The sequence below is a fragment of the Vibrio fluminensis genome (genome assembly GCF_015278125.1).
GTDB lineage: Bacteria > Pseudomonadota > Gammaproteobacteria > Enterobacterales > Vibrionaceae > Vibrio > Vibrio fluminensis.
Genome location: NZ_JADILO010000012.1, coordinates 1 through 111,428, shown reverse-complemented (window position 1 = coordinate 111,428; position 111,428 = coordinate 1). Strand labels below are relative to the sequence as shown.

The following is a 111,428-nucleotide window of genomic DNA, read 5'->3' as shown; positions in this document are numbered from 1 at the left end:
CTTCTGTATGCCTATGTAATGAATGGAAGCTTCTGCGCACGGTATAACAAAAAATATCGCGATCGCGACCTACGGTCGCTTCCAAAAAAGAACCCCGCTTGAAAAAGCGGGGTTCGTCATCAATCTGACGCCCGAAGGCGTTTTTTTGTTTTAAGGAGCAAGACGGTCAATGTCCCACTGATTTGCTTCTTGCGAGTACAAAAAGCGGTCATGTAGGCGGCTTTCACCACCTTGCCAAAATTCAATACTGCTTGGTTTAATACGATATCCGCCCCAGAAAGAAGGCACCGGTATTTCTCCGTTAGAAAACTTCTGCTTCAACTCAAGAAACTTCCCTTCTAGCACACCACGGGCTGAAATTCGGCTACTTTGCTTACTCGCGAGCGCAGCAATTTGGCTCTCTTTTGGACGAGAGGTAAAGTATTTCATGTTTTCCATTGCTGAAAGCTTCTCAGCAACACCAATCACATTCACTTGGCGTTCTAAATTGTGCCATGGAAAGTGCAAACTCACCTTGGCATTATGCTCAATATGCTGTGCTTTTCGGCTACCAAGATTGGTATAGAACACAAAACCATCACGGTCACAGTGCTTTAATAGTACGATACGTTGGTAAGGTTGACCTGTTTCATCAACAGTTGCCACTGTCATGGCAGTAGGATCCATCAACTTGGCATTAATGGCTTGTTGCAGCCATAAGTTGAATTGGTCGATAGGGTCACTCAATAGGTCTTTACGACGCAAACCACCTTTTGTGTACTCACGTCGAATATCTTCAAGTTCCATATTCACTCCTGAACATTGTTTGCGTGATTGTGCGCTCATATTATTGATAACTCAAGTGCTGAACCTATTCCGGTACTAGACTTAAGTCAGTAAATAAAAACTGGATCACTCTTTAGTTTACGATTTTCTTTGATATATCCAGTTCTTTTATATCAACTTATTAACAATAATTTGTTAAGCTTATGAAATCAGACAAATACTTGTCGTCATCGCTAGGAAATATTTATGAGCAAAAGCAGTTACAACCGTCTCAATTCAGATGAGTTGGATTATGTAGATGACAAAACTGCCGCCCTGCTTTTAAACACCCCAAGTAGTGCCAGAATAATGTTGTGGCTAATGCTGCTATTTTTCATTATCGCCATCGCATGGGCATCATGGGCTGAGATTGACAAAGTCACTGTAGGGCAAGGTAAAGTTGTACCTTCTTCGCAAGTACAGGTCATTCAGAACCTTGAAGGTGGCTTGGTAAAAGAGATTTTGGTTCGAGAGGGCGAACTCGTTAGCAAAGGGCAACAACTCTTACTCATCGACGATACCCGATTTCGTTCTGACTTTAGAGAAAGAGAGCAACAGGTTGCGAACCTCACAGCCAATGTTATCCAACTTTCAGCCTCTCTCGCTAGCGTTGCGATCAACGAGGATTTTGACAGTAAAAATTGGCAAGATAGCGTCAAGCTGAATTACGACAAGCTGTTCTACCCTGAAAACTTTGAACAAGATCGTCCAAGACTCGTCGCTCGACAAAAAGCAGAATACCGACAAGATCTTAACGAGCTGCGTAACCAACTTTCACTAATAGACCAACAAGTAAAACAAAAGCAACAAGACTTAGTTGAGATTCAAGCTCGTGTGAGAAACCTAAGAGAAAGTTACAGCTTTGCACGTAAAGAGCTCGACATCACGCGTCCCTTGGCCGAAGAAGGCGTCGTACCACGCATTGAACTGTTGAAACTGCAGCGACAAGTCAATGATACTCGTCGTGAAATGACGTCAAGCGAGTTAAAAGTTCCTGTTTTACGTTCCGCCATTAAAGAATCCATGTTAGGTCGTATCGATGCTGCCCAGAAGTTTCGTTCTGCTCAGCAAGAGAAGCTCAACGATGCGCAAGATAGACTCTCTGCAATGACGGAATCGACGGTTGGTCTAGAAGATCGTGTGAATCGTACCGTTGTTGTCTCTCCCGTAACAGGTACAGTCAAGACGCTTAATATCAATACGGTTGGTGGCGTAATTCAACCGGGCATGGATATTGTCGAAATCGTTCCCAGCGAAGATACCCTGCTAGTCGAAGCTAAAATCGCTCCGCAAGACATCGCATTCTTAAGACCTGAGCTTGCTGCGATAGTTAAGTTTAGTGCCTATGACTTCACCAAATACGGTGGACTAGAAGGCAAGCTGGAGCACATCAGTGCCGATACGACGACTGACGAAGAAGGCAACAGTTATTATTTGGTCCGAGTACGCACCAACGAGACCTCTCTGAACAAAGACGACTCGTTACCGATCATTCCTGGCATGACCGCTTCTGTCGACATTATCACCGGTAAACGAACAGTAATGGATTATTTACTCAAACCAATACTGAGTGCTAGAACCAACGCTTTAAAAGAGTAGAGGTAGATGACTTTTCCCCTTAAAAGAACTCAAAGGACGTCGAGAGCTTTTAAAACACTTGGTATTTTATCTGTCTGCCTATTTGGTGCTTCAACATCACTCGCACTCAATAGTACAGAACAGCGCTTAGTCGAAAAAGTGACTCGCGTTTATGGAGAACGCGCGGGTTTACGAGTGACAACTTGGCGCAATGAAATGACGGTATATAGAGGGTTATCTGAACGCGAACAGTTGACCCACGTGAACCAGTTCTTTAACCAACTTAACTTTGTTAATGACGACAAACTTTGGGGAAAGAACGATTATTGGGCAACGCCTCTAGAGTTTTTGGGAAGCAATGCTGGTGATTGCGAAGATTTTACCATCGCCAAATACTTCTCACTGCTTGAGCTAGGTGTATCAGATAAAAAATTGCGCCTTATCTATGTTAAGGCCCTGAAGTTAAACCAGTTTCACATGGTTCTCGCTTATTACTCACACCCAAGCGCTGAACCATTGATTCTTGACAACATTAATCCAGAAATCACGACAGCCTCTAAGCGTCGTGACTTGCTGCCTATTTACAGCTTCAACGGTAGCAATCTGTGGTTAATGAAATCAAAAAATGGACAACTGGCGGGAAAATCCTCTCGCTTGAGTTTGTGGAATGATTTACGTGCACGCGAAAAGTCACTCCAACTACGGAAACCCAAAATCAATTACGATGAGTAGCCACTATGACCTTACATAAACAGCTTGTCGCAGGGATGATTGCAGTCACCATGATGCTGCTGATTTCAGTATCAGTGATCGAGTTCAATACCACTCGAAATTTCCTCGAGCAGCAGCAACGTTCTGAAGTTAACAACACGATTAACACGGTTGGCCTTGCTCTTGCGCCATATTTGCAAGACAAAGACACCGTCGCGGTCGAGTCAGTGATCAATGCACTTTTTGACGGTTCCAGTTATTCGGTAGTACGTCTTATTTTCTTAGACAGCAATCAGGAAATCGTGCGTACCTACCCTATCAAACCGACTAACGTTCCAAATTGGTTTATTGCGCTCAACCTCTTCGAGCCTATCCATGATAGTCGCGTGGTCACAAGTGGCTGGATGCAACTGGCAGAAGTGGAAATCATTAGCCATCCCGGCAGCGCCTATCAGCAACTCTGGCTAGCTTTTGAAGATCTTGTCATCGCGTTTTGTATTGTTTTATTGATTGGTCTTTTTGCCATTTCGTTCTTACTTAAGCGAGCGCTAAGTCCACTTAACATGATCGTCTCCAAGATGAAACTCGTGGCACAAAACCAATTTGGTGAACCGCTCCCGCTACCAAAAACAACCGATCTTCTTAGTGTGGTTGAAGGCATTAACAGTATGTCAGCAAAGCTAGAAGAATCATTTAAGGCCCAAGCCAAAGAAGCACAACAGCTTAGAGAACGTGCTTACATCGACCCTGTCTCAACACTGGGTAATCGCGCTTACTATATGAGTCAACTTAACGGCTGGTTAAGCGAAGGCGGATATGGCGGTGTCGCGATCCTTGAAGCTCGATTTATCAAAGAGCTTTATGATGACAAAGGTTACGAGGCTGGAGATAAAATGGTGCGCGAGATGGCAGACCATTTAAAAGTGGGCATCAACACCAATGAAATCGCGATAGCCCGTATTTCGTCAGATGAATTCGCCTTCGTGATGCCTAACATGGATGAAGCGGAGTTGAAACTCACTGCCGAAAGCATCATTACCTACGTACAAGATCTCAATGCAGACCCTACAGGTATGGCAAAAGCAAATGCTTCACTCGGCGTGGTGCACAATTCTACCAGTACCTCCACTTCTGACATATTAACCTTGCTCGATAACGCACTCGCTGATGCGACTAATCATCCCGATCAAACTTATAGCTATATCACCAGCGAAGACTCAACAACCATCATGGGTAAACAGCAGTGGAAGTTGCTGGTCGAAGAAGCAATCAATAACGACTGGTTTACCTTTAGAAAGCAAGCAGCAAACACCAGTACTGGGCAAACCTATCACTATGAGATGTTCAGTGCGATTGAACATGGGGATCAGCGTTATGGTGCCAACCAATATCTGTTCGCACTAGAGCAACTCAATGCCAGCCATATCTTGGATGAATATGTCATTTCGTCTGTGTTACAACAGCTCAAAAGTGACCCGACGATGTCTGATGCTCCCATTGCCATCAACATTGCGCAAAGCAGCATCTCACAACCGAGCTTCATTCGTTGGGTAAGCCAACAACTCAATAAACACAAAGAGTTGGCAGCAAAAATTCATTTTGAGATACCAGAAAACTGCTTTATTAATTCCCCTCACCACACAGCGCTTTTCTGTAATGCTGTGCGCACTGCTGGTGCAGATTTTGGGGTGGATAACTACGGACGTAATTTCCAATCATTAGATTACATCAATGAATTTAGACCAGCATACGTTAAGCTGGACTATTTATACACGCATCATTTAGAAGATGAAAAACAGAAATTTACGCTAACATCTATTTCAAGAACCGCCCATAATTTAGGTATAAAGACGATCGCTTCGCGAGTTGAGACCCAGTCACAGCTCAATTTCTTATCGGAGCATTTCATCGATATTTTCCAAGGCTTCATTGTCGAAAAGTAGAAAGAGAAAGGCAGCTAGTATGCAAGACCCCTTATTAAATTCTCTCATTTACGTTAGCCGGTACTATGGTCTAGCAAACTCACCTGAGGCTTTGATCAATGGTTTGCCTTTATCTGAAGGTAAACTAACGCCATTCCTTTTTCCGCGTTCTGCTGAGCGAGCGGGACTGGTCGCCAAAGAGAATCGTGCCGAACTCGGCTCAATCTCACAGCTAGTGTTACCCGTCGTGTTATTGCTAAAAGGCGGAGACGCCTGCGTATTAAATAGCATCAACGCAGAACAGCAAGAAGCAGAAATCGTAACTGGAGAGTCAGGACTCGTCCCTATATCCATCCCATTAGAGGAGCTTCAGCAACTCTATATTGGGCGTTACTTCTTGGTGAAAAAGCAATTCCGTTACGACGAACGCTCTCCAGAAGTATTGAAAACCAAAGAAGGGCACTGGTTTTGGAGCACGCTCTGGCAGTCACGTAGCATCTATCGTGATGTACTGATAGCCTCGATATTAATCAACTTATTTGCCATCGCAGCCCCAATGTTCACTCGCCTAGTGTATGACAAAGTCGTGCCTAATTTGGCTTTTGAAACACTTTGGGTGTTAGCAAGTGGTATCTTTGTCATTTTCTTCTTTGACTTAATACTCAAGTTGATGCGCAGCTATTTTATCGATGTTGCAGGTAAGAAGTCCGACATTCTTATCTCCTCTAAGCTATTCAGCAAAGTGTTAGGCATCCGTATGGAATCCCGTCCACCATCGGTTGGTGCGTTTGCCCGTCATTTACAAGAGTTTGAATCGATTCGTGAGTTCTTTACCTCAGCCACTATCGGCTCATTGATAGACCTACCATTTGCTATCCTATTCTTAGTTTTAATTTGGCTGATGGCTGGTAACTTAGTCTTTGTCCCGATTGCAGGGGTGATCTTCCTAATCATCTATTCTCTGCTGATTCAAGGACCATTGCGCCGCGCCATTGAAGAAGGCTCTCGTTTAGCCTCACAGAAGTACGCTAACCTTATAGAAAGTTTAGCGGGCTTAGAAACGGTAAAATTGTTCGGCGCACAAAGTCAGTTTCAATTCCGTTGGGAAGAAGCCGTCGCACATATGGCGAATTGGAATATCAAAAGCCGCCGCATTACCGACAGCATTCAAAACATCGCGGGTTTTGTGCAGCAATCTTCCAACGTAGGAATGATCATCTTCGGTGTTTATTTGATTGCCGAAGGTAATCTCACCATGGGTGGTTTAATCGCAGCAACCATGCTTAGTGGCCGAGCAATCAGTCCAATGGTCCAATTGTCGGTCCTGTCTGCACGTTATAATCAAGCAAAATCATCCATGACCATCATTGAACAAGTGATGGCAATGCCTGAAGAGCAAGAAGAAGGTAAACGTTATATTCACCGCCCGATTATCCACGGAAAAATTGAACTGGATAACGTTACTTTCCACTACCCTGATTCTCCAATTGCCTCTATTCGCAACTTGAACTTAACCATCAACCCTGGTGAAAAAGTCGCGATAATCGGACGTATCGGCTCAGGTAAAACCACGTTAGAACGACTCGTTCTTGGCTTATACAAACCAACCGAAGGACACGTTCGCATTGATGATACCGATATAGACCAACTTCATCACATTGATATTCGACGCAATATCGGCTGCGTGCCACAAGACTATCACCTCTTCTATGGCTCTATTCGTGACAACATTACTCTAGGTCGCCCTCTAGCTGACGATCGAGATGTTATGGATGCGGCAAATCGAGCTGGCGTAACGGTGTTTACTCAACAAGACCCTGCAGGGTTGGAACGTCAAGTAGGTGAAGGTGGACAATTACTCTCTGGTGGACAACGCCAAGCAGTATCGATTGCACGAGCTATTTTGGGCCGCCCTCCGGTATTACTCATGGATGAACCCACCAGCGCCATGGACAACCGCTCAGAAATGCATATTAAGCAGCAACTCGCGCAATTAAAGAAAAATGAGACACTCATTCTGATCACCCACAAGACTTCGATGCTCGATATCGTTGACAGAATCATTGTGATGGAGAAAGGTGCCATTATTGCTGATGGTCCAAAAGCCGAAGTTCTGAGTAATTTGATGCAAGGTAAAGTCAGAGCCGCTAGCGCATAATCAAAAACACGACCCAGACCGGGTCGTTTTTTTATTTAATTAGAAAAATTGAGAATTTACTCTGTTATGCTGCGTGACAAGCACCACCTTTTCAGAAAGTTAACACACTTGGCGATTGGATAAAGACTAAAATATAGACACTATAAAAAGCGTCGTTTCATCCTCTTTAATTACAACAATGAAAATGACGTTTTAATTAAGTTTTTACATTCAGATTATCGCCGCTGAAATAGTGCGTTATCTTAGTTTGGATTCAGAACCAACATCGGTATCTAAACGCTATTTTGGGGTTATTACTTGCTGCTATTTAAGGAATTAAAATGAAAACCGTTGCCACTCTTCTATCAGGCTTATTTCTCGCTGCTAACGCACATGCTGCTATCACAATCAATATACCAGACAACGTACAAGTTCTTGCGGTTAACGCCGAAAAACCCGATGTCGAAGGTGGCATTTTTAGTTCAATCAAATCTCTGACTCTCGCTGATGGTGAAAACCAAGTCGTGTTTCGTTACACCCCTTATTTTTCACAAGGCAATGACCGCGTCATCGTTGAAAGCAATCCGGTGATCACCAAATTCACCGCCAATAATCAAGAGCTCAGCTTAGACCTACCCGAGTATCGAAACGAGCGCGAAGCAGAGAAGCAAATTAAGAATTGGCAAGTCGTTCTTGTAGACCAGCAAAATCAACCGCTAACTATTGCTCAAGATGCTCTACGTAAAGATGGCATGCAAATTGGTCGCGATTTTGTCCAAGAGTCTAAAGAATACAACCGTACCAATGGTGTTGCCGCTTTAACATCAGCATCAGCTGTCGCTGTAACATTGCCTGCCAATATCAAAGTTGACTCAAATACGGCCGAAGAGATGCTGCATTTTTGGTATCAAAAAGCAGACGCCGAAACGAAAGCGAAGTTTAAGCAATACATCAATCAACAATAACGGTAAGGCTGGGTATGACACTAGACAACCTCTTTACCATCAAGGTCGATGATGAAATACAACTTGCCCTGATTGAGGAGAGCTTCGCGCCAATCTACGCAGAAATAGTCAGTGAACAACTCGACTATTTATCTCAATGGTTAGCTTGGCCGCCTTATTGTCAAACAGAGCAAGACTTCCGTCTATTTGTTGGCCGCTCTCTCGATGATTACGCTCAAGGTAAATCTCTTACCTGTGCGATTATTTTCCAAGGTAATATCGTTGGTAATTGTAGCTTCAACAATATCAATCATGAGCTAAAAAAAGTACAAATTGGTTATTGGTTGTCTAATGCACAAACAGGTAAAGGCATCATGACCCGAGTGGTCAGTAAGCTGATTAACTTAGCCTTCACTAAGTACGACATGGAAAAGGTTGAGCTATCCGCGGCGGTCAACAACAAGCCAAGTCGTGCTGTCGCCGAGCGCTGTGGAATGATTCTTGAGGGTGTAATCTCAAACAGTGAGAAAATCGGCGATCGCATTCTAGATCACGCGATCTATGCCATCCACAGATAAAACGCCTAATACTATTTGGAACCCTGTTAGCGACCCAGTGATATGCTGGGTTTCTAACATTTCTTATCGCTAAATGTTGCGTTTTTCACTTTCACTGAGCGACAATTTCACTGACAAACAAATGTTAAGTATTCTCATCTAGTATGACATTCAACACAGATTTGTTTGCACGCCAATCCAACTCATTATCAGTATGGTAACATGCTGCCTATTCAGTCGGTTGTATGTCTACTATGAGTAAACTATTAAAATTCCTTTCAGCTTTGGTTGCCGTTTCTATTGGCTTTTTCGCTAACGACCTAATCGGTTTTTTCCAAACATCACCCAAAGTATCACTCGATAGCTATTGCCAATTGTCTACTGAAGCTTGTGCGCAAGATGGCGTCATAATCTCGATGAACCAAGATACCGCACAACCCTTACAACCTTTTACTTTAAGCGTTAAGTGGTCAAGTCACCAAAATGAAAACTTGATGCTGACGCTACAAGGACACGAAATGGATATGGGGACTGCTCGTTTTGCCATTGCGAGAACCCCGAGCGGTGAGTATCAATCAGACGTATTGTTACCTGCTTGCACCATGGATGATATGACGTGGATTGGGACATTAAGCGATGGCAGCCAATCTGTAGACGTGGCAATAAGGATGGCTCGATGAATAAAAATTGGTCACTAATCTTGGTCGTTGCATTTAGCTTAGGTTTCGGTCTAAAACTCTATTTTGACAATAACCAAGCCCAAACAGCGAATAACCAAACAGAAAATACCTCGGTATTCCAGGGGACAAACCAAAAAAACGTCGACCTATTCGATGAGACAGATCCTCGTGTTCGCGTGGTGTATTTTGGCTTCACCCACTGTCCCGATGTCTGCCCAACATCATTGGCAATGCTTTCAGCTGCACTCAATCAGCTCGATACAACTCAGCAAGATAAAATCCGTCCAATCTTTATTACGTTGGATCCGGAGCGAGATATCGCAAGTAAAGCCCATGAATACGCACAATACTTTCACCCTAAGCTTGAGGGGTTATCAGCAGAGCTTGAAATTACGAAGCCTCTCGCCGAAAAATATGGGGTTGTGTTTAAGCGAACAGAACTGAAAGAATCAAAGCTGGCTTATACCATTGACCATAACTCCTACTTCTATTTCTTACAGCCAAATGGTGAGTTGATCACAAAAGTGCCTCATACACTCAATCCAGCTCCCATTGTTTTAGCGATTGAAAATCTTGAGTAAAATAACAAAGGACTAACTATGAAACTTAAGCCGCTAATTTTAGCGACATTACTTTTAAGCCCACTTGCTCAGGCCACTGACGTAATGCTGCACAACCCTTATGCTCGCGCCACACCACCAAATGCTGCCACCAGCGCAGTGTTTGTCGAGATCATGAACCACAGTGATACAGAACGCGCGATCATATCGGCATCAACGCCTGCCGCTGGCAAAGTAGAATTGCATGATGTCATTCACGATGGCGACATGATGAAAATGCGCCAAATTGAAAAAATCTCACTTCCAGCTCACAGCCACACCTCCCTTAAACCAGGCAGCTTACACATTATGCTGTTCGATTTAACCAAGCCTCTAGTTGAAGGTGAGAATATCGATGTCGAAATCACCTTTGCCAATGGTAAAACGCAAACGTTTAGTGCACCGATCAAAAAAGTCATGAGTGGTATGAAACACCACCACCATTGATTATTACCAAGTGAGAAAAGAGGAGGGCTAAGGCTCTCCTCTTTTGCTATTCTGCCCACGCGGAATCATTCAGGAAGAAAGTATGATTGTAGCAATGCACTTAGAACGCAGAGGTAGCTAGACGGTCACGACTGTCATCTATACTGATAATGTGCATTTCATCCGAGATACTACAAAACAACACTTCGCAGTTTAGCTTGCCCTTGGGATTTAAAATGAATTCAAATGCCAACTCCACCATAACACTCAACCAACTTGGTTGGAGCAACCTATTTCACCAGCAACTTACCCTAGATGATTTAGAACACAATCAACTAGCGCGCGTTTCTGAACATCATCGCAGCGGTTACACTCTACTTGCAGAGCGTGGACTGAGTACGCTAGCAATACACAAATCTCTGCCGGATATGACCGTTGGAGATTGGGTAGTTCTGGATGCTGACGGCCAATTTGTTCGTCTGCTAAATAGACAGTCACTATTCAGCCGCAAAGCAGCTGGCAGCAAAGTTGAAGAACAGCTGATTGCCGCCAACGTTAACACGCTGTTTATCGTCTGCTCTCTCAATGACGACTTCAACCTAAGCCGTATTGAACGTTATCTTGCAATCGCACACGATGCCGAAGTAGAACCTGTGATTGTCCTAACAAAGGCGGACCTATGCGAAGATAGCGAAGACAAACGCGCACTAGTGCAAGCTTTGGATCCGATGCTATTTGTCGAAACACTTAACGCGCTTGATAGTGAGCAGTGCCAACTACTGGCAAGTTGGTGTAAACAGGGGAAAACCGTCGCGTTTATGGGCTCTTCAGGTGTGGGCAAATCAACGCTAGTTAACACGTTATTGGGCGAGCAGACCCAGCAAACTGGCGATATTCGCGAGGATGACAGTAAAGGTCGTCACACCACAACAAGTCGCTCTCTTCACTTGTTACCTAGTGGTGGCGTACTCATTGATACTCCGGGGATGCGTGAACTGCAAATCCACGATTGTGCCGATGGCGTAGAGCAAACATTTAGCGATGTTCAGTCACTGGTCGATAAATGCCGCTTTAGTGATTGCAAACATAACAACGAGCCGGGCTGCGCTGTCATTAGAGCGTTAGAGAGTGGTGAAATTGATGAGCGTCGTGTCACCAATTACCTCAAATTGATGCGTGAACAAGAGTGGAATGGTGCCACCTTGGCTGAACAACGCTCTAAGAGCAAGCAATTCACTAAATATTGCCGCTCAGTACAGAGTGAAAACCGCTCGCGCAAACAATCTTACTAAGCAATGATTTGAATAAAAATTTAAAATGTTACGCATTGCACTGCATAACCAACAAGGGGCATTAGCCCCTTTTTTATCTATCAAATACCGTAAAACGTCAAAATTAGATTCCAAATATGTAGATAATGTTAATATTAAGTTCTATTTTCTAATTATTCCTAGACACAATATCTCAGAAGGATAGTATAAGTTGCTTCTCTTCCACTCGTGGAGAGAACATCAAAACAATAATCAAAGGTTACTTCTGTCTCGAGATAGCCAGCAGGCTACGCTAGCAACGATTCGACTTAGCTTCGATACGATCGATAATCTGGTTTCATTCTGATGTAAACCAAGTCATCAAGCGAACTCGTGACACAATAAACCAAAGCAAAATGCAGGATTTATTATGCTTTACAATTCATTTTTAGCTCGGCTTGCACGAGGAAATTTAGTACTACAGATCTTAGCCGGCATAATTTTAGGTGTGGCACTTTCTCTAATCGCTCCGGATCACGCAGTAAGCGTAGGTCTACTTGGTGAGTTATTCGTTGGCGCGCTAAAAGCCGTTGCGCCGATTCTTGTGTTCATACTGGTTGCGGCATCGATTGCTAACCAAAAGAAAAATCAACACACCTATATGCGTCCAATCGTGGTGTTATACCTGTTTGGCACCTTTGCCGCTGCGCTGACCGCAGTGACCATGAGTTTCCTTTTCCCTACCACTTTGACTCTGGTTTCTGGTGCAGAAGGTGCAACGCCACCGCAAGGCATTGGTGAAGTATTGCATACCCTATTATTCCAATTAGTTGATAACCCAATCAATGCGCTTAAAAATGCCAACTACATTGGCATTCTAGCTTGGGCGATTGCACTTGGTCTTGCACTCCACCATGCATCTGCATCAACCAAAGCGTTATTTGAAGATCTTAGCCACGGCGTGTCGCAAATCGTGCGCTTTATTATTCGCCTAGCACCACTGGGTATCTTTGGTCTTGTGGCTTCAACACTGGCAACGACAGGTTTCTCTGCATTAGCTGGCTACGCTCACCTACTTGCTGTTTTGCTTGGCGCCATGGCAATTATTGCCCTAGTGATCAACCCACTCATCGTGTTTATTAAAACTCGCGAAAACCCATACCCATTGGTATTCCAATGCTTACGTGAAAGTGGTGTGACGGCATTTTTCACTCGTTCGAGTGCAGCTAACATCCCAGTAAACATGGCGCTTTGCGAAAAACTGAAATTGGATGAAGATACCTACTCTGTCTCTATTCCTCTAGGTGCAACCATTAACATGGGTGGCGCAGCTATCACCATCACAGTGCTAACGTTGGCAGCAGTACACACCATGGGCATCGAAATTGACCTAATGACGGCCCTACTACTAAGCATCGTCGCAGCCGTGTCAGCTTGTGGCGCATCAGGCGTGGCTGGCGGTTCACTACTACTGATCCCACTAGCTTGTGGGCTATTTGGTATTCCAAACGAGATTGCGATGCAAGTGGTCGCGGTTGGCTTTATCATCGGTGTTATCCAAGACTCAGCAGAGACCGCGTTAAACAGCTCTACGGACGTCGTATTTACTGCTGCGGTATGCAAGCAGAAACAAAAAGAAAATCGCCCTCACTAAGCTGATAATTCATTTAAGTTAAACACAACATACTAAAAACCGAGTGCGCCAAACACTCGGTTTTTTATTGCCTATAGATCATCTCAATCTAAAAATCGCTATATAAAATAGGCGGCTGGGGCGGGTACTCTATCGGCTGCCAGCGATCATTGAAAGTGTACTTCGCGTAAAGCATAAAGTGGTTTGGCGTGTAGAATTCCGAACGCTGCAAATCTATCAACGCGCCAAAATACCAGTGCTTGCTCACCCGCTTTTCTACTGCCGCTTGCAATGAAGCACCAAACCCACCACCACGCTCTGACTTGCCTTTTTCCACAAGATACGGCCCATCTTGCTGCGTCCATGAGTTTGAAATCGACCCGCTTAATAAGTAAGACCAAGTACCGTCATAGCGGCCATAGTAGTTAATCGGTAGTGAAACTGAAATATAGCTTTGCGGGCTATAGTAACCACCGTGATACAGTGAGTATTCACCAAGGTTCTTGTCATAACTCAAATACATCAAGTTCGTCCCAATGCTCAAACGCTGATTATCTGTTGCGATCAGTTTGTAATAGCCACCACCTAATAGGCCTAGACGAGTATTATCCGCTACATTTTCTCCCGTCAACGAATGGTACTGGACACTGCTCCAAAAACCGTACGGACCACCAATATCCCAACTTGAGTTGAGCTTCAGTCCGGTACTCACTACCCCGCCCCATTTAGTGTCTTCACCCGAAAGTTCACTGGTTTGCGCAGGTACACTTAACCCCGAATAGGAGAGAGTACTGCTGGTTTCTGGTCTTCGAGATGCATCGACCGACCAGCCAAACTCACCGAGATCGCCATCAACACGAACCCCACCAACCCAAGTCGTATGATCAAAACCAACTGGTATCGTACCTATATCTACCTGCCAGTCTTGCGCTTGCCACCCAACCCCCAAAGCGACACCAGAAGCACTGCCTTCAACCACATTGTCTTTTGGCGAATGGTCGGGGTCTTTTTCAAAATACTCTAACTTACCTGAATCAACAGCCACATAATCTGCTCTTAGCAGCAAATGCCCATCCCACTCTTCAATCGGAATTCGCGCCTCAATCGGAACTTGGTTAGTGGTGTTATTGCCGTCACGAGCGCTGTAATCCCAACCAAACATGACATGTCCATCACTGCGGTCACGCAACGCATCAATGTCCGCTTTTACATTACGAGTCAGCCAATAATCCTCAGCGCTATCATAAAGTTCTCGTAGAGTTAAAGAAGGTTGATCTGTCTCATTAAGCTGAGGGCCATTTTCCAATCGGTCACTATCCAGTGCTTGATAAGCCCTGCGCTCGGCTAAGTCCCATTGTTGGTTATCCATCGCTATCGCCATACTATTTCGATACGCGAGAGCATTGGCGTCAACCGCACTATCCAACGCCTGATTAAGAGTGTTGGCATCTTCGCGGTAACCTTGACGATTAAAAATCTCAGCCACGGCCATCAATTGCGCAGCCGTCAAACTCGATTTCTTTTTCAGCAAGATCAAATGTAAATCATGATAGATGGCTTGCTCATCGATTAAAGCACTCGCTTGCAGCATGCCAATTTGCGCCTGAGTGAGAAACGGCTCACTACTTGTCGAGACTTGCTGAAATACCTCAAGCGCTTGCTGTGGTTGGTGTGTGGCGAGCAACACATCCCCTTCTTCCAACAAGCGGCGAATATTTAACTCTTCAAATTGCAACACTTGAGAAACGCTAAGCGAAGCATACCCAACATCGGATGTTTGCTGTTTGTACCACAGATCAAAATCGATAAAACGCTGCAAACTCACCATCATCTCCCCATAAGCTAACTGGTCATCGAACGACCAACTTTGCAAAGGAAAAAGAGTTGCGTAGATCTTGTTTGCTTTGTCTGCACCCTCGATGGCCATCCAAGCTGCAACAATGCGGGCAAGCGGTTGAACTTGTCCTGCATATTTGGCGGATAAAGCATCCAGTGAATCGGTAACAGACTTTGGTTGAGCCTGATAGCGCAGCTGCACATCTCTCAACTCAATATCCAACTTCAAACGGGTTAAGTTGCGCTGCATTGCTGGCGTCCGGTCGAGTTTATCTATACTCTCTAGTTGTTGAGTCGCATCTAGTAGACGATATTCTTGGGCAAGATACAGCGCATAAGCAAATTTCATTTCTGGATCTTGGCTAGATTGACTCCAATCAGCCATTAAGCGATCTGCACGCTTTTCCTCTCCCAATGACTGAATCACATTCGCGATGTCTAACCTTTGCCAAGGCGAACTCGGATTCAATGCAATTAACTGATTGGAAGCTTCACTTTTCATCACCGTATCATTTCGCTCAATAGCCTGACGTAGATTCGCTAAGATAATTTCAGATTCAATTTCCTTGATTTTTTCCGTCACCACCAATTTCTGCTGAGAGGAATAGCTCTTAGCGACTGATAGAGCTCCTAACCAATCTTTCTGGACAATTCGAAGATCCAAACGTCCACGCAATGCCGAACCATTGAGCGGTTCTAGCTGTAAAGCTTGGCGATACACTTTATCCGCAGCCACATACTGCTCTTGACTAACAAGGGAAGCACCCAGATCGGTAAAGGCATAGGGTTGAGATCCATCTAACTGAGTCGCTTGGCGATAAAACTGTTCTGCTTGAGAATATTTCCCTTGCGCCATCAAGGCGTCACCTTGGTCGAGATAGCTCCAGTAACGAGAGGTTTCCACCAGCGTTGTCCATTTGCTCGCACTATCTGGATCTTTGTCTAATGTCTGCGCACGTTGAAAATACTCCAATGCCTTCTGTTGCTGACCTCGGCGTAGATAAACCTTACCCATCCCTCCTAGTATTTCAGGGTCATCTGGACGGGTGGTTAATGCATAACGCAACTGAACCGCCGCTTGCTCTGTCTTGCCTTGCTCAAGCAATTGCAGACCTTTCAACTTCGCTAAGTAAGTCGGGTCTTTGCGCAGCTCTTGCTCGGTATTCCAACGTTTGATTGCGCTTTGATTTGCCCGCTGAATTTCCAAATCTGTCGGATAGTAGCTGGCTAAAATCGCGTACTGCTGAACAACTTGTGCGGAAATAGACAACTGGTCCAAAGCCCTTAGCCAAGATGTCGCCGCAGTTTTTCCAACCGATGGTACTAATGCTAGCTTATTGTAAGTATCGAGAATCCACGCATTGGCAGGGTCTCGTTTGCGAATATGGTTTGCCAAAGCCAACTGAAACTGTGGAACTCCCGGATATTCAACATTGAGTCGTTCCAGACCTTGTTTCACCGCTTGCCAGTTTTGAGTAAGGTTGCCTTGTAGCTGGAGAAATTCAAGTTGTAGCGCTGCCGATGGCATCCCATACGGGAAAAGGCTTTGATAGGCCTCTATTGCCTCTTGGTAACGCCCCGATTTTGCCAACAACTTCGCGCGCTGGTAGTCGGCACTTTTATTCGTACGAATAGCGATGATTTCGGCAAGGTCACGGGTATACGAAGAGTTCGGCGCACTCTGTTTTAAACGCTCAAAGGTCTGTTGAGCTAAATCAAGCTGTTGACGCTTCAAAAACATATTCGCTTGATAGAACAAACCAATTGAGCTGGTTTCATCGATCGCGAACAACCTTTCTAACGTGCTTTCGACAATATCATCACGGCCAATGGCATCCGCTAACTTCAATTGTTCAATCAGCCACTCTACCGAATTAACTCTCGCTACAGAGGTCGAAAACTGCGTGGGTTCAATCGGTTGATAAACACCTAAAAGTTGCTCTTTGCTCAACGGCTTTGAACTAAAATTCGCCGCCTGAGCCACTCCTACTCCACCCGCTATGCAGCACAATGAAACCAACCATGAAGCGCGTCCATTTACTGACATGAATTGCTCCACGCAGGCACTAATTCACCATTCAAACCAAAACGATAATGGCCTTGATGCCAACCCATCCCAAATAAACTCAGTACATTGTCGTAGTAATAGTCGTTCCTATCGCTGACCAACAAAGTATTCGCTCTCTCAGCTTGTTGTTGCAATAAGTCCTTGTCTGCCACTGCATCAATGAGCGGTAGTGCTGCGGCAGAAAAACCGGCACTGCCCTTGTTACTAAACTTACCTGTTTGAGTATTCACTTCTCGTGGGGGGGCGCCAAGCGTACTCGTTGCCTCAACAAACGGCTGCATTTGTTCAACTAATGCGCTTTTTTCTGCCACGCTATCATTGAGCATGCCCGCCCATAAATAAGTGCGAATGGCATTGTAACTGCCAATCGTTCCTGTAATAGGGTCCGTTTGATACTGGTTGGCATCCTCAAGCGCCCAATCAGGGCTAAACCCCTTAGGCATCGTTTTAGTCAGCATACTTACGCTAGTCTGGTACATCTCACCCCAGGGTTGCTGCGGGTACAACGAGCGCATGCGAGCAATCACTTGTAAAGGAACATAACTAGGATTTACTCGATAGCCATCCTCCAAAACAAAACCTTTCGGCGCGGGCAGCAACAGCAAGCCACCGTCTTCAATCGTCACCGTTTCTTCGCGCAAGATACGGCTAGCCAACAAGTAACCCAGCGATTGATAGTAATAATTATCCCACAAGCGACCGGCTTCAACTAAAGTGTAGGCAATCCATAAATCGGAGTCAGAAGCCGGATTACTATCTAACACCCCCCATTGTCCGTTGGCTTTTTTACCCCAAAGCCAAGCAGGCAATTGAGCGGTCAAATCGCCACCCGCCAGATGTTGCTGTGTCCAATTGAGTAAGTTAGCAAAAGTTTGTTTGTCGTTAGCAACAAGTGCGAAAAACAGTGCATAAGACTGGCCTTCCGAGGTAGTGATTCTGCGCGAATCACTACCATCAACCACTCGACCTTGTTCAATATAGACCGACTTAAAAGTTTGCCACTGTGACCATTCACAACTTTCAGCGAACACCGATGAAGAAAGAAAAACCGCCACCAATACCATCAGCTTTTTCATTCTTCCTCCTCAACCTTCTCTAATCGCTTAGATGCCACTTGGCGCAATACACGCCACAACACGATAGTCACGATCACAACCAATAGCGCCGCAAAACAGGCAACAACGATCGGGTGGTTAGAGAAGTGATACCAAACTAGCTTCCACACTGGCAGTTGACCAACATAATAGTGCTCACCCACGTTGTAGCTTGCCACCTCATCTTTTCGCAGAGTGACTACAGAACCAAACATATAATCAAGCTTACCTGAATCAACTAATGCTTGATCGACAACCGCAAAATCACTTGCTTGAGCCGCCATAATCGAAATTAGGCTGCGGTTGCTGGTAAATGGGCTCTCCTGACCATAAATCGCTGCAAATGCCCCACTGGCTTCGACTGAAACAAAATCGGCAGGTTGTTGACCTGTCGTTGTTGGGCTCATCCAATTCAAACCCAACTGCTGTTCATTCTTACTTGGTAAACGAATCTGACGCTCACCCGCTTTTACGACTAAATCAATTTGATCTGGGTCGCTCGCAGCTTGCAATAACGAACTGTCTAAACCAATGCTGAGAATATCTTTATCGCTAAGTTTCTCGGCATCCCATTGATCCGTCAGCAAAACATGAATACCTGGATAACCTGAACCGCCACCCAACGAACCCATAATATTCAAAAAAGTTTGCAGCACTTCTGCTGGTGCATTTGGCGGGAGCACAACCGCAGTTTCCGAAAGATCCGCCATACGGGTATAAGGGAATCCTGACGTCGCGAATGCACGCATATTTGGCATTTCGATATAGTGAGGGAAACCACTAAAATCGATGGTCGAATCACCATCCACTACGGCATACTGTTTACTTGGTTGAGTGACTTGGCATTGCCCATCCGTCACTGAAGCAAAGCCAAATTCAAACTCAATTAGGTTTTTACTGCCCACTTTAAATGCAGGAATTCGTACCCGACTCTCGCCACCCAACAGCGTATCATCGAGTAAAGGAATACGAATTCGGTTTGAGCCGCCACCTTGACCGGTCGTGGTTAAGTTGAATGCTTCAATAAACTGGTCATTGATACTCAAAGTTAAACGAGAACCTGAATGGTCCTCCGTTGGCGGCGAATATCGATAGTTAAGATCCATGGGTATACCACGGCTTTGCCAAGTAAATAGATCGGGAGGTAAACGCAAACTCACACTTATCGGCGGAGGTGTACGCCCCTCAACTTGTAGCATTGATTTTTGCTCAACCAATTCTGACAATGCCACAGGTCTTTCTGTAGTTACCCAGTTAGGCGCATCATAAGGCGCTCGTGGTTGAATTTGAGTTACACGATTAATTTTAGCTACTGGTCCAGTTAAAACTTGGTTACCAAGCGCTAACCCTCTTACTGCGGTGTTTAAGTCAGCACTATCTCGACCAGCAACCAGCAACAACTTAACAAACGGGTCGGTCGGATGCGTGATCACTTGCAAACGAGGGCCGTCACTATCGGGAAAATCGCGCAAAAAGTCCGGCTTGTTGTCATTGGTCACAAACACAATGGCGTTGCGCTGCGGTAAAGTGTCAAAACTCAAAGGAAACTGCGCGCCACGCCAACCCGCGAGCGAACCAAAATATGAACTAGCCACACCCGCCGCTTTGATCTCTTCTAGATCATACTGGTCGCCCATTACCATAGGCAGATTCAGCTGGCTAAAGTCGCGCACATCAAAGAATGGCGCTGGTAACAAGCTAAGATCGCTCTCCAAGCGAGTCTTCTGCACCAACATTTCAATACGGCTAGTCTGACTGATTTCAGCCCAAATACTGGCGTCATTGGGATTGGAACAATCTTTTTGCGTATTGCCGATCAATTCAAAACGTATCTGATTGTAGTTACTGAAAAAACGCGTATCCAATGGCATCGATAAACTAAGCTTTTTACCTTGTTGCCCGTCAACAATTGGCGTGACGCCCATCAACTCATTATTCAAGTAAACTTTAACGTGAGAAACCAGCGATAGAAGCGCTGGAGACGGGGTAATGTCGAAATAAAGCGTAGCTTGGGAGACAACCTCATCCAAACGAGAGCCGAACCCGACGTAAGCGCTGGTTTCACTGCCTTGAATTGCAATCGAACTGTTATAGCCAAGCTGGCTAAATGGCACAACTCGTTTAAATACTGACGAACTCTCAAGAGCATGAGATTGCACGACAGAGACATTGGCTGACTGATTTACTTCTTGTGCTGCGAGACTACCCGACAAACTCATCAGAGCTATAGCCGCTGTCAACGCTGTTAGTTTTTTATTATTGAGCATGACTTAAGGTCCTGGTTGGGACATAGCGAGGTCTAAGAGACCAAATAAACTTGATACAAATTAAAAGAGCATCGACACAGGCTCTAACCGTCTTAGGACAATGTCGTAGCAAGCGTTTGTATCCATTAAAGCCGACATGAAGTACGGCATGCATACTAGAGAGAGGCTTGTCGGCTTGATACCCCTGTTGCCATTTCGCCCATGTATCTGCACGAGCGAAGGTACATTGAACGTATTGGATTTGTTGTTGGTGCGACAACTCATTGAGTTGCATACCAAACGTTTCCTTATGAGCATAGGTGACAGTGACAGGGAAAACGAATTCTTGGCCACCGCGATTAAGAATAATGTGTAAAGATTGTCCCTTAAGGTAGTGCGCCGCATCTTGCTCTACGCCGGCAATTTCAACTCGCACCCCTCCAAACGAAAAGTCTTTCAGTGTCGCTTGGAGTAAATGACCAGATTTTAGACGTACCGCAATAGGTGTTGAGACATCTACACGGTGGTCTTTACGTACCTGTTTAGCTTCAACCGCAACCGCAACCGCTGCGCCTAAAATCAGCAAGTTGTACATCGTCCAGATCAAATTAACTAAAACTGTCCCAAACTCATCTTGAGGCCCCCACCCGAGACGATATAAACCGACAGCGAAGCCAAGAATATTGAATGCTACCAAAACTAAATATGGGCGCGAGATAACCCAGTCATAGTGGGACTTCTCTACCAAGCCCCCCTTCGCCGTAACATTGAACGAACCTTTGTGCGGCGCAAACAGTGCAACCGTCGTTGGCCTCGCGATATACCAAGCCAACACAGTCTCATAAACCTCACCCCAAAAGGAATATCGATAATCCCCTTGCATACGAGAGTTAGTCATACTGGCGTGAATCATGTGCGGCAACACATACAAAATAATCGCTAGCGCTGGTGCATAAATAACGTATGAGTGCAGTAATAAAAACGCCAAAGGCGCAATCAAAAAGACAATCCGTGGGATCCCAGATAAAAAGTGCAACATCGCATTGGCGTAGCACAGTCTTTGCGAGAGTTTCAAACCTTTGCCCGTTAGTGGGTTATCTACCCTAAAAATCTGCGCCATCCCTCGGGCCCAACGAATACGCTGTCCAACGTGAGCTGATAGAGTTTCTGTCGCTAAGCCCGCTGAGATTGGCTGTTTGAGGTAAGCTGAGCGATAGCCTAGGCGATGCATGCGTAAAGAGGTATGCGCATCTTCCGTGACGGTTTCGACGGCAATCCCGCCCACTTCTTCTAATGGCTGACGGCGCAAAATCGCACAGGAGCCACAAAAGAAGGTCGCATCCCACAAATCATTACCATCTTGAATTAAGCCGTAAAACAAACTGCCTTCATTCGGCACATTACGAAAGTTTGCCAAGTTTCTTTCAAATGGGTCCGGCGAAAAAAAGTGGTGTGGTGTCTGCACGAGTGCGAGTTTAGGGTCTTTAACAAACATCCCCATTGTAAGCTGGAAAAACGCACGTGTTGGGATATGGTCGCAATCGAAGATAGCGACGAACTCGCCGCTTGTTTGCTTCAACGCATAGTTAATATTACCGGCTTTGGCATGCTCATTGGTTGGGCGGCGAATGTAATTGACTCCGACACTCTTAGCAAAATCGCGAAAGCTATCGCGTTTACCATCATCAAGCACATAGATGTTGAGCTTGTCTTTTGGCCAATCAACGCCCAAAGAAGCATAGACCGTCGCTTTAACGACATCGAGGTCTTCATTATACGTTGGGATCATCAGGTCAATCGTCGGCCATTTAGAGGTATCTTGCGGCATTTCGATTGGCTTACGATTAAGCGGCCAAATATTTTGGAAATAGCCCAAAATCAACACTATCCACGAATACGTTTCAGCAATCAGTAAGACACTACCTAAAACCAGAGCTAGCGGGTCATCCCAGTTCAACGTGGAAGAGTAACGCCACCAGAGATAACGACAAGAAGCCGTCACTGACATGATGATTAATAGCATGGTCGGAAAACGACCCGGCAAGCGACGGACCATCATTGCCAACGCCCAAAGTAATACAACAAAGACGAGTTGCGCTTGATAGCCAAATGGAACGGTAAAACAGATCAGCGCCAGCAAGACGACACAAAACAATAATAAATAATTTAGAACCAGTGCTGACTTACTCGTTCTTATCGCTTGGCGAAACTCTGGCTGCTTAGCTTGGTTAGCGGTTTTTTCTAACCAACTGACTATTTTGGCGACTGATTCAAAAGGAAGATAGAAAATTTTGCGTAACTGAATCATCGCGCTTATCGCAAGCCTTCGCATTTTATACAGTCCACCGCGATTCACACATTGCTTAAAGCAGATCAACCAAATGCTTTGAACGATAAAGCGAACAGCATCAAATAAACGAGGGGCGGCAAAGTTCACTTGCGGGAAATAGACCAGAGGTAGCTTCCAAGAGGGAACGCCTGCAATCACTGGTTTTAGAAACACAAAGCTAAAGCTAAACCAAGCACCTAAGAGTAAGTGTCCCAACCAACTCGTTCGGCATTGCCATGCTTGCTCATAGCTGTTTTTGTGCTGTTCAAATCGTTCTACGATCCAACGCTGAAAGATTAAGTTAAGCCCCTTCATCACTTAATCCTGACTAGTACTTGAAGCAAGAGAAGATACACACCAAAAAGCAAGAGCTTGATAATCTTTCGCCGCTTGGCTCATCGGGGCATAGTGTTGAATCGTGGTCAAGTTAGCGGCACATTCAGCTAGAGCGGTATCTTTATGCATAAATACTGGTACCAACAAACTTTGCAACTCTTGCTTCAGTACTAATGAAAAGTCGCGTCCTATTTCAGTTTCTGGCTGGTATTGATTGAGAATAAAACGGATTTTCCCGCTATCCATGAGTTCCCGAAGTATCTGGTTACATAGGCATTGTGACTGAAGCAACGCATAGTTCATCGCGTCAGCCTTTATCACGACAAACACCATATCCATCGATGCAACAAAGTTTTGCCAATCAATGTTTGAAATTTGCCAGAACTCCCCATGGAACAATTGCCACTTAGATTGCTCTGCAAGGTCAAGCAAAGCGTGGCTCAAACTCGTCACTGTTCGAGACTGATTTTGATAAAAACGCTGACGTGAATCTGCCTCTAATTCGCCAAATGGCAGAAAGTCCACTCCTTGCGGACTCGAAAAGCCCGCATCATACCAATGCTCGTCTGTGAGTACGCGCGCAGCCCAACCATCTCGTTCTTCAAAAGGTAAGCCCAGATGGAGACGCAGCAGGTTTTCTGGTACACCATCAATAGCGAGCACAGATTTATTAATCTTCACTAATGACTGTGCCAAGTTCGCGGTCATTGTGGTCGAGCCACAGCCGCCCCTCAGACTAACGAGTAGAAGGCGTTTCATACTGTTTCCGTTGTAAGACCTACTAATTTCGTACTGTTTTGGGTTACTGTCGAGTCAATGTGATGACACTGACTTTGTAACACCAACCATTTACTTTTTACTTTGGAGTACGATTCATTTTCTGCAGTTTCAACGTATTGATGTTGAAGCAAGTTATATGAAGAGTAGATCGAATTAATGTCTTTTGCTGGCTGTGACAAAACATCTTTTCCACATTACAGGCATATTGAACCGGAGCGTCGACATCCTCGTCGGACACTAGAATCCCAAGTTAATAACGCTAATAACGATTAGATGCGCTAATTCCACGCACCGAAAATATACAACACGAAGCATAATGACAATGTAAGACATTGAACTTTCGCGTGTTAACACTCCAAATGATGTTTGACTTCAGAACTATATTTTGAAAGTAAGTTGTAATTATCCATTTACGACATATAAGCTTAAAAACACATCGACTGATATTATGTCTCTATCTGTAAGACATTAATTTAAGCTCATAAACATCAAGGTGAGCATGCTATATGCAATTTAACTTTCGATCAATTTAGTTTAATATCTTCGCGTCATTTTTTTGTCATAACCGATAACCATTTCAGTACAAACAAGCATAAGCCAAAGCATTAAGAACAGACAAAAATAGCTTAAACCACTGATTAAAAGGCAATTATCATGTCAGCAATAACAGGATTATCCCCAATTACAAGCGAACTGGAAAATAAGTCTGCATATGTAAATTTATTTTCTAACAAACACATGACAGTTGACTTTATTTTAAGCAAATTAAGCATTGAACAAACTAGCGCACTGATTAGCTTTATCAGTAAAGAGTCATTATCTCTGGGATTAAATGAAAGCACCAATAACAAATTCAATGCCTTATCATCAAGCCCGCTTCAGAAAAGCTATTTTATTAATGGAAAAAGTCAAAAAAAGACAATTATCTCAATAAATCTAATTAAAGACATTCACAAAATAAATATACCGAAACAATTAAACATCTTTATATTAATTCCCGACTCTTTCCTCTCACACAATAACGGTCGAGAAATAGACGAATTTCTACAAAGCGTCAATAGCTTGGCAAGCAAAAATGAAGCTAAACTCAACTTATGTATTTATGGCAGTTTAGCCACAGCAATACTGAAACCAAAGTTGTTGTCTCACAATCGCTCGATTGCAGGCTTAGCAACCATGACCGCGATTGATCACTCTCGCTATAGCTATTTGATCGACTTTTGGTCAAATAGGCATGGTGTCATTGCCGCGCAAGAGTATATTTTCACTAAACAAAATGATGGTCATTTTGTCGCAACTCAGCAAACAAGACAGAAAACTCAACACATCACCGAAGACAAATCCGACAGCGATAGAATCTATGTGTCTCGGCAAGCTATTGGGGAGAGAGAGAAAATAACCAAGGCAATGCACGTTGCTGACAATAACCAACATTTGCTGTCACTGTTAGATGCCCCTAGAGCGTCTACAATTATTTTTAGCTGTTCAAACCAAGATGAAGTGCAACAATTGGCTTTAGATTGCTATCAACTAAGAGCACAAGCAGGACCACAGTTAAAAATTATCATCAGAGAAACGCAACAGTGCTTGCGCTACGCAGATGAAAAATTCCTACTAAGAGCTGGGGTCAATCTGATTTGCCCGGTACAAGTTCCTCATATGCGCTTTATTACTCAAGTCGAAGCAGTACAAGGGCAGGTACTTAGCCGCGAGATACCAAATAATTTAGATACTTTACTAAAATATGACTTAAAGTTTGGCAGCAAGGGCTACTTAAATGGTAATGAGTTTACACACTACTGCAGTGAGATAATGTCAACGTCAGCTCAATCGAAAGTGCACTTCGCCTTGGTAAAACTCAACTTGTTGCCAGGGATGCAAGCTGAAGAATGTCTTCGCCTATGCCACATCAAGCGAGATGGTGATGTCGTGACCGCCAGCACTAAAGCGCTCTATGTGCTGTTTAGCGCCATCCGCCACAGTGATATCGGTATTGCTCTAAATAATATCTTTGAGTTCCCAGTGCGCGACTTATTTCATTCAACGCACACCTTTGAAACTCAATACGATATTGATTCAGAGCTCAAGCACATCCTTGACGACCAAGCAGCTATCTCTAACGAAGTAACCGACTTAACTATTGAAAGAGAAATTTTTGCTGCCAATCAACAGCCCTTGACGGCAATGCCTGCTCTATTTGCCGTTAGAAAAAACATTGCTCTTAAGAGGCCATAATGAATATCAACGACTTTTTGCTCACTGTAAGCGTCAGCCTAACTGTTGGTCTTTTGCTCGGCTATTTCTTACGAGATGCTGTTCAAGCAATACGAGCATTTCATACAAAAAAATTCAAGCGTTCTCGCTACTTTGAACTAGATACTAAACAAGAAGACTAAGCAATGGCATCGCAAACGCAAACAACGCCCAGTTTCTCAATCAGCCTAGGTTGGTGGAATATTTACTTTATCGCGAAAATTGCTCTCTATTTACAAGGGGTGATTAACTTTCATCCGCTGCAAAACTTCGCGTTGCTCATGTTTATCTTACTGCCTGTAAGCAGAGTTAAACTCAATTATATCCGCCACTTTATCGCAGTCATTGCGGCAGCTTGGCTGCTCCACTATGACTCATATCTGCCCCCTCTCGACAGACTTTGGGCACAAATGGGACAATTGATGCAGTTCGAGCTCAGTTATCTTATTGAACTTTTGGGGCGCTTTGTGTCACTTCAAGCGCTCATTGGACTATTTGCATTGTGCGCGGGTTACTTCATCTTAAGCCAGTTCTTGCGTGTTTCAGTCTTGGTTACTGTGGCGATGCTATATATCAGTTTCCCACACGTTAGTGATCCCAAAGAAACTGCCAATTTAGACTCTAAACTCTCAGTGTTACCGGAAGCGACTGCAAACACCGGTCAACCTTCTCCGCCCGTAATTGGCGAAATCAACGATACAACCCTAAACACCTTGACCGCCGATTTCTTTACCAAAGAAGCATCAAGACGAGTGAATTTTAACGCTGAGAGTTCAAAAGATGCGCCTTTTGATCTGCTGTTGCTCAGTATCTGCTCGGTCGCGTGGGACGATATTGAAATTGCCGGTTTAGCCGATCATCCATTGTTTAAAGAGTTCGACATTATGTTCGACAACTTTAACTCTGCGACTTCTTATAGCGGTCCGGCGGTGGTGAGACTCTTGAGAGCCAGTTGCGGTCAGCAAAAACATAGCCAACTGTTTACTACCGCTCCCTCTAAGCAATGCTACTTATTTGATGACCTGAAAGCGTTAGGTTTCAAAGAAAACCTAGTAATGAACCATAACGGCGTGTTTGACAGTTTCCTAGAGCTAATAAAAAAAGATGGCGACATACAAGCAGACCTAATGTCGCAGCAAGGCTTTACACCCTATCAAAAGTCTTTTGATGGTTCAGACATATTCCGAGATAAACAAGTTCTCGATAACTGGTGGCAAAGCAGGCTAGACAATAGCGATGACAAAGTTGTTGCCTTGTATAACTCAATTTCACTGCATGACGGTAACCGCATTATTAATGCCAACTCAACCACGTCAATGGTGAGCTACAAAAAGCGTCTGAATAATCTGCTAGACGACCTGTACGCATTCTTCAAAACGCTTGAAGCGTCAGAACGCAACATTGTAGTTGCGCTCGTACCTGAGCATGGGGCAGGAATGCGTGGAGATAGAATGCAAATTTCAGGGATGCGTGAAATTCCAGCACCCACCATCATTCACACACCAGTTGGCCTGAAGGTTTTTGGTAAAGATATACAGCGTCAAGGTGAAACTAAACATGTAGAAGCGCCTTCCAGCTATCTAGCACTATCACAACTTATCGCCAATATCCTCGACAAAGACATCTATCAAGTTAAGCAGTTTGATCCTGAAGACTTAACCGCGAACCTACCGCAAACTGATGTCGTTGCGCAGAATTCGGGGTCGACAGTAATAGAAGTTGATGGCAGATACTATGTTTCATTAGATGGCACAAGTTGGATTGAATACCCTCATTAAAAACTAAAAGACCGAGAGAGATACTCACTCGGTCTTTCGCTTCTATATTGCACTAATCGTTCAAGATTTTGGTTGGTCCATTGGCGAACGCGTAAAGTCCAACGTAGGAGATTGGGATATAGATGGAGAATTCATTGATAACTCTTGGGGCTGCTCATCATGCAATCCCTCTCCTGATTCGAGCATTTCCGATTCTTCATCAAGGCTGATCCGTTCACTATCAGGGGCAAGATCATAGGCTAAATAATCAAATTCTCGTTTATATAGTCGGTTAAGTGCTTTTATAATTGCATGTTTGCCCACTCTGTTTTCACGAATTCGTTTAAGCATTGGTTTGGCTAAAGATTGCAGCCCAACGACCGTATCAACCCCCATAGTCAAAGACAATTTGTCACGCAGTGCTCGGGCTTCATCATTACCCAATTGCGCCGCCATAAACAACCAAATATAAGCGATGAACTTGCCTTGATGGTGGTACTCTAGCCAGTATTCACCAGCTTTAAACATTGCGGGTGTATAGCCTTTTTCTCCAGCTCGTTCCAGCCAATAGCAACCTTGCTTAAAATCTTGTTCTACACCAATACCTTGTATGTAGCACAAGCCAAGTTTTAGACGTCCTTCGTTACTTTTTGCTTTAACTGCTTGCAAGAACCAATAAAATGAATCTTCAGCCGACGGCGTTGGATTATTTTCTGCAACCAGCCAATCTCCTAAAAATAACATCGCAGGAACATATCGTGCGTTCGCAGCCTCTTCCATTAAGAGATTCGCTTTGGTCACGTTTTGTTCGACGCCTCGCCCCAAGAATAACGCCTCTGCGGTTTTATGTTTTGCCTCTAAGTCACCTTCGGCTGCAGCGATGGCAACTCGCCAGTAGTTCGCTTGCTGGCGCAGTACCACATCTTCTTTCATTCGGTCACAAATCCGAATAACACCGTACATTCCGGTTATATTGTCGAGTTGCGCGGCCTTCATATACCAATAAAGAGCCTTGCGAAGGTTAACTCGCTCCTCTTCCTTGGCAAAATAAAGGATCATGGCAAGATCGCCATTTTCCGCTTTTCTCAGTCTTTCTTCTTGATCACGCTTACGATCACGAGCTATCGCTTTGCGATAAGCACTTTCACGTTGTTTGCGCTCGCTCTCTGCTCGCTGCTGGCGAACCGATATTGCCAGCATCCAAACAAACAATAGCAGCAAAAGAAGTCCGGTTGCCCCTATGGCAATTCCCATCATACTCATTAATTAACTTCACACGTCGCGTTTAACATTGAAATCACACTTATTTATCGGCTCGGCTGCGAGTTTTTTGAGCTTTTTATTTTTTAACTCGCCGATTTTTACGATATGGCACTAGGATATGCCAAGTTAACTTGTTTGGCGATATGGTGACGATTTTTATCCCAAGTTATCGCTAGAAAGTTGAAAGATAACGCTCATTGATAATAGTTCGCTCAATAAAAAATCCCACTTTTTTGCATCATTAAACGTACAAATAGACAACATGCAAACGTATGCCTTTTGACTTTTCGCAGTATTTGAAAAAGAAAACGTAAAATTTGACCAAAAACAATAGAACATCAAGATCACTTATTTTATAATGCAAAATAATGACACAGCGTACCGAATTCTAATTATCAGGGGCAGAAAATGAGACTTATCCCGCTTCAACAAGCAGCACAAGTAGGTAAATGGGCAGCGGCACATATCGTTAAGCGCATTAATGATTTCCAACCAACAGCAGAGCGTCCGTTCGTTCTAGGTCTACCTACTGGTGGTACGCCTCTAGCAACATACAATGCTCTAATCGAACTGCATAAAGCTGGCGAAGTTAGCTTCAAGCACGTTGTAACATTCAACATGGATGAATACATTGGCATCCCAGCGGATCACCCAGAGTCATACCGTTCATTCATGTACAACAATTTCTTCAATCACATTGATATTCAAGAAGAAAACATCAACCTTCTAGACGGTAACGCACCAGATCACGAAGTTGAATGTAAGCGTTACGAAGATAAAATTAAGTCTTACGGTAAAATCAACCTATTCATGGGTGGCGTAGGTAACGACGGTCACATTGCATTTAACGAACCTGCATCTTCGCTATCTTCTCGTACTCGCATCAAGACTCTAACTGAAGATACTCGCATCGCGAACTCTCGTTTCTTTGATGGCGATATCAACCAAGTACCAAAATACGCACTAACTATCGGTGTAGGTACACTACTAGACTCAGAAGAGATCATGATTCTAGTGACTGGTCACAACAAAGCACAGGCACTAGAAGCCGCTGTTGAAGGTAGTGTAAACCACCTGTGGACTGTATCTGCTCTGCAGCTACACCCTAAATCAGTCATCGTATGTGACGAGCCATCGACACAAGAGCTGAAAGTGAAAACCGTGAAATACTTCACTGAGCTAGAAGCGGAAAACATCAAAGGTTTCTAATTCAAACCTAAGAATGAATGAAGGAGGCTTATGCCTCCTTTTTGTTTGCCTGTTCAACACCGATAAAAATTAGGCGAGATTAAAAAACAGTTCGTCATCCGTCATGTATTTGTGTTTATTGCCTAAATTGCGCAAATGCATAAACATAAAATCTGGAAAACCAGGTGCAAGCAGAGAGTTAGGCTCCCAGCACACGCCACCAATAAAGATATATCGGCCTTGTTTCTCATCATCGTGTAACGGATTATTCAACGGAGTAGACAGTTCGGCCCGAACCCCTTCCACTACACAGACAACCTGTCCTTTAGCCACACCAATTACGCGGTTAACCAAATTTGCCTTCACTCCGCATTTCCATGCTTGTCGCGTTGCCATTTCAAAACCGACTTTACGGACGCCTTTATGTACATTGACGATCAAATTCATTGCTGCACTCCATGGGGCTGAAAACTTATACCGATAGGAATAAGCACGTAGTCAGTGATTGCACAATAAATATCAATGACTTATTTAAGACAACATTTAGATTAACTTGGAAGTAAGCATTCCCACGAGCTAAACAAATTACGAGTTTCTCATCAGGTGAAAAAATAACCTGTGGTTATTATATTAATTCAACCAAATTAGTTAGTTCATGATACTCAATGCAGTTCTATACTTAATTCAGCATGGTGCTTAACGAGGATGACGAATGAATGGTTTAATTTTCTCTATACTGCTTCTCACAACATCCCCATCCTCTACGGGTCCTAACTCTTTGCCACTAAGATGCGAGTTGTTGGAAACAAAAGATAATTTTCTCTACTACCGCCCACAGCGAATCTATCAAAGCGATCAGTTTGTTGTGTTCCAAAACTTTAAAGGACGAGTTGTTTCCCAAGTAGACTTGAAAACGGGTGAGCTAATTCGCACGACCTATCTGGGTGATACCTTTAAACCAAGTTACCAGATCTTGAAAGGACGCTGTAAAGAAGTACAGCACACTCTAGACTTTTGGGCACTCGACCAAATGCCTTACGATAGATGAAAAATGACACGCCAGAGTGACAGTTGACTACCAATAGCGCTCAAACACAATATTTCCCGGCTCAGCGCGACGATGCTTAGACAAACCGAGTTGCTGTAACGCTTTAGTGGTATCCTTGATCATTTCAGGATTACCACACAGCATCACAAAGCTATGGCTAGCGTCAAATTGCGCCTCGCACTGCTCCATCAAGGCTCCCGTCGAAATCAAATCCGTAATACGCCCATGCAGCGCATCATTTACCTTTTCTCGTGACACTACAGGTTGGTAGGCTAAACGCCCCTGATACTCATGTACTAACTGATCAATGAGGTAACGATACACCAAGTCGGACTCTTGCCTCACACCATGAACCAGCACGATTTTCTCGCTATTAGGTCTAAAACTAATATCATCTAAGAGTGATAGAAATGGCCCAATTCCGGTTCCTGTCGACAAGAGCCACAATGTTTTGGTCTGTTTCGGAATCGTCTCAAAGATCAAATCTCCGTGAGCGGAATGCGAGACATAAATGCCCTCACCTTCGCGAAGATTTTGTAACTTCGGGCTAAGCTTGCCATTGGGTGCTGCGACAATCAAAAATTCAAGCATATCGCTACTAGTCAGCGGGGCATTAACCAAGGAGTAAGCTCTCGAGATAACATTACCGTCCTCATCCAGTAGCGCCAGCTTTGTAAACTGCCCTGCTTTAAACTGTAGAGGCGCACCAGTGACTCGCAGGCTAAAAACCTGCTCCGTCCAATCGGTTCGTTTCTGAATTATGCCTCGATGATATCCTGCAATATCCACCATCCATTCCCCCATTCAGATTAATTAATAGCCACCATAGCAAAAATAACAATTACGTAACAAGTTAAAATATAGACTAATTCTTATTCAAAAATCAGTCTAACTTCTTAGTTTGTTACACAATAGACGTCCGACTCTTGCTCCGGTTTAACCAAGATACTAAGAGAGTGATCAGCGCAGAAAACGTCAATATCTCACCTAAGTTCGCACTTTTCCCCGCCAGCGCCATGCCGCAGCCGATTAAAAGATAATAACCTAAACCAAATAGCGCCCCTGCCGACCCAACTTGCTGTTTATAAGTAGCTAAAGCACCCGCTAAGATATTCGGTATCGCAAGACTAAACCCAATCACCACCAGCATCATCGGCACTAAAAACCATACGGATTGGCTATTCATGTAAACACCTGCGCCTCCTAACAACGCAATCCCAGCAGCCAATTGAACCCGTTGAGTCGCCGTGATGCTGCGTCTAGCAAGATGTTGATTAAATTGGCTACCAATAAAGGTCGCGACAGCAAGAAGGAGTCCACTCAAACCGAATTGCATCGAGCTAAACCCAAGCTGAGCAAACAAAAATGGACCATGTAGATAATAACTAAACAGCATCACGTTAAAGCCACAAATCAGCAATGCACTGCGCCATAATTCGCCATCTAAAATCATACGTTTAGCTAACATCAGCATGGTTGACTTGGTCAGCGTGTTTGTCGTGACATTTGCGCTACGCTGAGGCTGGCTTTCGCGTAAATAACGAAAGGAGAGCAGTAACAACAACGCAGCAAGCATCGCGAGCGCACTGAACACGCCGTCATAACCATAGTGGCTCGCCAACACACTACCAAGCAGTAGTCCCAATGCAGGGCTAATCGCAATGCCGATTCCCATCAGAGAGAAGACTTTACTTAACTCCTCTTGATCATAGGTATCTCGCAACATAGTTTGTGTTACAACTGAGCCCACCGCCGCACCGAATGCACTCAGAGCACGCATTGCCAACAAGCAATAAAAATTTTGTGCATAAACCGCGCCCAAAGCCGCTACTCCATACACCAACAAACCCAATAACATCGCAGGTCGACGACCCATTTTGTCAGCAACTACACCCCAGCTCATCACCCCTACAGCAAAAGCGGTAAAGTAGATTGATAGTGTTATTCCAGCCTGTGACATTGAGACGTCAAAGCCCTTGGCAATATAAGGCAGCGCCGGACTATAGATGGTTTCAACGATTTGGGGGAACATCATCAGTAATACCATCAACCCTATCGCAGATTTCGTTTTCATTTCTTCTCTCCGTTAATTCACGCAGAGAAGTCTAACCAAATGTGCTAAAGTCCTATTAATAGGATTAAGACTAATTACATCAAGATCAGGACAAATGGCGCTCATCGACGAAACCACCCAATTTTCCCCCGATGATCTCGACAACCCGGTGATTGGTATCGCTGCCCGTGTTGGGCGTCATGATTCGGGATTACATCAACATCAGAAAGGTCAACTGCTCTACGCTCCACAAGGGTGTATGACGATTACCCTCGCAGAGGTGCAATGTGTATTGCCACCGACGAAAGCGGCATGGATTCCTGCGAACACCCTGCACTGCGCGCGAATGAACAATGTAGTTGAATACCGATCACTGTATCTCAGTGAACAATACGCCAACATTGGTGGTGACGATGTCAGCATCATAGAAGTCACTCCGCTGTTGCGTGAATTAATCGAGCGAATGTCATTTTGGGCTTGGGACAAGCCATCTCATGAGATGAGCAATACACTAAATTTATTTATTGAAGAACTGCAACAAGCGAAAACGCAAACTCTCTTCTTGCCACTTCCCAAGGATGCCCGTTTGCAAACTTGGCTTGATGAATTACAAGCAGTTGATACCCCCAGCAATGCGCCATCACTGAGCCAATTGAGCCAGCAAATCGCCGCCAGCAGTAAAACCATCAGCCGAATTTTTAGTCGTGAGACAGGTATGCCTTATCAAGCTTGGCGTCAGCAATGGCGGCTACTCAAGTCCATTGAGTATCTCTCACAAGGGCTTACTGTTGCCGATGTCGCTCATCAGTTAGCGTTTTCCAGTGACAGTGCGTTTATCGCCTTTTTTAAACAGCAAACAGGACAAACCCCATATCAATATATCAATCAATGACCTAACATTAAGCCGTCACGTTATTTAATACGCCGCTTAGGAAGAAAGCATGCAATACGCACACGCATTTATCGATGATGGATTACATTACTTACCCCATTATTTTTCAGCACCTTTGGATTACTCTCAGTCGGATAAAGGTGAGATCACTATCTTTGCTCGTGAAGTTCGCTTGGTAGGTGATGAACAAAGCCAAAAGCCTTGGCTAGTCTTCTTTCAAGGCGGTCCGGGCTTCCCTGCGCTGCGCCCAACAGGTAATAGCGGATGGGTAAAACGCGCACTACAAGAGTACCGCGTACTGCTACTCGACCAACGCGGTACAGGCAATAGCTCTGTGATTAGCCACCAAACCTTGGCAGCGAAAACACCCGAGCAGCAAGCGGAGTATTTGAGCCATTTTCGTGCTGACAATATCGTACGTGATGCCGAACTGATCCGTGAACAGTTCGGCGTTAAGCAATGGGCGATATTAGGTCAAAGCTTTGGTGGTTTTTGTTCATTAACCTACCTTTCACTGTTCCCGCAAAGCATTCTGCGTAGTTACATCACCGGTGGTGTACCTTCCATTTCGCGCCATGCTGATGATGTATATCACGCGACCTTCAAACGCACTCTCGATAAAAACCAAGCGTTCTTTGCTCAGTTCCCACATGCTCAAGATCTTTGCCAATCCATTGCCGATCACCTAATCGACCATGAAGAGTTCTTGCCAAACGGGCAGCGCTTTACCGTTGAGCAATTTCAACAAATCGGTATCAATTTCGGCATGAGTGATAGCTTCATTAGTACCTACTACTGGCTAGAAAATGCTTTTGTTGATATTGAGGGGCAAAAACAGCTTCGTTATGAGTTTCTCAATGCCATGCTGGCAGAGCAAGGTTTCCAAACCAACCCGATCTACGCCATCTTGCACGAATCTATCTACTGCCAAGGTTTCGCTTCCAATTGGAGTGCTCATCGCGTGCGCGATCAATACGCCCAGTTTAACTACCAAAAAGGTCAGCCATTCCTGTTTACCGGTGAAATGGTTTTCCCGTGGATGTTTGAGCAATACCAAAATCTAAAACCACTGCAACAAGCGGCGGAAATCTTAGCCAACAAAACCGACTGGGGTGCGCTCTATGACCCAATCCAGCTGGCGCACAACAAAGTTCCGGTAAGCTGCGTGGTTTATGCAGATGATATGTTTGTCGAGATGGATTATAGCCGTGAAACGTTAGCCACCATGCCAAACGCTAAAGCTTGGATTACCAATGAATATGAGCACAACGGCTTACGTGCGGATGGGGAGCGCATCCTAGATACGCTTATCGCGATGGGCAACCAAACCGCAGCAACATTGGTTTAATCGATAAGTCTTAGTGTACACTTAGCCACAGCCACGCTGTGGCTTTGTTTTTATGGGAAAGGTCATGCTTAAAATATCAAATAGTGTCACGCTCAGTGACTGGGAAATTCAAATGACGGCGATCCGCGCGCAAGGTTCGGGTGGGCAAAACGTCAACAAAGTTTCCAGTGCCATTCATCTGCAGTTTGATATCAAGCACTCTACGCTCCCTGCCCTCTACAAAGAGCGCCTACTCGCGCTGAGTGATTCACGCATTTCAAAAGAAGGCGTGATCACGATTAAAGCGCAGCAATATCGCACTCAAGAGCAAAACAAAGAGGATGCATTAAACCGTCTAGCCGAAGTGATACGCGCGGCTATGGTGGTGCAAAAAGCACGCAAAGCAACCCGACCAACCCGCGGTTCAAAAGAAAGACGTTTGAAAGCGAAAGGAATTAAGAGTCAAACCAAGACGTTACGTGGCAAAATTCGTGATTAGTGACGTAAAGCAAGTGCAGATAGGAACAACAGAAGAGTTGCCAGTTAGACTAACTGGCAACTGAATAGAGACTATTTAGTATGGAAGATTTGCTCAGTTTCAAGCGAAGTCATCGCACGAACTTGACGCCAGATGTAGTAAAAAATACCAAACATCATCAACATACTCGGAATAGCAATCGCTGGGTAACTGTATAACGTCATTTTACCCAACTCTTCATTAAACTCAGCAGTACCCGCCGGGCTGGTCACAATCCAAGTCGCTAGAAAGTAGTTCATCGCAGATGAAAAAGCGAAAGTACTCGCAAACAGATAGTTTGACGACATCAAACAACGCTCAAACTGCTCAGTTTTACCATTCTGCTGCAAACGCTGCCTAATCAGATCCAAATTCAGTACCGTGTCATTCAAGATCATCTTCTGCATCAGTGGGTAGCGGGTAAACGTAGAGCCTAGTACCGCCAAACCAATCAAACCAGGGATCAAGGCTTCTTTCAGCGCTAGCCAACGTGTATCCAGCTCTAGAAGACCAATACCACCCGTGAGTAGCACGCTGACAAAACCCAGCGCGGAGATAAAGTTAAACTTCTTGTTGCGGATAAGATCCATACCGCCGTAGCCGATAGGGAACATGAGAGCAACAACCAATGCCATTGCCGTACCTAGATGTTCATCACCACTAAACTTCATCAAAATGAATGAAGGGATAAACACGTTAAACAGGATCTCAAACAGAGGATTCGACTTTTTCGCGGTCGTGTTATTCATAGACTATTACTTATTTTACCATTTCGGCTGCTATTAAAGTTCGGGGGCAAGTGTTGATTGCCTTGCCTCAGATGTAAAGCACAAATAGAGCGAGTTATGTAACGACTTATGAAATAAATCGATCAACACGACAAATATTGCTCTATACATCCCATATGACTACAAGAGTCACAAATGCCCAGTTTTCACATAAATCAGCGCGCCACGCTCTTTAGTAAACGGCTTATGCTGACTTAAATGCGGACTACGGATCCAAGTGCCAGCGGGGTACTCTCCAAATTCATCACAGAAAACACCTTCTAACACAAAGATCTCCTCACCACCCCAATGTTGGTGAGCGTTAAACTGAGTATTCGGCGCCCATTTTACCAAAGCAACGTGCTCTGACTCAAACTCGTGTAACGGCATCACCTCTAACCCGTCCACTAATCCTTGTCGCCAAAGCTGTTGATGCGTATTCACGTTGACGGGTTGAACGTCTTGTTGGCTAAATTGATGCAACTTAACAAAGATGGTTGCCCCATCCACACCAATGCGCGGCGTGTGCTCGGTTCCAATCGGATTGCGTACGTAACTACCCGCAGGATAGTCACCGTGTTCATCAGAAAATACCCCCTCGAGGACATAGAACTCTTCACCGCCGCCATGAATATGAGCGGAAAACCTACTGTTTGGCGTATAACGAACAAGTGACGTGGCACGCGCGATTTCGTCACCTACTCGATCAAGCATCATCCGCTCCACTCCAGCCATAGGTGAGGCGACCCACTGGTACTCATTGGGGCGAACAACCACTCGCTGGTCAAAATCGGCGTTAATCAAAGTCGTCATATTGGGCTCTTTGTTTGTCGTCATCTACTGAGTCATTACCTAATGCGTCATTACCTAATGCACCAGTGCCTAATGCTTGACTGCCTAATGTAAGTGTAGTGACTAATTTATCTGTTTACTGCTTGGTTTGTACGTAAATCACCAACGAAAGTCTCAATATTTTTAATCACTTATACCCAAGTAACTTTCCACTATGAAGCAAACAAACCTTCGATAGACCACTGAAAAATCGAATTTAATCCTGCCATACGAACGCTGATTAAATGTTAACCTGTTATTCAATATCAAGCAGACAGGCAAGAGATAACATGGAAGTGCTCAATCAATTACACCCAACAGAACAACAGATGGACAGACTGCAAACTGCGCCAGAGAGTGGTCCCATCCACCTGCTTAATCTCTTTAAATTTCGCGACCAAGCGGAATATGCGGATGGTCGAAAAACCAACCTTACCGGCAGAGAAGCGTACGATTTGTATGGACAGCCGATGCTCAAAGTATTGGAGAAATATGGTGCTGAGGTGGTGTTCTATTCTGAAGTGACCGGATTGATCCTCGGGCAAGTCGATGAGCTTTGGGATTCATTTGTGATAGTCAGATACCCCTCTCGGCAAGCGCTGCTCGATATGACTGCATCGGAAGAATTTAATCAGCTCAAGGTGCACCGAGAAGCCGGTCTCGCGGGGCAATTAAATATTGAAACCAAAGTGCCTTAAGTCTTTACAAAAAACGCCCACAGCTAATCGCTTGGGGCGTTTTCGTTTAGAGCTTTGAGTTACTCTGGAACATAAGGTTTAGCGAGCCTTAAAGGAACAATATGTTCCTGGGCTTGGCCTTCTGGGACTGGACGTAATTTTGAACCACCGACGAAAACACCTAATTCGATTGTTTGCTGTATGTAGTAGTTTTTACCTGCTTCTACATCAATCAACAGATGGTTTGGACTAAACTCACTCTCAGTAGAGACATCGTAAGTACCTGGCTCTAGCTGAGTATAAAAATAAGTTTTATGTCCAGTAGTACCTAAATACCACCCATCAACCCAAATCATTCGTTTGAGTGCAGTTCCAATTCCGGCATTACGATAGATATAAACATTTGCTTTGTCCGGAGTAGTATTAAATTTTTCTACTTCATTTTCTACTGACTGTGGTTCTAAAGGAACCGTTGAACACCCAATAGTCGTAAATGCTAGCAAAGAGATCAGGATGATTTTTTTCATATATAATATTTTAGATGTGAAATAGTATCGGAGATTTTTAACTTTGGCTTAATTCGCAACCATGCTTTGAGGTTTACGTGGATAGACATCAGCTACAATAGTCGTTGTATACTGAGTACCAACGAAACCGTATGTCCAAGATTCTTTAACTTGAATATTTCCAATTAAACCGTCACCTGCTTGATACTTAATTTCGTTAAATGCACGTTCATGTCTGTCATTGATATTTATCGGAATAAATAGAAGTAATTGGAAGCCACTAGCAGACGCCGAAACCATCTTTGGTTTCTCCATATCGTAGTGTTCTTGCCCAATATTGTGGACGTTGCCAAAATAAACTGGATTGCTAACACATCCCTGTAGTAACAGAAAAACGAGTATACATAGAGTTTTACAGCCATTAACTAGAGCTTTCATCACAGTTTCTCCTTAATCGCTGTACCTTCAACTGTAACAGTTCGAGCAGTGCCGAGTAACCACCATGTCCATGATTCTGTATATGTAACATCAATTAAACCTGTAGCACCTGGTACTTGATCAATCGCATCATCGTATGCACGTTCTATTCTGCTATTTAAGCCCATAGGAACTACATAGTAAGCAGTAGCCAGTAGACCAAGAGAACCTGACGCGCTTCCTTTAGTCTTACCAAGAACTTGATAATTTTCAGGTGGTGTTGCCGATACCATTGTATATGATGAAGAACACCCAGATAGTAGTGCCACTGCAATAACAACAGCACTAAGAAGCAAACGCTTTATTTCAAAATTAAACACTCAAGATTACCTGTGTTTTAAGAGAGATGGTTTTAAGGGGCGCGAATACTAATACAAAGTCGTGCCAACTGCTAGACTCAAACCATACAAAATAATAGATGTTTGCTCGTATGATTTTCTCGAGGTAAAAACCAACATTCTGTATTTGGGATCGTTTATATTTGCTCGTTTCACTAAAGTGCAGCAAACTTTTCCGCTAGAAACCGAATTAACAACTGGGTTTTACGCGGCAAAAACTGTTTAGAAGGATAAACGGCGTATATGGGCCCCGGTGGCTCAACTTGGTACTCAGGTAACAGCTTCACCAATTTCCCTTGCTTGACGAGCTCATCACCAAACACACTTGGCAAAACTCCGATTACCGAGTTATGCACGAGAGCTTCAGCGACCGGACCAAAATCATTCGCGTATGTGCGATAATCCGTTGTCACCTGATGGGCTTTACTGTTGCTGGGTTGAGTTCCTTTATAGAGATTCCAGCTTTTGGCAAAGTAAGGCACGGTCAGTGACTTTAAGCCATTGAGTTGACCGGGTTGGGTGGGCAAGGTGTTGTTATTTATCCACGGAAGACCGGCGTAGAGACGCATCTCAGGCTGATAGAGAAACTTAGCGACCAAAGCAGAATCTTTTAGCGGTCCGGGTCGAATCGCTAAATCAACCTGTTCAGTATGAATGTCTTCGATGCTGTTACTGATTCGATAATGAAGATCCAGGTTTGGATAACGCGCTTGAAACTCCCCTAGCCATTCCGAGAGACGAAAGTAACCAAGGAAAATGGGCGAAACCACCACCATTTTGCCGCTGATGTGCTCTTGTTGATCCTGTAGAAAGGTCACACTGTCAATTAACCCCTCAAGATGCGGCGCTGTTTGCTGGTTCAATAGTTGCCCTAACTCACTCAACTGCACGGTACGCGAAGTGCGTTGAATCAACTTCACTCCAAGGTGTTTTTCCAACTCGGCAATACGTCGACTGACCGTACTGGTGGGTAAATCAAGATGTTCTGCCGCAGAGACAAAACTCCCCCGCTCAGCAATGGTTTTGAGGATCAGAAGGTCGTTAAAGTTCACACTATCGTCCCATTATTGGAATGCACTGTCCAAATTATGCCGTTTTTGCTGCGCTTAAAACTACCTAGACTGGGGCAACTTACACGTCACTTCAAGAAAATGGAGATAAGCTTGATGAACAATCGACTACTTTTACTCAGCCTCGCTTTGCCCGTTACCGCATTGGCTAATGGATTTAATCACTTTAATAGTGATGGCAAAGTGGATGTTTCCATCAGTGTGCTCGATTGCGGCAGAATCGAAGCTCGCGAGCCTAGTATGTTTAACCCAAACGTCTCTGACGAGCATCCGCTCCAGTCAGCCAATAGCTGCTATCTAATCCAGCATCCCAAAGGGACATTGCTATGGGATACCGGTCTTAATGATGGACTAAACAAGCTCGCGGATGGAATGGAAGTCATGGGTGGCGCTTTTCATTTCACTTTACCTATCACCCTTAACGAGCAACTAACCGCAATGAACATTGCGCCGAATGATATCGACTACCTCGTGCTATCGCACTTACACGCCGACCATACCGGTAACGCCAACCAATTCAGCTCGGCTAAATGGCTAATCCAAGAGAATGAACACCAAGTTGCCTTTGATGCAGAGATCTCTGCTAAGATAGGGTTTGACCTAACCCAATATCAGAATCTTAAAGACTCAGTAGAAGTCATTAAGGGTGACCATCAAGTTTTTGGCGATGGGTCTGTCGTGATTGTTTCCGCACCTGGACATACACCGGGGCATCAAGCGCTCTATGTTGACCTGCCAAACTACGGACCGATCGTGCTCAGTGGCGATCTCTACCACTCGCACCAAAACCGAGCTCAAAAAGCGATCCCTGTTTTTAACCAACCTGAACAAACGAAAGCATCTTTTGCCCGTGTTGAGCAGTTGCTAATAGAAAAGCAAGCCGAAATCTGGATTGGGCATGATATCGATGAGTTTAATCAGAAAAAGCTCGCTCCTTATCGCTACCAATAAACCGTCTAATGCGAAATAAAACGGAGGCTTGTTGACCTAAAGTCTAACTGCGCATATCACTCGAAAATGAGAAGCTTAGGGCTGAAGACAAACTGAAAGAGATGCCGTCAAACATCTCTTTCAACATTCACCTAGATGTGTAAGCAAGGAATCAAGGTGCACAACCCTAACTTAACTCGTTCTCTTCCACAGTTATTTAATGCCTATTCCATGGCAGGTTTCAGTGCAACCTTAGTAGGCAATGGCATTGGGCGTTTTGCTTACATTGCGATGATGCCAGCTTTAATTCATGCGGGATGGTTCGATGAAGCGCAAGCCTCTTATTTAGGTGCGGCTACCCTTATCGGTTATATTCTCGGTGCCCCACTGTGCCAATATCTAACGCACTACTTCACAGCGGTCAGCTTAATCCGCGTAGCCATGTTACTCAGCAGTTTGAGCTTTCTCGGCTGCGCTTTGCAAGACATCAGCTTTAGTTACTATTTTCTACTTCGAGCCATGGCAGGGTTAACCGGTGCGATGCTGATGATCCTCGCTCCACCTTTGATCGTGCGTTTACATCCGCCGCAAACCAAAGCGCGTATCAGCGGCATTATATTCTCCGGCATTGGGCTTGGTGTCATGCTAGCCGGTTGCTTGCTGCCAATCATTTTGCAACAGAGCATATCTGCTGCTTGGTTGCTCCTTGCCGCCATCACCTTCGCCACCACCTTTGCGACTTGGTCTACTTGGCAAAAAACCGAAGCCAATTCGAGTTTTAGCCCCTCCTCCGCCAAACTTAATACCCTATCTAAGTCACAGCAAAGAACACTTGGGCGGCTAGTGTGTGCTTATGCTTTTGATGCCATAGGTTATCTGCCACATACGCTGTTTTGGGTCGATTTTATCGTGCGAGATCTTGATAGGTCGTTAACCTTGGGTGGGGCAATGTGGGCAATTTTCGGCGTTGGTGCAGCGTTAGGACCCATACTAGTTGGCTCGATTGGCGATAAACTGGATCTCAAACTCGCCTTATGCAGCGTATTCCTGTTAAAAGCGACTGGGGTATTATTACCAACGCTCACCACTAATCTCGCGGGTTTAATGCTGTCATCTTTACTGGTTGGTCTGTTTACTACCGGCGTGGTGGCACTCATCTCTGCTTATACACTTGAGTGCGTCGGTTATGAACTTAATACCAAGGCATGGGGCATGCTCACCATGGCGTTTGCCTTATCTCAAGGCGTGTTCGGCTATTTGTACGCATACCTTGCTCCCCAAATTACTAACTACCAGCCACTATTTATTACCAGCACGTGCGCTCTCGTGCTCGCCGCAGTGCTGACCTATTTTAGTCACCCCAGTCATTAAGGAAGCCCAATGAAACTCTACTTAAATGATACCTCTCCTTTTTCACGCGTTGCACTGGCAACCGCCCTGCTAACGGAGGAAAAGAGACTTGAATTAATCTGGGTTGATCCATGGGCATCTCCGCAAGCACTCTTGCAAGTGAATCCGTTTAGTATGATCCCAGCACTGGAGTTAGATAGTGGTCACTGCGTCATCGAAAGTTTAACCATCTGCCACTACCTCATTGCCCGCTATCAACCCCAAACTGTTCAGCCACTAAAGATGGCAGACGAGGGGGAAGCCGTTATGACTGGCATGGCGAAAACGCTGATGGAGATCAGTTTTAAATCCGTTGCCTTAGGACGCTTTATTGAACTGCCCAATGAACTGCACCAACGCGCAATCATCGCGGTGCAAAGGGCATTGGTAGAGTTAAACCACCATCTAGAAAAACAGCAGAGCGAAGAAGCACCAGCGGCAACACTTGCGGTACTCTACCTGCATTGCGCTCTAGATTACGTCGAGTTCCGTCTACCCGAATTATTTGAGCAGTGTGCGCAGCAGCCGACCCTCGACTTTATGCGCCACTCGCCATTTAATTCCGTACTCAACCACATCAGTGTGGCGAAACTGGTCAGCAAACCGAGTTTTGCAAACTTACATGACTCGGTAAACGGATAAGATAACGACTAAATCGCTGCCACCATTTTTTGCAGTAAAGCGATCATCTGCTGCTGTTCGTCTTGATTGAGACTACTTAGCATCTGCTGATTCACGGCCACCGGGATAGGAATTAACGTCGCTTTAAGCGCTCGCCCTTGTTCGGTCAGGAAAATGCGGTGAGAGCGGCGACTATTTGGATCGGCGCGTCTCTCCACCAAACCAAGCTTTTCTAGTTTATCCAGCGTGCGCGTCGTGGTGGAGTTTTCTACTTTCGACTTAGCGGCAATGTCCCGCTGTGTCACGCCTTCTTCTTCCCATAAACACATCATGGTTGGCCATAGCGCCACGCTTAAGCCATGCTTTTTCAGCTCAGCATCGAATACTTTTTCCGCTCTACCTGCGACAACATTTATCATCCAACCAAAGCTAGTTTGTCGATCAAATTTCTCGCTCATACCACTACCATGAATCACCAAATTGAAAATGCAATAATTGCCATAGTAACTAATGCCGCAGCAACTAGCATCAAAAATGCGAATGCTGGTGAAGCGATTTGTGGTTGAATAGCGATTTCATGTGGCAACAATTGGTTCAATGGCTGCTGCTCAGCCGACGGAAAGTCCGTGGGTTTAGTAAAGCCCGTAATCATTGTTTTAACTAAAGGCTTACCTCGCAGTTTATAGACCAGAATCGCGACTAGGTGCAAAGCAACTAACGCCGGAAGTAAGTTAGCCAGAATTAAGTGTAATGACTCCAACAACGCAAACACGTCATCATTTAGCCAAACATGCGCCATGGGTAGACCATCAAGTAACCCCGCCAAGGCTAAGCCAGAAAGGCATTGCAATAGCAAACTCACCACTAACGCAACCACCATCCAAGCACCAAGGGGATTGTGCCCAAGACGAGCTGTCATCTTGCCTGTCACATAGTGCCAAGTTTGTTTTGGCGAGCGTATAAATGAGCTGAAACGACTGGTTTCACTGCCGACAAAACCCCAAATCACGCGCCAAATCACCAGTATAAACAACGCGATACCTAACTCGATATGTGGTCCATTACCCGACTTGCCGCTTGCCATCAGCGCGACAAATAACCCCGCCTGAGTCCAGTGATAAAGACGCGTAGCGCCATCCCATACTTTAATTTTCATCTTCTACCTTTCGCTTTTCATAATTGAATGAGTCACTTAAGGCACATTCCTTGGTTACCTTAGCTTTACTTGCCATTTAATTTACACAACAACAGTTGCTAACGCAACTATTGTTGTGTAAATTAAATGCAGACCCACTAATGAGAAGCTAAAAATGAACAAAACACTCTTGCTACTAACATTGCTACTGCCAAGTGTTACTTGGGCAAATAACTACGCGGATGTCATCGAAACGCGTCAAAAGGTGTTCAGCCTGATTGAAGAACAGTTAGATAGCGCAAACGATCTTATTGACGGCGATGACACTGATTGGCAACAACTTGAACAAGTCGCGAAACAACTGACTGATGCGAGCCAAACCTTAACCACAAGCTTCCCTCAAGGTAGCCATGATGGCAGTAAAGCGAACGAAAAAATCTGGCAAGATCCCGCCAAATTTGAACAGTTAATGACGAAAATGGATCAAGGTATTAGTCAGCTGTATCAAGCCAGCCAGCAGCGCAATGTTGATATGGCTGAAGAAGGAATTGAGCGAGCAGAAGATACCTGCCGCAATTGTCACCGTAGTTATCGTTCACGTTAAAAATGAGGAAACACGAGCATGAACCGCAAACTTAAAACCCTGCATCGAAGCTGCGCAGTACTCGCATTCATTACTATTGCTAGCTTTTTTAGCTCAACCTTAGTTAGCGAACTCTTCGCCTCGCAACAAGCGGTTGCTGCGGTAAAACAAACCATTGCTTATGCCGTGTGGGGATTAATACCACTTATGGCGATAACAGGTGCGACTGGCGCGAAACTGGCACCTAAGGTAAAAATGGGCGTTGGACCGATTGGGCGTAAAAAGCAACACATGCCCGTTATTGCCATCAACGGCTTGGTCGTTCTGCTGCCTGCTGCGTTATACCTTAACTCACTAGCAAGCCAAGGTGATTTTGGTGCTACTTTCTATACGGTACAGGTCATTGAGCTACTGGCAGGGGCTACTAACCTAACGCTGATGGCGTTAAGCCTAAAAGATGTGCTATCAACACGCAAAATTTAGTGGCGGCTAACCTGCCACTAACTCTTGAGCATTCTTAGTAAAGATTGCATGATTTTTCTACGCCGAGATTGCTACAACAAATAATCATCTTGTACATTTAAGCTACACATAGAGTTAGCAGCCAATACAAAATCATTCTATTCACAAATTAAAAAGAAGTGCATGTATTATTCACGCTTAAAGTAATCACTGACATCATAGATACGATAAAAAATCAGACAAACAACCATCCAAACGAATGACATTATCAACTCAAACTTAACATCAACCTCGTCAATCCCAAAATCAATAATAGTGACAATCATTTTAAACAAAGGGATACACAGAAAGAGCAAGAATGAAATGATATTTCTATTTCGAAGAGCAATAGCAATCATCGAATTATAACATGCAAAAAATAAAAACAAGAAACCTGCACCATCCTGTATATTCTTAATACCAACAAGTGCGAATATAGGTATACTTATCAAACAATTTCTATAAAAAGTTCGGATAAATTGAGGCATTATTAATCCCTAAAGCGTAGCTTCTTTGATCACGACTAACAAAGCAAAAATGACGCCTGTTACTACCAAATAAGTCCTGAGAAAACCTTGGACTTTTATTCCTTTAACTGTCAAAACTCCTTCTTTAGCACAGAGAAGACCAAATTCAGCTTTGACTTTATCATTACTTTTATCTCTAAATGAAAACAGAATAGTAGGGGATATAACCAACACTATCGAAAACAAAGTCATAAAAACAAACAAAAGACTGCCTATTACAGATTTAAATTCAATCATTGCCACCACTAAGACTAAAATTATTAGCTACCATTCATTAATATACAACTCATACAAATGTATTGTATTTTTTCAGATGATACTAATACGATAAAACCTAGAATAACATTCGATAAATCCTTTCATTGAAATACAAAACAATTCGACACACATCGTTATTTAGCCATGAAGTGCATCGCATCATTGTGAACAATATTATTTCGATAAATTACATTATCCTCTGTAACATCAAATTAATTAGTTCAAAGAAAATGTGATTAGCAAACGAGTTACTCTGACTTCACACCACTCAAATGCACAGCTTTTACTCTCTGGCCTAGCATTTCTGTTGCGATATTTTGCAAGCCTGCCGATGCCGCCAGTTCGTGGGCAAGTACGGGCGTCATTACGATTGAGTTATTACTTTTTTTAGAGCCGTATTTTCTTAAGTAGCGATATTTCAGTCCTAGCTTATTGAAAAAGCTCATATCATGCAGAGTAAAACTAACCGCGATCAGCTGTCCACCAGGCTTAAGCACTCGCATACATTCATGTAGCGCTTGGGCAGGATTGGGGATAACGTGGAGTAAGTTAGCCATAAAGACCGTGTCAAAACTGGCATCCTGATAACTGAGAGCAAAACAATCGGCTGGCTCAACTACGACTTTAGGCTCTTGTTCAAAGCGAATTTTGGTCACCTCCAGCATTGGCTGTGACACATCCGTGGCAACCACTCTTTTGGCTGACGCTAATAAGCTCGACGTATAGGTGCCGTTACCACAGCCCAACTCAAGCACATCACCAAGCTCACGGTGTCGCGCCAAGCGTTGCTTCACGCGGTTAATATCATCTATACCAACCACATAGTTATTACTCTGTTCAAAGTTCTTGGCAAAGTCTTCCCATTTGTTTTCCATGTCGTTCTCCTAGGAATCGCAAATAAAAGATCGCCACATTGCTTATTAGTTATTAGTTGTTTTTCGTTATGACCAAATCACTTATGGTTACTTATAGGCTATGACAGGCAAGGTATCTCTTGGCATAGCAGTATCATCAAGTGTGGCAATTACAGGGTAAATAGGATGGAGGGCAACGGCTATCAAAACAGTCAACTCTGAACAAAAACTGTGCTGACAGCCGGAAAAATCAGATTACTTTTGCGCGCGTTGCCATTGTACTAACCACTTATCAAGTTGGTTAGCAAACTGCTGACGGTCGGCTTGGTTTAGAGGTGCTGGACCTCCGGTTTGAATACCGCTACTGCGCATCGTTTCCATAAAATCGCGAATGTTGAGACGCGACTTAATGTTCTCTTTGGTAAACAGTTCACCGCGGGAGCTTAGTGCATGCCCACCTTTGGTAATCACTTCATCAGCGAGTGGAATATCACTGGTAATCACCAGATCGCCTGCTTGTGAACGCTTCACAATCTCGTTGTCTGCCACATCAAAACCTGCTTCTACTTGCAGCATAGTGATGTTAGTTGTTGCTGGTGTACGGATAAACTGGTTGGCAACTAATGTCACCTCTACACCGGTACGTTGCGCCGCTCTGTATAGAATGTCGCGAATAACAACCGGACAAGCATCCGCATCAACCCAAATCTTCATCAATGACTTCTCTCAAATCTAAACAAATTACATTGTAACGGCTTAGTGCTGTGATACCTATGACTAATCATCGCTCCCTTGAGGTCAGGGTGTGAGCACTTTTAACCAACACAAACCAAACTTCGCCAAATTTCGACCAAAATTGCCAACTTTCAACGAAATTAAACCAACTTTAGTTAATTTTATCCGAAATTCCGTCATAACGACCAATACGCATTGTGCGTAAAGTCACCATTTAATGATGATAAGAAGCAAAATATACACATTAAATATGAAATAAATCACATTTATTTAGTGATTGCGATCACATCTATAACCACAAAGAAACCTTTTTCCTTCTTATTTTACTCTTTCCACTGCTAACCTCCTGCACCTCCCCATTGGAGGGGTAAAACTATAAGGAGTGTTCAAAATGAATACCAAGAAACCGATGTCGCTCACCGGCCGCGTAATTTTAGGCATGGTAGCGGGTATCTTGACGGGCTTTGCCATTCGAGCCCTGTTTGCTGACAGCGGATTTGTCGACGAGTATGTAGTAAATGGACTGTTTGAAGTTGGTGGACAGATTTTTGTCGCTAGCTTGAAGATGCTAGTTGTACCGCTAGTCTTTGTCTCTTTGGTGTGTGGCACCAGCTCTCTTAAAGACCTTTCAACCCTTGGTCGCATGGGTGGTAAAACCCTCGCTTTCTATATCGCCACCACTGCTATCGCGATTACCTTAGCGCTAACGATGGGTACACTATTCCAACCAGGAGCAGGTGCAGATCTGACCGCAGCTAGCACATTCCAATCAGCGCAAGCACCATCGCTTGGTCAAGTGATCATCGATATGTTCCCAACCAACCCTATCAGCGCAATGGCTGAAGGTAAGACCCTGCAAGTAATTGTGTTTGCGGTACTGTTTGGTATTGCCATCAGTGCAGCAGGTAAGCCGGGTGAACGCATCGCTGATTTCTTCTCAGATCTGAATGAAGTGATCATGAAACTTGTGGCTATCTTGATGAACTTGGCACCTTTTGGTGTGTTCTTCCTAATGGCAAAACTGTTCACCGATATTGGTTTAGGTGCCATCATCAACCTAGCAGAATACTTCTTAGTACTCGCAGGTACGCTATTGCTACATGGTCTCGTGACTTACAGTGTGATGCTAAAAGGCTTTACCGGTCTTAGCCCGATTACCTTCCTACGTAAGATGGAAGATGCGATCATGTTTGCCTTTTCAACGGCGTCATCAAACGCCACCATTCCAGTCACAATGGAAACAGCAAAGCACCGGATGGGCGTTGAGAACCGCGTTTCCTCGTTCACCATTCCATTAGGTGCGACTGTAAACATGGATGGCACAGCGATCATGCAAGGTGTTGCTACTGCCTTCATCGCTCAAGCGTTCAATATTGATCTGACCATGATGGATTACCTAATGGTGATCATGACAGCAACACTGGCGTCTATTGGTACTGCAGGTGTCCCTGGCGTTGGTTTGGTGATGTTAGCGATGGTATTGAACCAAGTTGGTCTACCACTAGAAGGTATTGCTCTGATTATGGGTGTTGACCGCCTGCTGGATATGATTCGCACTGCGGTAAATATCACCGGTGATAGCGCAGTGACTATTATTGTCGCGAAATCGGAAGGCGCATTGGATGAGGCTCGTTTTAATGACCCTCAAGCCGGTGAAGCAGAAGAAGAAGTGCATCTTAAACGTACCGTAGCGTAACGCTTTGTTGCACCACTTTACAGTGTAAAAATCCACCGTATGCGGTGGATTTTTTATGAAATTTGAAAGTGTTATCTATTCGGTCATTGAGTGCCATTTATCACGTGCTTGCGCTTCGTGCTCATCCGTAATTGCACTCCCCACTGAGTTTGCTGCCAGTGTTAAGGCTGCCATGTCGTCAGTAAAGCCAACACCTGCCATCACATCCGGCACCATATCCGTTGGTAACACAAAATAAGCGAGCGCGCCGCCTAGCACCGCTTTATGGCGCACTGAAGTGTTCGAGTCAGCCACTGCTAACCAAGATTTAATCCCCATCACCGCAAGCTCTTCACCTGCACGCTTGGCGGATTTCTTCATTTTATGCCAAAAGGTTTTCTCATCTGGCGCTGGGGCTTGTGATTGCTCTAGCTGCAAAGCCACACCTTGCTCAAGCTCTAAAGCCACATTGTCATTAGTTAATGAGGTCATCTGTTCCTCCTCACTCTATCTACTTCGAGTTCTATTTATACCCAAGTAACCTCAAGGTGCTTGGTTCAGCGAGAATGCCTTGGTTTGCAGACAAGGCAACGAATTGAAGATCTAGTGGTTCTAAATCAAAAATCGTTAACGAAGTGTGCGAGCCAAGGCAACTCGCCCTTCGGGAGCGTGTCAATGCTTCAATTTCGGTGTCAAACGACTTGGAAATAGTTCACTATTTCGCTGCATCGTTTTCCTGGAACTTAAATCAATGACAACGCTCTGAATCCTGCATCTTGAAGTCACTTGGGTATATGTGTTTAAGCATAGATGAGTCAAGATGAACCTAAGATTAATGCCATCTTTGAACGATCAATAACAAAAGGCATTTACTATGCACAGTAGTTGATATAGCAGCTTTGATTCCGTCCTTTAGATTTAGCTTGATACAATGCTCTATCTGCTTCTTTCATCATCGTATTGATGTCAGATTCGATATTAGAATCACAAGTTAAAAGGCCCAAGCTCAACGTTAGTTTATCGCTAACTGAGGATTTGCTATGTAGAATATTGAGCTTTTCCACCGCCTCATGGATACGGTTAGCCAGCCCCAAAGCAGCCTCTCTATCAATATCACTCAACACCACAACAAACTCTTCACCACCATATCTAGCCACGAACTCACTTTCTCCACATTGTTCTTTAAGTGTCTTAGCCACCAATTGCAACACAACATCACCAGCCGCATGACCATACTGATCGTTATAGTTCTTAAAGTAATCTATATCAATCATAAAGATGGCGCGTTTAAAACATAATGAAGGGTATGAGTTCCAGACCGGAAGATACTCATCAATCGCTCGCCGGTTGAATATCCCTGTTAAACCATCGGTATTACTCAGTGTTGTTAGCAAGCCATTCAACTGCACAATTTTGTTATTCTTGGATTTTAGCATCACAGTGAATAGCACTAGGCTAAGCAAAACAACCATTAAAAACATAAACATCCATTTTGATTCTTCTTTGCTGTGTTCAAGAGCAGCTATACGAGCTTCTTTTTCTTTGGTTTCAAATTGACTATAAATATATTGCGAATACTGCCTGTTTTCATTCAATCGCCAGTTCACCTGTAAGCGGTTCTCTGCTTCTAAATGACGGAGCGCAAGCGTTAATTCATTTAGTGCTAGGTAGTCTAGATACAACTTGCGATTGATACCGGTTTCCAAATAATACAGATCCCGCTCGATTATTTTGTTCTCTGCTTGCTTGTGATATTCAACAGCTTTGTCTAATTCTCTCCTAAGATAGTAGATATCTCCCATGATCGTATCTAGAGTAACGTCAAACTGATAAACTCGTGCATGAAACTCTCCCTCATGACGCTGTTTAGCTATTTTTATCAACCGTAAAGCTTCTTTAGCATCCCCTAAACGGCGTTTCAAATCTGCTTGCATAGCATAAAAGTATGTTTGGTAGTGCTCCTTACCTTCTGGTAGCGACATCTGAGCCAACTGCTCCTGAGCAGCTACTAGCGTTTTTTCTGCTTCAGCTAAATCATTGACTTCTGTATATGCCGAATAAAGCTTAACTAGAATGTAATGCAATCGCTCAGGATTGTTAGAACCAATATCTCTATTAAATTCAATCGCTTTATTAAACTGCTCAATGGCCTCATGGTAATTACCGTTATACAAGTAATCTATACCCACATCAGTAAGCATAAACTGCACTTGCTCATAATCTTTTCGAGCCAAGCTAATCTCAATCGCCTCGATTTTTAGGTTCACTCCTTTAACGAATTGACTATCATTCCAATAAGCAGTCCCTAGATAATAATAAACGTCATCCACTCTTTTATATTGCATTGCTGTCGCTTTACGCTTGATATCCTCCCAGTAACCAACCAGTTCACCACTCGAGCTCTTTTGATGTGATAGTTCAAACGCTCGTTTCATGAAATAGGTAAGAAAGACTTCGTTGTGCGGGCCGTTGTAGCCGTCGAACAAGCTCGAGACCTGTTGAAAACTTTTAGCAGAATCATTGAGCTTATTTAACTTAATCTGAGCAAGACTTAGATCAAAGAATACCTTTGCTCGCAGTTCTATAGGTGTATCATCAACTAACAAACTAATACTGGTTTCAGCATGTCGCTCGGCATCTATGAATTGCCCGCTCCGTATTGCTTCATTGGCCAACATCCAACTACTAAAAAACTGTTCTGTGGAGTTGCCCACTTTAAACCATTGATGCAGGTCGCTTTCAGATAGGTAATCGGGTAATTCTGGTATTGGTTCGGTCGCACGGTGCTTGAGCAATTGTGTGGCATAACGCTCAAGAGATGCTGGTAATGCCTGACTTGGTGCAGAAGAGTCAATGTCACTCTTATCAATCCAAATAACAATTAAGAAGCCAATTATCGCCATTACTAGAAGTAGCCACAAAGTTTTTATTTTTGATTTCATTAACTCAACCACAATAATAAAAAGCCTGAAAATTCATGCAATTAAAGATTATACAGGCAGGATTTAGAGCAAACTATTTATCATTCCAAATAATGCGACACGTCGTTCCATAACCATGTTTAGTATTGATTAAAATATCTGTAGATTAAGCCAAACCATAAAAAAATCCCCAAACCGAAGCTTGGGGATTGATATTAGGGGAACTTTGACTAAATTTTTGAGCTTATTAAGCGGCGATTTTCTCAAGCACACGCATCAGCATACGGATACGTGGCTCAATTGAATCTAACTGCAAGTATTCAAGGTCACTGTGGAAACCAGCGCCAATCGGACCAAAACCGTCTAGAGTTGGAACACCAAGAATTGCGGTGTTGTTTGCATCTGAACCACCACCGACTTCTTGCCAGCCGATAGCGATATCAAGCTCTTGCGCAGACTCTTCCACCAGCGCCATTAGCGCATGAGTTTTATCAGTTGCAACCATTGAAGGCTTGTATGTTTCACGCTCTAGCGTAATCGTCACACCATCAACAAACGGCGTTTCAAGCATCGCTTTTAGCTTAGCGTCCACATCCGCATACTCGTCGTTGCTCCAGAAGCGTACATCCACTAATGCTGTCGCGTGGTCAGGAACGATATTCACCCCTGTACCGCCGTTCACAACGCCAACGTTAAGTGTCGTGCCTGACTCGAAGTTAGTCATCGCATTAATGGCTAAGATCCAGTTTGCCATCTCAGTAATTGCACTGCGACCTGCTTGCGGATCGTTACCTGCGTGTGCCGCTTTGCCACTAAAGGTTAGCTTGTAACCTGCTAGACCTTTACGTGCTTTCACAAGGCTACCGTCAGCGCGAGCCGCTTCAGCAACCAATACGTTGCGCGCATTTTTCGCCACAGATTGCAGCCACTCAACGGAATCAGTAGAACCAGTTTCTTCATCAGGGTTCATACAGATGCAGATAGATAGCTTATCCAATACTGCTTGGTCTAGGTTACGCATCGCGTAAACCACGTTTAGCAGACCAGATTTCATATCTGATACGCCAGGACCGTATGCTTTATCAGCATCCGTCGTCATCGGGCGTGCAGCCGCTGTGCCTACTGGGAAAACAGTATCCATGTGACCAATAAGCATCACATCAATCATCTCTGCTTCTGGTTGATTGCGGATCTCTAGACCGACACCCGCTTTGCCACAATCGATGCGTTTCACGCTCCAACCAGACATCTCAGCAAATTTCGCTTCAAACTGGCTAGCGATAAACTCAATGCCTTCTAGCGTGTAAGTGCCGCAATCCACGTCAATCAATGGACGTAACTCTGCTAAATATTGTTCAAGTGAAAAGTTCATCATCACACCTTACACAAATAGGTTCATCACTAGCATTGCACCAAACGCGTTCAGTACAGAAATAGCGATCATAATTGGAATGTAACGACCTTCAGTGCCGATAGGACCCATGATACGACCCATGTACTGCACTTGTGAGCCCATTAGGTAGATAGCCGGAGCAAGAATCGCGATGTGCGCACCGTTTAGGATGCCTTGGTCAAATAGCGTAATAACAACACCGACTGCGCCGCCCATAGACATCCAAGCACCAATTAGCACTGCCGCCGCTTCGCCAGGAAGACCAAAAACTGCCATGATAGGCGCAAAAATAGTACCCATTAGATCCAGCGCCCCCGTGATTTGCAGCGCTTTAATGATCACAAACGCCATCAATACGTTTGGTACTGTAGAGGTAGTCGCAATTACCCAACCCTTTTTCGCACCTTCAACGAAGATGTCCGTTACCATAGGTTTCTTTGCTTTTACTTCGCTCATTTTGCTGCTTCCTCTTGTAGCTCAGCTGATTGGTTTTTGTCTTCTTTGCCTTCTGTGATGTTTAGGTAAACGCGGAATAGGTTCGCGCCGATAAACTTAAATAGGAACATCACACCTACAGCCAAACCAATTGACGATGACACAGCCAGTGAGCCGTCAGCCAAAGTTAGCGTAAATAGCACCGCACCAGATGAGAAGAAGTTAACAATCGCCGCACCTGCAGTGAATTGGAACATAGTGAATACGTCAGTCTCACGTTTAGTCAAACGACCTTCATCTTTAAGCTGACGAGTCATTGCTGCACCTGCATCAGTACTTTGTAGCGATGCGATTAGCGCTAGACCTGAGCTACCAGGGATGCCCATAAGCGGACGTAGCAGTGGAGAAAGCAGTTTACGTGCGGCATCCAGTGCGCCGTAATGCTCAAGAACGTTAATCACACCTAGTGCGAACATAACCGTTGGGATCAGCGTCAATGCGAAGATAAAGCCATCACGCGCACCGCTACCACCTTTACCACGGAATGACGTGGTTGCCGCTTCAACACCTTCAGCGGTTTCTTGTACGCCGTATGCGACTTTACCAAATGAGCCATTTAGCGTGGTGAAGTCGAATACGCCATACCATTCATTAGATTGCATTAAGCCAGAGAAAAACACGACAGCGAATGCGAGTGCGACATAGCATCCCCATGTCACCTTGCGTTCAATTGGGTTGGGAGTGGACATTTTTAACACCTTAATAATTAGACAGGACAACAGAGCTACAACTCAGTCGCTGGAAAATTCGTTCTATAAAAAGCGTTTTATGTCAGCGTCAGGTTAGTAACCCTGACGGATTTTGTGGGAATTATTGTGCTAGAAATCTGATCCGTATCAAGCCGATATTAAATCTGTTCATACACTTCAACTTAGTGTCATATTTTGTGATATACAGCAAAATTAGCATTTAATTACACTCAAAGCTCATAACATTGCACATCACAAACATTCATAAAATTCTTATAATTTATTAAATTATAAGAGAATCAGTCGAATACCACCTATCTCACAAACAATCTGTAAAAAGGTCTTTAGAATGTGCGCAGTTTATTAATCCGCGCCGAGTCAATTAATGCCTAAATAACAAATTAAATCGTCAGACCGAACTGAAACAACTGCAGTCGCCAACTCTGTAGTAGTCACGGGAAGACTAACAATAAGATATATGCAGCAAGCTGTAAGACTGCATCAATAATCTTCGACTCGAGCGCTTTTCTGACATTCAAGGAGTGAAGTAATGAAAAGCTTATGGTCATTAATGATTGGCCTGATATTTTTGCCCTACCCAGCATTCGCCGCCAGTAGCGAACTGTCCCCTCTTGATCTTACCCAATCTACAGTCGGTTACGCTGCTCTGATCATATTTGGTCTTGCCTACACTCTTGTTATGCTCGAAGAGTACTTACAACTGCGCAAATCCAAACCGGTACTGCTCGCGGCTGGCATCATTTGGGCAATGGTCGGTTATGTCTACTCACAACAAGGACAAATGGATGTAGCCCATGCGGCATTAGAGCACAACTTACTCGAGTATGCTGAGTTGCTGCTGTTCTTACTGGTTGCCATGACGTACATCAGCGCTATGGAAGAACGAAGGCTTTTTGACGCACTTCAAGCTTGGATGGTGGGTAAAGGTTTCAACTTCAAAGCACTATTCTGGCTAACCGGTATCCTCGCCTTCTTTATTTCACCGATTGCCGATAACCTCACCACCGCACTCCTGATGTGCGCCGTGGTAATGAAAGTCGGCGGCGATAACACGCGTTTTATCAACCTCGCCTGTATTAACATCGTTGTAGCCGCAAACGCCGGGGGGGCATTTAGCCCGTTTGGAGACATCACCACACTGATGGTTTGGCAGGCTGGTCACGTCTCTTTCTCTGAGTTTATGCCGCTATTTACCCCTTCAGTGATCAGTTATATCGTGCCTGCGGTGATCATGTCTTGGTTTATTCCTAATGCGAAACCTAACGTCGCCCACGTGCATGTCGAGCTCAAACGTGGGGCACGCCGTATCGTTGCGCTGTTTATTCTTACCATTGCCACTGCAGTGGCTTTCCACGCGGTTCTTCATTTCCCACCAGTGATCGGTATGATGATGGGTCTCGCCTATCTGCAATTTTTCGGTTTCTTCCTGCGTCGCACGCTTAAGCGCTCGTTAGCACGTAAAGCACAAGTGGCAATCGCCAACCGTGATGACCTAGCGCTCAAACGTTTAGGCTCAGTGGTACCGTTTGATGTATTTCGCCGAGTGTCCCATGCCGAGTGGGATACGCTACTGTTCTTCTACGGCGTGGTCATGTGTGTAGGTGGTTTGAGCCTGATTGGTTATCTCAACATGGTATCAGAGATCATGTACTACCAATGGGATCCTGTTTGGGCCAACGTCATGGTAGGGATACTCTCTGCGATTGTTGATAACATCCCAGTGATGTTTGCGGTTCTGACCATGGAACCTGAAATGTCGATGGGTAACTGGCTACTGGTCACCTTAACTGCAGGTGTCGGCGGTAGTTTACTCTCTATCGGCTCTGCGGCAGGTGTTGCGCTTATGGGCGCCGCACATGGCAAGTACACCTTCTTTGGTCATCTAAAATGGGCGCCGGTCATCGGGCTTGGGTATGTTGCCAGTATTGCCGCCCACCTCTGGATGAATAGCGCGCTATTCTAACCTGCTCTTTCTGTTTAATTTTGCTGGTTAGCTTCGTCTAACCAGCATATACCCCACCTCAACAATCTACCGAATAACAGGAAAAAGGCGATGATTTGACCAATAATCAATAAGACTTTTATCAATGGAGAGGTCTTGTTATGAATCGAATCCCTTATTTGGCAGCTCTGCTTAGTTCACTTCTATTTACGCCTTTAGTTGTTGCCGATCATCACGGTAAAACCGATATGATGGATGAATCGAAGCAAAAAATGATGGATAAACGTGATAGTGCAATGGGTAAAGCTGAAGCTGACGTAAGTAAAGCCGAGGCTGATGTAAAGGCAGAGATGGATAAAGAAGGCCAAAAAGTCGATGACATGCTCAAAAAGGGCGAGCAGAACAAAGAAGAACTTGAAGATAAAATGGCTGACAAAATAGAGAAAGAAATTTAGCCTGTTCATGCTAAACTCAACGCAAATAAGGGGCACTAGCCCCTTTGGTCATTTATACAGAGTGAAAGCATGCCATTTTCAAAACTCGGCTTAAGCCAACCTATCACAGACGCTATCCAACAATTGGGTTACAGCAAGCCTACCAATATCCAAACCAAAGCGATTCCTGTGATTCTGCAAGGACAAGATCTTATTGCAGCCGCGCAAACAGGCACGGGTAAAACGGCAAGCTTTGTATTACCTATTCTAGAAAAGTTAAGCCAAGGTGAAACGCAACGTAAAAAACGCATTCGCGCGCTTATCTTAACCCCGACCCGCGAACTGGCCATTCAGGTGGAAGAAAAAGTCCGCCAATATGGTCAGCACCTAAAACTGACTTCATTGGCTATGTACGGCGGTGTTGACGAGAAAGCACAAAAACAGGCGTTGATCGAAGGCGTCGATGTTTTGGTGGCAACCCCTGGTCGTCTACTTGATATGTACGCCAGACGCGCGGTTTACTTTGAAGAAGTCGAAGTATTAGTACTTGATGAAGCTGACCGCATGCTAGACATGGGCTTTATCGATGACATCAACAAGATCCTCGATCGCCTGCCAACCGATATTCAGAACTTGCTGTTCTCAGCAACACTGTCAAACAAAGTACGTGATCTTGCCAAAACCGCGGTACATAAGCCATACGAAATCTCGATTGCAGCAAACCAAGCATCGAAAAAGAACATCGAACAATGGCTTATCACCGTTGATAAAGACATGAAATCGTCACTGCTGGCACACCTAATCAAAGAGAACAATTGGGACCAAGCGTTGATCTTTATCGAGACTAAACATGGCGCGGCAAAACTAGCCCAGCAGCTAGAGAAGCGTGGCATCGCTGCCGAAGCATTCCACAGTGGGCGCAGCCAAGCCATTCGTAGTCAACTGCTAGAAGATTTCAAAGCTGGCAAGATTCAATACATGATCGCAACTGGTGTTGGCGCGCGTGGTATCGATATTCATGGCTTAACGCGCGTAATTAACTACGATTTACCGTTCCCAGCTGACGAATATGTCCACCGTATTGGTCGTACCGGTCGTGCGGATGCGCAAGGCGAAGCGATTTCGTTCGTATCTAAAGATAACTTCAAAAATCTATGCATGATTGAAAGCCGTCTGGGTCACCTGATTGAACGCCGTGAAGTTGAAGGCTTTGCACCACGCAAACCTGTGCCAATTTCAATTCTCAACTATGTGCCAAAAAGCAAACGAGTACAGAAAGACGCCGAATGAGCCAAGAACACTTCAAAGGGAAATATGAAGTCGAGTTGAAGTTTCGAGTCAAAAATAAGGACGCGTTTTATCGCGTCCTTAACTCTCTTGAGCATCAAGTTATGGTGCATGAAAATCAAGAAACCGATTGGTACTTTGACACTCCAGAGCATACCCTCAAGCAGCAAGGTAAAACCGTCTCAATCCGTGAGATGGAGCCGTCTGGGATTAAATTGTGGATCGTAAAAGGACCCGAAGCAGACCGCTGTGAAGCGACCAATATTACCAATTCAGCGAATGCGCGTAACATGCTGGAAAATATGGGGTATCAAGTCAGACTAATCACGCAGAAAACACGCAGCATCTACTTTATTGGGCAATTCCATATCACCTTTGATCAGTTAGCCAATATAGGTCAATTCGCCGAATTCGCCATTATGACGGAAGACGAGAGTGCGTTGGCGCGCTACCGAAGTGATTTGGAACAGCTAGCGCAGCAATTTGGTTTACTGCCTCAAGATCTTGAACATCGCTCTTATTTAACCTTATTTGAAAGTACGATTTGAAAGTACGTTTTAAAGTCTTAGTTAAAAACCAATTCAGGCGATAGATCAATTTTTCCCTTGGTAAATCGCCATACACTCTAAGCATCAAAATTGAAGGGACTCAATGATGTTTAAATGTGGACAATGTCGGCAATTTACTCGTGCGCGCGATAACGAAAAAGATCTCTGTGCGGCTTGGCAACAACCTACTCTCGCCACTCGTGAAGCGTGCAGTTATTTTATGCCAAGCAAACCACTCTTTAATCCCGATCGCTACCGCGAGCCAGAGCAACACTAAACATCAAATTCAATATTTTCCAGTTTAAGTAACGCCGCTTTACGCTCAACGCCACCCGCATAGCCAGTCAATTTGCCGCTTTTCCCTATTACGCGATGGCATGGCACAATAATCGAGATCGGATTTTTACCATTCGCCAGTCCCACTGCGCGTACCGCTTTCGGATTATCAATGGCATCCGCCAGTTGTTGATAACTCCAAGTTTCACCAAAAGGAATGGTGGTTAAAGCCTGCCAAACCTGAGTTTGAAACGCGGTCCCTTGAGCGGCGAGCGGCAGATCAAATTGATTGCGAATACCAGCAAAATACTCATCAAGTTGAGTTTTGGCTTCACGCAGCAAGGCAAACTCATCATCACGTACCCCCAATTCGTTCGGTTGTGTGGTTTGAGTTTCAAACCAAGCACCGAGTAAACCATGTTGGTTGGCTTGAAGGGTCATCTTACCTAATGGGGTATCTATCACTGTAAAGAGGTTCATCCTGCATGACTCCATAAATGAAAGGTCGCATAACTGCCAAATGGCGAAACATTGTCTCTGTTAAGTTGAGTGAATTGTTGAAGCGCTTTTTTAACCACCAAATCACCTTCTAAGAATCGATCGGGTTCAGATAAACCACGCAGCGCGGCATAGTTTACCGTCCAAGGACCAATTCCTTTAAGCGCCAGCCATTTTTCAAACTCCGCTTCGGGTTCTGCTGCGATTAACTCAGCAAATCGTTTGAGCGTATCACGGCGACTTTGCGGCATGCGTAAGAAACCCAAATCAGCGCTGCTCACCTCTTGGGGAGTAGGAAAATGCGTGGCACCGTGCGGCTGCAAAGTCGACACCAACAAGTTCAACTGACCAATCGCCGCTTTGATTGAAACTTGCTGACCGAGAATAGCCCTAACACCCGCTTCCCAAGTGCTCCAAACCCCGGGCATACGAATACCATGACGAATCACTAGCCCAGGCTCAAGTTGCTCTAGATGCTGCTCTATCACATTAACATCAACATCGAGGTCAAACATGCGTCTGACATTGGTGACAAGATGCTTTAACTGGCTGATATCCGCCAATTCAAATTGCAATACCACCTTATTAGTTTTCGCTGCAAAATCGATGTGAAACCAAGCCGGTTTATTGTTGATTTGCACATGACGTTGGTAACTGCTCTCACCGATCTCTTCGAGCCCTTGAACCGCTCGTAGGCGATAAAATTTGAGGGTATAACGCCAATCATAAGCGCCGCGATAACTCAGTTCTAAACTATTACGTGCGCTACCATTCGCCACTTCACGTTTTAAATCACTCGGCGAAAGCCGTAGTGCTTTTTTGAATGCATCATTAAAGCGACGTGTACTATTAAAACCACTCGCAAAGCCAATCTCTGTGATGCTCATACTACTTGAATGCAATAGCTGTTTCGCGAATAACAGCTGATGATAGAGAGCATATTGCTTAGGGGACATACCTAAATTCTGTTCAAACAGTTGGCGCAGATAACGATCGGATATGCCTAACCGTTCCGCTAATGTTTGTAACGATCCTTGCTGCAATTCACCTTGTTCAATCAAACCAAGTGCTCGCTGGTAGGTGGTTTTACTCCCCTGCCAAGCCCATGAGTTAGGTGCACTATCCGGTCGACAACGCAAGCATGGTCGATAACCTGCCTGTAGCGCGAGAGCGGCATTAGTGTAGTACTCAACGTTCTCTTCTTTGGGTAAATTCGCCGGACAAATCGGACGACAGAAGATTTTTGTGGTTTTTACTGCAACAAAGAAACGCCCATCAAAGCGAGCATCACGGGTTTGCCGTGCTAATTGAAACTGCTCAAAATTGTCCGCCATCATCCCTCTCAACTCTCAACTCTCAACTCTCAACTCTCAACTCTCAACTCTCAACTCTCAACTCTCAACTCTCAACTCTCAACTCTCAACTCTCAACTCTTTTAGAGTGTACAGTGATTCTCCTGCCGCACTCGCCATTTTCGGAACTTAATACTAAAGCGTTAATTTGCAAAATTTCACTACAACAAATTGCTTATTGATAAAACCTTAACTAATTTTAGTTATTGGGAGGGAAGGATTCCCTTGGCGAAACCAATCAAAAGTGCACTAACAGGGAGTTGGCTATGAACTTACAATCTTGCACTATCAGGCTTAACGATAACTCAACATTAATCTGCAAAACAGTGGAACAGTCTCTTGGCGTGATTGAATACCACGGGCAGTCAAAGATTACTGATATCTACATTGACGCGACTGATGGCTATGGGATTAATTCCTATAACCTTCCTTTTGAAGAGTCAATTGAGAGTCTAATGAACCTATAGCTGTTCGCAGTGGTTTATCTGACCTCACTTTATACCTTAAATATCAGACCTATCCGTTTCTGGTCACAACCAGAATATTGTTGAGTTAGTTAGAGGGGCGACCTTCAAACCAACTCTTTTTTTATTTTTCCGCTCACTTTTTCCTCGTCCTTTTCACCCAACTCAATCCGACAAAGACAGAAAAGGTTACTAGCGAAAACAATACACAAGCATTTAAAAATGAAGTATTACACAGAAGTGAACACTCACACTCTAACGTGATCTCATTCTTACTCGACCATAAAATGCGTTTCATGCATTTAAAAAATGAAATACATTCATTTTACTCATACACCCTTCAGGCATAGTATCCAGTCATCGAGTTGAGGGGGCAAATCCGAACCTAATTGCACCCAAATGAAATCAACCCAACTAATTTTTATTCAAAGCTAAGTAATTAATTTTATTTGAGTAAGGCGAACATTCTTCACCTAAAAATGAACTCAGGACGCCTTTCTGCATTCACAAAACAGCTTTGGATTGTATACAGCATCATAAATCAATAGGTATTACTCATGACTATTCCGACTACTGAAATGCTACAAGCATGGGAAGGCTTTACTTCTGGTCAATGGCAAACCGAAGTAAACACTCGTGATTTTATCCAAACGAACTACACCCCGTATGAAGGCGATGAGTCATTCTTAGCTGAAGCGACTCCAGCAACCACCACACTGTGGAACAGTGTGCTTGAGGGTATTAAAGAAGAGAGCCGTACTCACGCTCCAGTAGATTTCGATACTGACCTACCTTCTACCATTATTTCTCACGACGCTGGTTATATTAACCAAGAGTTAGAAACCATCGTTGGCTTACAAACAGACAAGCCACTTAAACGCTCAATTATCGCTAATGGCGGTATCCGTATGGTGAAAACCTCTTGTGAGGTGTACGGTCGTGAATTAGATCCAAGCGTAGAAAAAATCTTTACTGAGTACCGTAAAACACACAACAAAGTCTGTTTTGATCTTTATACCAAAGATATCCTCGCATGTCGTAAATCCGGTATTATCACGGGTCTACCGGATGCTTATGGTCGTGGTCGAATCATTGGTGACTACCGCCGTTTGGCTCTATACGGTATTAACTTCTTAATTGCAGACAAGCAAGAGCAAGTAAAATCGACTCAAAGCTTCCTTGAACAAGGACAAGATCTCGAAAAAACACTCCGTCTGCGTGAAGAACTCGCCGATCAAATTCAAGCGCTAAAAGATATTCGTACCATGGGTCTTAAATACGGTATCGATATGTCAGCGCCGGCGCGCACTGCACAAGAAGCGATTCAGTTTACCTACTTTGGTTACTTAGCTGCGGTAAAATCACAAAACGGCGCAGCGATGTCTCTAGGACGCACTTCGACGTTCCTCGACGTGTACATTGAGCGTGATATTGCCAATGGCATCCTTAACGAGTCACAAGCTCAAGAGCTGATCGACCACTTTATTATGAAATTGCGTATGGTGCGCTTCTTACGTACACCTGATTACGACTCACTCTTCTCTGGCGACCCAATTTGGGCAACTGAAGCCATGGCGGGTATGGGTGTGGATGGTCGTACTCTCGTTACCAAAACCACCTTCCGTTACCTTCATACCTTATACAACATGGGACCGGCTCCTGAGCCAAACATGACGGTACTTTGGTCGGAACAGTTACCTGACGGCTTCAAAAAATACGCGGCAAAGGTGTCCATCGATACCTCATCACTTCAGTATGAAAACGATGATCTGATGCGTCCGGACTTCAACAACGATGATTACGCGATCGCCTGTTGTGTTAGCCCACAAATTGTCGGTAAAGACATGCAATTCTTTGGTGCGCGTGCAAACTTGGCGAAAGCGCTGCTGTACACCATCAATGGCGGTATCGACGAAAAATCTAAAGCGCAAGTAGGACCAAAACAAGCACCTATCTCAGATGCTGTACTCGATTTTGACGCGCTTATGCCACGTTTCGATGCGATGCTAGATTGGTTGGCAACCCAGTATGTGACTGCACTTAACATCATTCACTACTCACACGACCGTTATAGCTACGAAGCTTCACTAATGGCGCTGATGGACCGCGATGTACGTCGCACCATGGCATGTGGTATTGCCGGGTTATCCGTTGTCGCAGACTCTCTTGCTGCAATCAAATTTGCCAAAGTAACACCAATTCGTGATGAAGAGGGTATCGCTATCGATTTTGAGATTGAAGGTGACTATCCAAAATTTGGTAACAATGACAATCGCGTCGATGACATTGCTTGCGATTTGGTTGAGCGCTTCATGAAAAAGATTCAGAAGATGTCTATGTACCGCGAAGCGATTCCGACTCAATCTATTCTGACCATCACCTCAAATGTGGTTTATGGTAAGAAAACCGGTAACACTCCAGATGGTCGTCGTGCAGGTATGCCGTTTGGTCCTGGTGCTAACCCTATGCACGGTCGCGATCAAAACGGTGCAGTAGCATCACTGACATCGGTATCAAAACTGCCATTCGCGTTCGCTAAAGATGGGATTTCTTACACCTTCTCTATCGTGCCAAATGCACTGGGCAAAGATGCTGAGATGCAAAAACAAAACCTAGCGGCATTAATGGATGGTTACTTCCACCACGAAGCTGGAAACAAAGATGAGATGATCGAAGGCGGACAACACCTTAATGTCAATGTACTGAACCGAGAGATGTTACTCGATGCCGTTGAGCACCCAGAGAAATATCCTCAACTGACTATTCGTGTTTCAGGTTATGCGGTTCGTTTTAACTCATTGACCAAAGAACAACAACAAGACGTTATTACACGCACATTCACTGAGAAAATGTAGCGTTAAACAGTAACGGAAAATAACAAGCTTTATCAATAAAGCACTACCTGTTTTGGCCTGCCGTGGTACGCGGGCCTTTTTTCTTTCAGCTTCAAGCCCCCGCATCCAATCAGTAATATTTACTGGCCTTGCCCTTATTCTGTAACTTATTCGAAATTTTTGAACACCTCAATCTAATTGTACGGATTATGAATGGCCTTCTCGTCACTTAATATTCGTTTCAACAGATAACGACACGTTCAAAAAATTTGGAGCCTCCGATGACAACACTTATTTTAAAATCCAGCATTCTTGGTGAATACTCTCAATCTAACCAGCTTATTGATGCCGCATTGGAAGGGAAAACGAACCTAATCGAACGTGATTTAGCAGCCAACCCAGTACCGATGCTTGACGCGAACGTTGCAACGGCACTGCGCGGCAATGGCGATGATCTAGCACCAGAACTTAAAGCAATTTTAGACCTTTCAAATCAGCTAGTTAATGAGCTTAAAGCCGCAGACAAGCTAGTAATTGCTGCACCTATGTACAACTTTATGGTTCCAACCCAACTCAAAAACTGGTTCGATCTTATCGCTCGAGCGGGTGTGACATTTAGTTATACAGAGCAAGGGCCTGTTGGTCTTATCGACAACAAAAAAGTGGTTGTAGTTACTACGCGCGGTGGCCTGCATAAAGACAGCCCACGTAACTCAATCGAAAGCTACGTCAGTACTATGCTGGGCTTTATTGGTATTACTGATGTGCAATATGTTTACGCAGAAGCATTAAACATGGGCGAAGAGTCAGCTCAAGCGAGCCGAGAGCACGCATTAAAGCAGCTTGCAGAGATTATCTAATTTCGACTAAAGACCGCTTTCAATTTCAAATCCTAAGTCCTTAGTCTTGGCGGAATACGATACCCTTGTATTCCGCTTTTTTTATTTGTTAATCTCGAAGCATAAAAAAACCACCTCAAATGAGATGGTTTTTTTCAATTTAGCAGTCAGCCGCTTGCTTAATACTGTATGCCGTGACAGGGTCGATACCCTTAACTAGCTCTTCAACCTGTTTAATGGCTTCAACTGCGCTACTCGCTTTGCGATAGCTTAAGTAGATTGGACGACACCAATCTTCTACACCTTCCACTTTGTGTAGCTGCCCCGACGCAATAAAAGGCTCAACTAAAGAGGCTGGTAAATAAGCGCTGCCGCCTTTCTCTAGAATGAAATCTAACGCAATACGAGCAGTTGATGTTCTTAAATAAGGCGCTGGGATCTTGGCATGTCGGTCGGCATGCTCAGACACAAATTTAGTGCCCCAGTCCACATAAACATATTTATCTGCGAAAACATCTTCGCCAGAGCATCGTTCAGTTGAAACTAACATCAAAACCACTTCTGCCACTTTCTTGCAGTTCAGTTCATCAGCTTTAATTTGGTCAAAAGCGAACGCCATATCGAGTGTGCGCTCTTGTAAACTACGGATTAATGCTTCGCGTCCCATCACTTCAGCAATAAAACCATAACCATCAAACGCTTCTGTTGTCGCGCTCAAACAGTTTTGCAAATAGGCATCCCACACATTAGGTGTACCACCCATGGTCAGTTGCAATTTCTTACCGCTTTCTAACGATAGCTCTAGTTTGGCCTGTTGCAGCGTGGTGACCATCACCTCCGCATAGCTCACTAGTCGCTCGCCTGCCGAGGTGAGTTTGATGTTATTTCGATCGCGAATAAACAATTGAGTATCAAAGTAACTTTCGAGTTGCTTGATACGTGCGCTTACCGCAGCTTGGGTTATGTAAAGATTTTCAGCAGCACGTCCAAAATGACGTACTTTTGCCAACTCTAAAAACGTTCTAAAGACTTTTACGTCCATTGTTATACCTCAGAAAAAAGCGCAGCAAGATTAACAGGTAAATCCTCAATAAATAAAGCAAGAATGCGCAAAGTGTTACACGGATTTAACAATAAAATTTAATGATAATGAGAAAAATTATTTGTTTTTCTTTTTCCAACTTTACGCCTAATTTTCGCCATATACCAATGCTGATTAGGGCGAAATGACATTTAGCAGCTCAATAGCACTGGTCTTTCGTCCAATACATACCATTTGAGGTTAATCGAAATGTCTGACACTGAATTTCGTCATGGCAAAAAGCGTTTTTACGACAACACTAAATTCCCACGTGGTTTTGCCAAATCTGGTGACTTTACTCTTGCAGAAGAAGAAGTCCTAACTGTCTACGGCGATACTATGCTTGGTTTAGAAACTGGCGAACTTTCTCCGCAAAATGCTGAAGAGAAACACTTCGTTAAAGTTATCGAAAACCCTGGTAAAGCAAAATCTAAACTTGAGCGTGTTTGGCTAAAATACATTCAGCTTTCTCGCGGTCGTAAGCGTTTCCATACCTTGAATGGTCGCAACAAGCCAGAAGCAAGTGACGATTACGCTGACGATACTAGCCTAGTCGAAGAAGATTAATAGCCTAAAACGCCTCTAACCTTTAGGGGCGTTTTTTTACCTTTCCCACTCTTAATCGCAAAAATATTTTCGCGCAAGTGAAACGATTGCGACTTTCTTATCTCATGGTAAAAACCACTACCAATCATTGAAATTGTTGATTTAATTGCACAACTTTTCATCTATTTTTAATTATATCATTAACAACGCATATTAATCATTACGATAAATCTTATTTGTTTTACTCTGGTTGCTTTTTGTCCGTTAATGCGCGCGGACACGAGAAAGCTGCAATGCCGTGTCAGGTGTGATATCAGCCAAAACTGATTCATTTTCTTCTCTCTATTTTCGTGAGAATAGATGTGGAAAAAACATCCAAATTAGACCGCGTGCGCGCGGATTACAACGTGCATTACTGGAGCCAAGGTTTCTACGGTATCGATAACCAAGGCGAAGTGTACGTATCTCCTACTCAAGATAAAGCGCACCAAATCCCACTAAGCAATATTGTTACTCAGCTTGAACAACATCAGCTGAACTTACCTGTACTTGTTCGCTTTCCGCAAATCCTGCATCAACGCGTACATGGTATTTGTCATGCGTTTAACCAAGCGATTGAAGAGTATCAATACCCGAACAACTATCTGTTGGTTTACCCAATTAAAGTAAACCAGCAAAAAGAAGTAGTCGACGAGATCCTTGCTAGCCAAGCCAGTCTAGAGACGAAACAACTAGGCTTAGAAGCTGGCAGTAAGCCTGAGCTACTCGCTGTGTTAGGTCTAGCGCAGAAAGCCAGTTCAGTGATCGTATGTAACGGCTATAAAGACCGTGAATACATTCGTCTGGCACTGATCGGTGAAAAACTGGGTCATAAAGTTTTCATCGTACTTGAGAAGCTATCTGAGCTTGATCTTGTGCTAACAGAAGCGAAGAGTCTGGGCGTGAAACCACGCTTAGGTATTCGTATTCGCCTTGCCTCTCAAGGCGCAGGTAAATGGCAGGCAAGTGGCGGCGAAAAATCAAAATTTGGTTTGTCAGCCTCTCAAGTACTGACGGTTATTGATCGTCTGAAAAAAGAAGATCAGCTTGATGCTATGCAGCTTGTGCATTTCCACCTTGGTTCGCAGATGGCTAACATTCGTGATATCCGTAACGGTGTTAATGAGTCAGCACGTTTCTACTGCGAACTGCGTGAAATGGGCGCGAAGATCGACTTCTTCGACATCGGTGGCGGCCTTGCGGTCGATTACGATGGTACACGTAGCCAATCATCTAGCTCAATGAACTACGGTCTAATTGAGTATGCGCGCAATATCGTTAGCACTGTTGGCGACGTTTGTCAGGCATACGGCCAGCCAATGCCAGTGATCATTTCTGAGTCAGGCCGCTCACTGACGGCACACCACGCAGTGCTGATCACCAACGTAATTGGCACAGAAGCGTACCAACCAGAGCAAGTTGAAACGCTGGAAGAAGATGCACCAACGCTACTGCAAAACATGTGGCGTAACTGGCATAACCTGCAAGATGGCAGCGACGCTCGCGCACTGATTGAGATCTATAACGATACTCAAGCAGACTTGGCAGAAGTACACTCTCAGTTTGCGACAGGTGTATTGAACCTACATCAACGAGCTTGGGCTGAGCAGATGTCACTGCGCATCTACTTTGAGTTAAGTCGTGCTATGAGCACCAAGAACCGTTTCCACCGTCCAATTTTGGACGAACTAAACGAACGTTTAGCGGACAAGTTCTTTGTTAACTTCTCACTGTTCCAATCACTGCCAGATGCGTGGGGTATCGACCAAGTATTCCCTGTGTTACCACTGTCAGGCTTAGATGAACTTGAAGACCGTCGTGCGGTGATGTTAGACATCACTTGTGACTCAGATGGTGCTGTTGAGCAATACGTTGAAGGCCAAGGTATTGAGACAACATTACCAGTGCCAGCTTGGAATCCAGATAAACCATACCTAATGGGTTTCTTCCTAGTGGGTGCTTACCAAGAAATCCTTGGTGATATGCATAACCTGTTTGGTGATACGCACAGTGCGGTTGTGACAGTAAGCGATGAAGGCGAAGCAATCATCGAGCGAATCGATGTCGGCGACTCAGTAGAAGACATGTTGCGTTACGTACACATTGACGTAGACAACATTCGAGAGCATTATCGCGAGCTCGTCAACCAGCGTGTTGACCAACAAGAACAACAACAGGTACTACAAGAACTAGAACAAGGTCTCTGTGGCTACACCTACTTAGAGGATTTCTAAATGAATGATTTGTTTAGTAAAACTGATTATTCACTTTACTCAAACTCAATGAGTTTTATGCGCCGACCATACCTACGTAACCCTATCGGCAGTGATGCTGACGTAGTGGTACTGGGTGTGCCTCTGGATATGGCGACTTCTGGTCGTCCAGGAGCTCGAATGGGCCCTGATGCTATCCGTCGCGCTTCAGTGAACTTAGCATGGGAAGGTAAAAAATTCCCTTGGGATTTCAACGTATTCGATCGCGCTAAAGTGATTGATGCGGGCGATCTTGTATTTGACTGCGGTGATGCAGAAGACTTCACTTACCGTCTAGAGAAAGCGGCTGGTGAAATCCTTAAAAATGGCAAAACGCTGATGGCTCTAGGTGGTGATCACTTTATCACCCTACCTATCCTACGTGCATACGCTAAACACCACGGTGAAATGGCATTGATTCATTTCGATGCGCACACTGACACTTATGCAAACGGCAGTGCATACGACCACGGTACGATGTTCTACCATGCACCGAACGAAGGTCTGATTTCACCGAAACACTCCGTGCAGATTGGTATTCGTACTGAATACGAAAAACAAGATCACGGCTTCAACGTTATCAACGCAATGCAAGCAAACGATATGTCAGCTAATGAAATCGTTGAGCAAGTGCGCGGTATCGTTGGTGATAAGCCTGTTTACGTAACTTTCGATATCGACTGTCTTGACCCTGCATTTGCACCGGGTACAGGTACTCCGGTATGTGGTGGCTTGAACTCAGATAAAGTGCTAAAGATCCTACGCGGTTTCGCAGGCATGAATGTGGTAGGTATGGACGTTGTGGAAGTGTCTCCAGCGTACGATCACGCAGACATGACGGCACTTGCTGGCGCTACAATCGCGCTTGAGTTGCTTTACGTTTGGGCTTCTCGCAAGTCAGCTGAGTAATAATCAGCAATTGTTAGAGTAAAACACTCAGCAAAATGATCAGCCTGCTATGGGTACATACCAATAGCAGGCTTTTTTATACCTACGTTAAAAACTGATTGCGCATTTCCAAGCACTTCTGTCAATCGCTACACCTAACAGAATCTTAGAATCAAAACTGGGATCACCTCTTCACACTCCATTGCTCGAATAACCTGACCAATTTCATTACCCTTGCTCGATATCTATCAAATCATTGACAAGAAGTAGAGAAATCATGATTGAACGCCAAGAAACTAACCAACGTATGAGCCGCATCGTTAAACACAACGGAACCATCTACTTATGTGGTCAAGTATGTGCTGACGCAACTAAAGGCATTACTGAGCAAACACAAACTATGCTAGACAAAGTAGATACGCTGCTTGAGCAAGCGGGTAGTTCTCGTGAGCATATGCTTTCCGCGACTGTTTATATCAAAGATATGCAGCATTTCGCCGAGATGAACGCAGTATGGGATGCGTGGGTACCAGCAGGTCATGCCCCAGCTCGTGCATGTGTTCAAGCAAGCATGGCACGTGAAGAGCTACTGGTAGAAATTTCTGTGGTTGCAGCAGAGAAGTAATCTCTCGCACAGACATTATGCAAAGTGGCAACGGTCAAACCAAAGGCAGTTGCCGCTTTATCCACCGCTCCCTAAACAACTATTGAAAACCACGCGCTACCTTCTTTGGCAAGTCGTACAGCCTCGACACGCCTGACGAGTATGCTTATCCAGTTTTGAACGCTGAACCTTACAGTAGGCATTTTTCAATGCACGACGCGCTGCGAACCAGTCTTGAGGTTTTTCCAATATCAAATAGCCGTTAAAGCGCTTTACCAACTCAACACGATTCTCATTGATAAATTTACTCGCGTAGCCAATGTCAAAGTAATCCAACGCCTCTTCTATCGAGGTAAAACTGGCGATTTTGGCTTGAATATCGTTACTCATGGCGACTTTTGATGATGGTTCCAAAGGTGAACAGGGCGCTAAATTAACACACCAAATCACTCTCTTCTTTGATTTCGCTATAGCCAACAAAACAAAACGCCTTACTCTCAGAGCAAGGCGTTAGAATCGTGTTGAGCTAATTATTTATTATTATTGTGCTTATGCCCAGAACGTCATTGCGATAAACGTGAGAGCCACAATACAAGCAACGTTTAGAATCAAACCTACTCGCATCATCTCACTCTGTTTGACGTGCCCAGAACCAAACACAATCGCGTTCGGCGGGGTCGCGACTGGCAACATAAAGGCACATGATGCTGCTACTGCAATCAGTACTGATAGGATCACCGGTGACATACCAAACGCTTCGGCTACCGTGGCAAAAACAGGGATCAGTAACGCGGCACTGGCGGTGTTACTGGCAAACTCCGTCAGGAATACCACAAACACAGCAATCACAGCGATAATAAAGAAAATACCAAGGTGAGCGATCATCTCACTCAATGCATTAGCTAAGAACACACTGGTGCCTGTCGCTTTAAGCACATTACTTAAACAGATACCACCACCAAACAGCAGCAATACACCCCAGTCAGCGGTTTTCTCAATATCTTTCCAGTGCACCACGCGCGCAAAGTTAACCGCAACAATCGCACCTAACGCCACAATAGTATCGAACTTGGCATAGCCGCCTAGCATCGCATTAATAGGCTTACTGAAAATCCAGAAAAATACCGTGGTTGCAAAGATAGCCAGTGTCACTACTTTACCTTTATCCCACTGTATTGGTTCGTGGTTAAGTTCAAAATCACCACGTAAATCTGGCTTGAGCACAGCGTAAAGAATAACGATTGAAAGTGGCAGTAAGATCGCCGCAGTCGGTAAACCAAACGCCATCCAATCAGTAAAGGTTAAACCCACTTCGGCCGCTGCAATTGCATTCGGTGGACTGCCCACGATAGTCGCAATACCACCTAAGCTCGCGCTGTACGCGATGCCAAGTAATACAAAAACGTAAGTCTTATGACCACTCTCCTCGTTTACTTTACTTAACACACCAAGTACTAAAGGCAGCATCATAGCGGTGGTGGCGGTATTACTGATCCACATTGAAAGCAGCGCAGTGACACCGAACAGCATAAAGACGGCAACACTCATCTTACCCTTCGCGACAATCAATACTTTATCGGCGATAACTTTGTCTAAGCCTTGTCTGTGCATAGCAGCGGCCAAAGCGAAACCACCTAAGAAGAGGAAGATGATTGAGTTAGCAAAATTGTTTAAGGCAGTCTGAGTATTGAACACACCAAATAGCACCGCCATTATCGGCACTAAAATAGCGGTTACCGTGACATGCAATGCTTCTGTTAACCAGAGAATGGCGACAAAAATCAGCATGCTGAGCCCCAGTACAACCTGAGGTTCAAACGGCAAGGTGAAGTAAAGAACACAAAACAGCGCAATATCTGCGAGGATGATTAAGCTATTACGGTTGATTAACCACTCCCGTGTATTGTTGGGCAAAGGGACACTATCATTTCTATTCATTGTTATTTTCCTTATGAGGGCCAATTGGCATAGCAAATGATCCCACATAACCCTCTAAGGAAATATTTTGTTTTGCGAATTTGTTAACCGCATCAACATTGTGGTTATAAATGTTAAGCTTATGATTTAATTATTAACTTATCAAAGCTATCCAATACCTGCTGACACTTCATTACGCGCCCATGTCCCTGACCTTGTGTTGCCACCAACGTCACATTTTCTATTTCATCCGCTGCTCTTTGCGACACAGAAAATTTGGTGAATTTATCCGCTTCATCGTGAACAATAATGGTTTGCGATTGACGAAGTTTCAACTTGCCATAGGGATCTATCGATTGGATTGGGTAGCGATAGGCTTGCTGAACTTCTTCCACCACCGCGCTAAATAGACGCATCGAATAACCTGAGCGAGCGACGCTACTAAATAAATTATCAACATAATCCAGCACGGGTGCGATAAGTAGCAGCGGTTTGTCCACCAGCTTAATATGATGACACTCAATAGCCGACGCCGTGCCCATACTATGACCGACCAGTCCTGCGACATCCTCGACGCTGTCTAAGATGGCCTCCAACCCACCAACAAACGCAGGAATATGGCCATAAACCCCTTCACTTTCACCATGGCCGGGATGATCATAAGCCAAAGCAGTAAAGCCGCGGCTCGCAATATGCTCCATCAAAGGAAAATACTGACTCGCCGTACCCGACCAGCCATGAGTCAGAACCCAAACGGGACCTGAGCCGAGTGAATAAGTGGTTAACACCCCTTCTTTAGATTCAACTTTGCCTTTAACCATGCCTTGTGGTAACGCATTTTTTGCCTGAGTACGCACAGGCGTCAACAAAAGCTTACGAGCGGTGTTCTCTGCATGCCTCGGCGCTAAACGGTGGTGCAGTCTGGTTGAGATATTGACCAAGCTACGTTTGAAACTGAACTTGTTCGAGGTATTAAAATAAATCTTCTCACTCATGTTACCTATCCTTGAGGTATTTAAACCAACCGAAACAAGCACTTGTATACTCTTACAGACGACTCACTTGTTTAGATTAGTATTGGTTTAATTGCATCGTCGTTGCCATCATAAAAACGAACGACCGTGCTTTTTATCTTGCTAAAAAAAGTGGACAGAGCATTTGACCCTCCACCTCATTACTCTTCCATCAATCCATTAGGCTGATGTTGACCAGTCTGCTATCAGGCGATCAATCCCTTGCCAAAAGTGCGCTTGGCTTGCTTCTTCACCACGCAAGGAGTAAAACAGATGTGCACTTAGGTAAAGCCCATACAGCTCAAACGTCGCCTGCTGACAATCCAAATCTGCACGAAATTGGCCGTTGTCTCGTCCTTTACGTAATTGAATGGTTAAATAATCAATCCATTTCAAAATGGTCGCTTTGAGTTGCTGCTGAATAGGCGTCTCTTTGCTGCCGGTCTCTTTCCAAGCATCAAGGAACATACAGCTACCTTGAAACGAATGATTCCAGCCAAGCCAAAGATCCAGTAACGCTTTGAGTTTATGGATGATATCTTCATCACCCAAACTGCGTGCCGGTACAATTACCCGCTGAGCAAAGACCAAATTGGCATACTCCAGCACAGATAGCTGCATATTCTCTTTAGAGTTAAAGTGAGCAAACAGACCACTTTTAGACATGCCGCACTGCTTGGCAAGTTCACCAATGGTTAAACTCTCTAAACCATTCTTACTCGCCAACTCAAACGCGGTGGCTAAAATCGCTTCTCGCGTCAATCGCCCTTTACTCATAGCACCACCATCTTTCTTCAATCATCTATTTTTAGCACGAACGTTCTATTTTACAACCCTTAAACCAAACATCAGACCAGATCACAAACTTGATTTTCATCTCGAATTAAACATTTTTAGGACTGAAACATCGTAGGAATTGACGCACATCCATTGAATATAAACGTTTTCCTGCTAGCTTGTGCGCAATTTAATAACTTAAGTTGACGTTATGGAAACTAAAAAAATTACTAGCATTGAGCTCGGACGCCTTGTAGCGATTTTCGTCATCGTGGCGATGCATTGCCAAATGTTCCTGAGTTACTTCCTTTACCAAGACACCCCTTGGTTTGGTTATATCTTTAACCAGTCGACTCGCTTTGCAGTTCCGCTATTTTTCCTAATTTCTGGCTATTTAATTCAGCCCAAACTCACCGCAACACCAATGGCAACGCTCAAGAGCTACTGTGCGCCATTGATTCGCGTCTTTATAGTCTGGAGTGTCATTTGTCTGTTAATGCCATTTAACTTACACAAGGTGATGACTGAGGGCTATTTGGCTGAACGCAGCGGCTACTGGGGCTACCTAATGCAAGCACCTGTGAATACTTTGCTGGAGGGCGGCTTAGTTCACTTGTGGTTTATTCCAGCTTTAATGATCGCAGCGTTAATCACAGCATTACTGCTACAAGCCGGTAAAGGGCGCTTGCTACTGCCAGTCGCTATTGTTCTCTACATTTACGGCGTGCTGGCGGGCAGCTACGTCAACATCACTGAGCTGTGGTCACCATTCTTTACTCGCAATGGACCATTTTTCAGTACCTTAATGTTTGCGATTGGTTTTGTTGTTCGCGAGCGAAATATCCAAGCAACCCCAGCGCAAGGCATTGTTTTAGCACTAGTGGGCATGACCTTGCACTTCGGCGAAGCTTTCTTCCTCACCGGTTACGAGCAGCCATTTAATGGCAACGACTTCCTATTTGGTACCATGCTTTGGGGAACAGGCATCTTCCTATTCTTGTTGGCAAAACCGAACTTGGGTAACTCGCCGTGGGTAATGAGCTTATCCAAATCAGTACTCGCTATCTATGTGGCGCACTTACCGCTCATCATTGTGATGATGAATGTGACAGGCGCAATGCAGTTAACCGGCCCAGCTAAAGATGCGATGGTCTTCTCTGGCGCAGTAATTCTGACGCTATTGTTGGTGAAAGGCGTAGAGAAAACCCCACTCAACAAGTGGCTATTTAGATAACTTATCAATTATTTTTCAATGGCTTAATAATAAAATGGCGTAACCGATGTTACGCCATTTTATTTTCTTGCGAGGTCTCTTGCCAGAATTAACGCCAGTCCAAACACCTGTAAAAACAAACTGATATTGCGATACCAAGCGATCTGTTCATCCAAGGCACTCAACCGTTCATTGAACGTCAAATTCTGCAAATAAAAGTTATCAATCTGCTCACGTTGCGTTTTCTGCGCGCGCTCGATGACTGCCATAATTTGATTGAGGTTTGTGGTGAGTAAAGAGGGAACAGGCTCACCAACCCAGTCACTTAACTGTTTAGTTAATTCACTTGCGACAAGCGAAGCATCAGCACTGTGACTCACCGAATCCGATTGGCTAAGATAAATTAACGCCAACTCTTTTTTGCGCTCAAGCGTTTCCACTCTATTCCACGCTAACTGAATGGAATAGAGATTGTCTTGCTTACGCTCATTAAAGCCAGACATCTTGCTGCTGAGGTCTTCCAGCACCACACTCGACATTAGAATCGCGAGAATATTGAGAACCAAGCCAACTAAAACCAGAAGCCATGCTGGCGGCCATCTAAAATTCATCACTACCACAACTTATCAAACGGTAAGTAGATAAGGTTAAAGACCACTAAAGTAAACATCACCGCGAAGGTCAGCTTCATACCCATTACACGCCCTTTGAGGTCTTTGGCCAATATCGCCCGCGCATGAATGATTCGCCCAACTAGAAATAACACGCCTAAACCGTGAATAATCAAACTGTTTGCGCCGTTGTATTCGACCAATGCCAGTAAGATTACCGTTATAGGAATATAATCAACGGCGTTACCTTGGGCACTGCGGGCAATTTGCAGCCCTTCAATTCCGCCATCCGCGTGAGCAACACGATTGGTGCGGCGCTGCTTGATCACTTGGACAGCTAACCACATCATTAGCAGGGTGAGTAACGAGGCGTAGAGTGCGGTAATCATCTTGTTTTTTCTCCTTTTTTGTTCAGTGTAGGAGAAAATAGCCCCCTTGATAAAAAAATGCCCCACTGATTCAGTGAGGCATAGTCATTTCTATCTAGTCGAGCAGTTTATAAAACAAAGTCGAAAGTGGCGGCAAACTTATCTGCAAAGATTGAGCAAGCCCTTGGCTCTCTTTGTCCTCTGTCTTAATCAACTCTCGCACCTCGAAACCGCAGCCGTCGTATTTGGTGTTATCAGTGTTAAGCAGTAATTGATAACGCCCAGCGACAGGCACACCCAATTGGAATTGATTGTGTGGCACAGGCGTGAAGTTCGAGATAACTAAGATCCTTTCCCCAGATTCGCTGATACGTTCGTGCGCCAAAATGCTGCTGTCTGATTCATCTTGTAAGCGCCATTCAAATCCACTTGGCTCACAATCCAACTCATGCAAAGCCGCCTCTTGACGGTAGAGCTGGTTAAGATCACGAGTAAGTTCTTGCACACCTTGATGGCGACCAAATTGCAATAAGAACCATTGCAGCTGATCATCATGATTCCACTCAGCGGTTTGACCCAGTTCAGCGCCCATGAAGTTGAGCTTCTTACCTGGCTGGCCGTACATATAACCGTAGTAAGCACGCAAGTTAGCGGTTTGCTGCCACTCATCACCCGGCATTTTGTTGTGAATCGAGCCTTTGCCATACACCACCTCATCGTGAGAAAGTGACAGAACATAGTTTTCACTGTGGGCGTAAATCAACGGGAAAGTGATGGTATTGTGGTGATACTTGCGATGCACAGGGTCTTCTTTGATGTACGCCAAGCTATCGTGCATCCAGCCCATATTCCACTTAAAGCCAAAGCCTAAACCACCAAGATACGTCGGGGCTGATACACCCGGGAACGCTGTTGACTCTTCCGCAATCGTCATTGCATTCGGGAAGTGTTTGTACACCTCCTCGTTCATCCACTTAAGCGTTGCAATGGCGTCGTAGTTCTCATTGCCGCCGTCGATATTCGGGATCCACTGATCGTGACTACGCGAGTAGTCGAGATATAACATCGAAGCCACAGCATCAACACGAATACCATCAATATGGAATTGCTCGAACCAATACAGAGCGTTAGAGACTAAGAAACGTCTAACGTGCTCACGGCTCATATCGTAGATATAAGAATTCCAATCTTGGTGCCAACCACGACGTGGATCCGGATCATGGAACAGTGGCGTACCATCAAAATTGGCTAAACCGTGATCGTCTGATGGGAAGTGCGCTGGCACCCAATCAAGCACCACACCAATACCCGCTTGGTGGCAGGTATCAACAAAATATTTGAAATCATCTGGCGTGCCAAAGCGACTGGTTGGCGCAAATAGTCCCACAGGTTGATAACCCCAAGATCCGTAGAATGGGTGCTCTGAAACTGGCATTAGTTCAACGTGGGTATAGCCAAGATCGACCAGATAAGGGACCAATTGATTAGCAAGTTCACGGTAGTTAAGGAACTGTCCATCTTCATCGCGACGCCACGAGCCTGCATGCAGTTCGTAGAAAGCCAGTGCTTGCTTACGTTTGTCCGTCACTGGGCGTTGCTGCCACTCGTTATCTTGCCACGCATAGCGTTGATGGTCGTAAGTCACTGAAGAGAACGATGGGTATTGCTCTGCGAAGCTGCCCCATGGATCGGCTTTATGCGCAATGCGCTCGCCATTTGGTCCTTTAAGCTCAAACTTATAACGAACACCTTCGCTTAAATTAGGGATAAAAATACCCCAAATGCCGTAGTCGAGTCGCTGCATCGGCGTACGACGACCATCCCAGTGGTTAAAGTCCGCAATCAAGCTACACGCGCTAGCATGAGGTGCATAAACCAAAAAACGAATACCTGAAATCTGCTTACCATCACGCTCTAACGTGACAAATTGCGCCCCCATGTGGCGATACATATTCTTTGGCGTATGCAGGTCATCGTATTCTGCGTAAATGGCATGATACTGATATGGATCATCAACTAACTGCTCAACACCAGACCAATCCACTGCTAACTGATAGTGGCTAAAACGCAGGTCGCGTTGTTGCGACATCACAAAACCACCTTCGGTTTCTTGGGTCAAAGGGATACGGGTCTGATCATCCAGCACCACTTCCACTTTATCCGCCCCCGGCATCCAGACTCGCAAAGAGCCACATTTAGGCTCTAAAAATGGCCCTAAGAATGAGAATGGGTCGGAAAAAGAAGCCCCTGAAAGCTGGTTATAAGCCTGCGTTTTTCTCTCTACCGTGGTATTCAAGTTATTCTCTCCCTAACCTAACTTTTGTTGTTCTAACTTTTTTGTTCAAAATTGCCGCGAACTTCTCAACGCGACGAAATGACCCAAGGCGACTGACAAGAAAAGCCTTTCCTCAACCAATCACTCCGACCACTCGCACTAGCAAAGAATAGCAACAAGCAAAAGCCCGTGAAACAAAGCCGTCACGGGCAAAATTATTTGAAATTCCGCCGACCCCAACAACTTGGGTTAAGCGTCAATATGCAGAGTATCTCGAATTAGGGTCGCGACGTGAGCATTGAGATCAAACTTTGCTACATCAGTCGTTACCCTCTGATTTATCTGCTTAACAAGAAGAAGCCTTGCTTCTAACCTGTGATAGTTTATCCGCAATATGATTGACCGCATCCAAACCAAAAATATGTTCTAAGTCCATCGATAGCTTACGTCGCCAGTTCGGGTATTCATTCACTGTTCCGGGAATGTTGACTGGCTGATCCATCTCAAGCCAATCTTCCAACTGGACACTAAGTAGCGTTGATGAGCCCGCAGCCACATGCAGTTGCAGTGCTTCTGCTAGGTGTTTGTCCATCGGCACCAAAGAGGCATCACGACCAATGCCTTCTGGCAAATATCCGTGCCATGCAACTGAATCGAGAATGCCTTGCTTGCTCTTAAGACGATCATCAAACAGCCCTTGCAGTTGCTCTTCATCCGGATACAGCCCAAGCTCTTTACCCATTTTAAGATCATCACAATGCCAGAAACCGCGTAAGGTTGGCATATCGTGTGTACAGAGAGCAGACATAGATTGCCCAGCATAATGCGCCGGTGACAGATAACCCCCATCTTCTTTAGATGTTTCAAAGAAGAACACTTTGTACGAGTGCACGCCCGCTTCACGCAGTTTATCGACGATTTCATCAGGCACAGTACCGAGATCTTCACCAATCACGCTGCATTGATGACGGTGAGACTCAAGTGCCAATATTGCCAGCATTTCTTCAACCGGGTAGTAGAGATAAGCACCTTTAGTGGCATTTTCACCTTTTGGAATCCACCACAAGCGTAACAGACCAAGCACATGGTCAATACGTAAAGAGCCACAATGCTTCATATTAGCGCGAAGTAAATCGATATAAGCTTGAAAACCTTTTGCTTGCAGCGTTTGAGGATTCAATGGCGGCAAGCCCCAGTTTTGCCCTAGAGGACCGAGTACATCCGGCGGAGCGCCGATACTCATATCTTGCACTAAATTACCGCTATCAGCCCAAGTTTCTGCACCAGAATCCGCCACACCGACTGCTAAGTCGCGATATAAACCGACCGACATGCCTTTGCTCTCAGCCAGCTGCTGCGCCTCTTTCACTTGGCAATCCGCCACCCATTGTAGATACATATACAGATGGACTTGGTCACGATGTTGCTCAATATATTCTTGAACCGCTTGATTGCAAAAACGCTGATACTTCTCAGGGAATACAGGCCAACCCCAAATACTTTGGTCTTGCTGATGTAACTCTGCATGTAAAGCATCAAAGGCAGCTTGATGCAGCAAGCTGTCACCACCAAGCTCAACAAACTCCAAGAACTGACGCGCACGTTCACTGTTAGCTTCAATGTGACGCACTTTAAACTCAGCAAACAGTAGCGGCAAAATGCTCATTTTCAGCGCCGCCACTTCGCTGTAATTGACCCAGTGGGTGTCACGTACATGTTGTAATCGCTGTTGAAACTCTCCGCTACCCACAACCTGTTGAGCTTGGCTACTCAACGCAAACTCCGGCACTGAGCTCACATCAATATAGAGAATGTTTAACCAACGACGCGAAGATGGGCTGTACGGGCTCGCCGCTTCCGGGTTTGCAGGGAACAATGAATGAATTGGGTTTAATCCGACGAAATCACCACCACGAGAGGCGATTTCTGCCACCAATTGTTTCAGATCGCCAAAGTCGCCCATCCCCCAGTTGTGGCTGCTCTTAAGCGTATAGAGCTGAATACTTGGACCCCACATTTTTTTGCCCTGATCCATCGCGGCTTGTTTGAAACAAGCTTGCGGAGTCACAATCACACGGGCTTGATAAGGCGCTTTACGTCTTTTGCGTTCGACGCTGAGTTGGTGATATCCCCAAGGCAACTGGCTAGGGAGAGCAACCACTAGCGATCCCCCAGTGGTGCGCTCATCACGCACAACGTTTGCACTCACTTCCCCAGTGAAGTGCTCTCCCTGCTCAGTTTGAATTGACCATTTAAACTCACTTGCCCGGATGCTTTGACCAATATTCAGCGCAAACTCAAACGCTTGGTTCTCCTTGAGTACCAACACTGGCGCAAGCACCTCCTTTTGAGATTTTTTACTGCAACTTGCTAGCAACGCCTCATCACTGCTGGTGTCATAACCTAGCGAGGATAACAGACGCACAATGCTCTCTGGCTCTACCTCTGCTGGCGTTCCCCAAGCGCTGATATAAGAGTCAGCGATATGAGCCAAGCTAGCGGCCTGTTTGAGTACGGTATTACTAATCATAAACTTCTCCGAAAGCGGTAAAATGTGGAAACTAAGACCACCTTACGGTGGTCTTTTTCTCGTTAGCGCTTAACGCTTTCAAGTTGCCAGATGTTGTTAACGTAATCTCTAATGCTGCGATCTGAGCTAAACTTGCCGACTAATGCCGTATTTAGAATGGCTTTTTTCGCCCAACCCGCTTGGTCACGATATTGCGCATCAATCGCTTCATGTGCTTCAACGTAAGAGGCAAAGTCCGCCAACACTAAGTAAGGATCACCACCATCCAAAACGCTGTCATAGGTTGCGCCCAACTTACCCGGCTCACCTGGTGTAAATTCATCACCAATCAGGAGATCGAGCGACGCTTTTAGCAATGGGTCCGCATTGTAGTAAGCATATGGGTTGTAACCAGAGGCATGCAGACGTTCAACTTCATCCACATCTAAACCGAAGATGTAAATGTTTTCATCGCCCACTTCTTCGCGAATCTCTACGTTCGCCCCATCCATAGTCCCGATTGTTAAGGCTCCATTGAGGGCCATTTTCATATTACCGGTACCCGATGCTTCTTTACCCGCAGTGGAGATCTGCTCTGACACATCCGCCGCTGGAATAATGATTTCGGCCATACTGACGCGGTAATCCGGCAAGAACACCACTTTGAGCTTGTTGTTGATACGAGGATCGCTGTTTACCTTCTCGGCAATCTTATTGATCGCATAGATGATTTGCTTAGCCAAGTGATAGCCCGGTGCTGCTTTGGCAGCAAAGATAAACACGCGAGGTACCATATCGAAATCTGGATCATTAAGCAGACGATGGTAAAGTGACAAAATATGCAACATGTTCAAATGTTGGCGTTTGTATTCATGTAAACGCTTGATCTGCACATCAAAGATCGCATTGGTATCAAGCTCGATGTCCATGTTAGCTTTTACCCAATCCGCTAAACGCTGCTTATTAGCTTTCTTCACCGCCATAAACTGCTGCTGAAATTCTGCATCATCGGCGTATTGAGAAATCGCCTCGAGTTGGTCAAGATCCGCAGCCCACTGTTCGCCTGTCTTGTCTGTAATCAATTGACTCAAGCCCGGATTACAGAACTTCAACCAACGACGCGGCGTGATGCCGTTAGTCACGTTTTGTAAGCGATTCGGATACAGTTCATGGAACTCAGGGAATAGATCCCGCTTAACCAATTCTGAGTGCAAGGCGGCCACGCCATTGACAGCATAAGAGCCAACGACACACAGGTTCGCCATACGCACCATGCGGTGGAAGCCTTCTTGAATGATAGAAAGCTTACGCTGCTTTGAAACATCGCCTGGCCACTTCTCACGTACTTCTTTTAGGAACAAGTGGTTGATGTGGTAGATGATTTCCATATGGCGAGGCAGTAGACGTTGAATCAGTGATTCACTCCAAGTCTCAAGCGCCTCAGGCAATAGCGTATGGTTGGTGTAGGCAAACGTTTTTGAACAAATCGCCCACGCTTCATCCCAACCCATGCCTTTTTCATCAACAAAAATACGCATCAGTTCAGGGATAGCGATGGTTGGGTGAGTATCATTAAGTTGAATGGTTTCGTATTTCGGCAGCGAAGCTAAGGTATGACCCGCTTCTTCATGGCGACGCAAGATATCGCGTACAGAGGCTGCGCTATGGAAGTATTGCTGCATTAAACGCAGCGTTTTACCCTTCTCATGGTTATCATTTGGATAAAGAACTTTAGTAATGTTACCCGCATCGATCAGCGCATGCTGCGCTTCAAAATAGTTACCGTTGTTGAAACTCTCAAGTGAGAATGGCGCGATAGCTCGGCACTCCCACAAGCGCAATGGATAAACTGTATCGCTCTGATAACCAACAATTGGAATATCCCACGGCATTGCTTTTACGGTCATGCCCGGCACCCAACGGCGCACTTCACGACCATTATCCTGACTCACTTCAACGTGACCGTAAAAGCCAATTTCTTGTGCCAATTCAGGACGAGCAATTTCCCATGGATACCCTTCTACACCACACCACGCATCGGGCGCTTCTTTTTGATGGCATTGCTCAAATGATTGTTTGAACAAACCGTATTCATAGTGCAGACCATAGCCCACGGTTGGGAATTCTTGTGCGGCAAGCGAGTCCATAAAACAGGCGGCAAGACGCCCCAAGCCACCGTTACCTAAGGAAGGGTCGCGCTCTTCTTCCAGTAGGTCAGTTAAGTTTTGTCCCAGCTCTTCCATCGCTTGAGAAATTGGCTCATATAAGCCCATGCTAATCAGGTTATTACCCGTTAAGCGGCCAATCAAAAACTCAAGTGACAAATAGTTCACACTCTTGGCGTTACGGATTTTTTCATCTTGTTCAGTTTCTAACAGATCAAACGTCGTCAATTCTGCGAGGGCACGCCCCATGGCCAAATACCAAGCGCGGCTTGACGCTTTTTCAATGGTGGTGGCGTAGGTTGAGCTAAGGTGTTTTTTTACACTGTTTTGGAATGAAGCTTTATCGAAATGGATCTGCTGTGTCGGTTTCATCGTTGAAATCTCTCTCGTTTCCCTGTCATAACCCAGTTAATAAGCAATTCTTGGGCGGTACTGAGCCTAAACAACTAAACGTTACGGTCGGTCGCACTACAGAAGTAAAAGCTAGCCGTTACGCTAGTTACATCGAGTGGTGCCACGATCCCAACCATAACTGCAAATAGGATAGTCGTATCTTGCTTAGGCATAAGCGGGGATACATCATCCTAGAGCTTCAACCCGTAAGGTGGAGATTGGGGGGCGTAGTGGACTTAAAACCGAACAACACGTGACCAATATCACTCTTAGGCTAACTCAGTCGCCCAACTCAGTGATACGCATCACTTAAAGCTGCTATTTTCATTCCATACCACTAAGCCAATCCGCCTGGCAACCGAACCAGACTAATCCCCAAATTCGTGAATTTGATCAACAAAATTTATCTCTGCAATTCAGTTATTAGCGACAAATTGTGCTTACTTTCTGCCTTTCGGAGCCAATAAGTGACATTCATCACACAAATAAGGCGTAGAGAGTAATAAAGCGTGAGGTAGCCGTTGTTCTAATTCATCACCACTGAGCAGCAATACGTCTAATGCTGCTTTATCGCGTAACATAAGCTAAAACCCACTCAATTTATCGAGTATAAGGATCAAAACAGGATGTGGATTCCTTCTAAACTCAGTCGCCCAAGCTACACCATGTCGCTGATTGCGCGTGAAAGAATCAAGCAACGCTTAACGCTAAATAAACCACACAAACTGATATTGCTGCGCGGCCCCGCTGGCTATGGCAAAACTGCTCTGGCAGTACAGTTAGTTGAAGTGGAAAAGAGTGTCGGTTGGTACAACATTGACGAAAATGACAACTTGCCTTACCGTTTTGCTGGTTACTTTGTTGCAGCATTGAATGAGGCGACGGGCCAATCCTGTAAATCCACCCTCAAATTAGCCGAGCAAAACCCGCAACTGAGCGTCATGGAGCTGCTTACAGATGCGCTCAAGCAGATCAGTAAACACAAAGCCAACAGTTATCTAGTGCTTGATGACTTCCATCATATTCAAGACCCAGAAATACATCAGGCAATGAAATATTTCATTAAACTCATGCCAGATAACCTCACGCTACTTATCACCAGTCGCTCAATGCCACCTCTGGGTATATCCAACCTACGTATTCACGGATTAGTCAGTGAAATTGAACAAAATATGTTGGCTTTTGATGTAGAAGAGACGCGAGCTTTCCTTGAGCAGCGAATTGACACTCCGCTTGAAGCAGGCAAAGTGGAGCAATTGTTTGATTACGTAGAAGGTTGGCCTTCCGCACTTGAGCTAATCGCATGGCAAACCCGCTATCAAAACAACTCGCCGCTTGCCGCAAATACGCAGCCTAGCGAGCTCAATCAAACACATTTGTGGGAATATTTAATAGAGGAAGTGTTTGCCAATACCGACCAAGATACCCAGCGGTTCTTATTGCAATGTTCGGTACTCGATAGATTCAACCATACTCTTGCGGCGATAGTGACAAAACGTAGTGATGCGCAAAGTATGATTGAAAACCTGCAACGCTTTGGGCTGTTTATTCAACCGATTGAGGGGCAATATAACTGGTTTCGCTTCCACAGCCTGTTCAAAGAATTTTTGGTCCACGAAAGGAAAGTCCAACTCACTGACCAAGAGTTAGTCCTGCATCAAACTGCCGCGCAAGCTTGGCTAGCACACGCTAATCCCAAGCAAGCTCTCTGGCATGCAGAACAAGCCGATTGTGAACAAATGCTCGTCGAGATATTGCAGCAATCAGGTTGGCAGTTATTTAACGGTGGTGAACTCGAATATTTACAGCAAATATTAAGTCATTTGAGTAGCGAGCAAATCTATCGTAATGCCACCTTGTGTCTGTTGCATGCGTGGATTGCACAAAGCCAGCAACGCCATGAAGACGTTGAGTTGATTTTACATCACGCAGACTCCGCTAACATCGCGACAAATGACTGTGACATTGGCGAATTTAACGCTTTAAAAGCGCAGATTGCTGTCAGCAAAAATCAACCAGAGCTCGCGTTACAACTCGCCGAATTAGCCTTGAGCCAGATTGATGGGCAAGCTTTCCATAGCCGTATTGTCGCCACATCTGTTATTGGCGAAGTCAATCATGTGTTGGGCTACCTTGACCGCGCATTACCTTTGATGCAGCAAACTGAAAAACTCGCACGCCAGTATCAAGTTCACCACCAAGCGCTTTGGGCTATTGCTCAACAGAGTGAAATTCTGGTAGCAAAAGGCTATTTGCAAGCTGCATTTGATGTGCAGGAAAGCGGCTTTAAATTGATTGAAGATCAACATTTAAACCAAGACCCTCTGCACGAGTTTTTGCTGCGCGTGCGTGCCCAATTACTCTTTAGTTGGAATCGTCTAGAAGAGGCGGAGGAATATGCACAGCAGGCGCTCTCATTAACTAAACCGATGCCTGATAAGTTGCAGTTGCAGAGCTATTCTTTATTAGCTCGCATTGCCATCTGCCGCGGGGAATTAGATAAAGCCGCCAAGTATGTGCTCGAAATTGAACTGCGCCTTGCCCAAGCCTTTTATCATACCGATGCAACGGCGAGTGCTGAGCTTTGTTTACTGCTGTTTTGGCAGGCAAAGCAAGATGACACCAGCATTCAGCTTTGGCTAGATAAAAGCTATCCAATCGAACAAGCATGCAATCATTTTACCCAACTGCATGGGCGCAACATCGCTCGCGCGCAGACGTTGCTCAAACAACATAGCCAAGCGACTGATACACTGAACTTACTCAAGGATGCGGCGCTACAATACAACTTGGTGGCGGACACCAGCCGTAATGCAATCTTACGCGCAGTAATCAACCTTGCCGCTGACAAGCCATCAGTCACCATTGAAAGCTTGAAGCAAGCGCTGTTTCTGACCAATCAAACCGGCATCGTTGGTGACTTTCTTTACGATATTGAAGCGCTCACGCCGCTGCTCGAGCAACACAATTTCCTGGCCGAACTTGATGATCTCACTCGTTACCGAGTCAATCAACTGCTGAAATCGGTCAATCTGGCGCAACGCTCACGCGCGAACCATTTTGACGAAGGGTTTGTTGACCGATTGGTGCATCACCCTCAAGTTCCAGAACTGGTGCGTAATAGCCCGCTCACGCAGCGTGAATGGCAAGTGTTGGGCTTAATCTATTCCGGCTTAACCAATGAACAAATTGCGCACGAATTGGATGTGGCAGGCACCACCATTAAAACCCATATCCGTAACTTGTATCAGAAGCTGAATATCGCCAATCGCAAGCAAGCAATCGCGACCGCAGAGAATTTAATCAAGATTGTGGGCAACTAAAAACGCAGCATTTCGCTGCGTTTGACTAATCTTGCTCGGCAAAGCGGGTTAAGTGATCACCATCTAAACGATATGTGCGCCACTCACTCTGCTCTTGTGCGCCGATGCTTTGGTAGAAATCAATCGCCGGTTGATTCCAATCTAACACTGCCCATTCAAAACGCGCACAGTTGTTCTCTAACGCCATCTTTGCCAGCGTTTTCATGATTAATCGCCCAGCGCCAGAGCCGCGATGATCTGGTGTCACGTACAAGTCTTCCAAGTACAGTCCATACTTGCCCATCCAAGTGGAATAGTTGAAAAAGTAGACCGCGAAACCAACTGCTTCTCCGTGATGTTCACAGATCAACCCCATAGCTGTGGCATCGTCGGAAAACAAGCTTGTACGTATATCGTCTTCGGTGGCTTTAACGTGATGAGAGGCACGCTCGTAATCCGCGAGCTCATGAATAAATCTGTAAATGGTCGCGACATCGGCTTCCGTAGCAGATCGCATTTTGAACATGATGACTTCCTTGTTTTTGTGTTCGAGATGAAAGATTAATCACAATATCAATATGATAGAAAAAAACCAATGACTAATAAGTTTCAAAAGCGATTAGCAAAGCCAAAATAAAATAGTCTCTAAGGCTCTATCTCTCCTATCGAGTAAAGCACCAGTTCCGGTGGATTAGAGCCTTCGCCTAGTGATTGAACATCTTCACCTTCCGCTTTGAGTTGTTCGATAACTTGTAAGCCAATTTGTTGTTCCACGTTGATAATGATCGGCATCTCGGAGGCAGAGACACCGAAACGCGTAGCAATTAATAACTGTCTGACTTTATCTTTATCACTCTCAGCCATCGCTCTCTCCTACTATGTTTACTTATCTCTAAACCAGTTTAGAAGCTAGAACTGAGTTTCGCTCTCTGTTATCAGCCGAACTCTATCAAATCGTCATTATCAATATTTTTTTGATAATGTTTCAATTGCGAGATAGTTTTTCTCTCCTGTCGTTCCCCCTAGAATGCACTTCGTAGACACGGCAAGCGCCAATATAGAATTCAAAAGGTACGACTATGACACATCCAATTATTGCTGACTTACAATCACGTTATACTGCAAAACGCTACGATGCTGAAAAGCGCATTTCACAAGCGGATCTCGATGTGATTTACCAGGCAATTCGTCTATCTGCATCATCTATTAACTCACAGCCTTGGAAATTTATTGTGATTGAAAGTGACGCAGCAAAACAACGTTTTCATGACACCTTCGCGAATAAGCACCAATTTAACCAACCGCATGCTAAAGAAGCATCACACGTTGTTTTGTTTGCTTACAACCCAAACTACACCAAGGACAACTACAAAAAAGTAGTCGACGCGGAAGTGACTTCAGGTCACCTACCAGCAGACATGTACAACAACATGCTTGATGGCGCTTACACATTTGCTGAAGCAAATACTGATGCAAATGGTTTCAACGGCAACTGGACTCGTGCGCAAACTTACTTAGCACTTGGCAATACGCTGCACGTTCTCGCGCGTCTAGGTATTGACTCAACCACAATGGAAGGCGTGGATCCAGAGCTTATCGGTGAGCTATTCAAAGAAGAGCTGGATGGTTACGTATGTGAAGTGGCCCTAGCGATGGGTTACCACAAAGATGGTGAAGACTATAACCACGGCAAACCAAAAGCTCGTCTAGCAATGGAAGAGATTCTACAAGTGCTTTAATGCCCGCTCTTGAATGATAACGAACGTATCTCTAATAAACCCCTCCCTCGCGAGGGGTTTTTGCTTATTTCTGAGACCTAATTGGAATAAAAAAGAAATAAATCTCACTTTAAAGATTTTTTAACACTTGGCGGTAATTAATATTGAAGCCTCTCACCTTGGTCAATAGCATACGCACTTGGTTAAATAACAACCTACCAGAGAGTGAACAATGGATCGTTTCAAAAATTTAGGGCAACTACAGACGCCAATCTGGATCTATGACTTTGATCGCCAGCAAATTTTATGGGCTAATCCTGCCGCACTGACTCTCTGGGAAACCCAAGACCTTCAAGAGCTTACTCAACGAGATTTAAAGTCAGGCATGTCGCAAGCTGTAAAAGCAACGCTAGATACCTATCGTGAAAAGTTCATGGCTGGGGAAGCTTTTCGTACATGGTGGAACATTTCACCTAATCAAAAACATAAGCGTATTCTGTGCGATCTCTCGGGAATCGAGCTTGAAAATGGACGTTTAGCCATGCTCGTACACGCAATTTCTGAGGAAAATCAGCTACGCGGTGACCTTGCTTTCTCAAAAGGTTCTAATCTCTCTCTGCTTTTTGACCGTGATGGCTACATCGTCAGTGAAAACGACGCTTTTAAACATTTCTCAAGACTGTCGGTAAACCACTTATCGACACTAACAGGCAGCCAACAACGCGCGGAAAAATGGCTGATAGAAGCTCGACATTCTGGTGAACTGCGTAAAGAAATTAACTTAACGATTGAAAAACAATTGTATAGTTTTCGCGTCTCTGCTCATTGGATAGAGCACAGTGATCAACTGCTGTTAGAACTCACTGATATTAGCAAACAAAAAGAACAAATCCTCACGGCTCAATTTGAAGCAAACCATGATTATTTAACGGGATTGTATAATCGCCATGGTTTGTTACAACAAGCCAGTTCTTGGACCAAAACTAAAAATGCCTTTCACTTGGTCTTTATTGATCTCGATGGTTTTAAAATGATCAACGAGACCTACGGCCATACTTTAGGTGATCAACTGCTCATTGCGTTATCCAAAAGACTGCAATATTTACTGCCTGAGGCATTTGCAATTGCCCGCTTTGGCGGAGATGAATTTGTCGTACTCTTACCTATCCAAGAGTCATTGGAACAAAAGCTTTCACATATAAATCAAAAACTTAGCCAGCAATACAAACTCAAAAGCTCAGTAAGCGTATCCGTCAATGCCAGTTTGGGTTGTACCACTTTCAGCACCCAAGACGACCTATCAGTTGAAACTACGATTCAATATGCGAACTACGCAATGCACAGAGCCAAAGAGCAAGGTAAAAACCGTTATCAAATCTTTACTCATGAACTTGCGCGAGCAATGGTTCGAAAATCACTCATTCGCCAGCATTTGTCATCAGCGATCGCCAACAATCAATTTAGCCTTCACTATCAACCGATCATCTGCGGTAAAAGTGGAACCCTCCATGGCGCAGAAGCATTACTTCGCTGGTATGACAAAGAACTGGGCCACATATCACCGGCAGAGTTCATCCAGATTGCTGAAGATTCCGGACAAATTGTTGCGCTGGGAGACTGGGTTGTAAAAAATGCTCTTCGACAATTAAGCCTCTGGAAAAACAGCTTCGGTGATGACTTTGTCGTCAGCATTAACGTTTCAAGAATTCAATTGCATAGTGGCTTTAGCTCTTATATCAAGCGCCTATTGGAACAGTATCAAGTCAACCCTAAACAAGTCGCAATTGAACTAACCGAGTCATGCATGGTTTATAACATGGACGATGTGAAACAATGGCTGGGTGAACTGTCAAATCTTGGTGTCAAAATATATCTCGACGATTTCGGTACTGGCTACTCTTCGCTTTCTGTACTGCAACAATTACCGATTGATATGGTGAAATTGGACAAAAGTTTTGTTCAGTCCAATGATGAAAGTGGACTCGCCATCATCCAAGCGACATCCGTTATCTGCGATAAACTTGACTTACAAGTTGTGGCGGAAGGAATCGAGGATGAGAAACAAAAACATCTAATGATCCAATACAATTACGCCTTTCTACAAGGCTTTCTATTTAGCCGTCCAATCAACGCCGAGGAGTTCGCCAAACTTTACTTACAATAACAACCGAGAGGAGAGCAAATTATAAGCAAAAGATCAGGGAACGCTTTGCGTTACCATACGCCGATCTGCTACTGTGAAAAAGAACGATAAAAATCTACAACATTTTTACAGTAAGGAAGCCAAATGCGCTCTATTCTTTCACTTTTTTTGATCCTCCTTACCACCGCTAGTTTTTCTAGCTTTGCCGAAGAAAAATACTCAGAATCAGACCTACTTGATCGCCCACTGATGGAGCGATATATCTTAGACGAATTAAAGTCACTCCGTGAGTCTCAGCAAGATCTAGAACGCAGACTCGTCATTGATATCACTGATCGTGAACTCGCCGTCGCCGACAAGTCTCTCAACTATGCCAATGTCACGGTCACCTACTTCTTTTATATCATCGCCGGCGTCGCCTCATTGATTGCTTTTGTCGGATGGCAATCTCTACGTGAGTTGAAAGTAAACACGCGCCAAATGGCAGATAAACGTCTTGAAGCGATAGCACAAGAATATGAGAAAAAATTCGTTGCGTTAGAGCGAGATTTAAAACGTAAAACACGCATCATCAGTGAAAACAACAAAGAAATTGAGATAATTAACGAGGTACACAACCTCTGGCTGCGTGCACAAAGCGTACAAACTCCTGAACAAAAAATCGCGGTTTACGATGAGATCTTACATATTCGTCCAGGAGACTTGGAAGCGCTCACCTATAAAGCAGATGCTGCAATGGAAGCCAATGAATACAACTGGGCCTTAAGTATTTGTAACCGTGTACTCGATTTGGATGAAAGCAATGGCCCGGCACTTTATCAGCGCGCTTGTGCCTTCGCGAGATTGGGGGTTGAGGAACAAGCAATTGATGATTTGGAACGCGCAATTGACAACAGTCCATCGACTCGTGACCTAATTGCCCATGAAAAAGACTTTGAGTCACTGCATGGCAACAAACGTTTTGAAGCACTGCTAGAACAATACGCAGAAGAGTAAGTTTGGCATCGCTAAATACAAGAAAAGCACCACTAGCGTGGTGCTTTTTATTAGTATAACGAATTGATTAATTTAGTTTTTCTTAATCCAAGCATCTTGCCAGTACAGGCTGTCTGCCGGTGCGTAAGACGCGCTTGAGCACCAAGCTGTGTATGGCCAAGGCTTACATTCATACAGACCATTGTCAGCGCCCAGTACGATGTCACCCGCTTGGTAGTTAGTGCCTGCTTGGAATGGAGGGTAGTCACCTGGAGGCGGGGTTACTGTACCCTGCTCTTTAACCATAAATGATGAAGTAAACACCACCATTTCACCATCTTCTGCTTTACCAACAACATCTAATGTGTAGCGACCTTCTTTCGCCTCAAAGATATCGATCGCAATCGATTTGCTATCAACCAGATTTACCCTAGCCTGATTAACAACCATGCCAGTGCTGTCAGCAATCATCACCGTCACATCAAGTGGTTTGTTTGCTTTAAGATCTAACGCAAGGCGAACTTCACCATTGTCAGCTGCGTATTCCGCAGCTAGACCAGAAACTTTAAGCTCAGCGCCCAATTCAGGATCTGGCGTTTCTCCACCACAAGAGCTATCAGAAACTTTCTTCCAAACGCCCCATTCACCCGTTGTGCCAGGTTCTTCACCGCGAGTCCACCAGCTAGCTTCCCATGTTGCACCTTCGTGCGACACTTGGTCACCTTGCACGTATGTCGCAGCCGCATTCCATGCATTAGCACAACTGCTGCCATCGCTGACAGTCACATTGCGCTCAACACGTACTGTTTGATTCGCGCTATCAGTCACTGAGTATTGCAGCGTGTAGTTGCCAGTGATCGCAGTATCAACCTCACCCACAACGCGAATTTCAGCGGTGAGATCGCCATCTTCTGCGTCGGTCGCTTTAACACCTACGAGGCGATCAAATTCAGCGCCAACAAGTACCGTAGTATCTGCTACTCCTGCAAATACTGGCTTTTGGCTGTATACATCCACACTGCGCGCTTTGACGGTTTCGTTGCCATCGCTGTCTTGTACACGGTATGTCAGTACATAAGTACCGATTCGATTGGTATCAACAACACCTTCAACAACGATTGAACCGGTCAGATCACCATCTTCTTTATCCGAGGCAGAAATGCCCGCAAGCTCATTAAAGCTTGTACCATGTAACACACGAACGTCAGTCAAACCTTTAAATACTGGCTCGCCTTCCGATGGTGGCGGTGGCGTTTGCCCATGAATAAATGAACCGTAGTCTTTGATAAACTGCTCGTTGTAAGCTTGACCCGCCGCATTCGTGCCCATGTCCCAGTTAACAGACCAAGTCATTACACCACGTAATGGTTGACCTTGAGCGTTTAGACGCTCAAAAGCACTGTATAAGTGTTGTGGGTTCTTAACGAAACCTGTCGCCGCTGCGTCAATATTGGTTGGGATACCGAATACCAATTTATCATGCGGAATTTGGTGGAAACCACGCGTACCGTTCGCTAATGAGTCAGAGATGTAGTAGATAAACTTCTCTTTCATTGTGTCGCTGTTCTGCGTGATCCATGCGTTCTCTTCATCAACCCAAAGACCGTCACCACCTTGGTTATAGAACTGTGGGTTAATCCAGTCGTAGTAACCTTCAAGGTTCTCGATATATGGAACGTACTTGTCGCCTTTTTTAAGGTACGGAAACTCTGGTGCCATTGTGATCAGGAAGTTTTTACCTTGCTCACGATAGTGGTCTTTTACAATGCGCAGAGCCGCTGGAATCACAGTTTGGTTATCCGCAGCTGTCACCGCCGCTTGCTCTAGGTCGATATCTAGACCATCGAAGCCGTAACGCTCAGTCACACGAATGATCTCTTCAGCAAATGCCTGCTCATCACCCGTTTTTAATTCGATATGCGCGTCAGCTCCACCAAGAGCAATCAGTACTGAACGACCTTGCTTGTTCAACTCACCAATTTGGTTAACAAACTCTTGCTCTGACAAACCAATTGCTGGGTCTAAACGAAAGGTTGGAATACGCCCTTCCGCAACATCAAACACTTTCATAAATGAAACGTTGATGATGTTGTACATTGGGTTGACTTCTTCCAAAGTCACACAAGGTGCATTACCACGCTGGTAACCTGCGCCATCACACCAGTTGTGCCAGTAACCAACCACCACGCCCGCATCCGGGTTAACCATATTTGAGCTATCGGCGTGTGCGACGCCAGATAGTGCTGCGATACCCATCGATATTGCTAATTGAAGTGCATTACGTTTTAACATTTTCTACTTCCACAAAAATCGCTGTGGTCATCACAGCTTTGTAACTTATTGTAGAGAGCAAAATTAGTCGTTAGTTATTGGTTTTTTCTCGAAAACAAGACTTTTTATCCGCAATGTGATTCTCTGTCACGATATTAAATTCAAATGACCTTTTTAATTGACACCCATGTTGAATCAAAATAATAAATGATTGATTTTAATGCAATAAAATCAGGAAAAGTACAATTTGTTGTAGGTATAATCTGACAAAAACAAAGAACCCCGTAAGAGCGAGGTTCTAACTACCATTAGAGTTTAATGATTAATCTGCAGGAATCGTCTCAGTACTTCCCCGACAACTTCAGGGTAATCTTTGTGTGCTTCATGTTCAGTGAAAGGCACATTAAAAAACTCTGATTCTTCAATGCGGTCACACAATTCTTCCGCCTCAGAGAGTGAAAATAGGAAATCTTTATCACCTCTCATCACTAACGTTGCACAAGCGATTTTTTCGACCGACTCTTCTGGGTAACCACTATCGAATGTATCAAGCCAAAGCTTTTTCACCTGACAAACGAGACGCTTAAAATCCGGTTGCGGGTTAATTTGGTGATACAAAGCAACCTCTTGCTCAAACTCCTGCTGCCAGACATCTGCTGTCAAAGACTGATAGAGTCCAATCGATGGATCATCCGGCTCCAAACGCCATTGAGATCCTAGCGTGGCTAAGCTTAGAACTCGACGTTGGTTACAAGCTGCGAGCCTATACCCCACTGTCCCACCATCACTAAATCCAAATAGATGGTATTCATCAACTTGTAGTGTATCCAACACCGCCTCAACATCTTGCTGATAACGAGTGTAAGTTAGTGGCAGTTCGCCTAACGTCGAACGTCCATGCCCACGTAAATCAATCCGAATCACCTTAAACAGATCCGGTATAAACTTCATTAGCCCATCAAGATCTTCACTACTGCCTAAACCGCCATGCAACATCACGAGCGGTTGGCCATCAGGATTGCCTGACACTTGGTAGTAGATCTCAGCGCTATCAACTTCTAAATGCTGACCAAAACCAGACATAATCCTTTCCTTTGTTCGTGTAAATCAAAGGCATTCTAACCAGCACAAATTTTTAACAACGTCCACACCTTCACAAAAAAGTGCTGCGAGCAGTACCGAGATCTCACTATTTATCTAAAGTTTGCATCACGACAACCGACGAACTTTAGAACATATCGACAGATATACTAACCTTTACTAAATCGTGCGCACTCGTCGCTAAAAAATTCAAATACTAGACTTTTATTCTCGCCTAACAACAAAATCGCCTTGCAAATAGAACATCATTCCATTACTTTCCTGCCGCTATGTTTTATATGGAATAATAACAATGAAAAAAGCACTTTTTGCAGCGTCAACTCTTCTTGCACTTACAGCGTGTTCTGGTGCTAACGTAACCAGTCAAATGCGTGACTTCGATGCGGACAACGCATCAAAAATGCTACGTTGTGTGACTGTTGAGACTAATGATTCAGATACCAACGAAGAGCTAGCAACTTACGATGGTTGGAGCCTTGTTTACGCTTCTGAGTACACGACGGATAACAAGTCAACCACAGAGCTAACTATGTGCTTTGAGAAAAAGTACTAAGCAAGCATCTTAAGCTTGATGGCAAATAGATTAATGGCGGATTCACTCCGCCATTTTTGATCGCACGTCGAGAGTAGCGTATCTAGGTTAGCTCAATCCCAAACTGCTTAACGATGACAGCTACAGCAAAAAAGCACACTATCGAGATAAGCGCACAAATACCCAATGCTGGCCAGAAAGTGAATTTACTGAGCAAAAATGGAAAGGCAAGAAACATAGGCAAAGTGGGCAGCACATACCAAAACGTGTAGTAAGCATGGTTGGCGAGTTTCGCTTGTCCCTGACCTTCAATATACATCCAAATCAAAGCCAATATGGTGACAGTCGGCAAAGCGGCAATTAAAGCGCCTGCTTTATCGCTTCTTTTGGCGACCTCGGAGATTAACACCACAATCCCAGCCGTCAGTGCGTATTTAGTAATGATCCACAGCATCATTTCGCGTCCATGTCAGAAAATCATTTAAGGAAAACACTAACCACACTATAGCTATAACCTTATTAATTAGCTGGCTGTGGGCTCACCTTTTTACGTGCCAATTTTTGATGTGCACGAGAAAAGTGGCCTGCGCAAAATGCACCGATAATCGACAACTCACCCGCCAAACATAGCCCAGCGGCAACTTCCGCCAGTGCTTTGGCCTTGCCACTGCCATGCAAGCCAAGGATATCTAAACATGCCTTTTGGGTAGGCAGACCTGTACCGCCGCCAACGGTGCCCACCATGATGTTAGGTAACGTCACCGATGCGTACAAATCACCTTGCGTAGTAACTTCCATACGAGTAATACCAACAGCCGACTCGGCTACACACGCCGCATCTTGCCCACAAGCAATATAAAGCGCGGTTAACGCATTTGCATAATGCGCATTAACGCCAATCGAACCACTGAGCAGTCCACCAACGGTATTCATCTGGGTGAAACTTGCCATAGCCTCAGGCGTGGTGTGCAAATGTTTATGGACGAGCTGTTTAGAAATCGTAACATCCGCAGAGACCTTCTTACCGCGAACTGAGCGCAGCACATAACCACTGGCTTTCTTATCACCCGATAGATTGCCATCTAAGAAAGCTTCGACAGGCTGAATTGGACTCGCTTCCAAGATGTAGCTGAATACCTGCTGAGTCGCGATGGTCACCATATTCTGACCAGACGCATCGCCTGTCACAAACTCGAACACTAGATAGACATGGTTGCCTTCGATATTAACGTTAATGTCCTTTAACTTACCGTGTGATGTGGTGGACTGCGCAAGTTCGCGAAACAGATCATATTGCGTCACCACCCAACTGACGAACTGCGCCGACTCAGCCAGAGATTGGAAAGCAAAGACTGGGGTGCGGCTTACCCCTTCGTTAAGCAACATCGCACTAACGCCACCAGCCGCTGTGATAAGTTTTGAGCCACGATTATACGAGGCGACTAAAGCCGCCTCGGTCGTTGCCAAAGGAACCAGATAGTCGTCGTTAGCAAACAAACCATTAATGCGTAGCGGCCCAGCAATGCCCACCGGAACATTTACCGTACCCACGAAGTGCTCAATGTTATTGGCGTACTCTTGATAATGCTGCTGGGTAAAAGAATCAAACAGCACTTGTTTGTCCGTCATCGAATCTAACACTTTCCAACGCCGCTCAAGATGCTTATCCGTAATTCCAGCACTCAATCCAATATTTTTACTTGAGCGTTGGTAATTCGGAGATAGAGCAGACTCAAGTTTGTCCGTCATTTGTGTATCCGAGAACACACTTCCACTCTTGGCATGATTCAGGTTTAGATTCAATTTAGGCATACAACAGATTCTTTGGCGGCTAGATATCGACGATACCTAACCTAGTCATTCGTTAACCACTCATCGATGGCTATATTTATTCAGCGCCAAAACGCCAGTAAGTGAGCAATTCTAACTAAGTTGGATAGATAAGTGGTTGGAGCAGGCTAAAATGATCGAAACCGTCTCTTGCATCAACGTTCAATGGCACAGAGTAACGCCATAGAATCATTAGGTTAGCGGAAAGTACGCCGAAAAATAAAGATGTTACAAATCGTTGTCGATTACCTTTAGTCCATTCGCTCACTATCAATCTGAATTTTCACCGCATCCGGACGCCAATACTCAAACTCACAATCCATCAACTCACCATCTTGTTTGTAGTTCACTCGGCATATTTTTAGCACTGGCTGACCTTCTGCCAAGTTGAGCGCTTTAGCAACATGACTCGGTGCGGAGGTTGGAATCACCTCAAAACGAGAGCGTTGGGTTTGATAGCCATACTGGTTACGGTAAATAGCGGTTAACGAGTCTGTTAAGTCAAAACACAAGATCCCCGCAAATAGGTACTCTTTCAGCACATTTTCAACAAAAAGTACCGCTCTACCATCGATATAGCGCAAGCGTTGAATAAGCAAAAGTGGGCAGCCTCGCTCCACGCTAAGCACCTCCTGATAAAGACCAGATGCCGGCATTTTCACGACATTTAGCAGCTTAGTATCTGCTATTCGTGACTGCTCATGAATCATTTGCTGAAAGTGATAACGTGAGAGAGGGTTGTAACAGATTCTCGGTGGCGAGACATACCAACCCCGTCGCTCTTCGCGATAAATCAGCCCTTCCGTTTCCAGCGCAATCAAGGCGTCTTTAAGGGTGATACGCGTAGTAGAAAACTGCTCGCTAAGTGCTCTTTCTCCCAGTAGTTTTTGCCCTTGCAGCAGCTCCCCTGCAGCAATCTGCTGGCGAATATCGGCTTTGATTCTGGCTAATTGGGTATTCACTCGACTCAACGGTTTCATCCTTGTATTGGCGGGTTCAAATTTTACAAAACCCAGCACCTTAATCACCATTTATGACGGAAATATGAAATTAAACAGCCAGTTAAAGTGAAATAAAACTGCCACACAATTGCCGAAAAACTGTCAGATTTATTGCGCTAAATCGTCACATTCCATCCCTAGCATACAACTCGAACTTACTGACCTAGTCCAGAAGGATAGAGACAATGAACAAATTGCTAAGTCGTACCACTGCCGTATCAGCTACTCTGATCGCAGCGACACTTTCGATGCCAGTTATTTCAGCAGAAAGCCATTCATCAGAAATCAATTCAGCAGCAACCAATAACGCTGATTTACAAACTCTGATCAGCGCAGCGCAAAAAGAGGGCGCGGTATACAGTGTCGGCATGCCAGATAGCTGGGCGAACTGGAAAGGCACGTGGGCAGATATCAAGTCAAACTACGGCTTAAAACATCAAGATACTGACATGAGCTCAGCGCAAGAGATCGCAAAGTTTGCTGCAGAAAAGAAAAATGCAACCGCAGATATTGGTGATGTCGGTTTTGCCTTCGCTCGCGTTGCAGTGAAAAAAGGTGTGACTCAGCCATACAAACCGACCACTTGGAATGACATCCCTGATTGGGCAAAAGATCAAGATGGTCACTGGGCGCTCGCCTACACCGGCACCATCTCGTTTATCTCGAACAACAACCTAGTAAAAAATGCGCCGACCAGTTGGGATGATTTACTCAAAGGCGACTACAAAGTCACTGTTGGTGATGTCGGCGTTGCCGCTCAAGCAAACAACGCCGTACTTGCGGCAGCATTTGCCAAAGGGGGTAACGAATCTAACCTGAAACCAGCAATTCAGTTCTTTGCTGAACTGGCTAAACAAGGTCGCTTATCTTTTACCGACCCAAGCATCGCCAACCTTGAAAAAGGCGAAGTAGAAGTGGCAATCATGTGGGATTTCAACGCGCTAAACTATCGCGACAAAATCGACCGCGAGCGTTTTAGCGTCAACATTCCACAAGATGGGTCGGTTATTTCAGGTTACACCACCATCATCAACAAATACGCGCAAAACCCAAACGCAGCCAAATTGGCGCGTGAATATATCTTTAGTGACCAAGGACAAATCAATCTTGCCGAAGGCTATGCGCGACCAATTCGCAGCAGCGTAACCTTACCTCAATCGGTGCAAGACAAGCTGATCGCTAACGACCAATACAGCAACGTGCACCCAGTAACCGACTTTACTGCATGGGAAAAATCAGCCCGCAAACTTCCACGCCAGTGGCAAGAAAGCGTCTTGATTCACCAACAGTAACCCGCTCTTTTGAGTCATAACAAGTAAGTCATAAACCATGAGCAATAAGACCATTCTTGTTGTTCTAGATGGACTGAACTATCAAGTAGCCCAACAATGTATGGGCTACTTAAACGGTCTAATAGAACAGCAGCGCGCCACATTATACAAAGTACAATGTGAACTACCTTCACTCTCACGCCCTCTCTATGAGTGCTTGCTGACTGGAGTACGTCCTGTCGACAGCGGTATTGTCCATAACCATGTGGTGCGCCGCTCTCAACATGAATCAATTTTTAGCCTCGCACGCGCACAAGGCAAAGTGACGGCTGCCGCGGCTTACCATTGGGTAAGCGAACTGTATAATCGCGCCCCTTTTGATCCCGTTCGCGACCGCTTTACCCACAATAACGACCTAAACATTCAACATGGCTGTTTTTATTTCTGGGATCACTACCCAGACGAAGCATTATTTTTGGATGGCGAACATCTGCGCCGCACCTACCAGCCTGATTTTCTCCTCATCCATCCAATGAACATCGATGATATGGGGCACAAACACGGTTTGGACTCAGTGCAATACCGTAATAGTGCGCGTCAAGCTGACATCATTCTGTCGAACTATATCGACGCTTGGCTGGCTGATGGCTATCAAATCATCATCACCAGTGACCATGGTATGAATAACGATTTCTCTCATGGCGGGATTTTACCGTCAGAGCGTGACGTTCCGCTGTTTGTGATTGGCGAGCGTTTTAGCCACCAATTCACTGAGGTCGAACAGACCGCGATCAAACAAACCGAGATTTGTGGTGCTGTCTGTCAGTTACTCAATCTTGACCATAGCAAACCCTACCCTCAGGAATTGTTAGCACTATGAGCAGTTCTGCTATCTCGACCGGTCGCACTATCAGTGCCACGGTATACACCCAAGCACGACCACAACAATGGTGGGCGCGCCTTAAGCCAGCGTTATGGTTAATTCCATTTGGTCTGTTTTTCTATCTATTCCAACTTGCGCCGATGTTGTGGGTACTGTTCAACAGCTTTATTTATGAAGAGGAAATCTCACTAGCGAACTATTACGAGGTGCTCGATTCCGCCTTTATGATGCAGGCATTTGGCAACAGTTTATGGTTAGCGGTTTGGTCAAGTTTACTTGGCTTAGCCATTGCGACCTTGTTGGTTTCTTCTTTGCGTCGCGTGAATTGCCGCCTACGTGATGGGGTTATCGCCTTTACTAACATGAGCAGCAACTTCTCGGGCGTACCCCTTGCTTTTGCTTTCATCATTATCCTTGGTACCAACGGCGCTATTACCTTACTCCTGAAACAGCATGGATTGTTGGGTAGCTTTGATCTGTATGGCAAATGGGGATTGTTAGCCATCTACATCTATTTCCAAATCCCACTGGCGGTATTACTGCTCTACCCGGCATTTGATGCCTTAAACGATGATTGGCAAGCCGCTGCCGCGCTGCTGGGCGCGAAAACATCGCACTATTGGACAAAGATAGCCTTACCGGTGCTTTCTCCGGCGCTATTTGGCACCTTTATTATTCTGATTGCCAACGCAATTGGCGCTTACGCCAGCGTTTATGCATTAACCGCGGGGAACTACAACGTCATCACCGTGCGTATTGCGAGCCTCGTCTCTGGTGATCTGTTCCTAGAGCCCAATTTAGCGGCAGCCATCTCTGTCGTCCTAATGGCATTGCTGGCATTCATTACCGTCATCAACCAATGGTTGATTTCTAAAAGCTACGCAGGCAGGAAGTAACTGATGCAAAACGTAAATACTCGCCTTCATAAGACCGTGGTGTATTCGATTGTTGGCATCATGTTAGTGCCGATTATCGCGACCTTTATCTATTCACTGTCATCAAGCTGGGGGGCAACCATCCTGCCCGATGGCTTTACATTCGATTGGTACATCAAACTGCTGACAGACCCGCGCTTTTTACACGCATTTGGGCGCTCGCTGTTTATCTGTCTGTCAGCCTTGGCGCTCAGTGTTGTGCTGATTTTGCCCGCCATTTTTGTCGTGTTTTACTACTTTCCTAAACTCGATAAGCTGATGAACATTCTCATCTTGCTGCCGTTTGCCGTGCCGCCGGTTGTCTCATCTGTAGGTCTATTGCAGCTGTATGCCGACAGTGAAATCAGCTTAATTGGTACGCCTTGGATTTTAATTGGTACCTACTTCACCATTGCGCTGCCCTTTATGTATCGCGCAATCGCCAATAGCTTTCAAGCCATCAACTTGCATGACTTAATGGATGCGGCGTATCTGCTTGGCGCAAGTACCAGCAAGGCGTTCTTATTGATTATTTTACCGAACCTAAAGAAAGGCTTATTAGCCTCCCTGTTTCTTTCCTTCTCATTCCTTTTGGGTGAGTTTGTATTTGCCAACATTTTGGTCGGCACTCGCTATGAGACGTTGCAGATTTATCTCTACAACATGCGTCAAACCAGCGGACATTTCACCTCAGCATTGGTGATGACTTATTTCCTATTTATTTTCTTACTGACTTGGCTAGCCAGTCGTTTTAGCCGAGGAGCACAACAATGAGCTACGTAACTGTAAAAAATCTAACCAAACGTTTTGGTGACAACACGGTATTTGAACAGATTCAATTCACCATAGAGCAAGGCGAATTCATCACCCTACTTGGTCCAAGTGGTTGTGGTAAGTCGACACTGTTACGCAGCCTCGCGGGTTTAAACCCGGTTGATGAAGGGGAGATTTGGGTTGATCAGCACAACATCACCCATCAAGTGCCACAAGAACGCGGCATCGGCATGGTGTTTCAGTCTTACGCGCTGTTTCCCAATATGACGGTCGAAGGCAATATTGCCTTTGGACTTAAAATGAAAAAGCTCTCAGCCGACGAAATTCAGCAATCGGTCGCGAAAGTGATTGAATTGGTCGATTTAAAAGGTAAGGAAAAGCAGTATCCGCATCAACTCTCTGGCGGTCAACGACAACGCGTGGCGCTCGCGCGTGCTTTAGTCGTCAAACCACGCATTCTGCTGCTTGATGAACCACTCTCCGCGCTGGATGCCAAAATCCGTAAGCATTTACGCCAGCAGATCCGTGATATTCAGAAAGAGATGAACCTCACCACGGTCTTTGTTACCCACGATCAAGAAGAAGCGATGATCATGTCAGATAGAATCTTCCTCATGAACAAAGGCGAAATCGTCCAAGCTGGCAACCCGGAAGAGATCTACACCCACCCAGCTAATGAATTCGTGGCTGGATTTATGGGGCACTACAACTTAGTCGATGCCAATCAAGCCAAGAAGCTATTCAATATTGAGAGTCAATCTAAGGTCGCAATTCGCCCAGAATCTATCTACGTCAAGGAGCATGGTCGCCACTACGGTAGCCATATTTCAGCGCCTCAAACCGGCATCATTAAAAACCATCAGCTACTTGGCAACGTGATCCGTTACCAAGTCGATGTTCAAGATTGTGAACTCACCGTCGATTTATTGAACCGTTCTTCAGAGCGCCTACTGGCAAATGGTAGCCAACTGGATCTACTATTTAATCTCAATGAAATTCAACCAGTGAGTGCTTAAAATGTCGAATCCCTTGTATGTATTTGATATGGATGAAACTCTAATCAATGGTGACTGCGCCATGATTTGGAATGAGTTTCTGGTCGAAAAAGGCATTGCCAGTGCAGACAATTTCCTCGCCGAGGATAAGCGTCTGATGGCGCTCTACGCGCAAGGCAAAATGGATATGGAAGATTATCTGCAATTTTCCATGGCGCCACTTGCCAACATGTCGATTGCACAAGTAGACCAACTGGTACTCGAGTGCGTTGAGCAGCGTATTCTGCCCAAGCAGTTTGAGCGCTCACAGCTGCTTATCGAACAACTCAATCAGCAAAATGCGGATATGGTGATCATCTCCGCGACCGTCAGTTTCTTAGTCGCCGCCGTGGGTCGTCGTATTGGTATCCCTGCTGCATTGGGGATTGATATGGTGGTCGAAAACGGCTGCTACAGCGCAAAAATCGATGGCATCCCAAGCTATCGAGAAGGCAAAGTTGCCAGATTGGAACAGTGGTTGTCAGAGCAGTCTCAACACTACTCTGAGGTGCACTTTTATACTGACTCAATCAACGACTTACCGCTGTGTGAATACGCGGATCATGTCCACTTAGTTAATCCTTGCCCGCAGCTTAAAGCACTCGCTGACCGACCAAATTGGCAAGTATTAAACTGGCGTTAGTGACACCAATCCTAGCTAGAGAGCTTGGTTATAATTGGCGGCAAGCGCCAGCAGCAAGCTCTCTAATCGTGAGGCGGTCATTTGGTCTAAATTAAGCCGCTGACTCTGCTGCTCAATAAATCGCAATGCTTTTGTCGCGCTGATCAAACTTATCTCATCAGCGCGCATCTCTGTCTTACCGCACAACACTGAATAGGCTTTCGTCGCGCCTGATTCATTCCCATATTCCTGCCAAATGTTCTGCCACCAGCCTAACTTGCGTGTGGTAAGCAAACGCACGCTCGCTTGCGTTTCACCCGCTGTTGCTCCTACCACATAGACCAGTGCCATTTGTTGGTTTTTCACTTGTTGCGCATATTGAGTAATACAGGCACCCCGCAAGAACACCTCATGAGCCAATACATGCGCCCCTCCCTGCTCACCATGATGCAATGCCTTAAGTAAGGCAAAATGCGCATGCGCAGTAAGCACGGGTAAGGCATGAGACTGAGATGATTTACTCAGTTTGCCTTGCCCAAAATCACAACGGTCAAACTGCTGACGATGGAGAAAACGCTGCTCTTGTTTATGGGCAAGCTCGATAGCGCTATCCGTTGATTCAATAACCAACGGCGGCGCATCAACGCAGGACTGATAGCGCCCTAATGTCGGCAGCGCGAGCGGCAGTAATGTGGTACTTAAATGGAGGATCTTGTCACTTTGCATATCGGTGGTGAGGATCCCCCAAAGATTATTATCTCTGCCTTTATAACCTAAGGTGAACACCACACTCGCCATATTATCCGCAGCCGGTTGGGACCATAGCGTTTGCCACGCGCGACGTTTTAGCTGCTCACAAGCGCGGTCGAAATGCACGCCGTATTGCGCAGCCAATTGAATCAAATCGACATTTTCTCCTTCACCTTGTTGTTGCTCACCTTCTTGTTGCTGATTTCGGCAAAGCTCAATCGGCTTGGCGATCTGTTTATCAATCAGGGAAACTAACTGCTGCTGCCCTTTCATCACCGAATTGCGCACAGAATACGTTTTGCCGCACGTCTTACAGCGAAAACGCGCCTTACCATTGCTGCTATGCCCGAAACGCTTCACCGCCTGTGAACCACAGTCTGGGCAACCGCTCCCCATGACTAGGGCAAGCTGCTGCTGCCAATGTTGCCAAATCAGCCGATAACTTTGGTTATCAAGCATTGGCGGAGTCGCGGAGCAAGCATCACAACGCATCGACAAAAAGCCGAGCGGACGAACGTTATATTGGTATTCAGGCGCATTCGCCACACCAAGGTTTTTGCAATGACGACTTTTGCAAACGTTTAAATCAAGCACTTAGTTAGCAACAAAAAATGAAAATCGCGCCATTCTATTCGTTTTTCCAAATTAAATTGTGATGCACTTCTGAATTTCTAGCCAAACGTTTCCGTATATTGCCGCCCGTTTATCTAAAGGAGAAGAACATGAAAAAACGTTTGCTTGCATCTTTGATCGCTTTAGCGGCAACACCGCTATGCGCGAAGGACCTTACCATTCTGTACACCAATGATATTCACGCTAAGGTTGATCCTTACATTGCGCGCTACATTGACGCAGAGCGCCCAGTGGGTGGTTTTGCCAACCTCGCAACGTACATCAAACAAGAAAAAGCAGTACAGCCAGAAAGCACTATTGTGCTAGATGCAGGCGATTACTTCTCAGGTTCAACGGTAGATACCCTAACTGAGGGTGAAGCCATTATCGATATCATGAACACCATGGGCTATGACGTGGCTTCTATCGGTAACCACGAATTCGACTACGGTTGGGATAACACGCTAGTCCAACTTGCTAAAGCAAACTTTGAAATCCTACTCGGCAACGTGTTCTACGAAGGAACAGATAAACCATTTTGGGATAAGCCTTACACCATCGTTGAGCGCGACGGTCTAAAACTAGGCATCATTGGTCTACACGGCAAATTCGCTTTCTACGACACCGTTGCAGCCAACATGCGTCAAAACCTTGAAGCGCGTGATGAAATTGAATACCTACAAAAATACCTTGATGAACTTCGCCCACAAGTTGATGTGACCATTTTGCTGGTTCACCAAGGTACACCTGCGCGTCAATCAAGCCTAGGCAACAACGATGTTCGCCGTGCTTTAGATAAAGACATTCAAACTGCCAAACAAGTAAAAGGTTTGGACATTCTAGTGACTGGTCACGCGCACGTGGGTACACCTGAAGTGATTGAAGTGAATGATACACTGATCGTTTCAACCGATGCTTACGGCATCAACGTGGGTAAACTGACCATCGATTTTGATGAAAAAGCACGCAAGATCAAAGATTACGAGTTCGACCTAAAAACCATTTGGGCTGACGAATGGCAAGCAGACAAAGAGACTCAAGCGCGCATTGATAAATGGAAAGGCGTGGTTGAAACCATCGTTGCTGAGAAACTGACTCACAGCGAAAACACTCTTACTCGCTCATACGGTGAATCATCAACACTTGGCAACCTAGTGGCAGATTCTATGCTACCAAACTTCCCTGACGGTGAACTGGCGTTTACTAACAGTGGCGGCATTCGCGCCGACATCGAAGCGGGCGACATTACTTACGGTGACGTAATCGATGCGCTACCGTTCCCTAACTACCCAGTGGTGATGGACTTAACCGGCAAGCAAATCCGTTCACTAATGGAGCATGCAGCAGGTCTGAGCAATGGCGTAATGCAAGTATCAAGCGGCGTTTACATGGCTTACGACTCTTCTCGCCCAGATGGCAAACGCGTACTAGAACTCAAGCTTAACGGCAAGCCAATGGTGGATGAGCAAGTTTACCGCGTAGTAACCAACAACTTCCTCGCTGACGGTGGTGACGGTTTTGCTGCCTTCACTGAAGGTAAGAACCGCCAAGAGCGTGCTGGCGAGCCTCTTTCTCTAGGCTTCAAAGCTTACCTAGCTCGTCCGGATGCACTGGCGAAAGTAACGGAAGTACGTATCGAAGATCGCAAAGCGCAATAATTCGAAACCACTCAAGGGTCACTTTATTGTGACCCTTGTCTATTTCCACAACTAAATTGGCTAAACCGTTGATCTATCTTTACTTGCTCTACGAAAGCATTTTTGTCAATCGATGATATCACTCGGAAAATATTTTCTGCTTTTACGTCATCATGGCGTTTAGCAGACAATTTGGAGGTTTGAATGCGCGCGATTAAAATTGAAACGTTCTCTTATCGTTCTGGAGAATTAGTCGACTCTATTTCAGTGCCAGCAACGCTAGCACGCTCATTGGTCAAATTACTGCCACGCAATGCCTTATCTCGCTTTGATGAAAACGGCGACCAACTGAGAGAATTACTCGAAACCATCGCTGACCCAACATTTAACGGCACCATACTCGATATCACAGATGTACAAGAAAATGAGCGCGTGGTGATCTCCGCTGCTTGATCAAGACTCTTGATCATACCCACAACTCCGTGATACACCGTCGCCTCAAAGTAAAGAGGCAGCACCAGCTATGGCAGTTTTAGAAATTCTTACCGCGCCTGATCCGCGCTTAAAAGTAAATGCAGAAAAAGTGGAAGACTTTGCGTCAATCCAAACTTTTATCGACGATATGCTCGAGACACTTTACGCAACCGACAATGGCATCGGCTTGGCTTCGACTCAAGTCGGTCATAAAGAAGCGGTTGTGGTCATTGACCTATCAGAAGAGCGCAATGATCCGCTGATTCTGGTTAACCCAGAAGTCGTTAGTGGCAGTGACAAGGCAATGGGTCAAGAAGGCTGTCTTTCAGTACCAGAATACTACGCTGATGTTGAACGCTACACATCTGTCGTCGTCTCTGCTCAAGACCGTCACGGTAACCCTATCACCATCGAGACCGACGAGTTTCTCGCGATTGTGATGCAGCATGAAATCGACCATCTGTCAGGTAACCTGTTTATTGATTACCTCTCGCCGCTTAAGCGTCAAATGGCGATGAAAAAGGTGAAGAAACACCTGAAAGCGCAAGCGTAATCCACTCTCTAAAGCTCCTTCGGGAGCTTTATTTTTATCTCTTTTTTTCCGCTCTAAATTGCGGCTGCTCTAATAGCTGAGCGCGCACAATCAAACGATTAGGTGCGACAGAACCAGCAATTTTTAGACCTTAGCCACAAAACCGCTTACTTGGTTGGGCGTATATTAAGGCAATAAGTCGGAGTATTGCCTTATGAACTCAGTGATCAATGAACCTCGATATCATCAGCTTACTGACCGAGAAATTGAAGAGTACCTTTCTCAATTAACGATTTTAAAACAAGAGCTTAATCACCAGCTTGATGAGTTTTGTCGCTCTCTTAATATCGAAGCCAACTTAACCCGTGTCAGCGAAGAATTTGAACAGGCTTGCCGAGCACACTGCCAGCAACCCATTACCATTGCATTAGACGAATCGCACAGCCACATTAATATCAAAATCGCGCTGACTAATCAGCTCAAGCACGAACTACACCTTGCTATCACTCAATTTCTCACACACTTGGCCAAAGACCTGGTTGATGATGCGATGAAACAGCCGCACAACAGCCTGATATTTAGAGGTTCACTCTCTTCTGTCTGCCGTAAGATGATCTTTTACTACACTCGACCCGATGTGAGTTTAAAGGATATCGAGCATTTCAATATCGAGAACACCTTCAGTTCCAACATGGCTGAGCTGAGTTTTGACAATCTCCTCGCCCACACCATTGATTACTATCGTGAGCACTTTCATCGCTACAAACTTTGGGATACCCGAGCCATTCAGCTCTTTGCCCTTTTTCTATTTGAATCAAGGGAGTATTTCACGCCACCCAACTCGAGCCACAACCTGCACTATTTAGTTGAAAATAGAGACTCTATATCCAAACAGCGCTTCAAAGAGCTCTGCATCGACTACTGGAACCATTACTGCGATGACCCTTTAGTTGCTGGGTATACCGAGCAAGCCTTTCCCAACCAATCAGGGGTTATTTTTGCGGAATATATACCGCTAGAACATGTCAGTGAAGCCGTCTGGTCTACTCTCTATCAATGCTACCAAGATCGCAGTCATATCGCCGAGCCTTCGTGTGATTGAACATCTATATTGCCAAGCTATGCAATCGTCTCCGGTCCTATACGGCTTTTGTGTCAGCTTGGCTAAAACATGTGTGATGTGTATCCGCTCCTAATGTGCGAGCGGTTCTCTTTCACGCTAATTCACCTAAACTTTGCGTAAGGATCGACAACATAATCGCGGGACTTGATGAAAAAACAACTCACCATTGCCATCTTAAGTGCTCTTGCCTGCTCTTCAGCCTATGCCAGCTGGGGAAAAGTAACAGCAACCTTTGACACCTTAACCGACACGATTGCCGATGGTGCCAAAGACGCTTGGGACAGCACGAAGGAATTCTCGCAGCAAGCATGGCAAGACTTATCACAATGGTCGTCAGACGCTATCGATACCATTGGCGAATGGACCGATGCCAGCGTTGAGCAGAGTAAAGAATGGCTCACTGCAGCAGAAACAAAAATCGATGAATTGATTCAAGGCGATACACCAGAAGAAGCCCGCCAAGCGATCGATCTGATGGCAGAAACCGCGTTAGTTAAACTGTTTAATCAAGACGCCAGTGCTAAGACTCTTTACGATCAAGCCTATGGCTACGCAGTGTTTGATTCACGTAAGTTTTCACTGATGTTCCATACGAATTCGGGCTCAGGAGTCGCGGTTGAACGCCAAACCGATAAGCGCACCTATATGCGCATGTTTGGCTTAGGAGCATCATTGGGGATTGGGGGCAAATTCTACCAGCAGGTCGTACTATTCGACTCCAAATCGGACTTCGATAACTTTGTTGAGAAAGGCTGGGAAGCCGCAGGGGAAGCTTCAGTAGTAGCAGGAGATGAGGGTGAAGAACTCAGTGCGCACTTCAATGGTGGCGTCGCGATTTATCAGCTCGATCCGAAGGGGCTGTTGATTGATGCCAATATCTCTGGCTCGAAGTATTGGGTCAATGAAGAGCTCACCAACTCGCAATAGTTAAACTGCGCCTATTTTCGTTGATAATTTCAAATTATCAACGATGATCGACCAACTTTTGCCAACTTTAAACGACGTTCACCGTAAATAGCTTAACTTAAAAGCTTCTGTGCTGGTTTACATCAATCGAGTAGGAGGAGGCCTCACGGCCTCCGTCCTCTCACACCACCGTACAAGCGTGGGTCGCATACGGCGGTTCCGAATATACTTTTAGTGACTCATACCCATTTCGCAACGAGTACAGACCCAACTCCTC

At 44.9% G+C, this 111,428-nt stretch carries 103 protein-coding genes and 1 pseudogene; 55 read left to right on the top strand and 49 right to left on the bottom strand.

The genetic code is table 11. The features are described 5' to 3' along the window. Window positions 1-150: 150 nt before the first annotated feature. Window positions 151-786, bottom strand: coding sequence for a pyridoxamine 5'-phosphate oxidase (gene pdxH / locus IRQ95_RS10755; protein ID WP_194436927.1), 636 nt, complete (start codon window positions 784-786; stop codon window positions 151-153). 225 nt (window positions 787-1,011) lie between these two features. Here pdxH and IRQ95_RS10750 point away from each other — a divergent pair, with 225 nt between their 5' ends. The 11 genes from IRQ95_RS10750 to sstT all read left to right on the top strand — a co-directional run bounded on the left by IRQ95_RS10750 (window position 1,012) and on the right by sstT (window position 13,262). Continuing rightward, window positions 1,012-2,403 carry an HlyD family type I secretion periplasmic adaptor subunit gene (locus tag IRQ95_RS10750; RefSeq protein ID WP_194436926.1) on the top strand — a complete coding sequence of 464 codons (1,392 nt, stop codon included), beginning with the start codon at window positions 1,012-1,014 and terminating at the stop codon, window positions 2,401-2,403. A 6-nt stretch (window positions 2,404-2,409) separates the two neighbouring features. Then, window positions 2,410-3,114: a transglutaminase-like cysteine peptidase gene (locus IRQ95_RS10745; RefSeq protein ID WP_194436925.1), complete on the top strand. Its 705-nt coding sequence runs from the start codon at window positions 2,410-2,412 to the stop codon at window positions 3,112-3,114. A 5-nt stretch (window positions 3,115-3,119) separates the two neighbouring features. Then, on the top strand, window positions 3,120-5,036 hold the full coding sequence (locus IRQ95_RS10740) for a bifunctional diguanylate cyclase/phosphodiesterase (protein WP_194436924.1): 1,917 nt from the start codon (window positions 3,120-3,122) through the stop codon (window positions 5,034-5,036). 19 nt (window positions 5,037-5,055) lie between these two features. Beyond that, window positions 5,056-7,173 (top strand): type I secretion system permease/ATPase, encoded by a 2,118-nt coding sequence (locus IRQ95_RS10735; protein ID WP_194436923.1) that lies wholly within the window; start codon window positions 5,056-5,058, stop codon window positions 7,171-7,173. Between the two features lie 320 nt (window positions 7,174-7,493). Further along, window positions 7,494-8,117: a DUF2057 family protein gene (locus IRQ95_RS10730; RefSeq protein ID WP_194436922.1), complete on the top strand. Its 624-nt coding sequence runs from the start codon at window positions 7,494-7,496 to the stop codon at window positions 8,115-8,117. Between the two features lie 14 nt (window positions 8,118-8,131). Beyond that, the gene (locus tag IRQ95_RS10725; RefSeq protein ID WP_194436921.1) at window positions 8,132-8,674 is read left to right on the top strand and encodes a GNAT family N-acetyltransferase; all 543 of its coding nucleotides are present in this window, start codon (window positions 8,132-8,134) and stop codon (window positions 8,672-8,674) included. A gap of 233 nt (window positions 8,675-8,907) precedes the next feature. Further along, a complete protein-coding gene (locus IRQ95_RS10720; protein WP_194436920.1) occupies window positions 8,908-9,333 on the top strand; it encodes a hypothetical protein in 426 nt (141 codons plus the stop codon). Further along, window positions 9,330-9,914, top strand: coding sequence for an SCO family protein (locus IRQ95_RS10715; protein WP_194436919.1), 585 nt, complete (start codon window positions 9,330-9,332; stop codon window positions 9,912-9,914). The genes IRQ95_RS10720 and IRQ95_RS10715 overlap by 4 nt, the downstream gene beginning before the upstream one ends. A gap of 18 nt (window positions 9,915-9,932) precedes the next feature. Then, window positions 9,933-10,379, top strand: coding sequence for a copper chaperone PCu(A)C (locus IRQ95_RS10710; RefSeq protein ID WP_194436918.1), 447 nt, complete (start codon window positions 9,933-9,935; stop codon window positions 10,377-10,379). Window positions 10,380-10,594: 215 nt separating this feature from the next. Next, window positions 10,595-11,650, top strand: coding sequence for a ribosome small subunit-dependent GTPase A (gene rsgA / locus IRQ95_RS10705; protein WP_194436917.1), 1,056 nt, complete (start codon window positions 10,595-10,597; stop codon window positions 11,648-11,650). Between the two features lie 388 nt (window positions 11,651-12,038). Next, window positions 12,039-13,262, top strand: a complete 1,224-nt coding sequence (sstT, locus tag IRQ95_RS10700; RefSeq protein WP_075647817.1) for a serine/threonine transporter SstT — start codon at window positions 12,039-12,041, stop codon at window positions 13,260-13,262. An 88-nt stretch (window positions 13,263-13,350) separates the two neighbouring features. Here the strand turns inward: sstT and IRQ95_RS10695 are convergent, their stop codons facing one another. The 5 genes from IRQ95_RS10695 to bcsQ are packed head-to-tail and all read right to left on the bottom strand — an operon-like array spanning window position 13,351 to window position 23,909. Next, window positions 13,351-17,124, bottom strand: coding sequence for a cellulose synthase subunit BcsC-related outer membrane protein (locus IRQ95_RS10695; RefSeq protein ID WP_194436916.1), 3,774 nt, complete (start codon window positions 17,122-17,124; stop codon window positions 13,351-13,353). Further along, a complete protein-coding gene (bcsZ, locus tag IRQ95_RS10690) occupies window positions 17,115-18,221 on the bottom strand; it encodes a cellulose synthase complex periplasmic endoglucanase BcsZ (protein WP_194436915.1) in 1,107 nt (368 codons plus the stop codon). The genes IRQ95_RS10695 and bcsZ overlap by 10 nt, the downstream gene beginning before the upstream one ends. Next, on the bottom strand, window positions 18,218-20,506 hold the full coding sequence (gene bcsB, locus IRQ95_RS10685) for a cellulose biosynthesis cyclic di-GMP-binding regulatory protein BcsB (protein WP_194436914.1): 2,289 nt from the start codon (window positions 20,504-20,506) through the stop codon (window positions 18,218-18,220). Before bcsB ends, bcsZ begins: the two co-directional genes overlap by 4 nt. Then, window positions 20,496-23,129, bottom strand: a complete 2,634-nt coding sequence (gene bcsA / locus IRQ95_RS10680) for a UDP-forming cellulose synthase catalytic subunit (protein WP_194436913.1) — start codon at window positions 23,127-23,129, stop codon at window positions 20,496-20,498. The genes bcsB and bcsA overlap by 11 nt, the downstream gene beginning before the upstream one ends. Before the next feature lie 3 nt (window positions 23,130-23,132). Continuing rightward, window positions 23,133-23,909, bottom strand: a complete 777-nt coding sequence (gene bcsQ / locus IRQ95_RS10675; protein WP_194436912.1) for a cellulose biosynthesis protein BcsQ — start codon at window positions 23,907-23,909, stop codon at window positions 23,133-23,135. 675 nt (window positions 23,910-24,584) lie between these two features. Here bcsQ and bcsE point away from each other — a divergent pair. From bcsE to bcsG, 3 genes are read left to right on the top strand one after another with little or no spacing between them, the layout of a single operon-like run. Further along, a complete protein-coding gene (bcsE, locus tag IRQ95_RS10670) occupies window positions 24,585-26,165 on the top strand; it encodes a cellulose biosynthesis protein BcsE (RefSeq protein WP_194436911.1) in 1,581 nt (526 codons plus the stop codon). Beyond that, window positions 26,165-26,326 carry a hypothetical protein gene (locus IRQ95_RS10665; RefSeq protein ID WP_194436910.1) on the top strand — a complete coding sequence of 54 codons (162 nt, stop codon included), beginning with the start codon at window positions 26,165-26,167 and terminating at the stop codon, window positions 26,324-26,326. Before bcsE ends, IRQ95_RS10665 begins: the two co-directional genes overlap by 1 nt. A gap of 3 nt (window positions 26,327-26,329) precedes the next feature. Continuing rightward, entirely contained in the window at window positions 26,330-27,961 is a 1,632-nt protein-coding gene (gene bcsG / locus IRQ95_RS10660; protein ID WP_194436909.1) for a cellulose biosynthesis protein BcsG, read from the top strand. 60 nt (window positions 27,962-28,021) lie between these two features. Here the strand turns inward: bcsG and IRQ95_RS10655 are convergent, their stop codons facing one another. After that, window positions 28,022-29,203, bottom strand: a complete 1,182-nt coding sequence (locus tag IRQ95_RS10655) for a tetratricopeptide repeat protein (protein WP_194436908.1) — start codon at window positions 29,201-29,203, stop codon at window positions 28,022-28,024. 408 nt (window positions 29,204-29,611) lie between these two features. Here IRQ95_RS10655 and nagB point away from each other — a divergent pair, with 408 nt between their 5' ends. Then, window positions 29,612-30,412 carry a glucosamine-6-phosphate deaminase gene (gene nagB, locus IRQ95_RS10650; protein WP_194436907.1) on the top strand — a complete coding sequence of 267 codons (801 nt, stop codon included), beginning with the start codon at window positions 29,612-29,614 and terminating at the stop codon, window positions 30,410-30,412. Between the two features lie 69 nt (window positions 30,413-30,481). Here the strand turns inward: nagB and IRQ95_RS10645 are convergent, their stop codons facing one another. Beyond that, window positions 30,482-30,838, bottom strand: a complete 357-nt coding sequence (locus IRQ95_RS10645) for an acyl-CoA synthetase (protein WP_194436906.1) — start codon at window positions 30,836-30,838, stop codon at window positions 30,482-30,484. A gap of 265 nt (window positions 30,839-31,103) precedes the next feature. Between IRQ95_RS10645 and IRQ95_RS10640 the strand changes: the two genes are divergently transcribed. After that, on the top strand, window positions 31,104-31,439 hold the full coding sequence (locus tag IRQ95_RS10640) for a hypothetical protein (protein WP_194436905.1): 336 nt from the start codon (window positions 31,104-31,106) through the stop codon (window positions 31,437-31,439). A gap of 27 nt (window positions 31,440-31,466) precedes the next feature. Here IRQ95_RS10640 and IRQ95_RS10635 read toward each other — a convergent pair whose 3' ends face one another. Together IRQ95_RS10635 and IRQ95_RS10630 are read right to left on the bottom strand one after the other, a co-directional pair. Then, the gene (locus IRQ95_RS10635; RefSeq protein ID WP_194436904.1) at window positions 31,467-32,231 is read right to left on the bottom strand and encodes a ferredoxin--NADP reductase; all 765 of its coding nucleotides are present in this window, start codon (window positions 32,229-32,231) and stop codon (window positions 31,467-31,469) included. A 112-nt stretch (window positions 32,232-32,343) separates the two neighbouring features. Beyond that, entirely contained in the window at window positions 32,344-33,513 is a 1,170-nt protein-coding gene (locus IRQ95_RS10630; RefSeq protein ID WP_194436903.1) for a multidrug effflux MFS transporter, read from the bottom strand. A 94-nt stretch (window positions 33,514-33,607) separates the two neighbouring features. Between IRQ95_RS10630 and IRQ95_RS10625 the strand changes: the two genes are divergently transcribed. The 3 genes from IRQ95_RS10625 to arfB all read left to right on the top strand — a co-directional run bounded on the left by IRQ95_RS10625 (window position 33,608) and on the right by arfB (window position 36,210). Beyond that, complete coding sequence (locus tag IRQ95_RS10625) at window positions 33,608-34,384, top strand: AraC family transcriptional regulator (RefSeq protein WP_194436902.1); 777 nt, start codon at window positions 33,608-33,610, stop codon at window positions 34,382-34,384. A 49-nt stretch (window positions 34,385-34,433) separates the two neighbouring features. After that, complete coding sequence (locus IRQ95_RS10620) at window positions 34,434-35,732, top strand: alpha/beta fold hydrolase (RefSeq protein ID WP_194436901.1); 1,299 nt, start codon at window positions 34,434-34,436, stop codon at window positions 35,730-35,732. 64 nt (window positions 35,733-35,796) lie between these two features. Then, on the top strand, window positions 35,797-36,210 hold the full coding sequence (gene arfB / locus IRQ95_RS10615; protein ID WP_194436900.1) for an alternative ribosome rescue aminoacyl-tRNA hydrolase ArfB: 414 nt from the start codon (window positions 35,797-35,799) through the stop codon (window positions 36,208-36,210). 71 nt (window positions 36,211-36,281) lie between these two features. Here the strand turns inward: arfB and IRQ95_RS10610 are convergent, their stop codons facing one another. Both IRQ95_RS10610 and IRQ95_RS10605 read right to left on the bottom strand, forming a co-directional pair. Then, complete coding sequence (locus tag IRQ95_RS10610; RefSeq protein WP_194436899.1) at window positions 36,282-36,977, bottom strand: VC0807 family protein; 696 nt, start codon at window positions 36,975-36,977, stop codon at window positions 36,282-36,284. Window positions 36,978-37,145: 168 nt separating this feature from the next. Next, window positions 37,146-37,808, bottom strand: coding sequence for a cupin domain-containing protein (locus IRQ95_RS10605; RefSeq protein WP_194436898.1), 663 nt, complete (start codon window positions 37,806-37,808; stop codon window positions 37,146-37,148). Window positions 37,809-38,155: 347 nt separating this feature from the next. On the opposite strand from IRQ95_RS10605, the gene IRQ95_RS10600 reads away from it, so the two are divergent. Continuing rightward, window positions 38,156-38,524 carry a DUF1330 domain-containing protein gene (locus tag IRQ95_RS10600; protein WP_228481372.1) on the top strand — a complete coding sequence of 123 codons (369 nt, stop codon included), beginning with the start codon at window positions 38,156-38,158 and terminating at the stop codon, window positions 38,522-38,524. A 59-nt stretch (window positions 38,525-38,583) separates the two neighbouring features. Here IRQ95_RS10600 and IRQ95_RS10595 read toward each other — a convergent pair whose 3' ends face one another. The 4 genes from IRQ95_RS10595 to IRQ95_RS10580 form a co-directional block, all read right to left on the bottom strand. Then, window positions 38,584-39,030 carry a DUF2846 domain-containing protein gene (locus tag IRQ95_RS10595; protein WP_194436896.1) on the bottom strand — a complete coding sequence of 149 codons (447 nt, stop codon included), beginning with the start codon at window positions 39,028-39,030 and terminating at the stop codon, window positions 38,584-38,586. A 48-nt stretch (window positions 39,031-39,078) separates the two neighbouring features. Continuing rightward, window positions 39,079-39,309: a hypothetical protein gene (locus IRQ95_RS10590; protein ID WP_194436895.1), complete on the bottom strand. Its 231-nt coding sequence runs from the start codon at window positions 39,307-39,309 to the stop codon at window positions 39,079-39,081. Between the two features lie 137 nt (window positions 39,310-39,446). After that, entirely contained in the window at window positions 39,447-39,755 is a 309-nt protein-coding gene (locus tag IRQ95_RS10585) for a hypothetical protein (protein ID WP_228481371.1), read from the bottom strand. A 224-nt stretch (window positions 39,756-39,979) separates the two neighbouring features. Then, window positions 39,980-40,876, bottom strand: coding sequence for a LysR substrate-binding domain-containing protein (locus IRQ95_RS10580; RefSeq protein ID WP_194436894.1), 897 nt, complete (start codon window positions 40,874-40,876; stop codon window positions 39,980-39,982). A 114-nt stretch (window positions 40,877-40,990) separates the two neighbouring features. On the opposite strand from IRQ95_RS10580, the gene IRQ95_RS10575 reads away from it, so the two are divergent. The 3 genes from IRQ95_RS10575 to IRQ95_RS10565 all read left to right on the top strand — a co-directional run bounded on the left by IRQ95_RS10575 (window position 40,991) and on the right by IRQ95_RS10565 (window position 43,855). After that, window positions 40,991-41,845: an N-acyl homoserine lactonase family protein gene (locus IRQ95_RS10575; RefSeq protein WP_194436893.1), complete on the top strand. Its 855-nt coding sequence runs from the start codon at window positions 40,991-40,993 to the stop codon at window positions 41,843-41,845. Window positions 41,846-42,055: 210 nt separating this feature from the next. Further along, the gene (locus IRQ95_RS10570; RefSeq protein ID WP_228481374.1) at window positions 42,056-43,195 is read left to right on the top strand and encodes a YbfB/YjiJ family MFS transporter; all 1,140 of its coding nucleotides are present in this window, start codon (window positions 42,056-42,058) and stop codon (window positions 43,193-43,195) included. A gap of 9 nt (window positions 43,196-43,204) precedes the next feature. Continuing rightward, window positions 43,205-43,855, top strand: a complete 651-nt coding sequence (locus IRQ95_RS10565; protein WP_194436891.1) for a glutathione S-transferase N-terminal domain-containing protein — start codon at window positions 43,205-43,207, stop codon at window positions 43,853-43,855. An 8-nt stretch (window positions 43,856-43,863) separates the two neighbouring features. Here IRQ95_RS10565 and IRQ95_RS10560 read toward each other — a convergent pair whose 3' ends face one another. Next, complete coding sequence (locus IRQ95_RS10560) at window positions 43,864-44,292, bottom strand: MarR family winged helix-turn-helix transcriptional regulator (protein ID WP_123783830.1); 429 nt, start codon at window positions 44,290-44,292, stop codon at window positions 43,864-43,866. A gap of 14 nt (window positions 44,293-44,306) precedes the next feature. Next, entirely contained in the window at window positions 44,307-44,984 is a 678-nt protein-coding gene (locus tag IRQ95_RS10555) for a cytochrome b/b6 domain-containing protein (protein ID WP_194436930.1), read from the bottom strand. Window positions 44,985-45,144: 160 nt separating this feature from the next. Between IRQ95_RS10555 and IRQ95_RS10550 the strand changes: the two genes are divergently transcribed. Together IRQ95_RS10550 and IRQ95_RS10545 are read left to right on the top strand one after the other, a co-directional pair. Further along, window positions 45,145-45,573 carry a c-type cytochrome gene (locus IRQ95_RS10550; RefSeq protein WP_194436890.1) on the top strand — a complete coding sequence of 143 codons (429 nt, stop codon included), beginning with the start codon at window positions 45,145-45,147 and terminating at the stop codon, window positions 45,571-45,573. Window positions 45,574-45,591: 18 nt separating this feature from the next. Next, on the top strand, window positions 45,592-46,035 hold the full coding sequence (locus IRQ95_RS10545) for a hypothetical protein (RefSeq protein WP_194436889.1): 444 nt from the start codon (window positions 45,592-45,594) through the stop codon (window positions 46,033-46,035). A gap of 167 nt (window positions 46,036-46,202) precedes the next feature. Here IRQ95_RS10545 and IRQ95_RS10540 read toward each other — a convergent pair whose 3' ends face one another. The 4 genes from IRQ95_RS10540 to IRQ95_RS10525 form a co-directional block, all read right to left on the bottom strand. Continuing rightward, entirely contained in the window at window positions 46,203-46,541 is a 339-nt protein-coding gene (locus IRQ95_RS10540) for a hypothetical protein (RefSeq protein ID WP_194436888.1), read from the bottom strand. Between the two features lie 9 nt (window positions 46,542-46,550). Then, the gene (locus IRQ95_RS10535; RefSeq protein ID WP_194436887.1) at window positions 46,551-46,817 is read right to left on the bottom strand and encodes a hypothetical protein; all 267 of its coding nucleotides are present in this window, start codon (window positions 46,815-46,817) and stop codon (window positions 46,551-46,553) included. A gap of 269 nt (window positions 46,818-47,086) precedes the next feature. Next, complete coding sequence (locus IRQ95_RS10530; RefSeq protein WP_194436886.1) at window positions 47,087-47,713, bottom strand: class I SAM-dependent methyltransferase; 627 nt, start codon at window positions 47,711-47,713, stop codon at window positions 47,087-47,089. A gap of 234 nt (window positions 47,714-47,947) precedes the next feature. Continuing rightward, window positions 47,948-48,406, bottom strand: a complete 459-nt coding sequence (locus IRQ95_RS10525) for a YaiI/YqxD family protein (protein WP_075648212.1) — start codon at window positions 48,404-48,406, stop codon at window positions 47,948-47,950. A 412-nt stretch (window positions 48,407-48,818) separates the two neighbouring features. Between IRQ95_RS10525 and IRQ95_RS10520 the strand changes: the two genes are divergently transcribed. Then, a complete protein-coding gene (locus tag IRQ95_RS10520; protein ID WP_194436885.1) occupies window positions 48,819-50,123 on the top strand; it encodes a dicarboxylate/amino acid:cation symporter in 1,305 nt (434 codons plus the stop codon). A gap of 75 nt (window positions 50,124-50,198) precedes the next feature. Here the strand turns inward: IRQ95_RS10520 and IRQ95_RS10515 are convergent, their stop codons facing one another. The 5 genes from IRQ95_RS10515 to IRQ95_RS10495 form a co-directional block, all read right to left on the bottom strand. Further along, a complete protein-coding gene (locus IRQ95_RS10515) occupies window positions 50,199-50,594 on the bottom strand; it encodes a YkvA family protein (protein WP_194436884.1) in 396 nt (131 codons plus the stop codon). Between the two features lie 380 nt (window positions 50,595-50,974). Next, window positions 50,975-53,044, bottom strand: a complete 2,070-nt coding sequence (locus tag IRQ95_RS10510; RefSeq protein WP_194436883.1) for a diguanylate cyclase — start codon at window positions 53,042-53,044, stop codon at window positions 50,975-50,977. Between the two features lie 226 nt (window positions 53,045-53,270). Then, the gene (locus tag IRQ95_RS10505; protein WP_194436882.1) at window positions 53,271-54,395 is read right to left on the bottom strand and encodes a M20 family metallopeptidase; all 1,125 of its coding nucleotides are present in this window, start codon (window positions 54,393-54,395) and stop codon (window positions 53,271-53,273) included. 9 nt (window positions 54,396-54,404) lie between these two features. Beyond that, window positions 54,405-54,872, bottom strand: coding sequence for a YjiG family protein (locus IRQ95_RS10500; RefSeq protein WP_075648216.1), 468 nt, complete (start codon window positions 54,870-54,872; stop codon window positions 54,405-54,407). Beyond that, window positions 54,869-55,600, bottom strand: a complete 732-nt coding sequence (locus tag IRQ95_RS10495) for a nucleoside recognition domain-containing protein (protein ID WP_075648217.1) — start codon at window positions 55,598-55,600, stop codon at window positions 54,869-54,871. Before IRQ95_RS10495 ends, IRQ95_RS10500 begins: the two co-directional genes overlap by 4 nt. A 550-nt stretch (window positions 55,601-56,150) precedes the next feature. Here IRQ95_RS10495 and nhaD point away from each other — a divergent pair. The 5 genes from nhaD to IRQ95_RS10470 all read left to right on the top strand — a co-directional run bounded on the left by nhaD (window position 56,151) and on the right by IRQ95_RS10470 (window position 60,109). Continuing rightward, on the top strand, window positions 56,151-57,584 hold the full coding sequence (nhaD, locus tag IRQ95_RS10490) for a sodium:proton antiporter NhaD (RefSeq protein ID WP_194436881.1): 1,434 nt from the start codon (window positions 56,151-56,153) through the stop codon (window positions 57,582-57,584). 140 nt (window positions 57,585-57,724) lie between these two features. Beyond that, window positions 57,725-58,018, top strand: a complete 294-nt coding sequence (locus IRQ95_RS10485; protein WP_194436880.1) for a hypothetical protein — start codon at window positions 57,725-57,727, stop codon at window positions 58,016-58,018. A 69-nt stretch (window positions 58,019-58,087) separates the two neighbouring features. Then, window positions 58,088-59,287, top strand: a complete 1,200-nt coding sequence (locus IRQ95_RS10480; RefSeq protein ID WP_194436879.1) for a DEAD/DEAH box helicase — start codon at window positions 58,088-58,090, stop codon at window positions 59,285-59,287. Then, window positions 59,284-59,832: a class IV adenylate cyclase gene (gene cyaB / locus IRQ95_RS10475; protein ID WP_194436878.1), complete on the top strand. Its 549-nt coding sequence runs from the start codon at window positions 59,284-59,286 to the stop codon at window positions 59,830-59,832. The genes IRQ95_RS10480 and cyaB overlap by 4 nt, the downstream gene beginning before the upstream one ends. Window positions 59,833-59,935: 103 nt before the next feature. Then, on the top strand, window positions 59,936-60,109 hold the full coding sequence (locus IRQ95_RS10470) for a hypothetical protein (protein WP_194436932.1): 174 nt from the start codon (window positions 59,936-59,938) through the stop codon (window positions 60,107-60,109). On the opposite strand, the gene IRQ95_RS10465 is transcribed toward IRQ95_RS10470, so the two are convergent. Both IRQ95_RS10465 and IRQ95_RS10460 read right to left on the bottom strand, forming a co-directional pair. Continuing rightward, on the bottom strand, window positions 60,106-60,588 hold the full coding sequence (locus IRQ95_RS10465) for a methylated-DNA--[protein]-cysteine S-methyltransferase (RefSeq protein ID WP_194436877.1): 483 nt from the start codon (window positions 60,586-60,588) through the stop codon (window positions 60,106-60,108). The genes IRQ95_RS10470 and IRQ95_RS10465 overlap by 4 nt on opposite strands. Next, a complete protein-coding gene (locus IRQ95_RS10460) occupies window positions 60,585-61,940 on the bottom strand; it encodes a DNA-3-methyladenine glycosylase 2 family protein (RefSeq protein WP_228481369.1) in 1,356 nt (451 codons plus the stop codon). The genes IRQ95_RS10465 and IRQ95_RS10460 overlap by 4 nt, the downstream gene beginning before the upstream one ends. A gap of 284 nt (window positions 61,941-62,224) precedes the next feature. Between IRQ95_RS10460 and IRQ95_RS10455 the strand changes: the two genes are divergently transcribed. From IRQ95_RS10455 to IRQ95_RS10445, 3 genes are all read left to right on the top strand, one after another. Continuing rightward, on the top strand, window positions 62,225-62,425 hold the full coding sequence (locus IRQ95_RS10455) for a hypothetical protein (RefSeq protein ID WP_075648224.1): 201 nt from the start codon (window positions 62,225-62,227) through the stop codon (window positions 62,423-62,425). Between the two features lie 554 nt (window positions 62,426-62,979). Then, window positions 62,980-65,277 (top strand): formate C-acetyltransferase, encoded by a 2,298-nt coding sequence (gene pflB / locus IRQ95_RS10450; protein ID WP_194436875.1) that lies wholly within the window; start codon window positions 62,980-62,982, stop codon window positions 65,275-65,277. Window positions 65,278-65,537: 260 nt separating this feature from the next. Next, window positions 65,538-66,116: an FMN-dependent NADH-azoreductase gene (locus tag IRQ95_RS10445; RefSeq protein ID WP_194436874.1), complete on the top strand. Its 579-nt coding sequence runs from the start codon at window positions 65,538-65,540 to the stop codon at window positions 66,114-66,116. A 139-nt stretch (window positions 66,117-66,255) separates the two neighbouring features. Here the strand turns inward: IRQ95_RS10445 and IRQ95_RS10440 are convergent, their stop codons facing one another. Continuing rightward, window positions 66,256-67,137 (bottom strand): LysR family transcriptional regulator, encoded by an 882-nt coding sequence (locus tag IRQ95_RS10440; protein ID WP_194436873.1) that lies wholly within the window; start codon window positions 67,135-67,137, stop codon window positions 66,256-66,258. Window positions 67,138-67,386: 249 nt separating this feature from the next. Here IRQ95_RS10440 and IRQ95_RS10435 point away from each other — a divergent pair, with 249 nt between their 5' ends. The 4 genes from IRQ95_RS10435 (at window position 67,387) to IRQ95_RS10420 (ending at window position 71,526) form a co-directional block, all read left to right on the top strand. After that, the gene (locus IRQ95_RS10435; RefSeq protein WP_194436872.1) at window positions 67,387-67,743 is read left to right on the top strand and encodes a MaoP family protein; all 357 of its coding nucleotides are present in this window, start codon (window positions 67,387-67,389) and stop codon (window positions 67,741-67,743) included. A 341-nt stretch (window positions 67,744-68,084) separates the two neighbouring features. Further along, window positions 68,085-69,995 carry an arginine decarboxylase gene (gene speA, locus IRQ95_RS10430; protein WP_348541602.1) on the top strand — a complete coding sequence of 637 codons (1,911 nt, stop codon included), beginning with the start codon at window positions 68,085-68,087 and terminating at the stop codon, window positions 69,993-69,995. Continuing rightward, window positions 69,996-70,922 (top strand): agmatinase, encoded by a 927-nt coding sequence (gene speB, locus IRQ95_RS10425; protein WP_194436870.1) that lies wholly within the window; start codon window positions 69,996-69,998, stop codon window positions 70,920-70,922. Between the two features lie 256 nt (window positions 70,923-71,178). After that, on the top strand, window positions 71,179-71,526 hold the full coding sequence (locus tag IRQ95_RS10420; protein ID WP_194436869.1) for a RidA family protein: 348 nt from the start codon (window positions 71,179-71,181) through the stop codon (window positions 71,524-71,526). Between the two features lie 96 nt (window positions 71,527-71,622). On the opposite strand, the gene IRQ95_RS10415 is transcribed toward IRQ95_RS10420, so the two are convergent. From IRQ95_RS10415 to IRQ95_RS10400, 4 genes are all read right to left on the bottom strand, one after another. Next, on the bottom strand, window positions 71,623-71,895 hold the full coding sequence (locus IRQ95_RS10415; protein WP_194436868.1) for a nitrogenase-stabilizing/protective protein NifW: 273 nt from the start codon (window positions 71,893-71,895) through the stop codon (window positions 71,623-71,625). Window positions 71,896-72,054: 159 nt separating this feature from the next. Next, a complete protein-coding gene (locus IRQ95_RS10410) occupies window positions 72,055-73,443 on the bottom strand; it encodes an SLC13 family permease (protein WP_194436867.1) in 1,389 nt (462 codons plus the stop codon). A gap of 119 nt (window positions 73,444-73,562) precedes the next feature. Then, window positions 73,563-74,417, bottom strand: coding sequence for an alpha/beta fold hydrolase (locus IRQ95_RS10405; RefSeq protein WP_194436866.1), 855 nt, complete (start codon window positions 74,415-74,417; stop codon window positions 73,563-73,565). Between the two features lie 198 nt (window positions 74,418-74,615). Continuing rightward, a complete protein-coding gene (locus IRQ95_RS10400) occupies window positions 74,616-75,212 on the bottom strand; it encodes a TetR/AcrR family transcriptional regulator (protein ID WP_194436865.1) in 597 nt (198 codons plus the stop codon). 211 nt (window positions 75,213-75,423) lie between these two features. Between IRQ95_RS10400 and IRQ95_RS10395 the strand changes: the two genes are divergently transcribed. Next, window positions 75,424-76,446, top strand: coding sequence for an acyltransferase (locus tag IRQ95_RS10395; protein ID WP_194436864.1), 1,023 nt, complete (start codon window positions 75,424-75,426; stop codon window positions 76,444-76,446). Window positions 76,447-76,505: 59 nt separating this feature from the next. On the opposite strand, the gene IRQ95_RS10390 is transcribed toward IRQ95_RS10395, so the two are convergent. The 6 genes from IRQ95_RS10390 to IRQ95_RS10365 form a co-directional block, all read right to left on the bottom strand. Beyond that, window positions 76,506-77,036 carry a DNA mismatch repair protein gene (locus IRQ95_RS10390; RefSeq protein ID WP_194436863.1) on the bottom strand — a complete coding sequence of 177 codons (531 nt, stop codon included), beginning with the start codon at window positions 77,034-77,036 and terminating at the stop codon, window positions 76,506-76,508. Window positions 77,037-77,038: 2 nt separating this feature from the next. Beyond that, complete coding sequence (locus tag IRQ95_RS10385; RefSeq protein WP_075648243.1) at window positions 77,039-77,425, bottom strand: MAPEG family protein; 387 nt, start codon at window positions 77,423-77,425, stop codon at window positions 77,039-77,041. Window positions 77,426-77,519: 94 nt separating this feature from the next. Then, window positions 77,520-79,700 carry a 1,4-alpha-glucan branching protein GlgB gene (gene glgB / locus IRQ95_RS10380; RefSeq protein ID WP_194436862.1) on the bottom strand — a complete coding sequence of 727 codons (2,181 nt, stop codon included), beginning with the start codon at window positions 79,698-79,700 and terminating at the stop codon, window positions 77,520-77,522. A gap of 325 nt (window positions 79,701-80,025) precedes the next feature. After that, window positions 80,026-82,209 carry a 4-alpha-glucanotransferase gene (gene malQ / locus IRQ95_RS10375; protein WP_194436861.1) on the bottom strand — a complete coding sequence of 728 codons (2,184 nt, stop codon included), beginning with the start codon at window positions 82,207-82,209 and terminating at the stop codon, window positions 80,026-80,028. A gap of 62 nt (window positions 82,210-82,271) precedes the next feature. Next, window positions 82,272-84,725 carry a glycogen/starch/alpha-glucan phosphorylase gene (locus IRQ95_RS10370; protein ID WP_194436860.1) on the bottom strand — a complete coding sequence of 818 codons (2,454 nt, stop codon included), beginning with the start codon at window positions 84,723-84,725 and terminating at the stop codon, window positions 82,272-82,274. A 461-nt stretch (window positions 84,726-85,186) separates the two neighbouring features. Continuing rightward, complete coding sequence (locus IRQ95_RS10365; RefSeq protein ID WP_194436859.1) at window positions 85,187-85,327, bottom strand: hypothetical protein; 141 nt, start codon at window positions 85,325-85,327, stop codon at window positions 85,187-85,189. A 45-nt stretch (window positions 85,328-85,372) separates the two neighbouring features. On the opposite strand from IRQ95_RS10365, the gene malT reads away from it, so the two are divergent. After that, window positions 85,373-88,069: an HTH-type transcriptional regulator MalT gene (gene malT, locus IRQ95_RS10360; protein ID WP_194436858.1), complete on the top strand. Its 2,697-nt coding sequence runs from the start codon at window positions 85,373-85,375 to the stop codon at window positions 88,067-88,069. A gap of 25 nt (window positions 88,070-88,094) precedes the next feature. On the opposite strand, the gene IRQ95_RS10355 is transcribed toward malT, so the two are convergent. Both IRQ95_RS10355 and IRQ95_RS10350 read right to left on the bottom strand, forming a co-directional pair. Further along, window positions 88,095-88,574, bottom strand: a complete 480-nt coding sequence (locus IRQ95_RS10355; RefSeq protein WP_194436857.1) for a GNAT family N-acetyltransferase — start codon at window positions 88,572-88,574, stop codon at window positions 88,095-88,097. Between the two features lie 119 nt (window positions 88,575-88,693). Further along, complete coding sequence (locus IRQ95_RS10350; protein ID WP_194436856.1) at window positions 88,694-88,912, bottom strand: hypothetical protein; 219 nt, start codon at window positions 88,910-88,912, stop codon at window positions 88,694-88,696. A gap of 215 nt (window positions 88,913-89,127) precedes the next feature. On the opposite strand from IRQ95_RS10350, the gene IRQ95_RS10345 reads away from it, so the two are divergent. The 3 genes from IRQ95_RS10345 (at window position 89,128) to IRQ95_RS10335 (ending at window position 92,905) form a co-directional block, all read left to right on the top strand. Next, the gene (locus IRQ95_RS10345; RefSeq protein WP_194436855.1) at window positions 89,128-89,787 is read left to right on the top strand and encodes an NAD(P)H-dependent oxidoreductase; all 660 of its coding nucleotides are present in this window, start codon (window positions 89,128-89,130) and stop codon (window positions 89,785-89,787) included. Between the two features lie 211 nt (window positions 89,788-89,998). Then, the gene (locus IRQ95_RS10340; RefSeq protein ID WP_194436854.1) at window positions 89,999-91,930 is read left to right on the top strand and encodes a putative bifunctional diguanylate cyclase/phosphodiesterase; all 1,932 of its coding nucleotides are present in this window, start codon (window positions 89,999-90,001) and stop codon (window positions 91,928-91,930) included. A gap of 123 nt (window positions 91,931-92,053) precedes the next feature. Further along, window positions 92,054-92,905 (top strand): tetratricopeptide repeat protein, encoded by an 852-nt coding sequence (locus IRQ95_RS10335; protein WP_194436853.1) that lies wholly within the window; start codon window positions 92,054-92,056, stop codon window positions 92,903-92,905. Window positions 92,906-92,977: 72 nt separating this feature from the next. Here IRQ95_RS10335 and IRQ95_RS10330 read toward each other — a convergent pair whose 3' ends face one another. Together IRQ95_RS10330 and IRQ95_RS10325 are read right to left on the bottom strand one after the other, a co-directional pair. Next, entirely contained in the window at window positions 92,978-95,176 is a 2,199-nt protein-coding gene (locus tag IRQ95_RS10330; RefSeq protein WP_194436852.1) for an immunoglobulin-like domain-containing protein, read from the bottom strand. 294 nt (window positions 95,177-95,470) lie between these two features. Next, window positions 95,471-96,238, bottom strand: a complete 768-nt coding sequence (locus tag IRQ95_RS10325; protein WP_194436851.1) for an alpha/beta fold hydrolase — start codon at window positions 96,236-96,238, stop codon at window positions 95,471-95,473. Between the two features lie 310 nt (window positions 96,239-96,548). Here IRQ95_RS10325 and IRQ95_RS10320 point away from each other — a divergent pair, with 310 nt between their 5' ends. Then, window positions 96,549-96,809 carry a lipoprotein gene (locus IRQ95_RS10320; RefSeq protein WP_194436850.1) on the top strand — a complete coding sequence of 87 codons (261 nt, stop codon included), beginning with the start codon at window positions 96,549-96,551 and terminating at the stop codon, window positions 96,807-96,809. An 82-nt stretch (window positions 96,810-96,891) separates the two neighbouring features. Here the strand turns inward: IRQ95_RS10320 and IRQ95_RS10315 are convergent, their stop codons facing one another. The 3 genes from IRQ95_RS10315 to IRQ95_RS10305 all read right to left on the bottom strand — a co-directional run bounded on the left by IRQ95_RS10315 (window position 96,892) and on the right by IRQ95_RS10305 (window position 99,598). Further along, the gene (locus IRQ95_RS10315) at window positions 96,892-97,242 is read right to left on the bottom strand and encodes a DUF3147 family protein (protein WP_194436929.1); all 351 of its coding nucleotides are present in this window, start codon (window positions 97,240-97,242) and stop codon (window positions 96,892-96,894) included. 65 nt (window positions 97,243-97,307) lie between these two features. Beyond that, complete coding sequence (locus IRQ95_RS10310) at window positions 97,308-98,600, bottom strand: hydroxymethylglutaryl-CoA reductase (protein ID WP_194436849.1); 1,293 nt, start codon at window positions 98,598-98,600, stop codon at window positions 97,308-97,310. Window positions 98,601-98,869: 269 nt separating this feature from the next. After that, window positions 98,870-99,598 (bottom strand): UTRA domain-containing protein, encoded by a 729-nt coding sequence (locus IRQ95_RS10305; protein WP_194436928.1) that lies wholly within the window; start codon window positions 99,596-99,598, stop codon window positions 98,870-98,872. A 206-nt stretch (window positions 99,599-99,804) separates the two neighbouring features. Between IRQ95_RS10305 and IRQ95_RS10300 the strand changes: the two genes are divergently transcribed. From IRQ95_RS10300 to IRQ95_RS10275, 6 genes are read left to right on the top strand one after another with little or no spacing between them, the layout of a single operon-like run. Continuing rightward, window positions 99,805-100,911: an ABC transporter substrate-binding protein gene (locus IRQ95_RS10300; RefSeq protein WP_194436848.1), complete on the top strand. Its 1,107-nt coding sequence runs from the start codon at window positions 99,805-99,807 to the stop codon at window positions 100,909-100,911. Window positions 100,912-100,948: 37 nt separating this feature from the next. Then, window positions 100,949-101,770 (top strand): alkaline phosphatase family protein, encoded by an 822-nt coding sequence (locus IRQ95_RS10295; RefSeq protein ID WP_194436847.1) that lies wholly within the window; start codon window positions 100,949-100,951, stop codon window positions 101,768-101,770. After that, window positions 101,767-102,669, top strand: coding sequence for an ABC transporter permease (locus IRQ95_RS10290; protein WP_194436846.1), 903 nt, complete (start codon window positions 101,767-101,769; stop codon window positions 102,667-102,669). Before IRQ95_RS10295 ends, IRQ95_RS10290 begins: the two co-directional genes overlap by 4 nt. A gap of 3 nt (window positions 102,670-102,672) precedes the next feature. Continuing rightward, window positions 102,673-103,461 carry an ABC transporter permease gene (locus IRQ95_RS10285; protein WP_194436845.1) on the top strand — a complete coding sequence of 263 codons (789 nt, stop codon included), beginning with the start codon at window positions 102,673-102,675 and terminating at the stop codon, window positions 103,459-103,461. Further along, window positions 103,458-104,477, top strand: a complete 1,020-nt coding sequence (locus IRQ95_RS10280; protein ID WP_194436844.1) for an ABC transporter ATP-binding protein — start codon at window positions 103,458-103,460, stop codon at window positions 104,475-104,477. Before IRQ95_RS10285 ends, IRQ95_RS10280 begins: the two co-directional genes overlap by 4 nt. Before the next feature lies 1 nt (window position 104,478). Continuing rightward, on the top strand, window positions 104,479-105,138 hold the full coding sequence (locus tag IRQ95_RS10275) for an HAD family hydrolase (RefSeq protein ID WP_194436843.1): 660 nt from the start codon (window positions 104,479-104,481) through the stop codon (window positions 105,136-105,138). A gap of 15 nt (window positions 105,139-105,153) precedes the next feature. Here the strand turns inward: IRQ95_RS10275 and IRQ95_RS10270 are convergent, their stop codons facing one another. Continuing rightward, entirely contained in the window at window positions 105,154-106,461 is a 1,308-nt protein-coding gene (locus tag IRQ95_RS10270; protein WP_194436842.1) for an IS1 family transposase, read from the bottom strand. Between the two features lie 128 nt (window positions 106,462-106,589). Between IRQ95_RS10270 and IRQ95_RS10265 the strand changes: the two genes are divergently transcribed. The 5 genes from IRQ95_RS10265 (at window position 106,590) to IRQ95_RS10245 (ending at window position 111,172) form a co-directional block, all read left to right on the top strand. Then, entirely contained in the window at window positions 106,590-108,137 is a 1,548-nt protein-coding gene (locus IRQ95_RS10265) for a bifunctional metallophosphatase/5'-nucleotidase (protein WP_194436841.1), read from the top strand. Between the two features lie 183 nt (window positions 108,138-108,320). Beyond that, window positions 108,321-108,569 carry a hypothetical protein gene (locus IRQ95_RS10260; RefSeq protein WP_075650746.1) on the top strand — a complete coding sequence of 83 codons (249 nt, stop codon included), beginning with the start codon at window positions 108,321-108,323 and terminating at the stop codon, window positions 108,567-108,569. A 70-nt stretch (window positions 108,570-108,639) separates the two neighbouring features. After that, the gene (gene def, locus IRQ95_RS10255; protein ID WP_194436840.1) at window positions 108,640-109,143 is read left to right on the top strand and encodes a peptide deformylase; all 504 of its coding nucleotides are present in this window, start codon (window positions 108,640-108,642) and stop codon (window positions 109,141-109,143) included. A gap of 193 nt (window positions 109,144-109,336) precedes the next feature. Next, window positions 109,337-110,224, top strand: coding sequence for a hypothetical protein (locus tag IRQ95_RS10250; RefSeq protein WP_194436839.1), 888 nt, complete (start codon window positions 109,337-109,339; stop codon window positions 110,222-110,224). Window positions 110,225-110,392: 168 nt separating this feature from the next. Continuing rightward, the gene (locus tag IRQ95_RS10245) at window positions 110,393-111,172 is read left to right on the top strand and encodes a lipid-binding SYLF domain-containing protein (RefSeq protein ID WP_194436838.1); all 780 of its coding nucleotides are present in this window, start codon (window positions 110,393-110,395) and stop codon (window positions 111,170-111,172) included. 160 nt (window positions 111,173-111,332) lie between these two features. Here IRQ95_RS10245 and IRQ95_RS22395 read toward each other — a convergent pair. Further along, window positions 111,333-111,428, bottom strand: a pseudogene (locus tag IRQ95_RS22395) (group II intron maturase-specific domain-containing protein); the annotation flags it as partial.

What these genes read in the sequence shown, in the direction of transcription:
- pdxH (WP_194436927.1), bottom strand. Translation starts at nt 786, where the DNA reads ATGGAACTTGAAGATATTCGACGTGAGTACACAAAAGGTGGTTTGCGT.
- IRQ95_RS10750 (WP_194436926.1), top strand. Translation starts at nt 1,012, where the DNA reads ATGAGCAAAAGCAGTTACAACCGTCTCAATTCAGATGAGTTGGATTAT.
- IRQ95_RS10745 (WP_194436925.1), top strand. Translation starts at nt 2,410, where the DNA reads ATGACTTTTCCCCTTAAAAGAACTCAAAGGACGTCGAGAGCTTTTAAA.
- IRQ95_RS10740 (WP_194436924.1), top strand. Translation starts at nt 3,120, where the DNA reads ATGACCTTACATAAACAGCTTGTCGCAGGGATGATTGCAGTCACCATG.
- IRQ95_RS10735 (WP_194436923.1), top strand. Translation starts at nt 5,056, where the DNA reads ATGCAAGACCCCTTATTAAATTCTCTCATTTACGTTAGCCGGTACTAT.
- IRQ95_RS10730 (WP_194436922.1), top strand. Translation starts at nt 7,494, where the DNA reads ATGAAAACCGTTGCCACTCTTCTATCAGGCTTATTTCTCGCTGCTAAC.
- IRQ95_RS10725 (WP_194436921.1), top strand. Translation starts at nt 8,132, where the DNA reads ATGACACTAGACAACCTCTTTACCATCAAGGTCGATGATGAAATACAA.
- IRQ95_RS10720 (WP_194436920.1), top strand. Translation starts at nt 8,908, where the DNA reads ATGAGTAAACTATTAAAATTCCTTTCAGCTTTGGTTGCCGTTTCTATT.
- IRQ95_RS10715 (WP_194436919.1), top strand. Translation starts at nt 9,330, where the DNA reads ATGAATAAAAATTGGTCACTAATCTTGGTCGTTGCATTTAGCTTAGGT.
- IRQ95_RS10710 (WP_194436918.1), top strand. Translation starts at nt 9,933, where the DNA reads ATGAAACTTAAGCCGCTAATTTTAGCGACATTACTTTTAAGCCCACTT.
- rsgA (WP_194436917.1), top strand. Translation starts at nt 10,595, where the DNA reads ATGAATTCAAATGCCAACTCCACCATAACACTCAACCAACTTGGTTGG.
- sstT (WP_075647817.1), top strand. Translation starts at nt 12,039, where the DNA reads ATGCTTTACAATTCATTTTTAGCTCGGCTTGCACGAGGAAATTTAGTA.
- IRQ95_RS10695 (WP_194436916.1), bottom strand. Translation starts at nt 17,124, where the DNA reads ATGTCAGTAAATGGACGCGCTTCATGGTTGGTTTCATTGTGCTGCATA.
- bcsZ (WP_194436915.1), bottom strand. Translation starts at nt 18,221, where the DNA reads ATGAAAAAGCTGATGGTATTGGTGGCGGTTTTTCTTTCTTCATCGGTG.
- bcsB (WP_194436914.1), bottom strand. Translation starts at nt 20,506, where the DNA reads ATGCTCAATAATAAAAAACTAACAGCGTTGACAGCGGCTATAGCTCTG.
- bcsA (WP_194436913.1), bottom strand. Translation starts at nt 23,129, where the DNA reads ATGAAGGGGCTTAACTTAATCTTTCAGCGTTGGATCGTAGAACGATTT.
- bcsQ (WP_194436912.1), bottom strand. Translation starts at nt 23,909, where the DNA reads ATGAAACGCCTTCTACTCGTTAGTCTGAGGGGCGGCTGTGGCTCGACC.
- bcsE (WP_194436911.1), top strand. Translation starts at nt 24,585, where the DNA reads ATGTCAGCAATAACAGGATTATCCCCAATTACAAGCGAACTGGAAAAT.
- IRQ95_RS10665 (WP_194436910.1), top strand. Translation starts at nt 26,165, where the DNA reads ATGAATATCAACGACTTTTTGCTCACTGTAAGCGTCAGCCTAACTGTT.
- bcsG (WP_194436909.1), top strand. Translation starts at nt 26,330, where the DNA reads ATGGCATCGCAAACGCAAACAACGCCCAGTTTCTCAATCAGCCTAGGT.
- IRQ95_RS10655 (WP_194436908.1), bottom strand. Translation starts at nt 29,203, where the DNA reads ATGAGTATGATGGGAATTGCCATAGGGGCAACCGGACTTCTTTTGCTG.
- nagB (WP_194436907.1), top strand. Translation starts at nt 29,612, where the DNA reads ATGAGACTTATCCCGCTTCAACAAGCAGCACAAGTAGGTAAATGGGCA.
- IRQ95_RS10645 (WP_194436906.1), bottom strand. Translation starts at nt 30,838, where the DNA reads ATGAATTTGATCGTCAATGTACATAAAGGCGTCCGTAAAGTCGGTTTT.
- IRQ95_RS10640 (WP_194436905.1), top strand. Translation starts at nt 31,104, where the DNA reads ATGAATGGTTTAATTTTCTCTATACTGCTTCTCACAACATCCCCATCC.
- IRQ95_RS10635 (WP_194436904.1), bottom strand. Translation starts at nt 32,231, where the DNA reads ATGGTGGATATTGCAGGATATCATCGAGGCATAATTCAGAAACGAACC.
- IRQ95_RS10630 (WP_194436903.1), bottom strand. Translation starts at nt 33,513, where the DNA reads ATGAAAACGAAATCTGCGATAGGGTTGATGGTATTACTGATGATGTTC.
- IRQ95_RS10625 (WP_194436902.1), top strand. Translation starts at nt 33,608, where the DNA reads ATGGCGCTCATCGACGAAACCACCCAATTTTCCCCCGATGATCTCGAC.
- IRQ95_RS10620 (WP_194436901.1), top strand. Translation starts at nt 34,434, where the DNA reads ATGCAATACGCACACGCATTTATCGATGATGGATTACATTACTTACCC.
- arfB (WP_194436900.1), top strand. Translation starts at nt 35,797, where the DNA reads ATGCTTAAAATATCAAATAGTGTCACGCTCAGTGACTGGGAAATTCAA.
- IRQ95_RS10610 (WP_194436899.1), bottom strand. Translation starts at nt 36,977, where the DNA reads ATGAATAACACGACCGCGAAAAAGTCGAATCCTCTGTTTGAGATCCTG.
- IRQ95_RS10605 (WP_194436898.1), bottom strand. Translation starts at nt 37,808, where the DNA reads ATGACGACTTTGATTAACGCCGATTTTGACCAGCGAGTGGTTGTTCGC.
- IRQ95_RS10600 (WP_228481372.1), top strand. Translation starts at nt 38,156, where the DNA reads ATGGACAGACTGCAAACTGCGCCAGAGAGTGGTCCCATCCACCTGCTT.
- IRQ95_RS10595 (WP_194436896.1), bottom strand. Translation starts at nt 39,030, where the DNA reads ATGAAAAAAATCATCCTGATCTCTTTGCTAGCATTTACGACTATTGGG.
- IRQ95_RS10590 (WP_194436895.1), bottom strand. Translation starts at nt 39,309, where the DNA reads ATGGTTTCGGCGTCTGCTAGTGGCTTCCAATTACTTCTATTTATTCCG.
- IRQ95_RS10575 (WP_194436893.1), top strand. Translation starts at nt 40,991, where the DNA reads ATGAACAATCGACTACTTTTACTCAGCCTCGCTTTGCCCGTTACCGCA.
- IRQ95_RS10570 (WP_228481374.1), top strand. Translation starts at nt 42,056, where the DNA reads ATGGCAGGTTTCAGTGCAACCTTAGTAGGCAATGGCATTGGGCGTTTT.
- IRQ95_RS10565 (WP_194436891.1), top strand. Translation starts at nt 43,205, where the DNA reads ATGAAACTCTACTTAAATGATACCTCTCCTTTTTCACGCGTTGCACTG.
- IRQ95_RS10560 (WP_123783830.1), bottom strand. Translation starts at nt 44,292, where the DNA reads ATGAGCGAGAAATTTGATCGACAAACTAGCTTTGGTTGGATGATAAAT.
- IRQ95_RS10550 (WP_194436890.1), top strand. Translation starts at nt 45,145, where the DNA reads ATGAACAAAACACTCTTGCTACTAACATTGCTACTGCCAAGTGTTACT.
- IRQ95_RS10545 (WP_194436889.1), top strand. Translation starts at nt 45,592, where the DNA reads ATGAACCGCAAACTTAAAACCCTGCATCGAAGCTGCGCAGTACTCGCA.
- IRQ95_RS10540 (WP_194436888.1), bottom strand. Translation starts at nt 46,541, where the DNA reads ATGCCTCAATTTATCCGAACTTTTTATAGAAATTGTTTGATAAGTATA.
- IRQ95_RS10535 (WP_194436887.1), bottom strand. Translation starts at nt 46,817, where the DNA reads ATGATTGAATTTAAATCTGTAATAGGCAGTCTTTTGTTTGTTTTTATG.
- IRQ95_RS10530 (WP_194436886.1), bottom strand. Translation starts at nt 47,713, where the DNA reads ATGGAAAACAAATGGGAAGACTTTGCCAAGAACTTTGAACAGAGTAAT.
- IRQ95_RS10525 (WP_075648212.1), bottom strand. Translation starts at nt 48,406, where the DNA reads ATGAAGATTTGGGTTGATGCGGATGCTTGTCCGGTTGTTATTCGCGAC.
- IRQ95_RS10520 (WP_194436885.1), top strand. Translation starts at nt 48,819, where the DNA reads ATGAATACCAAGAAACCGATGTCGCTCACCGGCCGCGTAATTTTAGGC.
- IRQ95_RS10515 (WP_194436884.1), bottom strand. Translation starts at nt 50,594, where the DNA reads ATGACCTCATTAACTAATGACAATGTGGCTTTAGAGCTTGAGCAAGGT.
- IRQ95_RS10510 (WP_194436883.1), bottom strand. Translation starts at nt 53,044, where the DNA reads ATGAAATCAAAAATAAAAACTTTGTGGCTACTTCTAGTAATGGCGATA.
- IRQ95_RS10505 (WP_194436882.1), bottom strand. Translation starts at nt 54,395, where the DNA reads ATGAACTTTTCACTTGAACAATATTTAGCAGAGTTACGTCCATTGATT.
- IRQ95_RS10500 (WP_075648216.1), bottom strand. Translation starts at nt 54,872, where the DNA reads ATGAGCGAAGTAAAAGCAAAGAAACCTATGGTAACGGACATCTTCGTT.
- IRQ95_RS10495 (WP_075648217.1), bottom strand. Translation starts at nt 55,600, where the DNA reads ATGTCCACTCCCAACCCAATTGAACGCAAGGTGACATGGGGATGCTAT.
- nhaD (WP_194436881.1), top strand. Translation starts at nt 56,151, where the DNA reads ATGAAAAGCTTATGGTCATTAATGATTGGCCTGATATTTTTGCCCTAC.
- IRQ95_RS10485 (WP_194436880.1), top strand. Translation starts at nt 57,725, where the DNA reads ATGAATCGAATCCCTTATTTGGCAGCTCTGCTTAGTTCACTTCTATTT.
- IRQ95_RS10480 (WP_194436879.1), top strand. Translation starts at nt 58,088, where the DNA reads ATGCCATTTTCAAAACTCGGCTTAAGCCAACCTATCACAGACGCTATC.
- cyaB (WP_194436878.1), top strand. Translation starts at nt 59,284, where the DNA reads ATGAGCCAAGAACACTTCAAAGGGAAATATGAAGTCGAGTTGAAGTTT.
- IRQ95_RS10470 (WP_194436932.1), top strand. Translation starts at nt 59,936, where the DNA reads ATGATGTTTAAATGTGGACAATGTCGGCAATTTACTCGTGCGCGCGAT.
- IRQ95_RS10465 (WP_194436877.1), bottom strand. Translation starts at nt 60,588, where the DNA reads ATGAACCTCTTTACAGTGATAGATACCCCATTAGGTAAGATGACCCTT.
- IRQ95_RS10460 (WP_228481369.1), bottom strand. Translation starts at nt 61,940, where the DNA reads ATGGCGGACAATTTTGAGCAGTTTCAATTAGCACGGCAAACCCGTGAT.
- IRQ95_RS10455 (WP_075648224.1), top strand. Translation starts at nt 62,225, where the DNA reads ATGAACTTACAATCTTGCACTATCAGGCTTAACGATAACTCAACATTA.
- pflB (WP_194436875.1), top strand. Translation starts at nt 62,980, where the DNA reads ATGACTATTCCGACTACTGAAATGCTACAAGCATGGGAAGGCTTTACT.
- IRQ95_RS10445 (WP_194436874.1), top strand. Translation starts at nt 65,538, where the DNA reads ATGACAACACTTATTTTAAAATCCAGCATTCTTGGTGAATACTCTCAA.
- IRQ95_RS10440 (WP_194436873.1), bottom strand. Translation starts at nt 67,137, where the DNA reads ATGGACGTAAAAGTCTTTAGAACGTTTTTAGAGTTGGCAAAAGTACGT.
- IRQ95_RS10435 (WP_194436872.1), top strand. Translation starts at nt 67,387, where the DNA reads ATGTCTGACACTGAATTTCGTCATGGCAAAAAGCGTTTTTACGACAAC.
- speB (WP_194436870.1), top strand. Translation starts at nt 69,996, where the DNA reads ATGAATGATTTGTTTAGTAAAACTGATTATTCACTTTACTCAAACTCA.
- IRQ95_RS10420 (WP_194436869.1), top strand. Translation starts at nt 71,179, where the DNA reads ATGATTGAACGCCAAGAAACTAACCAACGTATGAGCCGCATCGTTAAA.
- IRQ95_RS10415 (WP_194436868.1), bottom strand. Translation starts at nt 71,895, where the DNA reads ATGAGTAACGATATTCAAGCCAAAATCGCCAGTTTTACCTCGATAGAA.
- IRQ95_RS10410 (WP_194436867.1), bottom strand. Translation starts at nt 73,443, where the DNA reads ATGAATAGAAATGATAGTGTCCCTTTGCCCAACAATACACGGGAGTGG.
- IRQ95_RS10405 (WP_194436866.1), bottom strand. Translation starts at nt 74,417, where the DNA reads ATGAGTGAGAAGATTTATTTTAATACCTCGAACAAGTTCAGTTTCAAA.
- IRQ95_RS10400 (WP_194436865.1), bottom strand. Translation starts at nt 75,212, where the DNA reads ATGAGTAAAGGGCGATTGACGCGAGAAGCGATTTTAGCCACCGCGTTT.
- IRQ95_RS10395 (WP_194436864.1), top strand. Translation starts at nt 75,424, where the DNA reads ATGGAAACTAAAAAAATTACTAGCATTGAGCTCGGACGCCTTGTAGCG.
- IRQ95_RS10390 (WP_194436863.1), bottom strand. Translation starts at nt 77,036, where the DNA reads ATGAATTTTAGATGGCCGCCAGCATGGCTTCTGGTTTTAGTTGGCTTG.
- IRQ95_RS10385 (WP_075648243.1), bottom strand. Translation starts at nt 77,425, where the DNA reads ATGATTACCGCACTCTACGCCTCGTTACTCACCCTGCTAATGATGTGG.
- malQ (WP_194436861.1), bottom strand. Translation starts at nt 82,209, where the DNA reads ATGATTAGTAATACCGTACTCAAACAGGCCGCTAGCTTGGCTCATATC.
- IRQ95_RS10370 (WP_194436860.1), bottom strand. Translation starts at nt 84,725, where the DNA reads ATGAAACCGACACAGCAGATCCATTTCGATAAAGCTTCATTCCAAAAC.
- IRQ95_RS10365 (WP_194436859.1), bottom strand. Translation starts at nt 85,327, where the DNA reads ATGTTACGCGATAAAGCAGCATTAGACGTATTGCTGCTCAGTGGTGAT.
- malT (WP_194436858.1), top strand. Translation starts at nt 85,373, where the DNA reads ATGTGGATTCCTTCTAAACTCAGTCGCCCAAGCTACACCATGTCGCTG.
- IRQ95_RS10355 (WP_194436857.1), bottom strand. Translation starts at nt 88,574, where the DNA reads ATGTTCAAAATGCGATCTGCTACGGAAGCCGATGTCGCGACCATTTAC.
- IRQ95_RS10350 (WP_194436856.1), bottom strand. Translation starts at nt 88,912, where the DNA reads ATGGCTGAGAGTGATAAAGATAAAGTCAGACAGTTATTAATTGCTACG.
- IRQ95_RS10345 (WP_194436855.1), top strand. Translation starts at nt 89,128, where the DNA reads ATGACACATCCAATTATTGCTGACTTACAATCACGTTATACTGCAAAA.
- IRQ95_RS10340 (WP_194436854.1), top strand. Translation starts at nt 89,999, where the DNA reads ATGGATCGTTTCAAAAATTTAGGGCAACTACAGACGCCAATCTGGATC.
- IRQ95_RS10335 (WP_194436853.1), top strand. Translation starts at nt 92,054, where the DNA reads ATGCGCTCTATTCTTTCACTTTTTTTGATCCTCCTTACCACCGCTAGT.
- IRQ95_RS10330 (WP_194436852.1), bottom strand. Translation starts at nt 95,176, where the DNA reads ATGTTAAAACGTAATGCACTTCAATTAGCAATATCGATGGGTATCGCA.
- IRQ95_RS10325 (WP_194436851.1), bottom strand. Translation starts at nt 96,238, where the DNA reads ATGTCTGGTTTTGGTCAGCATTTAGAAGTTGATAGCGCTGAGATCTAC.
- IRQ95_RS10320 (WP_194436850.1), top strand. Translation starts at nt 96,549, where the DNA reads ATGAAAAAAGCACTTTTTGCAGCGTCAACTCTTCTTGCACTTACAGCG.
- IRQ95_RS10315 (WP_194436929.1), bottom strand. Translation starts at nt 97,242, where the DNA reads ATGCTGTGGATCATTACTAAATACGCACTGACGGCTGGGATTGTGGTG.
- IRQ95_RS10310 (WP_194436849.1), bottom strand. Translation starts at nt 98,600, where the DNA reads ATGCCTAAATTGAATCTAAACCTGAATCATGCCAAGAGTGGAAGTGTG.
- IRQ95_RS10305 (WP_194436928.1), bottom strand. Translation starts at nt 99,598, where the DNA reads ATGAAACCGTTGAGTCGAGTGAATACCCAATTAGCCAGAATCAAAGCC.
- IRQ95_RS10300 (WP_194436848.1), top strand. Translation starts at nt 99,805, where the DNA reads ATGAACAAATTGCTAAGTCGTACCACTGCCGTATCAGCTACTCTGATC.
- IRQ95_RS10295 (WP_194436847.1), top strand. Translation starts at nt 100,949, where the DNA reads ATGAGCAATAAGACCATTCTTGTTGTTCTAGATGGACTGAACTATCAA.
- IRQ95_RS10290 (WP_194436846.1), top strand. Translation starts at nt 101,767, where the DNA reads ATGAGCAGTTCTGCTATCTCGACCGGTCGCACTATCAGTGCCACGGTA.
- IRQ95_RS10285 (WP_194436845.1), top strand. Translation starts at nt 102,673, where the DNA reads ATGCAAAACGTAAATACTCGCCTTCATAAGACCGTGGTGTATTCGATT.
- IRQ95_RS10280 (WP_194436844.1), top strand. Translation starts at nt 103,458, where the DNA reads ATGAGCTACGTAACTGTAAAAAATCTAACCAAACGTTTTGGTGACAAC.
- IRQ95_RS10275 (WP_194436843.1), top strand. Translation starts at nt 104,479, where the DNA reads ATGTCGAATCCCTTGTATGTATTTGATATGGATGAAACTCTAATCAAT.
- IRQ95_RS10265 (WP_194436841.1), top strand. Translation starts at nt 106,590, where the DNA reads ATGAAAAAACGTTTGCTTGCATCTTTGATCGCTTTAGCGGCAACACCG.
- IRQ95_RS10260 (WP_075650746.1), top strand. Translation starts at nt 108,321, where the DNA reads ATGCGCGCGATTAAAATTGAAACGTTCTCTTATCGTTCTGGAGAATTA.
- def (WP_194436840.1), top strand. Translation starts at nt 108,640, where the DNA reads ATGGCAGTTTTAGAAATTCTTACCGCGCCTGATCCGCGCTTAAAAGTA.
- IRQ95_RS10250 (WP_194436839.1), top strand. Translation starts at nt 109,337, where the DNA reads ATGAACTCAGTGATCAATGAACCTCGATATCATCAGCTTACTGACCGA.
- IRQ95_RS10245 (WP_194436838.1), top strand. Translation starts at nt 110,393, where the DNA reads ATGAAAAAACAACTCACCATTGCCATCTTAAGTGCTCTTGCCTGCTCT.